This window comes from Jannaschia aquimarina (genome assembly GCF_000877395.1).
In the GTDB taxonomy this organism is placed as follows: Bacteria; Pseudomonadota; Alphaproteobacteria; order Rhodobacterales; family Rhodobacteraceae; genus Jannaschia; species Jannaschia aquimarina.
In genome coordinates, this window is sequence record NZ_JYFE01000074.1 from 1 (window position 1) to 109,423 (window position 109,423).

Sequence of the window (109,423 nt, forward strand, 5' to 3'; positions counted from 1 at the left end):
GAGCAGATCACGCTCGCCCCGCCCGCCCCCACGCTGGACGGGCCCTCGATGGCGCAGCGGGCCGAAGCGCTCGCCGAGCAGGACGAGGCCCCGTTCGACGTCGCCGAAGACGAGCCGGAGGTGGAATTCATCGAACTCGCCGACGTGCATCTGACGCTGGCCGAGGACGATCTGACCGCGGAAGATGCGGCGCAGACCGAGAGCAACGCAGCCGATGCCAATCCTGGACCGCGCTTCCTGACGGCGCCCGAGGCGCAGGGCGAGATGATCGAGACGCTGGTCTCCGAAGCCGTGGCCGAGGCGCGCCCGCTGGAGCCGGGCCTGAGCCGCTCCATGCGCCCGCGTACACGCCCGGCCGTCCTGCGCGACATCGCTCAGGCCGCCTCGCCGCTTGCCGCCCCCGAAGTCGAGGGAACGCGCGTGGCCGCCCTGCCGACGGCGTCGGACGCCGATCCCGCGCAACTCGTTCCCGGCACGCGCGTCGTGCAACTGGGTGCGTTCGACAGCGAGGCCATCGCCCGCGCGGAATGGGAGCGGATGCAATCCCGCCACGGCGACTACCTCTCCGGCAAGTCCCGCCTGATCCAGCGCGCCACCTCTGGCGGACGCGACTTCTGGCGCCTGCGCGTCGTCGGCTTTGCAGACGGGTCGGATACCCAGCGCTTTTGCGCTGCGATGATCGCGCAGGACCAGCCCTGCATCCCGGTCACGATCCGGTAGGAGATGGCCGCCGCCGGTGCCTTCATCCTCGGCTGCGAAGGGCCGGATCTGTCCCCGCGCGAGGCCGCGTTCTTTAAGGACGCGGATCCGTGGGGGTTCATCCTCTTCGCGCGCAACGTGGACACGCCGGATCGCCTGCGCGCGCTCTGCGCCGCTTTGCGCGAGAGCGTTGGCCGTGACGCGCCGATCCTGATCGATCAGGAGGGCGGCCGGGTCCAACGCCTCGGCCCGCCCTTCTGGACGCAATACATGCCGCCGCTCGATCAGATGGAGCGGGCGACCGACCCCGAACGGACGATGTTCCTGCGCGCCAGCCTCATCGCGCGCGAATTGCGGGACGTGGGCATCGACGTCAATTGCACGCCGACGGCCGATATCGCGACCGACGCGACCCACCCCTTCCTGCTGAACCGCCTCTACGGGCGCGACCCGGAGACGGTCATCGCGCGCGCCCGCGCCAATGCCGAAGGGTGCTTCGACGGAGGCGTCCTGCCGGTGGTCAAGCACATCCCCGGTCATGGCCGGGCCGCCAGCGACAGCCACCTGACGCTGCCGCGCGTGGACACGCCGCTCGATACCCTGCGCACGACCGACTTCGCGGTGTTCCGGGCGCTGAACGACCTGCCGCTCGGCATGTCGGCGCATGTCGTCTACGAGCAGATCGACGACGCGCCGGGCACCATTTCCAAGCCCGTGATCCGCAAGGTGCGCGAGACCATCGGCTGGGACGGTCTGCTGATGACGGACGACATCTCGATGGGCGCATTGGGCGGCGAGATGGGCCCCCGATGCGCCGCCGCGCTTGAGGCAGGCTGCGACGTGATCCTGCATTGCAACGCCGACTGGGACGAAATGCAGGCCGTCGCGACGATCTGCCCCGTGCTGGCCGGGGACGCCCTGTCTCGTGCCGATGCCGCGCTGGCGCGACGGACCGAGCCCACCGAGATTGACATCGAGGCCGCTCGCGCGGAATTTGCCGCCCTGACCGGGTGAGGGCAGGCATGGACAGCCAGGACGACGCGTTTGAAGAGGGCCCGGCCCGCGACGAGGTGGCCGACCGGCTGGCCGCCGAGGCGCTGATCGTGGATGTCGACGGCTTCGAGGGACCGCTCGACCTGCTCTTGACGATGGCGCGGACGCAGAAGGTGGATCTGGCGAAGATCAGCGTTCTGGCACTGGCCCGCCAATACCTCGCCTTCGTCGAGAAGGCGCGCGAGCTTCGGATCGAGCTGGCCGCCGACTACCTTGTCATGGCGGCCTGGCTGGCCTTCCTGAAGTCTCGTTTGCTATTGCCGCCCGATCCGACCGAAGAGGTTTCGGCCGAGGACCTGGCTGCCCATCTGGCCTTTCAGCTCGAACGGCTGGAGGCCATGCGCAAGTCCGCGGCCCGTTTGATGGCCCGCGATCAGCTTGGCCGGGACGTCTTTGCGCGGGGCGAGCCGCAGGTGCAGGGGCGTGTGCGCCGTGTGACCTACACGGCGACGCTGCTGGACCTGATGCAGGGTTACGCCCGCCTGCGCACCAAGGACGAGTTCCGCCCCTTCGTCATGGATCGCGAAGGCGTGCTGACGATGGAGGAGGCGCTGGAGCGCCTGCGCCCGCTCATCGGCCATACCGGCGACTGGACGGACCTGCGGGCCTTCCTGCCCGACGGATGGGAGGAAGATCCGAAGCGCCGCCGCTCCGCCACCGCCGCGACCTTCGCGGCGACGCTGGAACTGGCCAAGCACGGAAAGCTCGAACTGCGCCAGTCCGACACCTTCGCCCCAATCCAGATCCGGCGGCGCGCATGAGCGACGACAGCCTTTTCGAGGCCCCCCCGCTCGCCGAGCAGGAGCGGATGGTCGAAGCGCTGCTGTTCGCCAGCGCGGCGCCGCTGACCGTTGGCGAGCTTCAGGCCCGCCTGCCCCATGGCTGCGACGCCCGGCCCGCGCTGGAAAACCTCGCGAAACGCTATCAGGGGCGCGGCGTGGAGTTGCGCAAGCTGGGCGAAGCCTGGGCCTTCCGCACCTCGTCGGATCTGGCCCATCTGATGACGCGCGAGACGGTCGAGACGCGCAAGCTGAGCCGGGCTGCGGTCGAGACGCTGGCGATCGTCGCCTACCACCAGCCCGTCACCCGCGCCGAGATCGAAGAGATTAGAGGCGTCTCGTTGTCGAAGGGGACCATCGAGCAGTTGATGGAACTCGACTGGATTCGTCTGGGCAAGCGCCGCATGACGCCGGGCCGTCCCGTCACTTTCGTCGTCACCGGCGCGTTCATGGACCATTTCGGTCTGGAATCCGTGCGCGACCTGCCCGGTCTGAAGGAATTGCGCGCCGCCGGTCTGCTGGAGGCGACGCCGCCGCCCGACATGCTGTCCGAACCGGAGGCGGACGAGGCGCAGGACGACATGTTCACTCCGCCCCCGCCGGACGAGGATTGATGTCTTTTCCCGAGCTCTTTCCAAGCCTCTTTCCAGATTGGCCAGGCGTCCCCACATGAAACGCGAAGGAGATCGACGATGCTCAGGATGATCGGACGGATGTTGCTCTGGAAGGGCGCCGCGCGGATGTTCGGCGGCAAGGCGACGCGAAATGCGCGCATGGTGAACCGGGTGCTTCAGATGGCGAGGCGCATGCGCTGAGGGGCGGCGCGCCCTAGCCGACATTCGCGCGCGACACGCCCGTCGCCTTCACCACCACCCAGACCTCCCGTCCGGGGGCCAGATCCAACGCCTGTGCCGAGACCCGCGTCACGCGCGCCAGAAGACGCGCCGTACCAGCCCGCAGACCAAGCATGACGCCCGGGCCTTCCCCTTCGTGGAGAACTTCGATCCTTGCGGGCAGAATGTTCAAGGCCGACAGGCCCGTCGGCTTCTCAACGGCCACGATCACGTCCGAGGCGGGCAGACGGATACGGACGCGGGACCCGACGGTCACGTCCGTTGCGGGCAAGCGCAGCAGGCCGGCTTCGGTTTCCACCTCGCACAGCCCACCGGAACTGGCGCCGACCCGACCGGTCAGCACCGCTCCGGCGGCGTTCGGCCCAAGGACCGTCGCGGATGTCGGGTCGCCCAGCACCTCGGAGAGCGGGCCGGCCCGCTCTACCCGGCCGTTCCGCAGCAGGACAAGCGTATCGGCCAGCCGCGCCACCTCTTCGATGGCGTGAGAAATGTAGAGCACGGGCAGCCCGGTCTCGCGGAGCCGTTCCAGATGCGGCAGAAGTTGCGCCTTCAGCCGGTGGTCCAGAGCGGCCAGCGGTTCGTCCAGAATCAACAGGCGGGGACCCCGCAATAGCGCGCGCCCGATCGCGACACGGGCTGCCTCCCCTCCCGAAAGGGCGCGGGGCCGCCGGGGCAACAGGGTCTCGATTTCCAGCAGGCGCGCGACCTCTGTAGGATCCGTTCCCGGCTGCGCGCCCAGCAACAGGTTCGCTCGCACGTCCATGTGCGGCATCAGCCGAGGTTCCTGAAAGACATAGCCGATCTGCCTTCGGTCGGGCGGCAGGGCGTCGATCCGCTCTCCGTCCAGGCGGACCGGACCGCCGCCGCGCTCAAGCCCGGCGACCAGCCGCGCGACAGTGGTCTTGCCCGCGCCGGACGGGCCGAAAAGCGCCGTCACGCCCGGACCGGCTTCGAAGGCCACCCGCAGCGCGAAATCCGGCCGGTCCAGAGACAGATCGACGGACAGGCTCATCGCAGGCGCGCCGCCAATCGCCGGGCCACCACGTCGGACAGGATCACCGCCGACAGCGATACCGCCACGGCCAGGGCGACAAGGCCCACCACCTGCCCCTCGCCGCCGGGCACCTGGAGAAACGCATAGATCGCCGCCGGCAGCGTCCGCGTCTCGCCCGGGATCGACGCGGCGAAGGTGATCGTCGCCCCGAACTCTCCGAACGCCTTCGCAAAGCCCAGCGTCACCCCCGCCAGAATACCGGGCGCGATCAGAGGCAGCGTCACGCGCCGCCAGATCGCAAGCCGCGACAACCCGAGCGTCGCCGCAGCCTCTTCCAACCCGGGGTCCACCGCTTCCAGCGCCAGCCGCATCGGACGGACCATTAGGGGGAACGCCATGACCCCGGCCGCGAGCGCCGCGCCCGTCCAGCGGAACGCCAGCGGCAGGCCCGCCGCCTCGAAGACCGCGCCCAACGGCGCCGAGGGCGCGAAAACCAGGAGCAGCGCATACCCCGTCACCACCGGAGGCAGGACCAGGGGCAGATGGACCACCGCGTCCAGCGCGCCCCGTCCCGGGAACCGGCCCCGCGCCAGAAGATGCGCGGTCAGCAGCGCAAGGGGGAAGGCGACGGCCACCGCCACGGCCGAGACGCGAAGCGACAGGCGTACCGCCTCCCAGGCTTCGGGCGGCAGGTCGATCATACGGCCTGAAATCCGTGGGCCGTCAGCGCCGGAGAGGCCGCCAGCGCATCCAGGAAGGTCGCAGCCTTTGCCGGCGCATCGCGGGTGACCGCTCCGGGATAGATGATCGGGGCGTGGGACGAGGGCGGAAAGGCCGCCATCACCGCAATCCCCGGCGCGGTCGCGTCCGATGCATAGACGATCCCGGCCGCGACGTCCCCGCGCGCGACATAGGCTAGGGCGGCGCGTACGTTCTCGGCCAGGATCATGCGGGGTTGCAGCGCCGTCCAGAGGCCCAGTGTCTCCAGTGCCCGCTGAGCATAGCGCCCCGCCGGCACCGACATCGGATCGCCCATCGCCACCCGCCCCCCCGGGCCGAGCCTCTCGATCAGATCCGGCGCGTGCAATCGCACAGGGCCCGAGCCCTCGGACCCGGCCAGAACCAGCGCGTTGCGGGCCACCGGTCGGATCGCCGTAACCGTCCCGGTGCCGCTCAGCCAGTCCATCCAGTCCGTCGCCGCCAGGATCACGGCGTCGCAGGGGGCGCCTGCAGCCACTTGCCGGGCGATCGTTCCGCTGCCGGCATAAGTCAGGCGTGCACCGCTCGCGACCTCGTCGAGGACCGGCTTCAGGGATGCCGCCGCAAAGACGCGCAACGGCTCTGCCGCCCTTACGAGACCGGGCACCGCCAGCGCGGACAGGCCAGCCAGAACGGCTCGCCGATCAGAACGGAACCGGCTGGCCATCCCATGTCTCGAAACAGCCCGACGACGCGGGCGACAGCGCCTCGAACCTGTCCCAAAGGCCTCGGGCGCTCTGTTCCACAGAGACGTCGGCGGCGCTGCCGCCCATGTCGGTCCGCACCCATCCGGGATGATAGGCACCCACCGCAATGCCGCGCGGCGCAAGTGCGGCCGCAAGGTTCCGCGCCACGTTGACCGCTGCCGCCTTGGAGGCACGGTAGGCGAAGGCGTTGCCGGATGCGCGGTCCTGCGACCCCATGGCCGAGGCGATGATGGCGATGCGCCCGCCCTTGGAAAGGTTCGCAAGCTGCGCCTGCACCGTCTGTATGACGCCGGTCACGTTGACGGCGAAGGTCTCGGTCAACATCTCGATGCTCAGATCTTCGAGCTCCACCCCCTTGTCGAGATAGACGCCCGCGTTGCAGATCAGCAGATCAATCGCTCCGACCTGCGCCGCAATGCGCGCCTGGGCTGACGCATCGGTCACATCGAGCGCAAGCTCTCCGTCCCGCGCGGTGCCGAGCACGTCGTGACCCCGCGCACGCCCCTCGTCCAGAAGACCCGCGCCGATCCCGCGCGAGGCGCCAGTCACGAGCGCGCGCATCAGTTGGACTTCGACTTCGGACGGAACGGCAGGGGGGCGACCGGCACGCCGTCCTCGATCAAGGCCCTGGCCTCGGTCGCGTTCGCCTCGCCCCAGATCGGGCGGTCGGGCTTTTCACCTTCGTGGATCGCGCGCGCCTCCTTGGCGAAGGCGCCGCCCACATAGGTCGCGGTCTTTTCGACCTTTTCGCGCAGGGCGGCGATGGCCGCCTCGGCGGGGTTTGAGGGCGCGGCGCCCGGATTCGACAATGGCCGCGCGGGAGGCGTCGCGTCGGAGGGCGCGTCGGACCGCGCGTCATTCGCCGCGACCTTGGGTGCCATCAGGGCCTTCCGCACATCCGAGCCGCCACAGATCGTACAGGACAGATGACCCGACGCGGCGAGCGTGTCGTAAGCCTCCGCTGACTGAAACCACGACTCGAAATCGTGGCCTTCCGCGCATTTCAGGGCGTAGCGGATCATGCACCGTCCTCTGGTCGAAACATCCATAACTTAGGCATCCTGCCGCCCCGCGCAACAGCGTCGCATTGCCCTTGGCCCCGCGCCCCCTACCCTTTGCGCCATGCGAACAGCCATCCTCGTTTTCCTTCTCGCCAGTCCCGCCGTCGCGTTCGAATTCGAAGCGATCGAAGGCGGGACCATCGACTTCGACGCCCTGCCGGGCCCGGTTCTGGTGGTGAACACAGCCTCGCGCTGCGGGTTCACGGACCAATATGCAGGCCTGCAGGAATTGCATGAGCGATACGCCGACCGCGGCCTGACCGTCCTTGCCGTGCCATCGGACGCCTTCCGGCAGGAGCTGGACAGCGACGCCGCCGTCGCCGAATTCTGCGAGGTGAATTACGGACTTACGATTCCGATGACAACGATCACCGACGTCACCGGCGCGGACGCGCACCCGTTCTACCGGTGGCTTGCGGACACCCACGGTGTGCAACCACGCTGGAACTTCAACAAGGCCCTGATCTCCACGGACGGAGAGCTTGTCCGCTTCGACGGGGCGGGAACGCGCCCTCTTGCGCCGCCGCTGGTTGCCGCGATCGAGGATGCCCTGGCGCGGTGACGCCGCTCTTTCTCGGCCATGACATCTATCGCGGCTCGTCGTATGGCGAGTGGCACCCGCTGAGGGTGCCCCGCGTCCCGACCGTCACCGATCTGGCCCGCGCGCTCGGCTGGCTGCCCGCAGACCGGTTCGTGCGCAGTCCGCGGGCGAAACCGGCAGCTTTGTCCGCATGGCATACGCCCGCCTATATCGACGCCTTGATGCGGACCGAGAGCACCCAGACGTCCGACGGCGCCACGCGAACGCGCCACGGCCTTGGCACGCCTGCCTGTCCCGTCTTTCCCGAAATGTACCGGCGCCCGGCCACCGGGGCCGGCGGAAGCCTTCTGGCCGGCGAGTTGCTGCGAAACGGAGGCGTGATCCACCATCCGGGCGGCGGCACCCATCACGGGATGCCCGACCGCGCCAGCGGGTTCTGCTATCTCAACGACCCTGTCTTCGCGATCCTGTCGCTGCGCCGAAACGGGGCGCAACGGATCGCCTATGTGGATATCGACGCCCATCATGCCGACGGCGTGGAGCATGCCTTCACCTCGGACCCCGACACGCTGCTGATCTCGGTCCACGAGGAGGGCCGCTGGCCCCGCACCGGCGCGCTGGAGGATCAAGGCATAGGTCAGACCATCAACCTGCCCGTGCCCAAAGGCCTGCACGATGGTGAGATGGACATGATCCGCGAGCGGCTGATCCTGCCGCTCATAGAACGGATGGCGCCGGACGCGATCGTGCTGCAATGCGGCTCGGATGCCATCGAAGAGGATCCGCTCTCCGGCCTGTCCCTGACGAACGCCTCGCATCGCGCGCTTGTCCGGGCATGCAAGCCCCTCTCGCCCCGACTGCTCGTCCTGGGCGGCGGCGGATACAATCCCTGGTCGGTCGGCCGCTGCTGGACGCTTATCTGGGGCGAGCTGACAGGACAGGACGTTCCGGAGCGCCTGCCCCCCGAAGCCGAAGCGGTGTTGCGCGCGCTGCGGTGGACGCGGGCGTCCCGGGGCCGGAACCCGCCGGATCATTGGTTCGAGACACTGGCCGATGCACCGCGCCGCGGGCAGGTCCGGCCGGCTATCCTGCACAGGATTGATGCGCTGATGACGCGCGACGGCCTGCACGTCCCGGGCGCGCGGTTTGCTCACTGACGGGGACCCGCGGGTCAGCCCATCTTGCCGTCCAGCGCCTTTCCGAGACGCGGCAGACGGGCGCGGCGCATCATCTGGCGCATCGCCATCTGCTGTCCCATCTTCTGCGCCCGATCGTGGACCCGACCGGCGACCCGCTCCGCCGCCGCGGCATCGGCAAGCCAGAGATCCATCAGGAAGCCGTCCGGGTCACGCAGCGCGATTCCCGTTTCCTCCATCTCGGGCCGCGGGAAATCCCGGCGGTTGAACGTGACGAGCGCGTCGGCATGCCCGTCCACGGCCGCGGCGAGAACATGGATATCGTTCGGATCCGGAAGCCACAGCCGCGCCTCCGTCCCATCGCGGATGCGGACTTCCGCGCGAGGCCAATTCGCCCTCAGCACCGCGATCTCGCCGCGTGCCTGGGCTTCGGCCCCCTCGCCCAGCTTGGGCGCGGCGCGGGCCCATTCCTCCAGGATCCGCGCGGACCAGAGCGGCTCGAACAGCCCCTCCCCGGCCACACCTATCAGGATCTCCCGCAGAACGGTCGGGAACAGCACGCAGGCATCCAGCAGGACGCGCATCAGAAAAGCCGGAATGTCAGGGCCTTGAGATATCCGCTCTCGCCCAATTGCGGGTGGATCGGATGATCCGGACCCGCGCCGCCGGTTCGCAGGATCTGAGCACCGCGTCCCGCCCGGCCGATCCCCCTGATCGAGGCGGCCCGGAACTTCTCCAGCCCGGCCGCGTGGGAACAGGAGCAGAGCGTCAGATAGCCGCCCGGCGCCACGAGCGCGGCGGCCAGTCGCGCGACCCGTTCATAGGCCCGCAGCCCGTTGGTCAGTGCCGATTTCGACGGCGCGAAGGCAGGCGGATCGGCGATCACGACGTCGAACGTCTCTCCGGCGAGGTCGGCCATCGCGTCGAAGGCATCCGACCGTCGGGTCTCGAACCGGTCCGAGACGCCGCCCACCTCGGCCCCGCGCCGCGCGAGATCCAGCGCGGCGGCGGAACCGTCCACGGCCACCGCGCTTTGCGCGCCCCCGGCCAGAGCGGCGAGCGCGAAGCCCCCGACATGAGAGAAAACGTCCAGAACGCGCGCACCCCGCGACAAGCGCGCGACGAAGGCATGGTTCGGGCGCTGGTCGTAGAAGAGCCCCGTTTTCTGGCCCCCGGTCAGATCGGCGAAGTAGGTCGCGCCGTTCATCTCGACCGGAATCGGGCCGTCCATTTCGCCGACCAGCGTTTCGGACACGTCGTCCAGCCCTTCCGCCGCGCGGGCACGACCCGAGGCGGATTTCACGATCCGGTCGATCCCCAAGTCACGCAGCGCGGTGACGAAATCGTCGATCCGAACCTCCGCCCAGGCGGCATTGGGCTGGATCACGGCGGTATCTCCGAAGCGATCCACGATGACGCCGGGCAGCCCATCCGCCTCGGCATGGGCCAGCCGGTAAAACGGCCGATCGTAGAGCCGGTCCCGCATCACGGCCGCGCGGGCGAGGCGCGCCGATATCCAATCGGCGTCGATCTCCGTTCCCGGCGCATCGAGCACCCGCGCGGGAAGCCGCGACGCCGGCGTCAGGGCGACGGTCGCGAGCGGGGTCCGTTCGGCATCTTCAAGATCGACAATGCTGCCGGCCGGCAGCGCCTTTGTCCTGCGGTCGAGGACAAGCTCGTCTGATCGGATCCAGGGAAAGCCCCAGCGGATCCGGCGAGCATCCGCCTTGGGGCGCAATCGGACGATGGGGCGATCGGTCATGGCGCCGCCCTACCGCGTCGCGGATGCCGGCGCAAAGGCTCAGGCGGTGCGGGTATCGGGCTGCGGAAGCTCGGCACCGCGAAGGCGCGCGACGAGGCGCAGGATCATGTCGCGGAACACCTGCGCACGCAGGGCGCGGGCTTGCATTTCGATCGTCAATTCGTCGTGGTGGGTCATCTGTCTCTCCGTCCTTGGGCGTGCCGCGTGCCGCGTGGCGGTACGCCGCGTTCGGACCGGACCTATGCCGCGGCGCAGCGGAGTACCAATGCCGGCAGCGCGAAGCCGACTTGCAACAGGCGCAAGCTGACGTGGCGGCCAAGGCGCCGCGGCTCGCCTCAGAGATCGCGGATCGCGGAAGCAGCGGCTCGCGCCCCCTGCAGAATCCAGCCGTGCTCGGACGAGACGACGAATGTCGAGAACCCGTGTTTCTTCCACGCATCCGCTTTCGCGGCATCGGGAACCCAGGTGACATAGCCCTTGCCCGCGTCGCGACAGGCGGCGCCGCACCGCGCCATGGCCGCATCCAGGTCGGCATTGTCCATCGACGTGTGGCCATAGGCCACCGAGAGGTCGGCGGGACCGGCGAACAGCGCGTCGATCCCCTCGGTCGCGGCGATGGCCTCGGCCGCCTCGACGCCTGCCGGCTCTTCGATCTGGGCGATGACGACGGTCTCCGTCGCCGACCGTACCAGAAGGTCCGGCATCGTCTGCGAGGTGTAGCCGGCCCAGCGGGTCGAGCCGGCATAGCCGCGTCCGCCCTCACCGAACCGGGCGGCGCGCGCGATGGCTTCGGCCTTGCCGACACTGTCAACATGGGGGACGACGATGCCGGTCGCCCCCAGATCGAGGACGTTCAGGATCTCGGCCGGGGTCCCCGCACCGATCCGGACCAGCGTCGGAAAATCGCGTGCGCGCGCGACGGCCATACACGCATCCAGAGCGGTCCGGTCGAAGGGCGCATGTTCGGCATCGAGCACCACGAAATCGAGGCCAGACAGGATCAGAATTTCCAGCGCCACATGGCTGGGAGTCTTCATGAACGTGCCGACCAGCCTTTCCCCGCTGCGCAGCCTCGATCCGAAATCGTTACTCATGACAGCCCTCCCCATTCGGTTGAGACCGTCGCAGGACGCGGCGCTCAAGGCAACTGCGGGGCGCTCGTGACGTGAACCGGGCAGAGTGGCGGTCCGTAGTCGGAGCGTCATTTCGTCCGTCCTAGGATCGTGCGGAAGGGCGGCGCACGCGCCGTCCGCCGTTCCGAGCCTGATCGTCGCGGGCGCCGGGTTTTGCGCGCCGATCAGGGAAGACGCCTGACAGCCCGCCCCTGATCAGGACGCCAAGTCCGAAAGATCGGGCAGGTCCGGAAGGTCTGGAAGCCCCGGCTCCGCCGGTGCGATCGGCGAGGGGCTTCCCATGCGTGGCGCAGGAACGGGGGGCGTGGTCCGGGTCATCGCGGGACCGGACGAGGCCGGATCGGATGTCTTCGGGCTGACCGGATCGGCAGATCCCGCCTTCGTCCCGGAGGGATCTAGGAGCTTGATCGCCCGTCGGCCTGCCGATTGCCCCAGTTTGCCGGGGACGCCGTGCAGGGCGCAGGCGCGCGGCGAAGGTGTGCTGCCGCCCAGACGTCCGCCGCGCAGGGTCAGGCCACTCACGGCATCCGGCGTCAGCGCGATCGTGTCGCCCACCTTCAGATCGAGCATCTGCGACAAGGGGATGGTGACCGTCGGAAGGACAGCCTCCAGGCGGACGCGGGCGGACAGAAGAACCTCCTGCGGGTCGCTGCGTTTGGCGGGCGTTTTGGTGTCCCGACCCTTTCCAGCGGCCTTGCCCCCATCGGATTTCGGGGCGGGCAGCGCGGATTTCGGCCGGTCCGGCAGCAAGATGTCGAGCGTTGCCTCGCGCGCCCCGTCCACGAAACTCACGGTGAGCCGGGCATGGACGATCACCGGCGCCTCGATCGCACGGGCGACCGGACCGGCGTCGATGTGGAAGGCACCCGCATCCGGCGCGGGGATCGGCGCTGACGGGACGCGCTCGGAGGTCGAGGCGAGCAGGGTCGACACGAAGGGCCGCGCGAGCGTCGCGTCGATCCGGGTCGGAATGCGGGCCGGGCGCGCGACAGCCTCTACCCGCCCGAGGGTCTGCACTTCGACCAGGGCATCGACCAGTTGAGGCGCCAGCGCCACCGCGCCCGCAAGCCCCTCCCCTCGGCCCGACGGCAGCGGCAGGATCAGGGCGCGGTCCGGGATGGCAGCAAAGGCTTCGGCGTGAGGAAGCCGCACCGACCGGACCCCGCCGACCGAGAGTTCGAGCCCCTTGAGTGCCGCGCCAGTCCGCTCCGCCGCGGCGGACAAGGCCTGGGCCAGACCGGGAACGACCTCTTCCTCCGCAGCGGTGCCGTCCGCGTTGCCGCCGGCATCAGGATCGGCAAGGCCGGCCATCCGGCGCAGGATTGATGGAGGGGAATCGGTCGACATAATTCTCGCGCAGGATGGTCGCCTCCTTCTGGCCCAGAAGGGTTAACAAACCCCTGCGACTTCACTCCGCCGCCTGGGCGGAGGCGATGGCACCGGGCAGGCTCACCCGGAAGGCCGCACCGCCCATATCGGCGACGTAGTCGATCTCTCCACCGAGCCGCGCGACGATTTCGCGACAGATCGCAAGGCCGAGGCCCGCCCCGCCGGCGGCTGTATGATCGCCAAGGCGCGCGAACTTCTCGAAGATCACCGCCTGATCGCGCGGCGCGATACCGGAGCCATTGTCGACGACGTCGACCACGAGCGTGTCGCCCTCGGTCTCCGTACGGATCTCCAGCGTCGGCTGATCCGCGTCGCAATACTTCGCGGCATTCGCGATGAGGTTGATGAAGACCTGCGCCAGCCGGTCCGCGTCGGTCACCAGCGCGATCTCTTCGGCGGTGCGGTCGCGGATGATGGCCAGCCTCCGATCCGGCGCGGCTGCGGTCACGGCGCGGTCGAGGACATCGCGCAGAAGAACCCGGCCGAGGCTCAGCTCGATCTGGCCGCTTTCGAGCACGCCCAGATCCAGCAGATCGTCCAGCAGCCGCGTCAGGCGGCGGCTCTCGTCCAGCACGATGCCCGCATAGCGCATCCGCTGCTCTTCGGTCAGACCCTCGGACTGAAGGATCTCCGAGAAGGCGCGGATCGAGGTCATCGGGGTGCGTAACTCGTGGCTCACCTGACCAAGGAAGGCATCCTTCTGGGCGGAAAGCCGGGTGAGCTTGGCATTCGCCTCGCGCAGATCGCGCGCCGTGCGGCCCAGCTCGGCCGATTTCTCTTCCAGCCGCGCGGAATATTCGACGATCTGGGCGGTCTCGTCGGCGACGGCGATCAGGTCGGCGACCGAAACGGTGCCTTCCTTGGTCGCGCCTGCCACCATGGCATGGGCCGTCGCCGCACCGACCGATCCGGCAAGGCGCCGCTCGAGTTCCTCCAGCAGACCGGGGGTCACCTCCGGCGGATGCCCCGCGCGCCCCTGAGAGTCGGCCTCGGCAGCGAAGATCGCGCGCGCCTGGCCGAAGCCGAGGATCCGCTGCGCCATCACCAGGAGGTCGTCCGCATGAGCCTCGGCGCGACGGCGCCGGGAGGCAGCCGTGCGATCCAGAACGTGCACGAACCGCGACGCCTGAACCTGCTCCAGAGCATCGGGGCGGGTGGACAGAGAGACCACACAGAGAATGGCGAGGTTCGCCCCGAGCGACAGAAGCAGTGTCGTGACGAGGGGATCGCTATCGAGGCCAAACATGCCCTGGGGCCGAAGCCAGGCGATGCCGAAGGGCCCCTCGCTCAGGAGGGCGGCGAGGACCGGCCCCTCGAAAACCGGGAGCAGCATCGTCCACGCCCAGATCGCGAAGCCAGCGCCGATGCCGGCGGCCGCCCCCTGCCGCGTCGCCCCTTCCCAGTTCAGGCCGAGAACCACGGCGGGCAGCACCTGCGCCATGCCGACAAAGGAGATCAGCCCGATTGAGGCGAGGGCCGCAGTCCCTCCGGTGGCCTCGTAGTATACCCAACCCAGCGCAAGGACGACGACGATCGCGCCGCGCCGCGCTCGCAGGACGATCTCGCGCACATCCCCCGAGATCGTGGCCCCGCTGCGGTCGTCCTGCCCCGCAAGCCAAAGCGGTATCACGACATGGTTCGACAGCATCGTCGCGAGTGCGACGGCCGCGACGATCACCATGGACGTCGCCGACGAAAAGCCGCCGAGAAAGGCGAGCAGCGCAAGGCCGTCCCATCCCTCCGACAACGGCAGATCCAGCACGTAGAGGTCCGGATTGCCGTCCGGCAGGCGCGCCAGTCCGGTCACCGCGATCGGCACGACGAACAGGCACATCGCGAGGAGATAGGCGGGGAAGGCCCAGGAGGCCGTGGCGAGCCAACGCTCTCCCTCCGGCTCTCCGGTCGTCTCGACCACGAGGACGTGGAACATCCGAGGCAAGCAGATGACAGCCGCCGCGGACGTGAAGATCAGCCCGGCCCACCGGCCCGGACCCGACTGCCAATCGGAGACAGGCGAAGCCGCGATCGCCTCGATGGTCGCGCCGATCCCACCGTTCAGCCCCCAGGTCACGAAGATGCCCACGGCCAGAAGGGCCACCAGCTTCACGACCGCCTCGACCGCGATGGCAGCGACGATGCCTTCGTGGCGCTCTCCGGCATCCAGACGCCGGGTGCCGAACAGGATCGTGAAGAATGCCAGCCCCGCCGCGACGACGAAGGCCGTGACGGCCGCATCCGGTCCGGTGGCCCCGAACGCGCCCAGCGACAGGGTCACGGATTGGAGCTGGAGCGCGATGTAGGGCGTGGTTCCCACGACGGCGACCAGCGTGACGAGCGCGGCCAGCCCGCTCGACTTGCCGTAGCGCGACGAGACGAGGTCAGCGATCGAAGTGATCCGCTCTGCCCGTCCGATGGCCACCAGCTTGCGCAGCAAGAGCCACCAGCCGATCAGGACCAGGGTCGGCCCCAGATAGATCGTCATGAACTCCAGGCCCGAGCGCGCCGCGTAGCCGACCGCGCCATAAAACGTCCAGGCCGTGCAGTAGACCGACAGCGACAGGGTGTAGACAGCCGGCCCGCGGAACAGGCCGCGACCCGCGCGACGCTCTGCCGCGAAGGCGACCGCGAACAGAAAGGCCGCGTAGGCCAGACAGGTCAGGACGAGCAGGTTGCCGGTCATGTCTCGTCGCCGGGCGGTGTCCGGAGGAAGGACCGCGCAACGAGGAATGCGAGGACGACAAGGATGAAAAGCGCGCCGAAGAGATAGAGCAACCATGGCGCCGTCGCCCCCTTACCGGCGGCGCCCGAAAGCAGCAGATCCGGTGCGATCAGAAGGGCGAGGCCGAGAACCGGCAGGAGACGAGCCGCATCCGCGACCCGGCGCGGCGCCTTGGGCGCGCTCATGCGGAGGGGGCGAGCGCGCGCACGGCGTCGAGCAGCTCGGTGTTCGAGAAGGGCTTGGTCATGAAGCGATCCACGCCCAGCGCCTCGGCTCGTTCCCTGTCCTTGGCCTGTCCCTTCGCCGTCAGCATCAGGACAGGCAGGTCCGGCCGCGGCCCGGCCCGGATGCCACCCAGGATGTCGAAGCCCGACCGTCCCGGCAGCATCACGTCCAGGACCACGACGTCCGGCGCGTGTCTCTCGACCGCCGCAACGGCCGTAGCCCCATCGTGGTGCGTCGAGACGTGCCAGCCGTCCCGGCCCAGGATGAACGCCAGGGCCGTGGCGATGTTCGGTTCATCCTCGATCAGCAAGATATGGCGCGGCGCGTCGCTCATTCCCCGTCCTCCCCCGGGTATCATGTCCCCGCTCTAGTCGCCCTGTCCAGCTTGCACGCCCGAAAGGAGGGAGGGTTCACGGCGGGCCGGGCACGTCTGGCGCGGGCAGACCCGGCATCCGGGGCCGACGCCGAGCGGCTCCTCGGCGCCCGACGTCCGCGTGACGAGCATGGTCGCCTCCAGAACGGGATGGCCGCCCGCATGGCCAACCACCTCCGCGGTCGCCGTGGCGTGCCAATTGGCGCCGTCCGGAGTCTGAAGGACGCAATCGACCGGATGCAGGGGCCGACTGAAGGCGGCGTAGACAGGCCAGAGCGGGCAACCTGCACCGATCACCGGCAAGGGAAAGCCCGCAACCGGCCGGCGCAGCGTCAGGGCGCCAGACGCGTCGACAACCACCAGCCCCCGCGCGGGGTCCGTCGCCGCCAGACGGCGCAGGACACGCGACAACGGCTGACCCGATCGGCGGGCGATCTGCGACGGGGTACCGTCGAGCATGGCTATCGGAAGCGCTTGGGCATCGTCCGCCTCGCGGGCAAGACGGGCCTCGGCCAGAGGCCGGGCAGAATGCGGAAGGCCATCGAGGAGCCTCGTACGCGCTTCCCCCTCCGGCGGGTCCCCCCGGACCGGATCGAGCGCTGCGGCGACGGCCTCTGCGGGTGCGGGGGAATCGCCATCGGGCTGGCGGTCGAAATAGGCGACGATCGCCTCGGTCGCTTCGGCGAGGCGACGGCTCTCGCCATCGAGATTGGCGTGGAACCGACCGCGCCAAATCGGCTCCAGATCCGGAGTCTGCGCGAGGATCGCCGTCGTCGACCGGATCGACGCGACGGTAGAAAGGACCTCATGCATGGCATCCGCCAGCGCCGGATCGTGGATCATCCGGTCCGAAAGGGCGGCGATCCGGTCCCGCGCACGCTCCAGGTCGCGCGCCTGCCCGGCGATCAGGCGAGCCCAGCCCGGATGGCGGGCCACGAGATCGGAGGCGTGGGTCACCTCTTCGGCGGACAGACCGGCCGCACCGGCAGCCGCCTCGACCGCCGCCACGAGCGGGCCGTCGGCCTCCTCGGAAAGCGAGTCGCGGGAGACGTCGAGAACGCCGGCGAGCTTGCCCAGGAGCGCGCCGCCGATGGGCCGCTTCCCCCCTTCGATGAGGGCGAGATAGCTGGGCGAGATCCCCGCGGCCTGCGCGACCTCGCGCTGTTTGAGACCGGATGCCAGTCTGCGATCCCGGATCCGGGCTCCTGTCGGTTTTATCCGCGCCACCGATTCTCCTTTTGCGGGCTGGTCTTTGCCGCGCGCGCGAAGGCGGGATCGCCGCATCCGCGCGCAAACCTCTTTACAACGCCTCGCGATGACCTGTCACGCAATTGACAGGAAAACGGCGCGATTGAGGAGATTTGTTGCGCGGTTTACCGGGCGGCTCCCATAAACGAGGAGGCCGCGTCAACGACGCGCGCTTGACCCGCCTTCGTGGGAGTGGGGGTGGGCCAGTAACGCAAGGGAGGGTCTCCATGACCAACAAGAATGTCACGCGCCGCGGCGTGATCCGGACAGGTGCGGCCACGGGGGCTGGACTCGCGCTGCCGACGATCTTTACCGGCGCCGCCTGGAGCCAGGGCTTCACCAACGAACCGACGGGTGACACGGTCACGCTGGGCTTCAACGTGCCCCAGACCGGCCCCTACGCCGACGAGGGTGCCGACGAGCTGCGCGCCTTCCAGCTGGCGGTTGAACATCTCAACGGCGAAGGCGACGGCGGCATGCTGCAGACCTTCTCCGAAAAGAACCTCGACGGCACCGGCATTCTGGGCAAGCGCGTCGAGTTCGTCACCGGCGACACCCAGACCAAGTCCGACGCGGCTCGCGCCTCGGCTCGCTCGATGATCGAAAAGGACGGCGCGGTGATGATCTCCGGCGGCTCGTCTTCGGGCGTGGCCGTGGCGGTGCAGGCGCTCTGCCAGGAGGCGGGCATCATCTTCATGGCCGGTCTGACCCACTCGAACGACACGACGGGCAAGGACCGGAAGGCCAACGGCTTCCGCCATTTCTTCAACAGCTACATGTCGGGCGCCGCGCTCGCGCCGATCCTGGCCGCGCAATATGGCGATAACCGCAAGGCCTATCACCTGACGGCCGACTACAACTGGGGCTACACCACCGAGGAAGCCGTCCGTTCCTCGACCGAGGCTCTCGGCTGGGAGACGGTTGCCGCGGTGAAGACGCCGCTGACGCAGACCGACTTCTCGTCCTATATCGCGCCGGTCCTCGGCTCGGGCGCCGATGTGCTCGTCCTGAACCACTACGGCGGCAACATGGTCAACTCGCTGACCAACGCCGTGCAGTTCGGCCTGCGCCAGCAGGAAGCCAACGGCATGCCCTTCGAGATCGTGGTTCCGCTCTACTCCGAGCTGATGGCACGCGGCGCCGGCGAGAACATCGCCGGGATCCTCGGCTCGCAGAACTGGGACTGGAAGCTCGAGAACCAGCTCGGCGCCAAGTACTCGGGCACGAACGCCTTCGTGCAGTCCTTCGGCGAGAAGTATGGCTTCCCGCCCAGCCAGGCGGCACACACCTGCTACGTGCAGACGCTGCTCTATGCCGACGCCGTCACCCGTGCAGGCAGCTTCCAGCCCTGCGCCGTAGTCGAGGCGCTCGAAGGCTTCGAGTTCGACGGCCTCGGCAACGGCCCGACCCTGTACCGCGCCGAAGATCACCAGTGCTTCAAGGACGTGGTCGTGGTGCGCGGCAAGGAGAACCCCGAGAACGAGTTCGACCTGGTCGAGATCGTCGAGGTCACTCCGGTCGAACAGGTCACCTATGCGCCCGACCACCCGCAATTCGCGGGCGGGGCGCTGGGCACCTGCAACAACGGCGCGTGATCCGCGCGGGCCGGTCCTTCGGGGCCGGCCCGATCCCCTGACAGAAGTCCCGGCCCCGTCGGCCATCCGGCGGCCGCCCCCAGCCCATGGGATGGAGAGACAATGGACGCCATAATCCTTCAAATCCTCAACGGGCTCGATAAGGGCAGCGCCTACGCGCTGATCGCGCTCGGCCTGACCCTGATCTTCGGCACGCTCGGCGTGGTCAACTTCGCCCATGGCGCGCTCTTCATGATCGGCGCCTTCTGCGCGGTTACCCTCAGCAACGTCTTCCAGATCAGCCGCACGGTCATCGACGAGACCCGGACCGACTTCCTCGGCAATCCCCTGAAGGTCGAGATCCCCTACGTCGTCGACTGGTTCGGAGAGAGCGCCGGCGCCGCGATCATCGACTGGGCCGTCCCGCTCGCCATCCTCTTCGCGATCCCGATCATGATCACCGTGGGCTTCATCATGGAACGCGGGCTGATCAAGCATTTCTACAAGCGCCCCCATGCGGACCAGATCCTCGTGACCTTCGGCCTCGCGATCGTGCTGCAGGAGGTCATCAAGTACTTCTACGGCGCCAACCCGATCCCGACCCCCGCGCCGGAGGCGTTCCGCGGGTCGTTCGACTTCGGCACCATGCTGGGCTTCGAGGCCAACCAGATCCTCTATCCCTACTGGCGTCTGGTCTATTTCTTCTTTGCCGCGATCATCATCGCCGGCGTCTTCGCCTTCCTGCAGTTCACGACCTTCGGGATGGTTGTGCGCGCGGGCATGGCCGACCGCGAGACGGTGGGCCTGCTGGGAATCGACATCGACCGGCGCTTCACGATCATGTTCGGCCTCGCCGCCGCCGTCGCCGGTCTGGCGGGCGTGATGTACGTGCCGATCTCTCCGCCGAATTATCACATGGGCATGGACTTCCTCGTCCTCAGCTTCGTCGTGGTCGTCGTTGGCGGCATGGGCTCCCTGCCCGGCGCGGTGCTGGCGGGCTTCCTGCTCGGCATCCTCGAAAGCTTCGCCTCGATGCGCGAGGTGATCGCGTTCATCCCCGGCATCAACCAGGTCATCATCTACCTCGTCGCCGTGGTGATCCTGCTGACCCTCCCCCGTGGCCTGATGGGCCGCAAGGGCGTGATGGAGGACTGAGACAATGACCGATCAAACCATCCAGACCATCTCCCGGGATCCGGCGCCCACGGCGCCCGCCCACCGGGCCAAGGCGCGTGAAAGCACCGTGCTTGGGCTGACGCGAAAAGACCTGACACTCCTGATCGTGGTGGCGATCCTGACCGTGTTCGCACCCTTCATCCTGAACCCGTTTCCCGCCGACAGCGCGCTGGCGCAGTTCAACGCGGGCTACCCGGACCTGATGCAGCGCTTCGTGATCTTCGGGATCTTCGCAATCGGCTTCAACATCCTCTTCGGCCTGACGGGTTACCTGTCCTTCGGCCACGCGGCCTTTCTGGGCGTGGGCTCGTTCGCGGGCGTGTGGATGTTCAAGCTCCTGGGGATGAACGTGCTCTACGCGATCGTGGCCTCGGTCGCCTTCGCCGGGCTCTTCAGCGTGGTCGTGGGCTTCGTCTCGCTGCGCCGCTCGGGCATCTACTTCTCGATCCTGACGCTGGCTTTCGCCCAGATGTCCTTCGCGCTGGCCTATTCGGTGCTGACGCCGATCACCGGCGGCGAGACCGGCCTGCAACTGGCCAAGACCGATCCGCGCATCTTCGGACAGAGCATCGCCGATGACGGCAACATTCCGGTCCCGTCCTTCTTCGGGCTCGAGATGCGCGATTCCACCACGCTCTACATGGGCGGGTGGGAGTTCACGCTGAACGTGGGGTACTACCTCTGCGCTGTTGTGATGCTGGTCGCCTTCTACGTCGCGATCCGCATCTTCCGGTCCCCCTTCGCGATGATGCTGCGGGCGGTGAAGTCGAACCAGCAACGCATGAACTACACCGGTCTGAACCCCAAGCCTTACATGCTGGCGGCCTTCGTGATCTCGGGCATGTATGCCGGTCTCGCCGGTGGGCTGATGGTCTCGATGGACCCCCTCGCGGGCGCAGAGCGGATGCAGTGGACCGCCTCGGGCGAAGTCGTCCTGATGACCATCCTCGGCGGCGCGGGCACGCTGATCGGCCCGGTCCTGGGCGCGGGCTTCATCAAGTATTTCGAGAACATCTTCTCGAAGATCAACCAGGCTACGCTCGAAGGCTGGTTCTCGGTCTTTCCGGACGGGTTGTCGGACCTGCTGGTGACCTTGGTCTACCCGTTCGTCGGCAAGGGGTGGCACCTGACGTTGGGCATTCTGTTCATGCTGGTCGTCATCTTCCTGCCCGGCGGGCTGGTCCAGGGTGGCCAGAAGCTGGCGACCGTGTTCCGCCGCGACAAGAACGCAAACGCTGTCGAAGGACCGGCGGCCGATCAACGCAGCCAGGCGGGAGAGTGACCATGGGCATCCTGGAAGTCCGCGACGTCTCCAAGAATTTCGGCGGCCTTAAGGCCCTGTCGGACGTCAACCTCTCGGTGGCCGAGGGCACCGTTCACGCGATCATCGGCCCCAACGGCGCCGGCAAGTCGACCCTGCTGAACTGTCTTGTCGGCAAGCTGATCCCCGATACCGGCTCGGTCAGCTTCGAGGGCCAGTCGGTGCTCGGCCGCAAGCCGCACGAGATCAACCAGATGGGCATTTCTCGCGTGTTCCAGACGCCCGAGATCTTCGGCGATCTGAGCGTGCTTGAAAACATGATGATCCCCTGTTTCGCCAAGCGCGACGGCGCATTCGAGCTGAACGCCTACGGACGCATGATGGCCGACGGCGAAATCGTCGAGCGCGCGGAGCACATGCTCGAAGACATGAACATGGCCGACAAGCGGAAAATGCACGCCGCCTCGATGTCGCGCGGCGACAAGCGGCGGCTCGAGATCGGCATGTGTCTCGCGCAGGAACCGCGCCTGCTGCTGCTGGACGAGCCGACGGCGGGCATGGCGCGGGCGGATACCAACAACACGATCGATCTGCTCAAGCAGATCAAGGAGGACCGCCCGATCACGATCGCCATCATCGAACACGACATGCACGTCGTGTTCAGCCTGGCCGAGCGGATCACCGTGCTGGCCCAGGGCACCCCCCTGGTCGAAGACACGCCCGCCAACATCAAGGGACATCCCAAGGTGCGCGAAGCCTATCTGGGCGAGCAGTCGGGCCATTGACGGTGCGGCGGGGTGAACCCCGCCCTACCCAACCGTAGGGCGGGGTTCACCCCGCCGCAGACCGAAAGGATACCACGATGAACGTCAAGCCAGACTTCACCCGGCACGCGAACCAGGCCGCCACCGCGCCAGCCTTCTTCAGCGTCCACGACATCCACGCCTATTACGGCGAGAGCTACATCGTCCAAGGCGTCAGCTTCAACGTCCATGAGGGCGAGATCCTGGCCCTTCTGGGCCGCAACGGTGCCGGCAAGACGTCCACCCTTCGCACCTGCGCCCGCGTCGGAGACCCCGAGTTGCGCAAGGGCGAGATCTGGCTCGATCACCAGCCGCTCCACAAGATGAAGGCGCATGAGGCGTCCGCTGCGGGCCTCGGTCTCGTTCCAGAGGATCGGCGCATCATCCCCGGCCTGACCGTCGAAGAGAATATAAAGCTGGCGCAGATCGCCCCGCCCGTCGGCTGGGGTCTCGACCGCCTCTACGAGCTGTTCCCCCGCCTGGGCGAGCGCCGCAAGCAGGAGGGGACGACACTTTCGGGCGGCGAGCAGCAGATGCTCGCCATCGCCCGCGCCCTGGCCCGCGACGTCAAGGTCCTGCTGCTGGACGAACCCTACGAAGGCCTGGCCCCGGTGATCGTGGATAAGATCGAAGAGGCGCTGATCGAGATCAAGTCGCTCGGCATGACGACGGTGCTAGTGGAGCAGAATGCGGTCCGTGCCCTGAAGCTGGCGGATCGCGCGGTCATCCTCGACACCGGCGGGATCGTCTTTGACGGCACCGCGGCAGAAGTGCTCGAGAACGAGGAGCTTCGGGCAGAATATCTGGCGATCTGATAGCGCAATCGCCGACCAAAGCACCACTTGCGGGCGAACCCCTTTCGTCCGACCACGGGTCTGGAAGAGGGACCCAAGGGAGGAGCACCAGATGCTTGACGAGACCGAAAAGACCTTCCCCCCCAGCGACGAGATGGCGGCGAGCGCCCATGCCGACCGGGCGACCTACGACGCGATGTATCAGGCGTCGATCGAGGATCCCGAAGCCTTCTGGGGCGAGCATGGCAAACGCCTCGACTGGATCAAGCCGTATGGGCGCGTGAAGGACACGACCTTCGGCCCGGGCGAGGTCTCGATCAAATGGTTCGAGGACGGCACGCTGAACGTCTCGTCCAACTGCATCGACCGTCACCTGGCCGAGCGGGGCGACCAGACCGCGATCATCTGGGAACCGGATGATCCCAATTCCGTCGATGGCGGCGGCGCCCAGCACATCACCTATCGCCAGCTTCATTCACACGTCTGCAAGATGGCCAACGTCCTTAAGGCACTGGGCGTGAGCCGCGGCGACCGCGTCGTCCTCTACCTGCCGATGATCCCTCAGGCGGCCTACGCGATGCTGGCCTGCGCCCGGATCGGCGCCATCCATTCCATCGTGTTCGCGGGCTTCTCGGCCGATGCCTTGGGCGCGCGGATCGACGCCTGCGATGCGAAGGTCGTGATCACGTCCGATGGCGCGCCGCGTGGCGGGCGCCAGACCAACCTCAAGGACAACGTCAACCAGGCGCTGCTGAACGATTTCGACGAGGTGAAGTGCCTCGTGGTCAAGCGCACCGGCCAGCAGATCGCGTGGCGCAACGGGCTTGATTACTGGCTGCACGAGGAAGAAGAGAAGGTCTCCGACGACTGCCCCGCCGAAGAGATGGGCGCCGAGGATCCGCTCTTCATCCTCTATACGTCCGGCTCGACCGGGCAGCCCAAGGGCGTGGTGCACACGTCGGGCGGCTATCTCGTCTATGCCGCGATGACGCATCAATACGTCTTCGACTACAAGGACGGGGATATCTTCTGGTGCACCGCCGATGTCGGCTGGGTGACGGGTCACAGCTACATCGTCTACGGCCCGCTCGCCAACGGCGCGACGACGGTCATGTTCGAAGGCGTGCCGACCTTTCCCGATGCCGGCCGCTTCTGGGAGGTCTGCGCCAAACACAAGGTCAACCAGTTCTACACCGCGCCCACCGCGATCCGGGCGCTTATGGGCAAGGGCGACGAGTTCGTCAGCAAGCACGATCTGTCGTCCCTGCGGATCCTCGGCACGGTGGGAGAGCCCATCAACCCGGAGGCGTGGAACTGGTACAACGAGGTCGTGGGCCAGAGCCGCTGTCCGATCGTCGACACCTGGTGGCAGACGGAGACAGGCGGCCATCTGCTGACGCCCCTGCCCGGCGCGACGCCGCTGAAGCCCGGCTCGGCGACGCTGCCCTTCTTCGGCGTGCAGCCCGTCGTGCTGGAGCCGCAGACGGGTGAAGTCATCCAGGACACCGAAGCGGAGGGCGTGCTCTGCATGGCCGATAGCTGGCCCGGTCAGATGCGCACCGTCTGGGGCGATCACGAGCGGTTCGTGAAGACCTACTTCTCGGACTACAAGGGCTACTACTTCACCGGCGACGGCTGCCGGCGCGACGCCGACGGCTACTACTGGATCACCGGCCGCGTCGACGACGTGATCAACGTCTCCGGCCACCGGATGGGAACCGCCGAGGTCGAAAGTGCGCTCGTGGCCCATTCGAAGGTCGCCGAAGCTGCGGTGGTGGGTTACCCGCATCCGGTCAAAGGCCAGGGCATCTATGCCTATGTCACGCTGATGGGCGGCGTCGATCCGACCGACGAGCTGCGCAAGGAATTGTCCGACTGGGTCCGCAAGGAGATCGGCCCGATCGCCAAGCCTGACTGCATCCAATGGGCTCCCGGCCTTCCGAAGACCCGCTCGGGCAAGATCATGCGCCGCATCCTGCGCAAGATCGCCGAGAACGATTACGGCAGCCTGGGCGACACGTCGACGCTGGCCGAGCCAGAGGTGGTCGACGACCTGATCGAGAACCGGATGAACCGCTAGCGCGGCTTCGATCCCCACCAAGTCATCCGGGCTCAACATCCCGGATTCCAGCGGCGCCGGACATCCCGGCGCCGTTTTTCGTATGTGACCAGGCAATTGCAGGTGTCCCGACCCGGCGCGGAGGCCCGTTAACCTTCATGAACGAAACCCTGCGCAACGGCCTCCGAATTAATGCCTGGGTAACATTTGCGAACGACGATCCTCCGGGAGGGGCGACCGACATGGGGTCGGACCAGACCCCGGAGAGGAGACGCGCATGTCGTTCATCGGAAGTATTCTGGGCTCGCCCCCACCGCAAAGCACGAACCCCAATCCGCCCCCACCGTCCGATCCGGGCGACGGCGGATCGACGACCGACGGTCCGCCGCCGGTCGAAGAAACAGGTCAGACCGACGGCTCGAACCAGACCGATACCGGCGGACAGGACAACGGCGGATCGGCGACGAATGGCGGCTCGCTCGCAGCTGGCGACGTGAAGGGGCCGACCCCGTATCTGGCGCGGCCGACAATCGACGAAACCGCGGTCGCAGAGGCCGCCCAACGCGCATCCCGTCTGGATGAGGCCTTCGAAATCCGCTCCGACGAAGACGTGGCGCGGCAACTCGCCGAAGCCGCGCAGGACCGCGAGGCGGCCAAGACGCTGATCGCCTCGATCCAGCCCCCACCGGAGAACGCGCCGTCGTTGCCAGGCGACGCCCGCGCGATCCGGAATGCGGAGCCCGAACCGCGCGATCCGGCCCGCGCCGGCTGATAAGGCGACGGGTCGTGTCATGCGCGGCCCGCTTCCATATACCACGCCCATGCGCTAGGTCCGCACGAAACATCGCAGCGAGGACCGCATGGGCAAGAGCCACGACAGCGACGTCGCCTTCATCGAGGCACTGGCCGAGCTTCTGCGCAAGAACGACCTGACCGAGATCGAGGTCATGCGCGAATACGGGGAAGACGACGGCCTGAACGTCCGGATCTCCCGGCAGACCGCTGTCGCGCCGCCCGCCGCCGCACTGGCCGCACCGGTCCCGGTCGCTGCTCCTGCCGCTCCAGCGCCCGCTACGCCCAGCGCCGGCGCCCCCGCGACCGAAGACCCGGCGCAGGATCCCGGCGCCGTGACCTCTCCGATGGTCGGCACGGCCTATCTCGCCCCGGAACCGGGCGCCCCAAATTTCGTCTCGGTCGGCGACAAGGTCGCGGAGGGTCAACCACTCCTCATTGTCGAGGCGATGAAGACCATGAACCAGATCCCCGCCCCCCGCGCGGGCACCGTGAAGCGCGTCCTGGTCGAGGACGGCGCCCCGGTGGAGTTCGGCGCCCCCCTCGTCATCCTCGAGTGAGGGCCGCGCGATGTTCAAGAAGATCCTGATCGCGAACCGGGGCGAGATCGCTCTGCGCGTCGTCCGAGCCGCGCGCGAAATGGGCGTGGCGACCGTCGCCGTCCACTCCACCGCCGACGCGGACGCCATGCATGTCCGCATGGCCGACGAATCCATCTGCATCGGCCCCGCGCCGGGCTCGCAATCCTACCTGTCGATCCCGGCCATCATCTCCGCCTGCGAAATCAGCGGGGCGGAGGCGATCCATCCGGGCTACGGCTTCCTGTCCGAGAACGCGCAATTCGTTCAGATCGTGCAGGACCACGACCTGACCTTCATCGGCCCCACGGCCGACCACATCCGCGTGATGGGCGACAAGATCACCGCCAAGGAGACGATGAAGAACCTCGGCGTGCCGGTCGTACCCGGCTCGGAGGGCGGGGTCCCGGACCTTGAGGCGGCACAGGCCTTGGGCGACGAGATGGGTTATCCCGTCATCGTCAAGGCCACGGCCGGTGGCGGCGGTCGCGGGATGAAGCTGGCCAGGACGGCGGCCGACATGGCGAACGCCTTCCGCACCGCACGGTCTGAAGCCAAGGCGGCCTTCGGCAACGATGAAGTCTACATCGAAAAGTATCTCGGCCGGCCCCGTCATATCGAGGTACAGGTCTTCGGGGACGGCAAGGGCAACGCGGTCCATCTGGGCGAACGCGACTGCTCGCTGCAACGGCGTCACCAGAAGGTCTTCGAGGAAGCGCCCGGCCCCGCGATCACGCCCGAGCAGCGCGCAGAGATCGGCCGCACCTGCGCCGAGGCCGTCGCCGCGATCAACTATGCCGGAGCGGGCACGATCGAATTCCTCTGCGAGGACGGCAATTTCTACTTCATCGAGATGAATACGCGCCTTCAGGTCGAGCATCCCGTGACCGAAGCGATCTTCGGCGTCGATCTCGTGCGCGAGCAGATCCGTGTGGCCGCAGGCTATCCGATGTCGTTCGCGCAAGACGACCTCACGATCAACGGTCATGCGATCGAGGTCCGCATCAACGCAGAGAAGCTGCCGAATTTCTCGCCCTCGCCCGGGCGGATCACGCAGTACCACGCGCCCGGCGGTCTGGGCGTGCGGATGGATAGCGCGCTCTATGATGGCTATTCGATCCCACCGTATTACGACAGTCTGATCGGCAAGCTGATCGTCCACGGAAGGGACCGACGCGAGGCGTTGGCGCGTCTCCACCGCTGTCTGGGCGAGATCATTGTCGATGGCGTCGACACGACGATCCCGCTCTTCCGCGCCCTCGTCGAGGAGCAGGATATCCAGACGGGCGATTACACGATCCACTGGCTGGAGAAGTGGCTGGAGGAGAACCTTCAGGGCTAGCCATGGGCGCTGCCCGATCCCGCGGCGTGACGCCCTCCGGCTGCCCCGTCGGCACACACTGACGAATGTCTGATGCGTTTTGTCGCTCTGCGCCCTAGGCGGATCGGATCTTCGTCTCTACCTTTGCGTCATGCCTCGCGACGCCCCTCCCGTCACGGCCGAAACGCTTCTGATGGCCTATGCCTCGGGGGTTTTCCCGATGGCCGAGACACAGCACGACCCGGAGATCTACTGGGTCGATCCCGAGAGGCGTGGCGTGCTGCCCCTCGACGGATTCCGCATGTCGCGCAGTCTGGCCAAGACGATCCGCCGCGGCGGCTTCGATGTCACCCTCGACGAGGCGTTCGACGGCGTTCTGCAAGGCTGCTCCGATCGAGACGAGACATGGATCAATGCCCCGATCGCCCAGCTTTACCGTCAGTTGCATCGCATCGGCCTCGCCCATTCGTTCGAAATCTGGGACGGGCCGGATCTGGTCGGCGGCGTCTACGGTGTCACGCTGGGCAGCGCGTTTTTCGGCGAGTCCATGTTTTCACGGATGCGGGACGCCTCGAAACTCGCGCTGGCCTGGTCGGTCGCCACGCTGGCGCGAGACGGCTATACGCTGTTCGACACCCAGTTCCTGACGGATCACCTGGCCTCGCTGGGCGCGGTCGAGATCTCGCGCCGCAGCTACCATGCTCAGTTGCGCGATGCCCTGGACCGGACTGCCAAGCTGAAACGACCCCTGCCCGGTCCCGACGGCGTGCTGGCGCTCAGATCGAGAGACAGTTGAGAATCCAGACGTCGTAGCGCCGATGCTCCAGCGCGTTCAGCGCGGGGCTGGAGGCGACCATCCAACCCGCGAACAGCTCCTGCACGGCGCGCGCATCGACGACCTGGATCAGGCCGAACGCATCCCCGGCCCGGTTGTCCGCCGGGTAGCGGCATTCGTGAAGCGTGATCTGAAGGGGACCGTAGGCCATGGTCTGCCCGACCCCCATCTCGACGTCGATGACCTCGCCCGACACCTTGTCCAGCGTCCGCAGCGTGGCGCCGTTCGCCGACTCGGTGCGAACCGCGTTCGGCTCATCCTGGGCAGCGACAGGCAGGGCCAGCGCCGCCACGATCAGCGCCGCGCGGATCATTCCGGGCTCCAGGCCTCGTAGTCGGTCTGCGGCTTGACGTCGGCGCGGCGCAGGCTGCCTTCGCGGAAGAATGCCCCTTCGGTTCCCGTCAGATTCTCGTGATGCGGCTTTTCCCAGGTCTTGCGGGCAAACGGCTCTTCGGTCGGGGGCTTGGGAAAGGTGTGATGCAGCCAGCCGTACCATTCCGGTCCCACACGGCTGGAATCGTTCTGGCCCGCGTAGATGACCCACCGCCGGGTGTCGTCGCCGTTGCGGTAGTAGATGTTCCCCTGCTCATCCTCGCCGACCTTGTGGCCATGGCGCTTGGTGAAGAGCTGGGTTCCGACGCTCTGGCCGTCCCACCAGGTGACGAGACGCTTGATCAGGCTTGCCATGGGGCCCTCCGCAGGCCGGGTTCCGGTCATTCTTCGTCCTATAGAAGGGGCGCGGGCGGTCAAGGGGGACCGCCGCGTCTTGGCGCCGCCCTGCCGGGGGCGTAACGTGCCGCCCGACGCGGACCCGCAGGGCCGCGAGCCAGACAGGGGGAGACCATGACCCAGACGCGCCAATACGGCTTCGACACGCTCCAGATTCACGCCGGCGCCCGCCCGGACCCGGCGACGGGTGCGCGGCAGACGCCGATCTACCAGTCCACGGCCTTCGTCTTTCGCGACGCGGACCATGCCGCTGCGCTGTTCAACCTTCAGGAAGTAGGCTTCATCTATTCGCGCCTGACCAACCCCACCGTTGCCGTCCTGCAAGAGCGGATCGCGACGCTAGAGGGCGGCGTCGGCGCCGTCTGCTGCTCGTCGGGGCACGCGGCGCAGATCATGGCGCTGTTCCCGCTGATGCAGCCGGGCTGCAACGTCGTCGCGTCCACGCGGCTCTACGGCGGGACGGTCACCCAGTTCAGCCAGACCATCAAACGCTTCGGCTGGTCGGCCAAGTTCGTCGATTTCGACGATCTGGATGCGGTCCGTGACGCCATCGACGACAATACCCGCGCGGTCTTCGGCGAAGCCATCGCCAACCCGGGCGGCTACATCATGGACGTGCGCGCCGTTGCGGACGTGGCGGATGCGGCAGGCGTCCCGCTGATCATCGACAACACCTCTGCCACGCCGTATCTTGTCCGTCCTATCGAGCATGGCGCCACGCTCGTCGTGCATTCGACGACCAAGTACCTGACCGGTAACGGTACGGTCACCGGCGGAGCGGTGGTCGATTCCGGCAAGTTCGACTGGTCCGCCAGCGGCAAGTTCCCCAGCCTGTCGGAGCCGGAGCCCGCTTATCACGGCCTTCGCTTTCACGAGACGTTCGGCAACCTCGCCTTCACCTTCCACGGCATCGCCATCGGACTGCGCGACCTCGGCATGACGATGAACCCGCAGGCCGCCCACTACACCCTGATGGGGATCGAGACGCTGTCGCTGCGGATGGAACGTCACGTTCTGAACGCCCAGAAGATCGCGACCTGGCTGGAGCAACATCCGGCGGTCGAGAGGGTGACCTTCGCGGGCCTGCCGTCCTCGCCCTACCACGAGCGGGCCAAGACCGTCTGTCCCAAGGGGGCAGGCGCGCTATTCACCTTCGCGCTCAAGGGCGGCTACGACGCCTGCGTGAAGTTCATCGACTCGGTCGAGATCTTCAGCCATGTCGCCAATCTGGGCGATACACGCTCGCTCTGCATCCACTCCGCCAGCACGACCCACCGCCAGCTCTCGCCCGAGCAGCAAGAGGCGGCCGGCGCGGGACCGAACGTCGTGCGCGTCAGCATCGGGATCGAGGATGCCGACGACCTGATTGCCGATCTGGATCAGGCGCTCGCCAAGGCGGCGCCGCAGATGGCGGCGGAATGACGCTCCGGCCCCTCGGCCCGGCCCTCTGGCTGGCCGAGGGGCCCACGATCAGGGGGGCGGCCGGGTTTCGCTTTCCCACCCGAATGGCGATCCTCGAAGCCGAAGACGCTCTGGTCGCCGGTCGACCGCACCCCCGCCCTGGCCGAAGCCGTAGAGCGGCTGGGCCCGGTCCGGCGCATCATATCGCCAGCGTTCTCCATCGCACCTGGATCGGGACCTGGCGCGACGCCGCGCCCGACGCCATTCTCGTCGGCGCGCCGGGGGTCATCGACGCCGATCTCACCGTCGGGGACGGCCCGGTGCCGGGCCATCCCGATCTGGAGGCGGTTCTCTTCCCCAACAAGATCGCGACCGAAGCCGTGCTGCTGCACGCCGCGTCCCGCACGGTGGTCTTCACGGATCTCGTTCAGCAGATGCCGCCCGGATGGTATCGGGGATGGCGTGCAATCGTTGCGCGCCTCGACCGGATGACCGGGCCCGAGCCGGCCGTTCCGCGAAAGTTTCGCCTCGCAACTAGGGACCGGCCTGGAGCACGCGCCGCGCTGGCACGCATCCTTAACTTCGCGCCGCAGCGTCTGGTCGCGGCCCATGCCCCACCCATAGAGAGGGATGCGAAAGCACATGTGGAGCGGCTCTTCGCCTGGCTCTGATCGGCAACGAAAAAGGGCGCCCCAAGCGGAGCGCCCCAGGTCTTCATCCAGCCTGCATCAGGCCAGTTGGATGTTCACAGCCGATTCGCGGCCGTCACGGCCAGCTTCCAGGTCGTAGGTGACCTTCTGGTTGTCGGCCAGATCACGCAGGCCCGCACGCTCTACGGCAGAGATGTGAACGAACACGTCCTTGCCGCCGCCATCGGGGGCGATGAAGCCGAAGCCCTTGGTGCTGTTGAACCATTTGACGGTGCCAGTTGCCATCGTCTCTCTCCTTCTTGTCCTGCCCACAGGATGCGGCAGGTCGGCTCGTCAGTGCTGATCGGATGACTGGGCCGTAAAGGAGCAGTGTCGATAGAATAACGTCGCACCGCGCACATCTGCGCTTCCGGCCCAAAATTCAAGGGGAATGGATGTCCGGCGGCGGCGGATCGCCGTCCCGCGCGCGATCCAGAACCTCGCGCAGGATCACCAGATTGGGCATGAGGGCCTGCAGCGTACCCGGCGGTAGCGCCTCCAGAACCGGGCGAAATGCCTCGGTCGCCCGCTCGATGGCCTTGTCACGAAAGGCCCTGCCGGCCGGCGTGATCCAGACCCGCTTGGATCGCCCGTCGTCCGGGTTGGGGCGCAACTCCACCCAACCCTGCCGCTCTAACACCGCGACGTTATGGCTCATCGTCGTCTTCGGGATCTGGAAGGCGCGTGCCATCTCAAGAGGCGTACGCCCATCCGAGACCCGGACCAGGTGATTGAGCACCGAGAAATGCGGCAGCAGAACCCCGTCTGGCAGATCGGCCTCGAACCGGGTGCGGCTGAGTTGGTTCAGGATGCCGATCTCGGTGAAGACCGAGAAGGCAAGGGCGGTGTCGTCGTCAAACACGTCTGATGCGGGTCTCCAGCGGCCAGCGCGGAGTGCGCGGCGTGAGATCTCCATAGCCCAGAAGCCCGAGCATCTGAACCGTCTCGCCCTGCTCTGCGAACTCGGCGTGGATCGCGGCGTGATGCTCCGCCATCTCCGGATATTCCTGGAGAGCCTGGCTGACGGGACGCAGGGCGAGCCCTGCACCGGTCGCAGCGAGGTTCAACCGGATCCAGCGGCGACCCGCTTCGATCTGGTCGCGGCGCTCGTTTCCGGCACTCCGCTGGACGACCACGGCCGGCGCGCTCCGCATGATCGTCAACGACTCGTCGAGAATGGCCTTTGTTTGCGGGTGGTCGAGATCGGCCGCGTCTTCGCGGGTATAGACCCCAAGCCGCTGGCCGATCTCGGGCATGATGCCGCCGACATCGATCCCGTCCGGCTGCGCTTCGATTTCAGCCCGGCCGATCCGCAGCAGGTCGACGCTTTCCTGCCAGGCGGCGGGTGTTGTCGCCTCGACCTCCCAAGCCGCAAGGGCGATGTCCTGAAGACGATCCCGCCTGGGTCCGCCGAGATACAGATCGCCCAACCCGTTCAGCGAGGACGCCGCTTCGGGCGTCACGGCGCGGTCGGCGAACATCTCCTTGTGCGACCGCCGCTCCATCACGTGGGCGAACAGGGGATCGGGGGCGGCGGCGTCCTGGATCAAACGCAGCTTCGCGACCGGCGCATCAGGCGCCTCGCCGTCCGGAAAGAGTTCTTCTTCGATCCCATAGCCTTCTTCAGCGGCGGCCATCCGGCAGAGTTCGAGAAAGCACCCCATCCCGATCGTAAGCTGTCTGCCGAACGGGTCCGTCACGGGCAGGTCGCGACCGGGATCGCGCCAGATCGTCATGGCGTCGTCGTCGTCCAGCCGCACCTCCCACGGCTGACGGTTGTGCGGGTTGGGTGCCAGCAGGGCCCAGGACAGGGCCCGCTCGCGCGGGTCGGCATAGCCGCCTGCCAGCGACCAGGGCTCAAGCGCGGCGTGCGGCGTTCTGGTCAGGACGAATCCGCCCGCGGCTGCGCCTGCGGCGAGGATGGTTCCGCCCCCGACAAGGGCGACGAAGGATCGACGGGAGAGATCGGGCATCGGAGGCATCCTTTAGTACAACTATGCACTATCTAGTACAACAATGTACGAAATACAACCGCGCGGATCGGGATTGCCGTTGCCGCCGTAATTGGTAAAAAGTATTGACCAATTCAGCGGAGCGGCCGAATGCCTGTCATCACCGAGATCGAGGATCTTCACCGCCTCTACCGTCGGCGCGTCCCCAAGATGTTCTACGATTACTGCCAGTCCGGGTCCTGGACCGAGCAGACCTACCGCGAGAACGAGACCGACTTCGACCTGATCCGTCTGCGACAGCGCGTCGCCGTGGATATGGAAAACAGGTCCACCGCCTCGACCATGATCGGCCGCGACGTGGCGATGCCCGTCGCGCTCGCCCCGGTCGGTCTGACCGGCATGCAGCATGCCGACGGAGAGATCCTCGCCGCCCAGGCGGCCGAGGCGGCTGGCGTTCCGTTCACACTCTCTACCATGTCGATCTGCTCCATCGAGGATGTGGCAGAGCACACGTCGAAGCCGTTCTGGTTCCAGCTTTACGTGATGCGCGACGAGAAGTTCGTCGACGCTACGCTGGAACGCGCGCGGGCGGCCGGCTGCGACGCCCTTGTCCTGACGCTGGATCTTCAGATCCTCGGGCAGCGTCACAAGGACCTGAAGAATGGCCTCTCCGCCCCGCCGAAGCTGACACCGGCCTCGATTGCGAACATGATGACCAAGGTCCGCTGGGGGCTGAACATGGCGCAGACGAAAAGACGCTTCTTCGGCAATATCGTGGGCCACGCGGACGGGGTCGGCGACGCATCGTCCCTCTCATCCTGGACGGCCGAGCAATTCGACCCGCGGCTAGACTGGGACAAGGTCAAGCGCATCGCCGACAAGTGGGGCGGCAAGCTGATCCTCAAGGGCATTCTGGACGCCGAGGACGCGCGCATGGCGCTTCAGGTCGGCGCGGATGCCATCGTGGTGTCGAACCACGGCGGCCGGCAACTCGACGGGGCGCTCAGCTCGATCCGCATGCTGCCGGAGATCGTCGACGAGGTCGGATCCAGGACCGAGATCCACATGGATGGCGGTATCCGCTCGGGTCAGGACGTGCTCAAGGCGCTCGCTCTGGGTGCGCGCGGCACCTATATCGGCCGCGCCTTCATCTACGGGCTGGGCGCGATGGGCCGAAAGGGCGTCGAGACCGCGCTGGAGGTCATCCGAAAGGAGTTGGACACGACCATGGCGCTGTGCGGCGAAAAGAACGTGCACGACCTGGGCCCGAACAACTTGCTGGTGCCCAAGGGCTTTCGTGGCGAATGGGAAGGGCGCAACGCCTGACTTGTCGTTGACCGTCGGTCACGCCTCGGCGCACTTACCTGCCGCCCACGGCCGCGTTTCGACATCGTCGGGGCGCCGCCGGCCGGTCAGCCTCCTGACCCGCCCCCTTAACGGCCCCAGTCGCGCTGCATCAGGATCAGCGTCAGCGGCCAAGCCACTGCCAGCAGCACGGCCACGCCGGCGAACGCCCAACGGAGGCCGAACGCCTCCGCCCCCAGTCCCATCGCGGCCGGTGCGACGAAGAACCCCAGAAAACCGATGATGGCCACCCGCGCGATCACCGCCGTCCGGAGCGCGGGCGGTGCTAGCCGACCGGCAAGCGCGAGCCCCATGGGACCGATCACGCTGATCCCCAGCCCCATCAGGCCGAAGCCGAGATAGGCGATCGCGGGAACCGGCGCGGCCGCTGCGATCAGGACCCCGACCATGGCCAGCGTGGCAGCCGCCCGGATCACCTTGCCTTCGGCGAAGCGCGCGGCGACCGCCTGCCCGAAGAACCGCCCGACGGCCATCGTCAATCCCAGCATCGCCGGGCCGAATGCGCCCTCCGCGGCGCCGCCGCCCAGCGTCCGTTCGATATGCAGGGCCGACCAGGCTTCGACCGTCGCCTCGGCCATGAAGGCGACCAGCACCACGCCGCCGCACACTCCGACCAGCAGAACCGGCAATCGCGTGTCCGCCGTCTCTCCGGTCTCGGGCCGGTCCGACACGTCCATCACCTGAAAAGGCGCGAGACCGAGCAGGACCACCGCCAGCGCGACGAAGATCTCCTCCGGCGCCCAGCCCGCCTCCCTCAGCGCGCCGGTCATGACGGCCGACGTCGCATAGGCGACCGAGAACATGGCGTGGTTCGCATTCATCAGCGACCGGCCGCTCCGCGCCTCGATCTCGCTGACGCGGGCATTCATGACCACGTCGGTCAGACCCGAACACGCCCCCAAGAGCGTGAGGGCCAAAAAGAAGCCGAGGGGAGTGGCGACCCAGCCGGGGCCGAGGGCGGCCACCGCCAGAAGCATCGTCGCCGTGGGCATCGCCCAGGCGGCCATCCGTCTGTCCCACCGGGGCGCGACGAACAAGGTCGTCGACAGCCCGATCGCCGTGCCCAGCAAGAGCAGCCCGAAGGTCGCGTCGTCCACACCGATCCGCGCCTTCAGGACGGGCGCCATGGCGGCAATGCACCCCCAGCAGGTTCCAACGGCGACGAAGGCCAGAACAGGGGCGCGGGACAGCGCGAGAGCGGACAGAATCTGCATGTCTCCGCCTGCCCCAGCGGCGGCGCGCAGGCAATCCGGCGCAGGCGCAAAACCCGCTTGCCAATCGTGGAACGGCCCCCTAGACGGCGGGCTTCACATGACGCGGGCGGCACCCTTGGAGGCCGCCCTCTACGTAAGGAGATACATCATGGCTGGTGAGATTCCTGATCTCGTCGCTCATGCACGTTCGGGGACGGGCAAGGGGGCCGCTCGGGCATCGCGTCGCCGGGGCATGGTCCCGGGCGTCGTCTACGGGGGCGGGTCCGATCCGCTGCCGATCGAGCTGCCCTTCAACGAACTGCTCAAGAAGCTGAGGGCGGGCCGTTTCATGGCCACGCTTTGGAACCTTAAAGTCGAGGGGCAAGAGGACGTGCGCGTCATCGCCCGTGACGTCCAGCGCGACGTGGTCAAGGACCTGCCGACGCATGTCGACCTGATGCGCCTGCGCCGCACGTCGAAGGTGAACCTCTACATCCAGGTGGAGTTCGAGGGCGAGGACGATTGTCCCGGCATCCGCAAGGGCGGCGTCCTGACGGTCGTGCGTCCCGAGGTCGAACTGCGAGTGACCGCCGGCGATATCCCCGAGAAGCTGGTGGCTTCGGTCGCGGGAATGGAGATCGGTGACACGCTGACCATCTCGGACATCACGCTGCCCGAAGGTGCGAAGCCGACGATCGACCGCGATTTCACGATCGCCAATATCTCGCCGCCCTCCGGTCTTGCCTCCCAGAAGGACGAGGACGACGAGGCGCCCGAGACCGAAGTCATCAACCAGACCGACGACAAGGTCGAGGATGAGCCGGCCGAGGGCAACTGAGCCTTACGGCAGGGATCTGATACGGGGCGCCTTCGGGCGCCCCATTTCATTCCGGGCCAGCGCCTTCAGGATCGGCGCCACGTCCCGCATCCGGGCGGCATCGTCATGAGCCCGCGCTTGCGCCCAGGCCCCCTGCACGACCGTGAGCGAGGCCCGCGCCAGCGCCGCGGGATCGCTTGCACCCAGCCGGGCGTAGTGATCGGCAAAGGCGGCTTCCCAATCGGCGAAGATCGACCGCGCGCGCTCGGCGAATTTCGGCGGCCCGCCCCCGTCGATCAGGGTCGAGGTCACGGGACAGCCGCGCCAGTCGCCGTGGCGCGCAAAGGCCCGCTCCATCCCCGCCGCGAACACATCGAGCGCCTCTTCCAGCGTCTCCGCGTCGGCCATCGCCCGGTCCAGCATTCGCAACATCACCTTGCCGCCGACATCCGCGCAGGCCAGTGCAAGATCTTCCTTGCCGCCGGGAAAATGGTGGTAGAGCGAGCCTTTCGGCACGCCCGCCGCCTTCAGGATCTCGGCGATTCCGGTCCCCGCATAACCTCTGACGCGAAAGAGCTGCGACGCGGCGGCGATCAGCTTCTCGGGCGTCGTCAGCGATCGCGGTGGCGGGTCTTGGGTTTCGGACATGAGGGGACTTTACAGGATTGGACCGATCGGTCTAGCCTGCCTCTAGACCGATCGGTCCAACAGCGAGGAGCGTCCGCTCATGTCCACACCGACCGCCGAGGATGTCGTGATCCCGGGGCACGCGCCCCTCGCCGGCTGCCTGATCATGCCGGGCGGAACGCCGCGCGCGGCATGTGTCATCCACGCGGCCACCGGCACCCCTGCCGGGTTCTACCGCGCCTTCGCCGACTGGCTCGCCGGAGAACGGGACGTCGCGGTCCTCATCTACGATTATCGGGATTTCGGCCGTTCGGCGCGGGGCCCGATCCGGCACTCCCGCGCAACCATGAGCGATTGGGGCATCAACGACCAGCAGACGGCGCGGGATTGGCTGGCGGCCCGTCTGCCGGACATCCCGATCTGGGTCATCGGCCACTCGTTGGGGGGCATGATGCTTCCGTTTCAGATGGGCCTTGCAGGCATCTCGCGGGTCGTCACGGTGGCCTCTGGCGCCGTGCACCTGATGGATCACCCGTGGCCCTATCGGGCCTTTGCCGCCTCGTTCTGGTTCGGGGTCGGCGCGGCGGCGCATCGGACGCTCGGCTACGTCCCCGGCCGCCTGGTCGGGCTGCCCGGAGACGTCGCGATCCCGGGCGGCGTCTTCACGCAATGGCGGCGCTGGTGCACGCGGGCGGGGTTCCACGCGGCCGATCCGAACCTGCCCGGACCGGACCCGTCGGCCCTCACCTGCCCTACGCGGATGGTCGCCGTTGCCGACGACGCGCTCTGCCCGCCCAAATCGGTCTGGCGTCTGATGCGCGCCTATCCACAAGCACCAAAGCGCCAACTCGTCCTGCGCCCGACGGACGAGCCCATCGGACATCACGGGGTCTTCAGGCGACGGCACGCAGCCCTCTGGCCCGAACTGGTCGACTGATCCTCTGCGGTCATGCCACCCTTTCGGCATGGCGCTTCTCCCTTTCCTCCGCCGCGCCACCTCGGCCTTGTCGCTGGGCGCCATTGTCGTCGCGGTGTCCGAGTTCTGGTTCTACCCGGTCGAGGAAGAGGTCGGGCATCTTGGCATCCTGCTCGCCTATGGGGGCCTCGCCTGGATCTTCCTCGCCGTCTGGTCTCGCCTGCGCGTGCGTGCGGAAAGCATCATCGTCGCAGCCGCGCTGCTCGGCTTCCTGATCGAAGGCGTCCCCGTCCCCGTTCTCTATTCTGCGCCGCCCTTCACGATCCTCTGGACCAGCCTCGCCTGGCATATGCTGATCTCGGTCCTGCTCGGATGGCTCGCGGTCCGGCGTGCCCTTGCCGGATCCCGGGTCATGGCCGCCTCGGTCTGTGCCGCCTTCGGTCTCGGTCTCGGCATCTGGAACGCCTACACCTGGAGCGCGATCGAAGCGCCGCTTGGCATCGTCTTCGCCTGGCGTCCGACCTCGGACTTCGCCGCGCAGGTGGTCGTCGGATACGCCCTCTTCCTCGGCGGGCATCTGGGCGCCGACCGGCTGCTGAGAACCCCGCCCGACATTCCGACCGCAGAGGCCTGGACGCTTGCGGCCCTTGGAACGCTGGTGGCTCTGGCCACGGCAGTCGGGTCGGGTCTTTGGGCGACTGCATGGATCCTGCCGATCGCCGTTCTCGCCTGCCTGTGGGTCCTTCGCCGGGACCTCGCCCTGCGCCCGCGCGCGGCGCCTGACCCGATCGCCTCCGCCCCGATCCCGCTCGGCCGCTGGACCATCACCTTGCTGACCCCCGCCGGAGCGATCGCTGCCTATGCGACGATGTCCCATCTCCGACTGGAACTCGAAGCAAATGTCGCTCTCATCCTGACGGCCGGCCCTCTGTCGCTCTGGCTGCTCGGGCGCGCGATCTGGGCCTGCCTGCGCCGATAGACCTTCGCGCCCTTAGGCACTATCTGCCCCGGCAGGAGGACGACGGCATGGGGACGCAACTCTGGGTGGGGCTAGGCAATCCGGGCGCCAAATACGCGGGCAACCGGCACAATGTCGGTTTCATGGCGCTGGACCGGATCGCCTCCGACCACGGTGCAGCGCCCTGGCGCTCCAAGTTCCAGGGCGAGATCGGCGAAGTCCGCTTCGGGTCCGACAAGGTGATCCTGCTGAAGCCGATGACCTTCATGAACCTTTCCGGCCAATCCGTCGGCGAGGCGATGCGCTTCCACAAGCTGGAGCCCGGCGATGTGACCGTCTTCCACGACGAACTCGACCTCGCCCCCTTCAAGACCCGCTTAAAGACCGGCGGCGGCCATGCGGGGCATAACGGACTGCGCTCGATCCACCAGCATATCGGCGCCGACTACGCGCGCGTGCGGCTGGGCATCGGCCATCCGGGGCACAAGGACCGGGTGTCGGGCTATGTCCTCTCCGATTTCGCCAAGGCAGAGGCCGAGGGCCTCGACGACCTGCTGAGGGGGATCTCGGACGGCGCACCGAAGCTGGCTGCCGGTGACAGGCCGGGTTTCCTGAACGCCATCGCGTTGCGGGCGGCTCCCGCCAGACCCCCGAAGCCGAAACCCGCCCAGCGCGAGGCAGCCAAACCGGAGACGACAGCCGAGCCAGAGGAGGCGCTCTCTCCGATCCAGCGACTCGCGGCGAAGTTCCGCCGCTAGCAGAGGCGAACCTGCCTGAAAGGTCAGGTTTCCCCGCATTGACCCAAAGGCCTCGATCAGGGGAAGTAGACAGACGCATTTCGCTTCCGCACAAGGAGGCGAAGATGAAGAAATGGTTGAGAATAATGGGCGTTTCGGCCTTGGGACTAAGCCTTCTTACAGCCGGCGGCGCATTGTGGAAGCGGGAAGAACTCGCGCGCCTCTGGGCGGTGAACTCGCTCTTCGAACCGGACCGGATCGTCGCGAACTTCTCGAACATGGACCGGGCATTCCTCAATGTCCCTCTGACGATGTCGGGTGACCCGCTGCCCCTCGCCCCGACCGATCCGGTTCCCCTGCCCCGCGGGACCGACGCCTGGCTCACGGAACGGGCGGTCACGGCGCTCGTCGTGCTCCGCGGCGGAGAGATCACCCATGAAAGCTATCACCTCGGAACCTCGGCCGCGGACCGCCGGATCAGCTGGTCGGTCGCCAAATCCTTCCTCTCGCTTCTCACCGGTATCCTTCTGGACGAACAGGTGCTCGCACTGACCGATCCGATCACGAGGCACGTCCCGGCGCTTGCGGCCACCGCCTACGACGGCGCGACGGTCGAGGACGTGCTCCAGATGGAAAGCGGCGTGGAATTCGACGAGGACTACCTCGCCCGAAATTCGGACATCAACCGGATGGGACGGGAACTGGCGCTTGGCGGGACGCTCGACGGGTTCGCCGCTGGCCTGTCTGCCCGGGCGCGCGCGCCGGGCGAGGCGATGCAATACGTCTCGATGGACACCCATGTCCTCGGCATGGTCCTGCGTGGGGCCACGGGTCGCGAGATCCCCGAACTCCTTTCGGAACGGCTGCTCGGACCGATGGGTGCCGAGGGACCGGGCTACTATCTCACCGATGGGTCCGGCGTCGCTTTCGTCCTCGGCGGTCTCAACCTGACGACGCTGGACTACGCGCGCTTCGGTTTACTCGTGGCGCGCGACGGACGGCGCGGCGAAAGACAGATCGTCCCCGCCGACTGGGTCCGGCGCGCCACAACCGCCAGCGCGCGCACGGCACCCGGCGAGACGCGCTACGGATACCAGTTCTGGATCCCCGCCGAGCCCCGCTCAGGAGAAGTCCTGGCGCGGGGCATTTACGGACAATACGTCTATGTCGACCGCGCACGGGATATCGTCGTCGCGGTGAACGCCGCGGACCGGAGCTTCCGCGAGCCCGGCGCCTTCGAGGCAAGCGTCGAGATGATGCGCGCCATCGCCGACGCGCAGATGCGTTAGGGCGGCCCTTCTCCCGACCGGCCTGTCGGCCGTGTCCCGAGCCATCTCACTCCGATTTCGATTTTCATGCCATGTGCAGGGGGCATCCCGACCTTGGCCCGGGCGATCGCGCCCCTAGGTCCCTCCACAGGAGGACAAAACATGCCGACCGATCGCGAAGACGATTCCCGCCCGGGCCGGGCTCCGTCCCGGAACGTGCTCGGCGGAAAGCTCTCGCCCTGCTCGACCGATCCGGTAACCGGGTTCTTCCGCGATGGCTGCTGCAATACCGGACCGATGGACACCGGATCGCACACGGTCTGCGCGGTGATGACGGCGGAGTTCCTCGCCCATTCCAAGTATCTCGGCAACGATCTCAGCACGCCCCGCCCGGAATTCCGGTTTCCAGGCCTCAAGCCCGGCGACCGCTGGTGCCTTTGCGCTGCGCGCTTCCTGCAAGCGCATGAAGAAGGGGTCGCTCCGCAGCTTCTGCTCGGCGCGACGCACGAGCGGGCACTCGATATCGTCCCGCTCGAGGTGCTCCGCGCCTACGCGATGGAGGACCCGGAGCCAGAGCGCCGCTGATGGATCGACACATCCATGGGCGCATCCGATCTCCATAGGATGCGCCGCTTTACCCTTCGCCTGACGTGGATCGTAGCACTCGGCTACATGGCCGTGGTGACCGCGCTCTATCTGGCACAGGATCGTTTGATCCATGTGGGATGGGCGGGACCGGCGCCGCAGGCCGTCGCCGCGATTCCCGGTCTGACGGAAATCAGTGTCGAGAGCGATGCGGGATACCTGCGCGGCTGGCACCGGCCTGCCGCATCCGGCCGCCCGACACTGATCGTCTTTCACGGCAATGGCGGGTTCTATTGGCGCCGCCTGGACGCATTCGCGCAGCGCGGCTGGGGCATCCTGCTCGTGCCCTATCGTGGCTATGCGGGCAATCCCGGCGCCCCTGACGAGGCGGGATTGATGGAGGACGGACGCGCGGTGCTGGCTCATGCGCGCGGCGTGCTCGGCCTGCCCGCCGAGGACATCCTGCTCTATGGAGAGTCTCTCGGAACCGGCGTGGCGGCCCGGATGGCTCTGGAACCGGGGGGGTGGCGCGGCCTGATCCTCGTCGCCCCGTACACGTCCGTCGAGGATCGGGCGGCGGAACTCTACCCGTGGGTCCCGGTGCGAACCCTGCTGCGGGACCGCTTCGCCACCGATGAGATCATCGCGCGCGTCGAGGCGCCCATCCTGATCGTCCACGGCACGTCGGACCCGGTGATCCCCGTGGCCCATGGCCGCGCTCTGGCCGCCCTCGCGCCCGAGACCAAGACGACATGGATCGATGGCGCGGGGCATATTCTTCCGGTCCCGACCGTCACGCGGGCCATCGCCGAATTTCTCGGCACCGGCTAGCTGAAGGTCAACCGTTCGCGGCGACGGGGTCCTGGCGGTCGGGTTCGCCCTCGGGGAGCAGGGTATCGTCCATGAGCGACTCGACGAACAAGCCCAGCAGGGCGGCCCGGCCCGAAACCCCCGCCTTGCGATAGATCGCGGCGGCCTGCGCCTTGACCGTACCCTCGGAGGTTCCGCGGACCGTCGCGATCTCTCCGAGCGACAGCCCCTTGAGCGAGAACAGCGCCACGTCCCGCTCGGCAGGGGTGAGCTGCCAATCCTCGAACCGCCCTTCGATCAAGTCGTGGAACGCCCCCGATGCAATGCGCAGACTGTCCTCGGCCTGCCTCGCCCGCGCCTCCGAGCGTCTGATCGCGACGAGGCCCGCAACGGTTCCCAGGATCAGACCCACGGCGGCCCCGATCTCGATAAATTCGCGCGTCTGCCACTCGATCGGCGTCGTCCGCAATCCGAGGACGGAGATGACGATATCGGAGACGAAGACGACCGCACAGAAGGCCTGCACGGTCACGAGAAAGATGACCGGCGCGCTGCGCCTCACAGATCGAGCCGACGATCAGTCATCATCGTCGTCGTCATCATCATCGTCGTCATCATCGTCGTCGTCGTCGTCGTCATCCTCATCATCTTCATCATCGTCGCCGCCGCCATCGTCGCCGCCGTCATCGCCACCATCGTCATCGTCGTCGTCGTCGCGACCTCCGCCGCCGCCGCGATCGTCATCCCGATCGTCATCATCGTCATCGCGGCCGCCGCTTGCGCCCCGATCGTCATCGTCGTCGCTCCGCGCGCCCCCTCTCCGGTCGGCATTGGAGATCAGTCCCCTCTCATTCGTCCCGTCCGTCCAGAAATCGCGCAGGATCTCTCCGGTAGACGGATTCAGAATGATCTCTCGCGTGTGCCGGCTGTTGCGTGCGACGATCCGCATCCGGCGGAGAAGGGTCCGGCTCACCCGGATATCCCGGTAGCCCTGCGCGCGGAGTTGCCGGATCACCTGATCGACGGCAGCGGCCCGCGCCGGGCCAGCGGCCGCGACGACAAGCGCCGCGACCCCCGATGAGATGAAGTCACGCCGTTTCACGCCTGTGCCTGGAAACGACGCAGCAACAGAGGCCCGCGCGCGGCGGCGTCAATCGTCGTCGTCATCCTCGTCATCCCCATCGTCATCGTCATCATCATCATCATCGTCGTCGTCATCATCGTCGTCGTCGTCATCTTCATCGTCGTCATCGTCATCGTCATCGTCATCATCGTCGTCATCATCGTCGTCATCATCGTCGTCATCATCGTCGTCATCGTCGTCATCATCATCATCGTTGTCGTCACGAGTGTAGTCGCGATCGCCACGGCTTCGGTCGTCATCATCGTCATCGTCGTCGCTGTCGTCACGCGCCTCCGCAATCGTGATGAAGCCGTCATCGTCGTCATCGGCCCGATCCAGGTACCGGGCGGCGCCGCGATTGCCAAAGGCGCTGCGCAACTCGTCTTCGGACAGGCGGCGATCCCCGTCCCCGTCGATATCCGAGAACCGGGTCTGCGCATGTGCAGAAACACCGACGAGCATGGTGGTGCAGAGAATGGTTGCGATGAGCTTGGTCTTCATGGTCCTGATCCTCTCGAAGCGGTCATGGCCGGCAGGTGGCCGATGCCTCGAAGGAAGCCGTCGATTGTGGCAGCAAAGAAGCGGGCTGCGGTTTACGGATGGGTGCCTCAACCGGTGGCGGACGTCCATAAACCCGGGTTTACGGACCAAAGCGACAATCCCTCCGCTCGCCCGGGAATTGGACCGCCCGGATTTCTCCGGACGGTCCGTTCTCTCAGTCGCGCAGGCGCACGATGTCGCCCAGCAGGCCCCCGGTCCCGTTATGGACCGTGAGCCGTTCGACGCGCGAGGCCACCGTTTCCAGCGCCTCCAGCTCCTTCAGACGCAGCATGACGGGATTGTCCGCCATGACCTTCGCCGTGTTGAGTAGCGCGCGGGTCGCGTTGGTCTCTTCCCGACGCCGGATCACCGATGCCTCGGCCTCCTTCTCGGCGGCCACGACCGCCGTCAGGATGTCGCGCATCTCGCCGGGCAGGATCACGTCCCGCAGCTCGATGGCGCCGACCTCGACCCCGAAGCCACGCGCTTCGGTGCGCACGGCCTCGGCGGCATCCGCGTCGAACGCCACCTTGTCCGCCAGAAGCTGGTCCAGCGTCCGCGTCCCCACGATCCGCCGCAGGGCCAGTTGCAGGGACCGATGCAGCGCCTCCTCGAAGTCGCGCACCGTGGACACGGCCGCCCGGGCATCCGTCACGCGGTAGCCCGCGGTCAGGTTCACCCGCAGCGTGACGCGGTCGCGGGTCAGGACTTCCTGACCGGTCACGTCGTGGACCCGCGTCCGCAGATCGACCAGCTTCGATCCTACACCCGTCGCGGGCGGCAGGACCCAGTGGCGACCCGGCGCAAGCTCGGCCACGACCACCCCGCCTTCCGTCAGGAAGCCGAGATGCCCATCGGCGACGTCATACGCCTCCAGCCCCAGCGCCTTGGCCGCAAGAGCCGTGGACCGGGTCCGGTCGCGCGCGACCAGCCGGTCCCCCAGCCCCGTAGGCAGCAGGCCCGCCGCACCCACGGCATGGCGCTCCAGCTCCCATGGCCCGCCCGCCTTCCAGTAGACCCGGGAGGCGAGAGGCGCGACCGTGGCGTAAGGCTGACCAGCCCGCAGGATCACGATCATTTCGTCCGCGCCGGCCTCGACACGCATCAAGTGCGTCTCGGCCAGATCGGCATCGGCCCGCGACAGGGCCGCGATCGTGCTCTGGGCGACGGCGGGCGCGTTCAGGTCGAACAGCTCGACCGTCTCGTGCTTGCGATCCAGGCGATGCTCGCCCGGTCCCAGCACGTCGACCAGCCGCCCCTTGCGGGACTTGAGGCCCAGTTGCGCCTCGGTCAGCGTGATCCGGCGGGTGCCGGTCAAAAGATCCATCAGTCGTTCCAGCATCTCTCGTCTCCTTCGGTCTCCTTCGTTTCGGTTGCGGTTGGGGCCGCGGATGCGGCGGTGATCCGGCTCGGGACCGGAATGGCGGGGCCCTCGGACAGGGGGCGGAATGGGTGGGCGCCCGACGGCCTCCGATGACGCGGTCCGGGCGACCCGGGCGGAGCGGCGGCGGCAGGGCCCCGACGAGGCACCCATCGGCACCCGGCACGGAACCCGGCCACACGCGTCACGTCCAAAGCGGCCGCGAACCGTGGCAGAGGCGGGCAGGATCCCCTCTGGCCCCGAAGGGCCGTCGGTTCCCCGGCCGGCGCCCCCGCACGGGACCGCCGGACACCCGGTATGGTGACACCTTGGAGAGGTGTTCTGGCGTTTCAGGCCAGTGCGACGGGAGTCGAACCCGTGACAGCTCGATTAACAGTCGAGTGCTCTAACCAACTGAGCTACGCATGTGGTGAAAACGGCGGGAATCGAACCCACGACCCCCGGACTTGGATCCGGTGCTCTTCCATCTGAGCTACGTCCTCTCCCGCCTCCGCAACCGGGCCCCGGCATACAATCCGGACAGGGTCCGGCTGTACCGCGGGAGGCCCTTCAGAGGCACCTCCCCGCGCTGGGATCACCGCTCGATGGCGACGGGAGGCGCCGGATAGGCCGATCGCGGGATTCGGAGAACCGGGAAAATTACCCCAGGGAAATGTGCGTGATCGAAAAGCCACAGTCCGGCCCGGTGACGGGCCGGAACGTGGCTCCGGATGGATCGGGGCCGGACTAGCCATGGCCCGAACTCCTAGCTGCGACCTTTTCCCTTGCCGCCGCCGTTTCCGCCACCATTACCGCCGCCATTGCCGTTCCCGCCGCCCTTGCCGCCGCCGTTCCCACGGCCGCCACCTCTGCCACCGCGGTCGCCCCGCGCCTCGCGGGCCTCGTCACGGGCGGACCGGCGTTCGGCATTCCGAAGATGGGCCGCCATCGCCGTCTCGAGTCCCTTCAGACCCGGAAACGCTTCGGCCATCTCTTCCTCGGTCATCTCCTCACCGTCCTCGCTGAGGGTCATCTTCGCGGCGAGTTTGTCGTAGACCACGATGAGCTGGCGGGAGCCGTTGGTCAGACGGTACTCGGTCGAGGCAAGCCGGTCACGGATCGACACTTCGGTCATCCCCTCATCCCTTGCGATATCGACAACTTCCTCCGTGACCTCCTCGACGGGGTCGGCGGTGGCGGCGAAGGGCAGCGCCATGAGCAGCAGGACGGCGGCGGGGCGAAGCAGGGGCACAGACATTCTCGGTCTCCTCGAACGGGGTATACAAACCGACTCCAACCTGCGGTTGGGACCGTTCGGCCCGATGGCGGAAGACGGGCGCATGAGGGGCAGATTGTTCGGACCCCTCGCATCAGTTGCTTTCGATCATCGCAACGCGTGCGGCATGGCGCAGACCCCGCAGCGCGATTTCTGGAGATGCGTCGACGGGCTCCAGAGACTGGATCTCGCCCAAGACCGGCGCGCCGAGTGAGCCAATGCCGGCGGCGCTAGATGGCCCTCGACAGGACCGGACGCGTCACGCGTCCTGCCGCCGACGGATCACCATCTTCCGGCGCGCCTCACAGGCCGAGCAATACCCTGCGACGCTCTGCTCCGAGGCGGCACGCCAGCGCAGGCCGCCGGCTTCCCAAAGGTCGCGGGACCGGCCGCAGGTCCTGCACGCGACTTCCCATTGGCGGGTCTCGGTCTCCAGATCGGCGAACCAGCGCGCGGGCAGCACGGCGCGCAGGATCTTCTGCGCCGGACTCATGCGCCGGACATGTCCCAACCCAAAGCGCGGGCGACGGTGAAGATGTCCTTGTCGCCCCGCCCGCACATGTTCATGCAGATGATGTGATCCGCCGGCAGGTCGGGCGCGATCTTGGCGACATGCGCCAGCGCGTGCGACGGCTCCAGCGCCGGGATGATCCCCTCGGTTTCGCAGCAGAGCTGGAACGCCTCCAGCGCCTCCGTGTCGGTGATCGAGACGTATTCGGCGCGGCCGATATCGTGCAGCCAGGAATGCTCCGGCCCGATGCCGGGATAATCGAGGCCCGCACTGATCGAATGCCCCTCCAGGATCTGCCCGTCCTCGTCCTGCAAGAGATAGGTCCGGTTGCCATGCAGCACGCCGGGCCGCCCGCCGGTCAGCGAAGCGCAATGCTCCATCTTCTCGTTCACGCCCTTGCCCCCGGCCTCGACGCCGATGATCCGCACGTCCGTGTCGTCGAGAAAGGGATAAAACAGGCCCATTGCGTTGGATCCGCCGCCGATGGCCGCGATGATCGTGTCGGGCAGGCGGCCCTCGGCCTCCTGCATCTGGGCCTTCGCCTCGGTTCCGATGATGGCCTGAAAATCGCGGACCATCGCCGGATAGGGGTGTGGCCCCGCGACGGTGCCGATGCAGTAGAACGTGTCGGCCACGTTCGTCACCCAGTCGCGCAGGGCGTCGTTCATCGCGTCCTTCAACGTGCCGCGCCCGCTGGTCACGGGCACGACTTCCGCGCCCAGCAGCTTCATGCGGAAGACGTTGGGGGCCTGACGCTCCACATCCGTGGCGCCCATGTAGACGATGCACTTAAGGCCGAATTTCGCGCAGACGGTCGCGGTCGCGACGCCGTGCTGTCCGGCGCCTGTCTCGGCGATGATGCGGGTCTTGCCCATGCGCCGCGCCAGGATGATCTGGCCCAGCACGTTATTGATCTTGTGCGCGCCGGTATGGTTCAGCTCGTCGCGCTTCATGTAGATCTTGGCGCCGCCCAGACGCTCGGTCAGCCGTTCGGCGAAATAGAGCGGGCTGGGCCGGCCGACATAATGCTTCCAGAGGTGGTCCATCTCGGCCCAGAAGCTGTCGTCGGTCTTGGCATGCTCGTATTGCCGCTCCAGCTCAAGGATCAGCGGCATCAGCGTCTCGGAGACGAAACGCCCCCCGAACTTGCCGAACCGGCCCCGCTCGTCGGGGCCAGTCATGAATGAGTTGAGAAGGTCGTCGGGCACGGCCACGTCCTCTGGGCTGGGTCAGAGAAGTCGACGCTTAAATCCGATGTGTGAGGGCGTAAAGCCACGCGCTTCGTAAAAGCTCCGCGCGCGCTGACGGGTCGCATCGCTGTGAAGCTGCAGGAGCGTGCACCCGGCAGCGCGCGCCCGGCTTTCGGCGTCCTCGATCAGCCGAGTTCCAATCCCCGTCCCCCGCAGGTTGCTGGCCACCCGCACGCCTTCGAGATGTGCGCGCCGGGCCGCCCGCAGGGAGATGCCCGAGATGAAGGTGATCTGGTAGGTCGCGACGATGCGGTCGGGACTCTCGCCCACGATCAAGAGGCTCATCCCCTCGTCGATCATCCGATCGTATCCTTCCTGGTAGACGGACAAGGGCGCGACCTCGCGAGAGGCACCCAACTCGTCGTCGGACAGAAGATGCAGAACGGCTTCCAGGTCTGTCCGGTCCGCAACGCGGAAACGGACCTTCACGCGTTCGCCAGGGCCGCGACGAAGGCCGCGATGCGGCTCGCATCCTTTTCACCCGGTTCGGTCTCGACCCCCGAAGAGACGTCGACCTGCCGGGCACCGGTCAGCCGGATCGCTTCGGCCACGTTGTCCGGCGTCAGCCCCCCGGCCAGCATCCACGGACCGTTCCAAGTGCGCCCGGCGATCAGCCGATGGTCGAAGCCGACACCGTTTCCGCCCGGCAGATCAGCGCCGGCGGGTGGTTTGGCATCCACCAGGATCTGATCGGCGACCCCCTCGTACTCGGTGATACGGTCCAGATCGGTCTCGTCCCTGACGCCGATCGCCTTCATCACCGGCAGGCCCGTGCGGGTTCGGATCTCGGCCACCCGCGCAGGGCTTTCGCGCCCGTGCGCCTGGATCATGTCCAGCGGCACGGTCTCGACGATCCGGTCCAGCGCAGCGTCATCGGCATCCACCGTCAGCGCGACCTTCGCCAGTCCGACCGGTGCGTGGACGGCCAAGGTCCGTGCATCTTCGATCGAGACGTTCCTCGGCGATCTCGGAAAGAAGACGAGGCCCATATAGGCCGCTCCCGCCCGCGCGGCGGCATCGACATCCTCGATGGTCCGTAATCCGCAGATCTTCGCGCGCATGCCCGTCCGGGGCCGCGAGACACGCAGCATGTCAGGTGTTGCGTTCGACCAGCGCCAGGACGTCGTCCTGTTCGGTCGGGCCGCGCTCCTTGGCGAGCTGACGCTCCAGCCGCTCCTTCTCGGCGCGCTGGCGGGCAGCCTCCGAGCGGTGCTTGTGCTCTCGCAGCCATTCCCAGGTGAAGCCGATGGCAAGGCCCATCGCCGCCGAGGCCAGGATCACGACGAAGAGCGGGATGCCGTCGATGCTGAACGGCTGGTCACCCGGCGCGCGCGGTGCAGCATCGGCGCCTTCGAACACGTAGCTCGCCGCGTCGGCCAGAACGCCCGGCAGGAAGGCGACGCTGACGGGCTGAAGATTCGCCAGCGCGAAGACCAGCAGGACGAAGCCGAGGAAGCCGAGGAAGAGAGAGCGCAGAAAACTCATGCCGATCGACCTAGCTGCCGGGGCAGACGCTGTCCAGCGCCGCCGTCAGTCCTTGCCGTTCAGGCGGTCCCGCAGCAGCTTGCCGGCCTTGAAGAACGGGACATGCTTCTCTTCGACTTGCACGGCTTCGCCCGTGCGGGGGTTCCGGCCGACGCGTGCATCCCGCTGCTTCACCGTGAAGGCGCCGAAGCCTCGCAGTTCAACACGGTCGCCATTCGACAGCGCCTCTATGATCTCTTCGAAGATCGCGTTCACGATTTTCTCGACATCTCTCTGATAGAGGTGGGGGTTTTCGTCGGCGATCTTCTGGATCAGCTCGGAACGGATCATCGGAGGCTCTCCCGGGTGCCTGTAGGGTCCTGCAGGTAATAAACGCCATACCGCCTTTGCATTCGGTTCGAAACGGAGAACCCATCGAAATTCGCGCTGGTTCCCGACTTTTTTGACCAGCGGTTAAAGTCTGACATACGCAGACCGCTGGTAGTACGTCCGTTGCGTACTTCCCCAAGGTCAACCCTCGGAAGAAAAAGGCCCCACGGCGAACCGCGGGGCCTCTCTTCGTCATGTCGTAAGGCTTAGTCGTCGCCTTTGAGAGCCGCGCCCAGGATGTCGCCCAGCGACGCACCCGAATCGGACGAGCCGTACTGCTCGACCGCTTCCTTCTCCTCGGCGATCTCGCGGGCCTTGATCGACAGGCCAATGCGATGGTTCTTCGAGTCGACATTGGTGACGCGGACATCGACCTTGTCGCCGACGCCGAAGCGCTCGGGCCGCTGGTCGGCCCGGTCACGCGCAAGGTCCGAGCGGCGGATGAACGACTTCATGCCCTCGTAATCGACCTCGATGCCGCCATCCTCGATCTTGGTGACCTCGACCGTGATGACAGAGCCGCGCTTCACGCCGCCCAGCGTCTCGGCATATGGGTCGCCACCGACCGCCTTGATCGAGAGCGAGATCCGCTCCTTGTCGGTGTCGACCTCCGTGACCTGCGCGCGGACGATGTCGCCCTTGCGGTAGTCGCCGATCACGTCCTCGCCGCGGCCTTCCCAGGTCAGGTCGCTGAGATGGACCATGCCGTCGATGTCGCCGGGCAGGCCGACGAACAGACCGAACTCGGTGATGTTCTTGACCTCGCCCTCGACCTCGGTTCCCGGCGGGTGGCTCTCGGCGAAGACTTCCCACGGGTTGCGCTGGGTCTGCTTGAGACCCAGGGACACGCGGCGCTTGGCGGTGTCGATCTCGAGGACCATGACGTCGACTTCCTGCGACGTGCTGACGATCTTGCCCGGATGGACGTTCTTCTTGGTCCAGGACATCTCGGAGACGTGGACCAGACCTTCGACCCCGGCTTCCAGCTCCACGAAGGCGCCGTAATCGGTGATGTTCGTCACGCGACCCTGATGCACGCTGCCCAGCGGGTACTTGGCGATCACGGTATCCCACGGATCTTCCTGAAGCTGCTTCATGCCCAGGGAGATACGATGGGTCTCCTTGTTGATCTTGATGACCTGCACCTTGACCGTCTCGCCGATCGACAAGATCTCGCGCGGGTCGTTGACCCGGCGCCAGGCCATGTCGGTGACGTGCAGCAGGCCGTCCACACCGCCCAGGTCGACGAACGCACCGTACTCGGTGATGTTCTTGACCACGCCGTCGACATTCTGACCCTCGGCCAGGTTGGCGATGACCTCGGCGCGCTGCTCGGCACGGCTCTCCTCGAGGATGGCACGGCGCGAGACGACGATGTTGCCGCGGCGGCGATCCATCTTGAGGATCTGGAACGGCTGCTTGAGACCCATCAGCGGACCGGCGTCGCGCACGGGGCGGACATCGACCTGAGAGCCGGGCAGGAACGCCACGGCGCCGCCCAGATCGACGGTGAAGCCACCCTTGACGCGGCCGAAGATGGCGCCCTCGACGCGCTCTTCCTTGCCATAGGCTTCTTCCAGGCGATCCCAGGCGGCTTCACGCCGGGCCAGATCGCGGGAAATGACGGCTTCGCCGCGCGCGTTCTCGACCGAGCGGAGGAAGACCTCCACCTCGTCGCCGATCTCGACCTCGGGGGCCTCGCCGGGATTCGCGAATTCCTTGAGCTCGACGCGGCCTTCCATCTTGTAGCCGACGTCGATGATGGCCTGGCCCGCCTCGATGGCGATGACCTTGCCCTTGACCACCGACCCCTCGGTCGGCGTGTCGATTTCGAGGCTTTCGTTCAGGAGGGCCTCGAACTCCTCCATGGATGCGTTCTGCGCCATGTGGCTGTCTGTTTCCTATTCATCGGTTTTTGACTGGCCGCGCGGTTGTCTCCGCCGGTCTTTGGGTTGGTCTGGTGAAAGCGCGGACCGGGCGGCCAAGGGCCGCGTCGGATGCCGCGCTGTCGGTGGACGCGCGCGATATGGCGGAAATACGGAACATTTGCAACCGGGCACCCAACCGGCTTCGAAGCCGGTTGCGCCTCGCGTCGAAGCTGGTTGGTCAGCGCAGGACTTGGCACGCGAACCTCACAGGGTCGCGATTGCTAAAGATCATGAAGGTCGTTGCAGCCTCGACCGCGCGAAATCCAAGGCGATGCGGTTCGGCGACGAAGCGATACCGAGCGGGATCGCGCACCACATGGCCTGCCCCCCCGTATCGGCCGCGATCCGGATCAGGAGAGTTGTCCGAGCCAGCGTTCGGGCGAGGGATGATCCGGGACCGGTCTCATGCGCCGTCCCTACTCGCCCTGGATCAGCGGGACCTCAAAGCTCGCGCCCGCGCTCCTGGAGCCGCTCCAAGAGCTTGCGTTGTTCGCCCGCGCTGTCCCCCCGCCCGAACTGTCCTGCGCCAGAGGTGAACAGCGTCCCATAGGTCGTCGCAGCGTTCACCGTCTGGCCGATCCCGGAGACGAGTTGATCGTCCCGCAACGGAGAAAGCGGATGGATGAACACCGCCCAGACCCGCCCCTCGGCCACCGCATAGCGGGCATCCAGCGCGCTGTCGAAATTGGCCTGCATCATCCGTGTCAGATCCTCCTGCGTCAGCCCCTCGGCCGAACGGATCGGCACCATCGCCCGCATCCGGTCGGCGCGCGGGTCCGAGATCACAAGGACGGGCACGTCCTCGATGGTCAGGCGCACCGCGCTGCCGGCCTGCTCCGCCTCCGGGTCGAGCCGCGACAGCACCTCCACCATCCGGTCCAAGGTCATCCGGTCCTGCGCCGCGGCCCGCGACGGGATGGCGGCGAAGGCGGCACCGATCAGGACGGCAGCAAGCAGCAATGCGGGGACGAAGCGGGGCATGGCGATCTCCGGGCGGTTCCACGACCAGCCTAGCGGCCCCCCACCGGCCGGGAAACGCACGATCCGGTGAGCGGGTCAGTCGAGCCGCGTCAGAACGGGCCGCACACCGGGCGACCGTTAGAGCGCGATCCCGACGACGCTGGAGAAGAGCGAGGCGCCGGTCTCGATCCGGATCCGCGCCACCTCGCCTTCCGCCAGATCCACGACGATCGGGTCGCTCGCCATGTCGAGCATCTCGACCTCGACCATCCGGCGTCCCGGCGCGACTTCGATCAGGGCGGCCTCGTCGGGGGCAAGGGTCTTTCGCGCAGCGCCGTCGACGAACAGGCGGCACTGCACGAACGGCCCCCGGATCCCGTCGCGCGTCCGATGGACGAGGATGGCGGCGCCTCGGCCGAGAGCCGGGGCGTCCGGCGCACAGCGCAGACCGAAGGGAGCCCATCGCGCCAAGCCCCTACCCCGCCGGCAGCGCCGAGCCGACGATAGCGATGGCGGCGCCGACGGCCTCCTCGATGCTCATCTCGGAGGTATCCAGGACGACCGCATCCTCGGCTGCGACCAGCGGCGCGTCCGCGCGGCCCATGTCGCGCGCATCACGGGCCAGCACGTCCTCCAGCACGCCTTCGCGCGTCAGCGTCGGATCCTTGTCGATCAGTTCCTGAAACCGCCGTTCCGCGCGCACTTCCGGACTGGCGGTGACATACAGCTTCACCTCGGCGGCGGGCGCGATCACGGTGCAGATATCGCGGCCGTCGAGCACCGCACCCCCTTCACGCCGAGCGAAGTCGCGCTGGAAGTCGGTCAGGGCCGCGCGCACCTCGGGGATCACCGCGACCCGGCTGGCGGCCGACGCGATCTCCTGCGTGCGCAGGTCGGCCTCCAGATCCGCCGGGTCCAGCGCGCGCGCCGCCTCCGTGGGGTCCGCCCCCCGCAACACCTTCGCCCCGACCGCCCGGTAGAGCAGTCCCGTATCCAGATGCGCCAACCCGAAATGGGCGGCGACGGCCCGACTGACCGTGCCCTTGCCCGCCGCGGCGGGACCGTCGATGGCGACGGTGAAGATCCGGGTCACGACGTCACCACGGTCGTGAGACCGGGATCGGCGCCGGGAACCTGGCGCGGATGGTCGATCGCGTCCCAGGCGGGACGGCCTGCGCAGAAGATATGCCCCTCGACCGACAATCCGGTGGGCCGGTCAAGGGCCCCAGCCATGATCGACAGATGGCTGCCTGGCCCGTCCCAGAAAAGGTTCGCTCCGCAGGTGCCGCAGAACCCCCGCAGCGCCTCGGCCGAAGAGCGGTACCACGTCACCTGTCCCTCGATCACGACCCCGTCGCGCGGCGCGGCGGTCGCGGCGACATGATTGCCGGTCGCCTTGCGGCACTGCCCGCAATGGCAGGCGATCACCGGACGCAAGGCGCCGGACACCCGGAACCGCACCGCGCCGCAGAGGCATCTACCCGTCACGACCGCGCTCACGGCGCCACCTCTTCCGACCGGCGCCCGGTGCGCCAATGCGGCCGCCCGTCGTCGATCCGGTACCAGTCGCCCCGGTCCGCGTAATGCAGGTGACCGTCGAGCGGCAGGTCCTCCGCCCCGTCCAGCGCGCCCGCCGAGACGTAGGCCATCCCGTCACCTTCCTCCCAGAAGAGGTAGCTGCCGCAGGACCCGCAGAACCCTCGGCGTCCGGTCTCGGACGACGCGTACCAGCGGGGCGTCCCCTCCATCCGGATCGCCGTCCAGGGCACAGGCGTCGCCATCGCGTAGTTCCCCGTCGACTTGGAGCACTGCCCGCAATGGCAGGCCGTGACCGGTCCCGGCACCTCATCGATCTCGAACCGGATCGCGCCGCAGAGGCAGCTTCCTTTGACCATCTCTCATCTCCTCGCCTGCGGCGTATCGGCTGGACGGCGGGGTGTGAAGCCCCACCCCTTGCGGTGAAGGCGCCGACGGGGGACCGTCGTCCCGCATGGAGCGGGTAATGATCATAGGCCAACCCGGCGCGGGCAAGTCCACGCTGGCGCGCGAGATGGGGCGGATCCTCGACCTGCCGGTCTTCCATATCGACCACATCCACTGGATGCCCGGTTGGCGGGAACGCCCGAGGGAGGACAAGACCCGCCTGTGCCGCGAGGTCCACGCCCTCGACCGCTGGATCTTCGAGGGCGGCCATTCCGTCACCTGGCCCGAGCGGCTGGCACGCGCCGACATGCTGGTCTGGATCGACCTGCCGATCTCGCTCCGGCTCTGGCGCGTCACTCGGCGCGGCCTCCGGAAAGAGCATCGCCCCGACCTGCCCGCCGATTGCCCCGAACGGCTGGACCCCGAATTCCTCCGCTGGATCTGGGCCACCCGCCACAGCGCCCGGATCAATTGCGCCCGGCTGTTCCAGGGTGCGGGCGATGACAAACGCCGCTTCCACCTGCGCAATCCGCGCGCCGTGCGCGGCTTTAGCGTGGCGCTCGCCTACGCCCGGCGGAAAGGCACGCTCGGCTGAATCCGCAGGATGCGGGTCGCTGAGGACCATGACCCGGGGCAGATCACGGGCATCCCCAATCCGGAGCGCCCCATGACCTTCCAGATCCACGCTTTGTCCCCGGCCCCCTTCGCCGATCTTTTCGGCCTGTCCGATGCGGAGCTTGCCGCCCGCAATGCCCGTCGCGTCGTCGTCGATGCGAAACCGGGCGCGCCCTGCCGCGTCAGCCTTCGGGATGCAGAGCTGGGGGAGACGGTTCTCCTCGCCAATCACGTCCATCTCGACGCGGCCTCTCCCTACCGCGCCTCGCACGCCGTCTATGTCCGGGCGGGCGTGGAACAGGCCGATCCCGCGCCCGGCGAGGTGCCCGCCATGATCGCGCGCAGGGATCTGTCGCTGCGCGCACTGGATGGCGACGGGATGATCGTGGATGCCGCCCTCATGCCCGGCTCGAAAACCGCCGAGACATTGGGACGAATGCTGGCGGCACCGCATGTCGTCGAGGTCCACCTGCACTTCGCAGCGCGAGGCTGCTACGCGGCGCGGGCGACCCGTGCCTGACTGCGTCTCGAACCGGCGGCAGCGGCTCTCTCGCATGGTCCCGCCGGGACCGTGAAGCGGGCCGCTTGGCGCAGCTCGCTTCGCACAGGTCCCTCAGGCGGGGGCAACAGTGTCGACGGAGATGGGCGACCCGTCCCGGTCCCGCGCCTGTCGGGTCCGGCGGTCCGCCCCGCGTCGCCCGTCTTCCTTGCCGTGCACCTGAACCCTGCTGGCCTTCTTGAACCGGGCAAGCACGAACATGCCGAAGAAGTGCATGATACCGAGCACTACGACCGCCAGACCTACTTTCGTGCTCAGGAACTCGACCGAGGTCACGGCATCCGTCGGCTTCTCCCCATACCGGAGCGCGAGGGTCACGAGTTAGAAAATCAGTCAACAGGCCAATCAGGGGCCGTGGAAATCTCTCGCAGAGGTCGACGATGGATAGTGTCTTCCAAGCTCTCGCATCGGCGCCCAGGCGCAAGATCCTCGCCTATCTTTCGGCGAAGGACATGACCGCGGGCGGTATCGCCCCGCGCTTTGACATGTCGAAGCCGTCGATCTCCAAGCATCTCCGCATTCTCGAGAGTGCCGGCCTCATCAAGAGGGAGAGGAAGGGCCAGTTCATCAAACACTCTCTCATCCGCGAAGACCTCGCCAAGACGTTGAACCGCTTCGTGCAGGAGGTGTGTCCCGTCGGGCGCCCGCTCGGGAATGAAAGCCATATCCTCGTGCGCAAGGGGTAAAGACCGCCTGACGCGGCACGGGCGGCTGCACGGGAGTCGTCGCCGCCCTTCCCGCTCAGGCCGCGATCATGCTTCCGAGATCAGCGCGGCCCCAAGGCCGCCCATCAACTCGCCGAAAATCGGAAAGGACGTCGCGATGGCGCCCGCATCGTCCACGGTGACAGGGTTCTTCGACGCCATGCCGCAGATCAGGAACGACATGGCGATCCGGTGATCCAGATGGGTGGCAACGGTGGCGCCGCCCTCGACCCCGCCTATGCCGCGTCCGTCGACCTCCCACCAATCGGCGCCGTCACGCACCTCCACACCGCAGGCGCACAACCCGGTCGCCATGGCGTCGATGCGGTCGCTTTCCTTGACGCGCAACTCGGCCACGCCGCGCATCACGGTCGTGCCAGAGGCATTCGCCGCGACGACCGACAGGATCGGGTATTCGTCGATCATGCTCGCCGCCCGCTCAGGCGGCACCTCGACGCCTTTCATGTCGGGCGAAAAGCGCGCGCGCAGGTCGGCGACAGGCTCTCCCCCCTCTTCGCGAGGGCTCTCGTAGGTCAGATCCGCGCCCATCTCGCGCAGGGTCTCGAACAGCCCCGCCCGCGTGGGGTTCAGCCCGATATTCGGCACCAGCACATCCGAGCCCGGCACGATCAGCGCGGCGCAGACCGGAAAGGCGGCCGAGGACGGGTCCCGCGGCACGGCGATGGTCTGCGGCCGCAACTCGGGCCGGCCGACAAGCGTGACGGTCCGCCCCTCCGGGCTGTCCGCCACATCAATCTCGGCCCCGAACCCGGCCAGCATCCGCTCCGAATGGTCGCGGGTCGCCTCGCGCTCGATCACGACGGTCTCGCCGGGTGCGTTGAGCCCGGCCAGAAGCACCGCCGACTTGATCTGCGCGCTGGCGACCGGCGTGGTGTAGCGAACGGGCACCGGATCGGAAGCACCGACGACGGTCATCGGCAGCCGCCCACCCGACCGCCCGAAGGCCCGCGCGCCGAACAGCGCCAGCGGATCCGTCACCCGCGCCATCGGGCGCGAGCGCAGGGAGGCATCGCCGGTATAGGTCACCGCGAAGCCATGGGTCGCCGCCGCCCCCATCAACAGGCGCACGCCGGTGCCGGAATTGCCGCAATCGATCACGTCTTCGGGCTCCATCAGCCCGCCCACCCCGACGCCATGCACGTGCCAAGTCCCGTCCCGCTTCTCGACCTGCGCGCCGAAGGCCCGCATGGCGGCCGCGGTGTCCAGCACGTCCTGCCCCTCCAGGAGTCCCTTGACCTTCGTCTCCCCCACCGCCATCGCGCCCAGGATCAGCGCGCGGTGACTGATGGACTTGTCGCCCGGCACATGCGCCTCGCCGGTCAGCGGGCCCGCGGCGTGGGCGGTCATCGGGGTGGCGGGGCCGTGGCTCATGGGTCGCTCCGGGATGGGACGCGGGCGGCATAGACCGGCGTGGAGGCAGGGTCCACCGGCCCGCTCCCGAGGCACGTCGCCCCTGCGGCCGATCCGACCGCCCCCGCCCGGACCGGCGGCAAATCCCCGGCCTTCTTCTCGGCCCAAATACTCCCGCCGGAGGCATCCGCCGAACGCAGCCCGGACGGACCGGGCGGACCAGAGCCTGCGCCCTGCGCCCGCCCGTCGCCGCTGCGTCTGGATCCCGTCACCTTGCCAACGGAACGTGCGGCCCGGCCTCCCGCGGCAGAATGCCCGCCAGCCTCGGGTCGCGCAGGACCTCGACCTCGGTGCCGCAGACGGCGAACCCGGTGCGCCGGTAGAAATCCAGCGCCCGTGGATGATCCAGCGTGCAGGTATGCACCCAGAGCCGTTCAACCGGGCGGGCAAAGATCGCATCCAGTGCGCGCTCCATCATCCAGCGGGCCGCCGTCGTGCCCTGCAACGCTCCGGTCAACCCGAAGAAGGCCAGCTCCGCCTGCGGCATCTCACGGAAGTCCAACTCCAGAAGTCCAACCGCCCGCCCCTCCCGCTCCAGCGCGAAGACCTCCACGTTTGGATGGTGCAGGATCGCGCCGAGCGCCCCATCGTCCATCGCCAGCCGCGACTGCCAGAGCCAAGGTCCGCCCACCTCCGCAAAGAGCGCCCGGTACCATCCCAGCTCCGGCGTCTCGACGCTCCGCAGCCGCACGCCTTCGGGGGCCGCCACATCCTCTCGCGGTGCGGGGCGGGCGCGCATCTCCAGATGGGTGACGATCGTGGCCAGATGGCCGGGCGGGACGGCGTGGAAGCCGGGGGCGAGCTCGGGCATGGGCCTCGCATAGCCGCGCGGTTTGCAACCCGCCAGCCCGGACCTATCTTGGCGCGATGACCAACCGCCGACGCTTCCTGAAATTCGGCTCGCTCGGCGGCCTGCTGGGCGCGGCCGCCTGTGCGGTACAGACCGACGGCCGCCGCAATCCCTATTATTCCGGCCCCGTCAGCGATCATTTCGACGGGACGCGGTTCTTCAATCCGGGCGGCACGCCGCTGAAGGGGGTGGGCGACCTTCTGCGCTGGCGGTTCGGGTCCGATCAGGCGGACTGGCCCTCGGCGGTCCCGGTCCGGCAGACGCGCCCCGAGCCGCGCGTGACCGACCTGCGCGTCACCATGGTTGGGCACGCCACGCTGCTGATCCAGGCGGGCGGCCTGAACCTGCTGACCGATCCGGTCTGGTCCACCCGCGCCTCACCGTTCAGCTTCGCGGGACCCGCCCGCGTCACCGCACCCGGCATCGCCTTCGAGGCGCTGCCCCCGATCGACGCGGTCCTGCTGACCCACAACCACTACGACCACCTGGATATAGAGACGCTGCGCCGCCTTCATGCCGCGCACCGCATGCCCGTGATCACGCCGCTCGGGAACGACACGATCCTGGCGGAGGCCATCGAAGGCATCGACGTCCGCCCCGGAGATTGGGGCGACATGCACGACGTGGGCGATGCGCGCGTAACGCTCACGCCATGCCATCACTGGTCGGCGCGGGGCACGCGCGACCGGCTGATGGCGCTCTGGTCCGCCTTCCTGATCCAGACGCCGGCGGGCCGCATCTTCCATATCGGCGATACCGGCTTCGACGACGGCCGCCCGTTCCGCGGCCTGCCCGAGGACATCCGTCTCGCGATCCTGCCCATCGGGGCCTACGCCCCGCGCTGGTTCATGAAGCCGCAACATCAGGACCCCCGGGAAGCGGTCGAGGGCTTTGCCATCACCGGCGCGCGCCATGCGATCGGTCACCATTGGGGCACGTTCCAACTGACGGACGAAGCCCGCGAAGAGCCGCCCGCGACGCTGACCGAGGCGCTCGCCGCCAAGGGGATCGCCCCCGACCGCTTCCGACCCCTTGGCCCCGGAGAGGCCTGGGACGTCCCGGCCTGATCGGCGGGACCCAGACGTCGCGGCGACGCGGTCGCATCAGGGTGCAGACCTCTCCACGCGACCTGTCCGGAATGAGAGGCCGGGATGCCTCCGGCGGGAGTAATTGGGCCGAGAAGAAGGCCCCGGACAGGATGGCTGGCCGAGCCGTTCGCGACCTTCGCTCGGACCGGACCCGATCGGGATATGCCGCGCGCGATCGCCCGGTCCCGTCAGGCGCGGGGTATCCCTCCAGCGGCCCGCGCTGCGCCGCATTCCCGGCCAGATGGCCGACACGGCCGATCCGAGCGATTCCCCGCGCGAGGCAGGATCCCGGCGCGAGACGACTGGCGGCAGATTTTCGCAGGGCGGCGGCACCAGTGCCGATCGCCCCATGGATGGCGCGGACGGGCCAGCAACCGCGCGCGGTCTTAACCTTCTTCGCTTCTGAAATATCCCGGAGAGCGCGAGAGGCAGAGCCTCTCGCCGGATCGGTCGGGGCTCGATGCCCCGACCGATCCGTCTATCTCAGCCGCCGCTCGGTCGCCGCGTCGAAGACCATGGCGCGCTCGGGGTCGAGGGTCAGACCGACCCTGTCGCCGGCCGAAGACCGGAGGTCCCCGCGCTCCTCCACGATGATCTTCTCGCCCGTATCCGACGTCAGATACGCGTAGCTCACGCCGCCCAGCGCCTCGGTCAGGTCCACGAAATGAGTGTCGCCCGCGGGGTCGACCGCCAGATGTTCCGGCCGCAACCCGAGCAGCACGTCCGTCCCGTCCGAGGGCAACGTCACCGGCGGCGCGACCGTCATGTGCAGCGCCGCCACCTCGATCGCGCCGCCGCGCACGATCCCGGCCACGAAGTTCATCGACGGTGAGCCGATGAAGCCCGCCACGAACCGGTTGTCAGGATCGCGATAGAGCTCCAGCGGCGCGCCCGCCTGCTCGATCACCCCGTCGCGCAGCACCACGATCTTGTCGGCCAGCGTCATCGCCTCGACCTGATCGTGGGTGACGTAGATCATCGTCGCCCCGATCTCCTTGTGCAGCCGCGCGATCTCCACCCGCATCTCGACGCGCAACTCCGCATCGAGGTTGGACAAAGGCTCGTCGAACAGGAACACCTCAGGCCCCCGCACGATGGCGCGCCCGATCGCGACCCGTTGGCGCTGGCCGCCTGACAGCGCGGCAGGCTTGCGCTTGAGGTACTCGTCCAGCTTGAGGATCCGCGAGGCCTCGGCGACCTTGCCCTTGATCTCCGCCTTCGGATGGCCGGTCATCTTCAGGCCGAAGCCCATGTTCTCCTCGACCGTCATGTGGGGGTAGAGCGCGTAGGTCTGGAACACCATCGCCACGCCGCGGTCCGCGGGCTCCGCGCGGGTGACGTCGCGGGCGCCGATGCGGATCGTGCCGGTGGTCGTTTCCTCCAGCCCCGCGATCATCCGCAGGAGCGTCGACTTCCCGCAGCCCGAAGGCCCGACGAAGACGCAGAACTCCCCGTCGGCAATCTCCAGGTCGACCCCGTGGATGACCTGCACGTCGCCATATCTCTTGACGACCTGTTCAAGCGTGACGCCAGTCATGGCGCTCCTCCCTCTCGTCGGGGAAGCGCCAGTCGCGCAGGTCCCTCGTGATGTCGTCGGCCGCGCGGCGCAGGCGCGGGATGTGCGCCTCCAGCGCCGCGGCCGGGATCCGGTCGGTCGGCCCGGTGATCGAGACCGCGCCCTGCACCCGTCCTCCCGGGCCCAGCACCGGGGCGGCGATACAGGCGATGCCCGGCTCGTGCTCCTGCCGGTCGCGGGCGACCCCCTCCGTGCGGATGGTGGCCAGTTCGACGCGCATCGCGTCTGGATCGGTGATCGTCGTCCCGGTGAAGCGGTGCCAGGATTGCCGCGCCAGAGCGGCCTCCAGCTCCGGCTCCGGCAGGAAGGCCAGCATCGCCTTGCCGACGCCCGTGCAATAGGCGGGTCCGACCTTGCCCGCCTCGGAATACATCTGGACCGGGCGCGCCGCATTGCGCTTGTCGACATAGAGCACGGCGCCCCCGTCGAGCTGCGCCAGGTGGACCGTCTCGCCCACATCCGCCGACAAGGCGTCCAGATGCGGCCGGGCGATGGGGGCGAGGCTCGACTGCGCCCAGGCGGAATGGGCCATGCGCACCAGGCGCAGACCCGGACTGTAGGTCCCGCGATCCGGATCGAGGTCCAGCATCCCCTGGCTGACCAGCGTCTGAAGCAGCCGGTAGAGCGTGGCCTTGGGATAGGGGCTGTCCTCCAGCAGCGCGGCGAACCGCACGGGCCGGCCCGCGGCGGCCACGGCGTCGAGCACGGCCAGCGCCTTGCCCACTGTCCCGTCCCCGCTCTGTCGGTTCTCGACGTTCAACCGCTCGCCCTCCCCGCGATGGCTGTTGACACGCTAGGCGATTCCGCGGACAGTTTTCAATATAAGAAACCCGGTTCCGATATGTGAAACCTCTGGAGGAGGGGCGGGCCGGGCCACAGGGAACCAACGGGAGGATCACCATGCGTTCCATCACCCTGGCGCTCGCCGCCAGTACCGCGCTCTTGTCGTTCGGGACGGGCGCGGCCCTCGCCGATGCCCATTCCAGCCTCGAAGGCACGCTGCGCATCAGCTCGGACATGTCCAACCCGGCGCCCCGCGCCGTGATGGAGGGGCTGGCCGCCGAGTTTGACGAGATGCACCCGAATCTAGATGTCGAGCTGACGATCGTCGACCGCGAGGCCTGGAAGACCCAGATCCGGAACGCGCTATCGGCCAATCCGCCGGACGTGGTGAACTGGTACGCGGCCAACCGGATGCGTCCCTACGTGGATGCGGGCCTCTTCATGGACATCTCGGATCTCTGGGCCGAGCCGGAATTCGAGGCCATGGCTTCCACCCGCGGCGCGATGACCATCGACGGCGCCCAGTACGGCGTGCCCTACACCTACTACCAGTGGGGCGTTTACTACCGCGAGGACATCTTCGACGAGTTGGGCCTGACCGAGCCGACCACCTGGGAAGAGGAAAAGGCCAATTGCCAGGCGATCCTCGACTCGGGGCGCAAGTGCTACACGATCGGCACCAAGTTCCTCTGGACCGCAGGCGGCTGGTTCGACTACATCAACGCCCGGACCCACGGCTACGACTTCCACATGGAACTCGCCCGCGGCGAGGTGCCCTGGACCGACGACCGCGTCCGTCAGACCTTCGCCAACTGGCGCGAGCTGATCGACATGGGCGCCTATATCGACGACCACCAGAACTATTCCTGGCAGGAGGCGCTGCCGTTCATGCTGAACGGCGAGGCGACGTCCTACCTGATGGGCAACTTCGCCGTGGCCGCGATGCGCGACGGCGGGCTGACCGACGACCAGCTGGACTTCTACCAGTTCGTCAAGATCAACCCCGACGTGGACTATGCCGAGGACGCGCCCACCGATACGTTCCACATCGCCTCCGGCGCGCAGAACGTGGACGCGGCGAAGGAATTCCTGCGCTTCGTCACCTCGCCCGACGTGCAGACCCGCATCAACGCGGGCGACGCGCTGGGGCAGCTTCCGGTGAACGCCAACTCGTCGGTGGATGACGACGAGTTCCTGCAGCAGGGCTTCGAGATGCTTTCGAGCAACGCCCAGGGCGGGATCATGCAGTTCTTCGACCGCGACCTGGATGCCGAGATGGCCTCCATCGCGATGGAAGGCCTGCAGGAATTCATGGTCTTCCCCGACAACCTGGACGACATTCTGGCCCGCCTCGAAGACGCGCGCCAGCGCATCTACGAGTGAGCTATCCGGGGTGGGCGCCCGTCGCGCCCGCCCCCCTCGATGCCGACGCATCGGCATGGCCCCCGCCATCCCAATGCGCCGCGACCCGGAGCGACCAGATGGTTCGACCCATCGCCATCCTGACCTTGCTGGCCTTCGCCGCACCCGCCGCAGCGCAGGTGCGCGGGATCTGCACCAATGGCAGCCTCTGGTGGGCCGAAGGGCGGCTCGCCGGGCTCGGCCCCTGCGAGAGCCCGGAAGAGGGCTTCTTCGTCCTGGCCTGCGGGCCCGACGGCGTGACGCTGGATGCCGAAAGCGAGATGGGCGTGGCCGAGGGCGATCCGACCGGCCTCCTCCTGTCCGTCGACGGAGAAGGCTTCTATCTCGACGGCACCGGCACGCTCTTTCCGCGCAGCGGCTTCGTGGGCGTGGGCCGCGCGCCCGTTCCGCCCGAGGCGCTCGCCGCCCTGCGCCGGGGCACGGGGGCCAGCTTCGCCTTCAAGGCCGAGACCCGCGACATTCACCTGACCGGATCGAACGCGGCGATCGGATCCATGCTGCAAGCCTGCGGAGGGTAATCCATGGCTAACGTCTCGCCCGCCGTCCCGGACACCCATCCGCCGGTGAAGCCCCGCGGCTGGTACCGCCGCAACGAGATCGCTCTGACCCCCTGGCTCTTCCTTCTGCCGGGGGTCCTGTTCTTCGCGGTCTACGTGATCGTTCCCATCTTCCAGAGCTTCTACATCAGCCTGTGGGAATGGAACGGGCTGGGCGACCTGCACGAGACCGGCGAGTATGTCGGCCTCGCCAATTACGAGCGTCTGCTGGGCGGCGACCGCAAGTTCGAGGTCTCGTTCTGGAACAACATCCGCTGGCTCGTCCTCTACCTGCTGGCGATCCCGGCGGGGCTCTTCATCGCGCTGTTCCTGAACCAGACGGTCACGGGCATCCGGCTCTACAAGTCGCTCTTCTTCTTTCCCTTCGTGCTGAGCCAGGTGGTCGTCGGGCTGGTCTTCTCCTGGTTCTACTTGCCGCGCGAGGGGCTTCTGAACGCGATCCTCGGCGTGTTCGGCGCGGGCGGGCTGAACATCCTGGGCGATCCCGACCTCGCGACCTACGGGATCATCGCCGCCGGGCTCTGGCCGCAGACGGCCTATTGCATGATCCTCTATCTCACGGGCCTGAATGCCGTGGACCCCGAACAGGTCGAGGCCGCCCGTCTCGACGGGGCAAAGGGCTGGCGGATGCTCTGGTACGTGATCCTGCCGCAGCTCAAGCCCGCGACCTTCATCGCCTTCGTGGTCACGATCATCGGCGCGCTGCGCAGCTTCGACCTGATCTCCGTGATGACCAACGGCGGGCCCTTCGGATCGACCCGCGTCCTCAGCTTCTACATGTTCGAAGAGGCGCTCAGCGAATTCGGCTTCCGCATGGGCTACGGCTCGGCCATCGCGGTGGTGCTGTTCCTGCTGATGCTGATTTTCATCACCTACTTCCTGTGGTCGATGTGGCGCGAAGAGAAGGCGGCCCGGCGATGAAAGGCGCGGCGACCCTCGCCCTCGCGGCGGCCATCGGCGCGGCGGCCCCTCTGGCGGCCCAGGTCAATACCGGCGCGCCCCCCTTCGAGGCCCCGCTCGACATGAATGAACCCGCAGAGGCGTTCTTCGCGCGCTGCGCGGGCGTCATCCTCTTCACCACCACCCGGCCGGGCGGGTCGACGACGGCAGAGACGGCCGTCGCGATGAAGGTCTTCACCGACCAGCTCGAAGACCCAGACACGCGAATGGACGCGACGCTGCGCTACTACATGACCGACCCGGCCATCACCTCGGCGGATTTTTCGTTTTGCATGGACCTGCTGGAGCGCGACAGATGACTCGCGCCGAGTTCGACACCCTCTGCGCCCGCCACCCCGGCGCCGTGCTCTCCGGCCCCGGAGAGCTGGATGCCTGGAAGGTCGGGGGCAAGATGTTCGCCTGTTTCGGCCACACCGACACCCGCGCGACCAACGACGATCACGCGGTCGTCCGCTGCGCCGACGCCGAGATGGCGCGGATGCTGATTGAGACCGGCGCCGCCGGAAAGCCCGCCTATTTCCGCGGCGCGTGGGTACGCCTCGACCTCGCGGCGCTGGACGCGGACGAGGCCGCCCACCGGATCGCAGTATCCTACGACACGATCCGCGCGGGCCTGACGAAGAAGGCGCAGGCCGCCCTGCCGCCGAGGGAGGACTGAGCCATGTTCCCCACGCCGATCCAGAAACGCTCCGCGGCCGCGCAGGCGACCTACAAGTCGCTCCTGCCGGTGGCGCTGATCCTGTGGCTCCTGCCGCTCATCGCGGTGATGGTCTTCTCGATCCGCCCGGATGCCGACTTCACCCAGGGCAATTACTGGGGCCTGCCGTCCAGCTTCGACCTGATCCCGAACTATTCCCAGGTCTTCTTCAACTCGGACATGCCGCGCTATCTGTGGAACTCGGTCCTGATCACGCTGCCCACCGTGGCGGGCGCCGTGGCGCTCTCGGCGATGACGGGCTTCGCGCTGGGGGTCTATCGGTTCAAGGGCAACCTTCTGATCTTCTTCATGTTCATCGCGGGCAACTTCGTTCCGTTCCAGATCCTGATGGTCCCGGTGCGCGACCTGACGGTGGATGTGGGGCTCTACGACACGAAGACGGGGCTGATCCTCTTCCACATCGCGTTCCAGACGGGGTTCTGCACGCTCTTCATGCGCAACTTCATCCGCGCCCTGCCCTACCCCCTGATCGAGGCCGCCCGCGTCGAGGGCGTCGCCGAATGGCGCATCTTCCTCTACGTCGTGCTGCCGCTGATGAAGCCCGCGCTGGCCGCGCTCTCGGTGCTGATCTTCACCTTCATCTGGAACGACTATTTCTGGGCCGTCGTCCTGACCCAGGGCCCCGACGCCCAGCCGGTCACGGCGGGGATCACGGCCTTCAACTCGCAGTTCCGCGCCGCCTACCACCTCATGAGCGCGGGCAGCATCGTCGCCGCCCTTCCGCCGGTCCTGATCTTCTTCCTGATGCAGAAGCACTTCATCGCCGGCCTCACGCTGGGCGCCGTGAAGTGACATCGCGGCCCGTCCATCCGGTCACGGCACGGCGGACCACGGCCCGCCCGGGGGTGCCCTCGTGAAGGACGCCGCCCCCGCCCTGCGCACCTGGCGGCTCGACGACCATGACGGCCGAACGGCGCGCCAGACCCTCGTGCTGGCCGCCCGGGGCGACCGGCTGCCCCAATGCGTCTACTGGGGCCCGCCGCTCCCGCCCGAAGCCGATCTCGCCACCCTCGCCGCCGCCCATGCCATCGACGTCACCGGCGGGATGCTGGACGAGAACCCGGATCTCAGCCTCTGCCCCGAGGCGAGCCGCTCCTTTCCCGGCCAGCCCGGCCTGATCCTGCGCGACGCGGGCGGCACGCCGATCCTGCCGCGCTTCCACTACCACTCGGACAAGCAGGACGGCGAGGCCCTGACGCTCGGCTATGCCGATCCCGATCATGGTCTGACGCTTACCTTCCACTTCGCCCCCGACCCGGCGACCCGCATCATCCGCGCGCGGACCACGCTCCGGGCCGACAGCCCGATCCACCTCCACTGGCTCGCCGCGCCGGTCCTGCCCGCGCCCCAGCATTCGGACGAGATGATCGACGTCTCCGGCCGCTGGATCGGGGAGTTCGCGCTCAACCGCACCCCCTGGTCGCCCGGCATCCGCTACCGCGAGAACCGCACCGGCCGCACCGGGCACGAGCATTTCCCCGGCCTCCTGATCCCCTGCACCGGCGCCACCAACACGCAAGGAGAGGCCTACGGCTTTCATTACGGCTGGTCCGGCGGCCATCGCATGATCGCCGAGGAGCTGCCCGACGGGCGCCGCCAGATCCAGTTCGGCCACGCCACGGGGAAAGAACTCCGCCCCGCCACCCGCTTCGAAAGCGCCGAGCTTCACCTCACCTATTCCGGTTACGGGCTGAACGGCTGCGCGGTCGCCTTCCAGCGCCATGTCCGCGACCGCGTCGTCACCTGGCCCGACGCGGCCCGCCCCCGCCCCGTCCATTACAATTGCTGGGAGGCGGTCTATTTCGACCACGACCTCCCCCTCTTGCGCGACATCGCCACCCGCGCCGCCGATCTCGGCGCCGAACGCTTCGTGCTGGATGACGGCTGGTTCGGCCAGCGCGACGACGACACCCGCTCGCTCTCGGACTGGACGGTCGATCCGCGCAAGTATCCCGACGGCCTCGACCCGCTGATCGAGCATGTCCACGGGCTCGGCATGACCTTCGGGATCTGGTTCGAGCCCGAGATGGTGAACCCCGACAGCGACCTGCACCGGGCCCATCCGGACTGGGCACTAGGGGCCCACGACCAGACGCTGGGCCGTCAGCAGAAGGCGCTCAACATGGCGCTGCCCGAAGTCCGCGACTTCCTCTTCGAGCGCATGGCCGAGATCCTGGGCAATCACGCGATCGACTACGTGAAATGGGATCACAACCGGGTCCTGCCGATGCCCGATGCCGATCAGACGCGGGGTTCCTACGCGCTGATCGACCGGCTGCGCGCCGCTTTCCCGGCGGTCGAGATCGAAAGCTGCGCCTCGGGCGGCGGACGGATCGACTTCGGCATCCTCGGCCGCACCCAGCGCATCTGGCTCAGCGACTCGAACGACGCGCTCGAACGGCTGCGGATCCAGCATGACGCGGCCCTGTTCCTGCCGCTGGCCGTCACCGGCAGCCATGTGGGCCCCCGGCGCTGCCACACGTCCGGCCGCATCCTCGATATCCGCCTGCGCGCCTGGGTCGCCGCCCAGCGCCATATGGGCTTCGAGATGGACCCCCGCGAACTGACCGAACACGAAGCGGCGGTGCTCCGCAACGTCACCGCCTGGTGGAAGGACAATCGCGACTGGATGACCCGCGCCGATATCCACCGCCTCGACGCCTCCGACCCGGCGGTCATCGCCGAGCAACAGCAGGCCCGCGACGGCAGCCGCTTCGTGGTCTTCGCGGGCAAGGCGGCGACCAGCACCCAGATCGCGCCGCGCCCCCTGCGTCTCACCTCGCTGGAGCCCGGTGCCACTTACCGCGTCGCGCTCTGCGACGCCGACGCGCTGCCCGCCCTGTCGCGCGGCACCCCGCTCCTGAAGGACGGCCCCGTCGACCTGCCGGGCGCCTGGCTGATGCATCACGGCCTCGTCCTGCCCTGGGACTTCCCCGAAACGATGGCCGTCATCGAGGGGAGGCGCCTGTGACCGCGCCTTGCTCCCCCATTAAGGTTGACGCGCCCTCCCCCGCCGCGCCTGGCGCCGCGCCGGCGGGCACCGACCCCCGCGGATCGCAGGCGCATCGCGAGGAGTCGAGGCACGACGCCGTGTCTCTCATCCTGCCGGAAATATCCCGGGGGGCGCGTGCCACGTCCACGCCGACCTCCGGCCGACCGGGGGCAGAGCCCCCCTCGTGCGACGGCGCAAAAGTTAACGGCGCTCCCCGTGCACGTCCGTCTGCACAGGGGGTGCACGGGGGGTGCACAGGGGGTGCACGCCGATTTCCGCCATTCGAGCCGAAAGGTTAACATGATCCAGGCCAGTTTTCCCGACCTCCGCGACGCCTCCATCTTCATCACCGGCGGCGGCTCCGGCATCGGTGCCGCCCTGACCGAGGGCTTCCTGCGCCAGGGCGCCCGCGTCGCGTTCATCGGCCGCTCGGACGCCTCCGCCTTCGTGGACGAGATGGAGGAAGCGACCGGCAACCGCCCCCTCTTCATCCAGGGAGACGTTACCGAAAACGCAAGCCTTTTCCGTGCGATGGACCAGGCGGCCGAGGCGCACGGCCCGATCACCCGGCTGGTCAACAACGCCGCCAACGACCAGCGCCACGCCACGCTCGACGTGGACGAAGCCTTCTGGGACTGGTCGATCTCGATCAACCTCAAGGCCTATCTCTTCGCCTGCCAGCACGCGATCCGGGGCATGACGGCGGCGGGCCTGCCGGGCCACATCGTCAATTTCAGCTCGATCAGCTACATGATGGGCAATGCGGGCTATGCGATCTACACCGCCGCCAATTCCGGCATCAACGGCCTAACCCGCTCTCTCGCAAGGGAATTCGGCCCCGATGGCATCCGCGTGAACGCGCTGGCACCTGGTTGGGTCCTGACGCAGAAACAGCTCGACCTGTGGGCCGATCCCGACAGCCTCAAGGCCCATCTCGACCGCCAGTGCATCCCCGAACATCTGGCCCCGGACGACATCGTCGGCCCCACCCTGTTTCTGGCCTCGGATATCTCGAAAATGATGACGGGTCAGGCGCTTGTGGTCGATGGCGGCGTGGTGACGACCGGATGAGATGGATCGCCGTCGATTGGGGCACCACCTCCCTGCGCGCCTGGCTGATGGACGGCGAGGCGCCGATCGACGCCCGCAACGACGAGCGTGGCATGAATCGCTTGACCCCCGACGCGTTCGAGAGGACGTTCCTCGATCTCGCCGCCGACTGGGTGGACGGCCCGACGACTGTCCGCATCTGCGGAATGGCCGGCGCGCGGCAGGGCTGGCACGAAGGGCCCTATCGCGCCGTGCCCTGCACGCCGCTCGACGGCGCCGGGGTGAAGGTGCCGGTGGACGACGATCGGCTGGATGTCGCCATCGTACCCGGCCTCTCGCAAACCGCACCCCATGCGGATGTCATGCGCGGGGAAGAGACGCAGATCGCGGGCCTCCTGGCCCGGTTCCCGGACTTCGACGGCTGCGCCTGCCTGCCCGGCACCCATACCAAATGGGTTCATCTCAGCGCCGGGGAAGTGGTCAGCTTCCAGACCGTCATGACCGGCGAAACCTTTCAACTCTATGCCAAAAGTTCCGTTCTGCGCCATTCGCTCGGCGGCGACGGATGGGACGATGACGCCTTCGACACCGCCCTGTCCGAGGCGCTGTCCCGGCCCGAACGGATGGTCGCCCGCCTCTTCGGGCTGCGCGCCGCCGACCTTCTGCAGGGGCAGGAGTCCGGGGCCGCGCGCGCGACGCTGTCGGGCCTGCTGATCGGTGCGGAACTCGCCGCGACCAGGCCTTGGTGGCTGGGCCGGGATGTGGTCATCTGCGGCAGCGACCGGACGATGCCGGTCTACGACCGTGCCCTGCGCGCCCAGGGCGTGACGACCCGAACCCTCCCGGCCGCCGAGTCGACCCTCGCCGGCCTCGCCAGTCTGGTAACGCCATGAGCCGACCGCTGATCGCCATCCTCCGCGGCATCGAACCGGATCAGGCCGTCCCCGCCTGCGCCGCGCTGATCGAGGCGGGGATCACCGTGATCGAGGTGCCGCTGAACTCCCCCGACCCGTTGCGCTCCATCGCCGCGATGGCCAGCGCGCACGGGGCCGACGCCCTGATCGGCGCGGGCACCGTGCTGACGCCCGAGCAGGTCGACGCCGTGGCCGAGGCCGGCGGGCGCCTCATTGTCTCGCCCGATTGCAACTCGGACGTCATCTCCCGCACGGTCGAACACGGCCTGCAATCCTGGCCCGGTATCTTCACCCCGACCGAGGCCTTCGCCGCGATCCGCGCGGGCGCGACCGGGTTGAAACTCTTCCCCGGTTCCATGGCCGGCCCGTCCGGCCTGAAGGCGATGAAGGCCGTCCTGCCGCCGGAGATCCCGGTCTATGCCGTGGGCGGCGCCGGGGCCGGGAACTTCGCCGAATGGATCGCGGCCGGGGCGGACGGCTTCGGGCTGGGCACGGCGCTCTATACGCCCGGCCTGTCCGCCGCCGACATTGCCGACCGCGCCCGAACCATCGTCGCCGCATGGGACGCGCTGGGATGACCCCACGGGTCTACGACGACCGCCGCTGCCGCTTGGGCGAAGGCGCGCTCTGGCACCCCGAGCGCCAGCAGCTCTTCTGGTTCGACATCACCGCGCGCAAGCTCCTGACGCGCAGCGCCGCGGGACCGCAGGAATGGGAGTGGGACGAACCGGTCTCCGCCGCCGGATGGATCGACCGCGAAACGCTGATGGTCGTCTCCGCCAGCGGGTTCTGGCGGTTCGCCATTGCCGACGGGTCGCGCGACCTGCTCGCCCCGCTGGAGGCGGACGACCCGCTCACGCGCTCCAACGACGGCCGAGCGGACCCCGTCGGCGGCTTCTGGGTCGGCACGATGGGGCTGGACGCGGACCCCGAGGCAGGCGCCGTCTATCGCTATTTCCGCGGCGAGGTGCGCAAGCTTTTCGAGGGGGTGACGATCCCGAACTCCATCTGCTTTTCGCCGGACCGGGACTTCGCCTACTTCACCGACACGGCCGTGGGCGTGCTCTGGCGCCAGCGCCTCGACCGGGCCGGCTGGCCGTCGGGACGGCCGGAGGCGCTGGTCGATTTCGGCCCCGTGGGCCTCGCCCCGGACGGCGCCGTGTGCGATGCGCAGGGCAATATCTGGATCGCACAATGGGGCGCGTGGCGCGTCGCGTGCCACGCGCCCGACGGGCAGTTCCGTCAGGCGCTCCAGGTCTCGGCTGCGCATACCACCTGCCCGGCCTTCGGTGGACCGGACCTGCGGCACATGTTCGTCACCTCGGCCACGCAAGGCCTGCCTGACGGCGCGCTGGACCACCAGCCCGGCGGCGGCCTGACCTGGGTCGCCGAGATGCCCGTGCGCGGCCAGCGCGAGCATCGCGTCGTCCCCTGACCCCTTTCGGGAGCCATCCATGAAACGCACGCTGGGCGTCTGCTACTATCCCGAACACTGGCCCGAGGATCGCTGGGCCACGGACGCCACCATGATGGCAGAGGCGGGCCTGACCTGGGTCCGTATCGGCGAATTCGCCTGGTCCCGGCTGGAACCCGCGCCGGGCGAATTGCGCTTCGACTGGCTGGCGCGGGCCATCGACACGCTACGCGGGGCCGGGCTGAAAATCGTGCTGGGCACCCCCTCGGCCACGCCGCCGCACTGGATGCTCGACCGCCACCCCGACATGCTGGCCGTGGATGCCGAGGGAAGGCCCCGCAAGTTCGGGTCACGCCGGCATTACTGCTTCAGCCACGTCCCCTACCGCGACGAAGCCGCGCGCATGGCCCGCCTTCTGGCCGAGCGGTTCCCGGACGTGGATGCCTGGCAGACAGACAACGAGTACGGCTGCCACGATACGATCCTGAGCTGGTCCGACGCCGCCCGCGACGCCTTTCGCGACTGGCTGCGCGAGCGGTATTCGAAGGCCGGCGCCAACGACCCGATCGGCGCGCTGAACGCCCATTGGGGTAACGTCTTCTGGTCGATGGACTATGCGGATTTCGACCAGATCGACCTGCCCAACCTGACCGTGACGGAACCGAATCCGGCACATCTGATGGCCTTCCGCCGCTTCAGCAGCGATCAGGTGGCCCGTTGGAACGCCGCCCAGGTCGAAGCGATCCGCGTCCATTCGGATGCCCCGATCAGCCACAACTACATGGGTCGGATAACGGAATTCGACCATTACGATCTGGGCCGCCAGATGGAGATCGCGACCTGGGACAGCTATCCGCTGGGCTTCCTGCTGGACCGGGTGCCGGACGGCGACGCGCAGGCCTATCTGCGGCAAGGCGATCCAGACTTCCAGGCGTTCCACCACGACCTCTATCGTGCCGTGGCCGCACAGGCTCCCGGCGACGCCCCACCCCGCTGGTGGGTGATGGAACAGCAGCCCGGACCCGTGAACTGGGCGCCCCACAATCCCGCGCCGCTGCCGGGCATGGTCCGCCTCTGGACATGGGAGGCATTCGCCCACGGGGCCGAAGCGGTCTGCTATTTCCGGTGGCGCCAGGCGCCCTTCGCGCAGGAGAGCCACCATGCGGGCCTTCTGCGCCCCGATGCCGAACCTGCGCCGGGATTGGCCGAGGCGCGCGCCGTCGCCGCCGAACTGGCCGACGCTCCGGACGTGGCATCCGCGCAGGCTCCGGTCGCGCTGGTCTTCGACTACGCCTCGCAATGGGCATGGGAGGTGCAGCCGCAGGGCAAGGGGTTCGACCATTTCGCGCTGGCCTTCCACCTCTACCGGGCCTTGCGTTCGCTGGGATTGGGTGTCGACATCCTGCCGCCCGACGCGCCATCGCTCGATGGCTACGCGCTGACGCTGATCCCGTCCCTGATGACGCTGGGATCCGCCCTGCGCGGCGCCATTGAAGAGGCGCCCGGGATCGTCCTGACCGGTCCGCGCACCGACCTGCGCGGTCCCGATCTGGCGATGCACGTCCCGCTCGGGCCGCATCTGCCCGGCCTCGACGTGACTGCCACGCTGGTCGAGACGCTGCCGCCTCACGCGCCGCGCGCGCTGCGGCGAGGCGGCGCGCTGACGCTGTGGCTGGAGCATCTGGAGACGGATGCCGCCATCGTCGAGCACACGACCGACGGCCTGCCTGCGCTGGTCCGGTCGGGCAACCGTGCTCATCTGGCGGGATGGCCAGACATGGAAGCGGCGCGCCGCATCCTGCGCGACCTCGCCACCGAGGCGGGGCTCGATCCCATCGACATGCCAGAGGGCGTGCGCCGGCGCGGAACGGCCACCGAGACGTTCCTGTTCAACTACGCCGCCGAGGACCGCGAGTTCGCCGGCCACAGACTTCCCCCGGCGGGCGTATTACGGCTGCCGGACGCCTGACCGGCGCCATGCGGGCCTAGCGGCAGAAGCTGCCCGAGCGGTAGCGTGCCGTATCGAAGTGAAAATGATCCCGGTGGTAGCGATCCGAATTCGGGCCGAGGACCGTTCCGAACGGCCCGCAGGCCGCCCGCCAGAGCGCTGCGAGAATGCGGCCTTCGGCCCCCTGCCCCCAATCCCGCAGGACGCTGAGCGTCTCTCCATTGGCGAGACGGATGCCCGAGATGTCGATCGCGCGGCCCTTGGCGTGCTCGCTCAGACGGCCGCCCGAGCGGTTGTTGCGGTTCCGGCAGGCATAGCCGGCGGCGACCTCGATCCGCGTCGCCCCCCCGCCGCGCCCGCCGACCGTGGGGATGAGACCCGTCCTCACCCAGGTTTCCAGCGCCCGCGCAGTGCCGCAATCCATCCGGGCCGGGCGGCTGAGCCCAACGCCCGCGACCGACCGGACGCGCACCGCCTCTTGGATACCGCAGGCGCCGGGACCGGGCACGGGGTCGATCCGCTCGCCCGCGATGGCGGCGCTGCCGCAGAGGCCGCCGCCCTGCTGGCGGTTGGCGCGGCGCGCGGCGGCAAGGCGGATGGCGGGGCGGATCTGCGGCCGGTCGGATTGCAGCGGCAGCCCTTGCAGGTCGATCCGCGGCACCGGGTCCGAGAGCATCGCGAACATCGCGCGCGCCTCGCGCACATCCTCGGGCACCCGCCCCACCGGCCGGACCGAGGTCGCGACCGCAGGCTGTGCCGCCGGGCGCGCCGGAGCCTGCGAGAGCACTTCGACCAACCCGGCAGGCCGCGCCTTCGGAGCCGGGGTCGCAAGCGCCGGATCCGGCGTGGCCAAGCGGATCGGGGCGACCGTCCCGCGCGAGGAGGGAACGGTCCGCAGAACCTCCGCCCCGATCTCGGCCGCGTCGATGGCTTTACGCAGGGTCTCGGCCAGATCGGCGGGGTCGCGCAATCCCCTGTCGGGGCGCGGTGTCGGAACGGATGACGGCGCCGAGGCGGCGCGCTCGGGCCGCGGCAGGGGCCGCAGAGCGGGCTCGATGAGTTCGATCGCCGGACGCGGCACCGGCCGCGGAGACGCGAAGGCCGGCAGCGCGACCGCGATCGCCAGAAGTGTCGCGATCCCCTTCATCCGGCCGTGCCCTTCCGCAGCACCGCGCGCCCGAAATCGGGTACATCCACGTCCTGCCCGGCATCCAGGATGCCGCGCCGGATCGCGCGCGTGCGGGTGAAGTAATCCTCGAGCATCTTCCCGTCTCCCGTGCGGATGGCGCGCTGGAGCGCGAACAGCTCTTCGGTGAATCGTCCCAGGATCTCGAGCGTCGCGTCCTTGTTATTCAAGAACACGTCGCGCCACATGACCGGATCGGAGGCGGCGATGCGCGTGAAGTCGCGGAAGCCCGCCGCCGAATACTTGATGACCTCGCTGTCGGTCACGCGCCGCAGATCGTCGGCCACGCCGACCATCGTGTAGGCGATCAGGTGAGGCGCATGGCTGGTCACGGCCAGCACCAGATCGTGGTGATCCGGCTCCATCACATCGACATGGGAGCCCAGCGCGTTCCAGAGCCGCGCCAGCCGCTCCACCTCCGGCCCGTCGGACAGGGGCGTCAGCAGGCACCAGCGACCTTCGAAAAGTTCCGGAAAGCCAGATTCGGGGCCGGAATGCTCGGTTCCCGCGATGGGGTGGGCGGGGACGAAATGGACGCCGTCCGGCAGATGCGGACCGACCGCCGTGATGACGTCGCGCTTGACCGAGCCGACATCGCTGACCGTCGCACCCGATGCGAGATGCGGCGCGATCTCGCGGGCGACCGCATCCATCGCACCGACGGGCACGCAGAGCACGACGAGATCGGCGCCCTCGACCGCCTCCGCCGCGGTGTCGCAGACCCGATCGACCAGCCCGCGTTGCAGCGCGACTTCGCGGGTGCGGGCGGTCCGGGCATGGCCCACCACTTCCCCGGCGAGGCCGTCGGCGCGCATCCGCAGGCCCATCGATCCCGCGATCAGCCCCAGCCCGATCAGCGCGACGCGGTCGTAGATCACTGCGCCCATGCGGCGACGCCTTCCAGGACCCGATCCACGCCGTCCGCGTCACCGACCGTGATGCGCAGGGCTTCGGGAAACCCGTAGCTCGCGACGTGACGCACGATGACGCCGTGTTCCTTGAGGATGGCGTCGCAGGCCAGCGCGGCCTCTTCATGGGCGAACCGCGCCAGCACGAAGTTCGCCGCGCTGTCGTCGACGGCCAGTCCAAGTTCGCGCAGCCCCGCCGCGAGTCGGGCGCGCTGCTCCCGGTTCACGTCCCGACACCGCGTGACGAACTCGCGGTCCCGCATCGCCGCCTCGGCCGCGGCCAGCGCCACGTTGGACAGGTTGAACGGCCCCCGGATCCGGTTGAGCACGTCGATCACTTCTCGCGGGCCATAGCCCCAGCCGACACGCATTCCGCCCAGCCCGTACATCTTGGAGAAGGTGCGTGTAGCGAACACGTTTTCGCGCGTTTGCGCCAGCGCCAGCCCGCCGTCGAAATCGTCCGCGTATTCGGCATAGGCCCCGTCCAGGACCAGCAGGCAGCCATCGGGCAAGCCGTCGGCGAGCCGCGTCACCTCCTGCCCGTTCAGGATCGTCCCGGTCGGATTGGCGGGATTGGCCAGGTAGACCAGGCGCGTGCGGTCGGTGACCGCGGCCAGCATGGCGGCCACATCGACGCGGCGGTCGTGTTCGGGCGCGGGGACAGGGGTGCCGCCGGCCCCGCGTGTGACGATCGGATAGATCAGGAAGCCGTGCTCGGGATAGACGACCTCGTCTCCCGGCCCGACATAGGCCTGTGCCAGCAGATGCAGGATCTCGTCCGAGCCGACGCCGCAGATGATCCGGTCCGGGTCGAGGTCATGCACCTCGGCGATCGCCGCGCGCAATCCGGCATGGTCGGTGGCCGGGTAGAGCTGCATGTCGCCGACCGCCTCGCGCGCGGCGGCCTGCGCCGCCTCCGGCGCACCGAACGGGTTCTCGTTCGACGACAGCTTCAATACGTCGTCACGCCCCGCGATCTTCGACGCGCCGCCCTGATAGAGCGGGATGTCCATTATGCCGGGCTGCGGCCGGGGCGCGGCTGTCATGGCGGTTACTCCTTCAAATCCGCGCCTGTCTAGCCGTCTCCCGCGGGCGAGGAAAGCGCCACGCCCTTCTCTCATCCTGCTGCAAATATCCTGGGGGTGTGGGGGTGAAACCCCCACCGGATCGGACGGCGCAAGCCGTCCGATCCCTCAGAGAAAGCTCTGCGGGTCGATATCGACGCTCAGACGGGTCGAGCGGGGCACGTCGACCTGCCCGATCCACCGCGCCAAAGCGCCCTGGATCGGCGCCTGCCGCGGCGCCTTGACCAGCAGCCGCACGCGGTGCCGGCCCCGGATGCGCGCAATCGGCGCCGGGGCGGGCCCCCAGACCTCGGCTCCGACCTCCTCCAGCACCTGTGCGCGGCGGGCCAGCGCATTGCCCAGATCGAAGGCGACCGACGCCTCGGGATCGGAGATCACGATCCCCGCCATCCGCCCGTAGGGCGGCACACCGGCGGCACGCCGCTCGGCGGCCTCGGCGGCCCAGAACCCCTCCTCGTCGCCGGACAGGATCGCGCGGATGACCGGATGCTCCGGCTGATAGGTCTGCAGCAATGCCTCGCCCGGCCGGTCGGCCCGTCCCGCCCGGCCCGATACCTGGCGCATCAACTGGAACGTCCGCTCGGCGGCGCGCAGGTCGCCGCCCTGAAGCCCCAGATCCGCGTCGATCACACCGACCAGCGTCAGCAGCGGGAAGTTGTGGCCCTTGGCCACCAATTGCGTCCCGATCACGATATCGGCGCCGCCGGCCGCGATCTCCTCGACGGCGGCCTTCAACGCGCGGGCGCTGCCGAACAGGTCCGACGAAAGGACGGCGGCACGGGCATCGGGGAAAAGCTCGGCCACCTCTTCCGCCATGCGTTCGACGCCTGGCCCGACGGGCGCCATCTTGCCCTCGATCCCGCAGGACGGACAGGTCTCGGGCATCGGGCGGGTCTCACCGCATTGATGGCACATGAGCCGCTTCAGGAAGCGGTGCTCGACCATGCGCGCGTCGCATTGGTGGCAGGCGACCTGCTGCCCGCAGGCCCGGCACAGCGTCACCGGGGCGTAGCCGCGCCGGTTGAGGAAGACAAGCGATTGCTCGCCCGCTTCGAGCCGGCGCGCGATGGCGCCGCGCAGGGTGGGTGAGATCCACCGTCCCGCCGGGACCGTCTCGGCCCGCATGTCGATGGCGCGAAGCACGGGCATCGCCCGCTCGCCGAACCGCGAGGTCAGATCGAGACGGTCGTATTTGCCGGCCTCGACATTGGCCCAGCTTTCCAGCGACGGCGTGGCCGAGGCGAGGACGACGCGCGCGCCCTCCTCTGCGGCGCGCAGAACGGCCATGTCGCGCGCAGAATAGAGCACGCCATCCTCCTGCTTGTAGGAGGTATCGTGTTCCTCATCGACGACGATCAGGCCGAGGCGCGGATAGGGCAGGAACAGCGAAGAGCGCGCGCCCACGACAAGCTTCGCCTGTCCTTCGGCCACCATCCGCCAGCAGCGGCGGCGTTCGGCCTGGGTGACGCCGGAATGCCATTCGGCCGGTGTGGCCCCGAAGCGCGCTTCGACCCGTTTCAGGAATTCGCTCGTCAGCGCGATCTCGGGCAGCAGGACCAGCGCCTGACGCCCCTCAGAGAGGCATTCGGCCACCGCCTCGAGATAGACCTCGGTCTTGCCCGATCCGGTCACGCCCTTCAGCAGCGTCGTCCCGTAGCCTCCGGTGCGAAGATGGTCGCGCAGGAGATCCGCCGCCGCCTGCTGGTCGGGGGCGAGCGGCTTGCCCGGCCGTGCGGGATCCAGCACCGGATAGGGCGCGTCACGGGGCGCCTCCACCTCGGCCACCGCCCCGGACGGGAGCAGGCCCTTGACGACGCCGGTCGACACTCCGGCGAGATCGGCCAGCTCGGACAGGGCGAACAGGTCTCCGCGCCGCTCTTCCAGCAGGGCGAGCACCTTCGTCCGCGCGTCGGTGACCCGATCCGGCTCTCCGTCGCCGAGGGTATAGAGCCGGCGCTTGCCGGGCTTTTCTCCGGGGCCGGGCACGCGCATCGCCAGCCGCAGCATCGAGACGAGCGGCGTCAAAGTGTAGGCGGCGGCCCGTTCCAGAAAGGCGCGCATCCCGGGCGTCATCGGCGGGACGTCGAGAACGCCGAGCACCGGACGCAGTTTTTCGACCGGCCAATCCCCCTCCGCCTCGCCCCAGACGACGCCCATCACCTTCCGGGGCCCCAGCGGCACTTCGACGAAGGCACCCAGGACCACGCCGCCCTCTGGCGCGCGGTAATCGAGCGCGCCGTCCAGCGGTTGCGTGGTCAGCACGGCCAGAGGCTCTCCGGGGGCGAAGCGGCGCGGGGTCATGGATGCCATATCGCGTCTCGGGCAGGCCGGGGAAAGGGGCGTTCCGGCATCGCGCGGGCGAGAGGCCAGCCCCTCGCGCTCCCCGGGATATTTTCGGCAGGATGAGTCAGCGGGGTCGGGCATCGGAGCCAGTGGACGGAGGATCGGCAGCCTGTCGTCCGTGAGACTTTGCCGCCATGGTCCGACGATCCATCGACCACCGGAAAAACCGGACGGGCGAAGCAAGCACCTCGCCTCCGAGACCGGACGCCCCGATTGCGCGGCCCTTGGTCAGAACATCATGCAATCCGCGCCCGGCGGCAGAGGCTCCGCGCCTTCGGGTAGCGTCGCGGTATAGTCGAAGCTGACAATCCGCGCGCCGGTATCGAACGCGATGAAGAGCTGTCCCGATCCGGGGCGGATCGCGATACCTTCCGGATCGGTTCCGTATTCCCAGAGCGGCACAGAGGCGATCAACTCCCCGTCCGGCGTGAGCTCGTAGAGCGAATTCGTCCCTTCCTGGTCGTCCACGATCAGCATGTGGCCCGTCCGGGGATCCACCGCGATGCCTTGCGCCTCGATGAGCGGCGGGTCCAGCGTGGTCGTGTCGATACGGCGGAGCAGCGTCCCGTCGGGCGAGAACCAGCTCAACCGCTCTGGATCATCCTCGACGGTGACGATCGTGCCATCCGCCAGGACTGCGATCCCCTCGGTATCGGCCCAACCCCCATCCAAAGAGAACGGCGCCCCCAGCGCCACACCGTCCTTGGAGACGCGCTGCATCCCGCCATAGCCGTCGCCCAGCAGCAGGTCGTCGCCTTCCAGCGCGATCGCCTTGACGCGGCTGAGGTCGCTGGTGATGCGGCGAAGCTCCTCTCCGGCGAGGGTCTTGAGCGCGACGTCCGGCCCCTCGTTCGCGATCCAGAGGCCGCAGAAGGTGGGGTCGTAATCCAGGCTCGCAGGGCGGTTCAGGTCGTAGCTGCCGGTCTGGACCAGTTCCAGCGCGGGCACGGATCCGGCCGAAAGCGACAGCGCGACGGCAAGGCGCAGGGCTGTCATGGCGTCTCTCCCCCGGTTGCGTCCGGGAAATGATTTGGCCCGAGGGAACGCCGCGTCAACGCACGCGCCATTGAAGCCGGGCGGCGCGCGGCTAGCTGGCCTGCCATGGAAATCCGCACGCGCACCGCTCTCGTCACCGGCGCAGCCGGGCTGATCGGTCGGGGTCTGGTCACGCATCTTCTCGGGCGGGGCTGGCGTGTCGCGGCGCTGGACGAGGCGCCGGATGTCGATGGGCCGGGCGCCCCGGCGGGCGGCGATCTCTTGCGGCTCGTGGCCGATGTCTCGGACGAGGCGGCGGTGCGCCGTTCCGCGCGCGAGGTGGCGGACTGGGCCGGACGTCTGGATCTGCTGGTGAACAATGCGGGGCTCGCCGGGGCCGCGTCCGGGCCGGTGGAGCACCTGTCGCTGGAGGACTGGAACCGGCGTCTTGCCGTGAACCTGACGGGGCCGCTCCTGATGGCGAAGCATTTCGCCCCGCTCCTGCGCGAGGCTCGGGGGGCGATCGTCAACATCACCTCGACCCGCGCCCACATGTCCGAACCCGATTGCGAAAGCTATGCCGCCTCGAAGGGCGGGCTGACGGCGCTGACCCATGCGCTCGCGATCAGCCTCGGCCCCGAGATCCGGGTGAACGCGGTCGCGCCCGGCTGGATCACCGAAGACGACCTGCGCGGGATTGACCACGCCCAGCACCCTGCGGGGCGCGCGGGACGGCCGGAGGATGTCGCCGAAACCGCCACCTGGCTGGCCGATGCGGGCTTCGTCACCGGGCAGGTCGTCATCGTGGACGGAGGAATGACGAGGAAGATGATCTATGCCGAATGAAGCGCGCCGCGCTCTCGTGATCGGGGCCTCGGGCGGGATCGGGGCGGCGTTGGCCGATGCCCTGTCCAGGGACCACGAGGTGACGCGGATGTCCCGATCCGCCGACGGGCTGGACGTGGCCGACCCCGAAAGCGTCGCCCGCGGGTTGGGGGCCGTAGAGGGCCCCTTCGATACGGTCTTCGTGGCCACCGGTATCCTGGCGCCCGAAGGGGCCTCGCCGGAAAAGGCGCTGGACCAGATCGACGCCGACGCCATGGCGCGGACCTTCGCGGTCAATGCCATCGGCCCGGCCATCGTCCTGCGCCACCTCGTCCCGCTTCTGGCCGAGGGCGCGCGGGTCGGGGTTCTGACGGCGCGGGTGGGCAGCATCGGCGACAACCGAATGGGGGGCTGGTACTCTTACCGGGCGTCGAAAGCCGCGGCGAACCAGATCGTCCATGGCGCCGCCATCGAGATCGGACGCAAGGACAAGGCCGCCGTGATCGTCGCGCTTCATCCCGGCACGGTCGAGACGACCTTCACCGAGGGCTACAAGGCCAAGAAGGTCACCGCAGAGAAGGCGGCGGACAACCTGATCGGGGTTCTCTCCGGTCTCTCCCCCGATCAGTCGGGCGGGTTCTTCGACTACGCCGCCAAGGCGATCGAATGGTGAAGCGTCTCATCCTGGTTCTGGGCGATCAGCTCTCGGACGATCTGAGCGCGCTGCGCGAGGGCGACAAGGAGACGGATATCGTCGTCATGGCCGAGGTCCGGTCGGAGACGGATTACGTCGCCCATCATCCCAAGAAGATCGCATTCCTGTTCGCCGCGATGCGCAAGCATGCAGAGCGGTTGCGCGCGGATGGGTGGGATGTCCGCTATTCCCGCCTCGACGATACCGAGAACACCCAGTCGATCCCCGGTGAATTGATCCGCTACGCCGACGAGACAGGGGCCGAGGAAGTCCTCGCGACCGAGCCGGGCGAGTTCCGCCTGATCGACGCGTTGGAGGAATGCCCCATCCCCGTCCACCTGTTCCCCGACGATCGCTTCCTGTGCTCCCACGCCGAGTTCGAGGCCTGGGCCGAGGGCCGCAAGGAATTGCGGATGGAGTGGTTCTACCGCGAGATGCGCCGCAAGACCGGCCTTCTGATGGAGGGGGACAAGCCGGCGGGCGGCAAGTGGAACTACGACGCCGAAAACCGCAAGCCGCCGAAAGAGGGTCTGGATCCGTCAGGTCCGATGAAGTTCACGCCGGATAAGACCGTCCAGGAGGTGCTGGACCTCGTCGCGGCCCAGTTCGGCAACCGCTACGGCAGCCTCGACGATTTCTGGTTCGCGACCGAGCCTGGGCAGGCCCGCCGGGCGCTGGCTCATTTCATCAGGCGCAGCCTGCCCACCTTCGGCGACTTCCAGGACGCGATGGTCACGGGCGAGCCCTACATGTTCCATGCGCTTCTCTCGCCTTACATCAACGCCGGGCTTCTGGGTTGGCGCGAGGTCTGCGAGGCCGCAGTGCAGGCCTATGAGGATGGCGACGCGCCGCTGAACGCGGTCGAAGGCTTCGTCCGGCAGATCATCGGCTGGCGCGAATACATCCGGGGCATCTACTTCCTGGAAGGGCCAGACTATCCCCAGCGCAACGGCCTCGGCCACGACCGCGACCTGCCCGAATTCTACTGGACCGGCGACACCGACATGCATTGCCTGAAGGAATGCGTGACGGCCACGATGGACAACGCCTACGCCCATCACATCCAGCGGCTGATGGTGACGGGCAATTTCGCGCTGCTGGCCGGGCTCGACCCTCAGCAGGTCAGCGAGTGGTATCTGATCGTCTATGCCGACGCCTACGAATGGGTCGAGGCGCCCAACGTCGTCGGCATGTCGCAATTCGCCGATGGCGGGGTGGTGGCCTCCAAACCCTACGTGTCGGGGGGCAATTACATCAACAGGATGTCGGATTACTGCAAGCATTGCAGCTATTCCGTCTCGACCAAGACCGGAGAGGGGGCGTGCCCGTTCAACCTGCTCTACTGGCATTTCCTGAACCGCCATCGCGAGCGGTTCGAGAACAATCCCCGCATGGCGCAGATGTATCGAAGCTGGGACCGCATGGATGAAGGCCGCCGCGAGACCGTGATCACCGAAGGCGATGCGTTCCTGCAGCGGTTATCGGCGGGAAATCGCGTATAATTGAAAACAGTCCGGGCTGTGGGCGCCGATTTTCCGCCCCGGCGCCCCAATTCCGCCGTCTGCGTCCGGCATTTCCCTTCCTTGAGTATTACCCGAGCGTAAAGGGATCGGGCCCGATGCAGATCGACCGGCTATTGTTGAAGACCGCAACCCGGCTTGCGCCGCGCCTCATGCGGATGGCGTCGCGCGGCGGGCAGACACCCGCGACGGAGCCCGCGAAGGCCGTGGCCAGCGCCCCGGAGGAGTCGCTGCGCGGTTCCGGGTCCTGGGCCAACGAATGGGCCGGGGCACGGGCCGCGATCGCGCGCGCGGCGGCTGCCGGGCCGATCCCGAAGCGGAACGCGGCGCCTCCGCCGCCCGAGAACATCATCCGCCCCCGCCCGCTGATGTCCGCACGCGAGATCAAGCTGCACAACTGGATTGCCGACAAGCTGGAGGTTTCGTGCCCCGACTGCTCGCTCCATGCGGGCGTCGCGCTGGAATCGTTCCTCGTCTCGGAGCAGCCCGATGCGCTGGACGGCCTCGTCGCCGACATGCTCATCGCGGATGACAGAGGCACGCCACTGGTGACGCTGATCCGGGACAGGAAGGTGGATAACGACCGCCAGGTCCGTCTGCTCGACGCGCTGATCGATGCGGAACTTCCGGTGATCGACCTGCCCGACAAGCTGTCGCTGTCGAAGCTCTGGGCGCAGATCGAACAGCACCTGCCGGGCGAAGCAGCGGTAACGCAGCACTGAGTCCCGGTCGGACCATCAGGCAGAGGCCTCGTCGCGGTCGGTCGGGCCGGGCCGCCGCCTTCCAGAGGCGCGATCAGGCTGCACGATCCGACAGGCGCCCAGCCTGGACGAGGAGGGCACTCGCCGTGCCGGTCCAGCGAAGAAGGCGGGCACAGGCCTGAGACAGTCACACTCCGCGGGTCACGACAGCAGGCCCGAGGGCACCTGCCCGCACGCGCCGCTACCCGCGGCCCCCATTCACGCACGGCCGCGCCCGAGGACGTTACGGCCGTCGGATCAATCCGTGGCGACAGCGCCCCCTGCCGCCTCGTCCTCTGCCTGCGCCGTCGCCTCGTCGGCCTCGGCGGATGTCGGCTGGATCTGCGACTCGACCGTGTCGAGCGGCCGTGCCTCTGCGAAGTCGCCGGATTCCCAGCGGCCCGTCTCGACCTGACCGGTCGCATACCGCATCGTCCCCGGCCCCTGACGCTGCCCGTTGACGAACTCTCCCTCGTAGACGTCGCCATTGGCATAGGTCGCGGTCCCGGCCCCGTGGATGACGCCGGCGCGCCACCCTCCGGCATAGGAGAACCCGTCCGGCTTGGCGATACGGCCTTCGCCCTCGCGTTGGCCGTCCACGAAAGTGCCTTCGTAGATCGTCCCGTCGGCATAGGTGGCGCGGCCGTCGCCATGACGCTCCCCGTCGCGCCACTCGCCCTCGTAGCGGTAGCCGTCGGGGAAGGTCATTACACCTTCACCGTGGTTGCGCCCATCCTGAAAGCCGCCTTCGTAGGTCATGCCGTTGGCATAGACCGCGCGACCCTCGCCATGGATCGTGCCGTCCCGCCAACCGCCCTCGTAGACCGTCCCGTCCGCGTACTCGATCCGCCCCTCGCCATCGGCCAGATCGTCCTTGAAGCTGCCTTCGTAGACGGACCCGTCCGGATAGCGGACGCGGCCCTGGCCCTCGATCAGTCCCGCGGACCATTCGCCCACGTATTCGTAGCCGTCGGGCCGCGTGAAGGTCCCATGGCCATGGCGGAGATCGGCAACGAAGCTGCCTTCGTAGCGGTCGCCATTGGCGTAGGTGACGATGCCGTTCCCTTCCCTTCGCCCATCGACCAGCGTTCCGACATAGGCATCCCCGCCGGGCTGGATCAGCGTGCCCGTCCCGGTGATCGCCCCGTCCGTCCACTGCCCGTCATAGGTCAGGCCGTCCGGGCTGCGAAAGATCCCCTCGCCGTGACGCAGGTTGCCCTGCATGCCACCCTCGTAGGTCGACCCGTCCGGGTAGGTGATCCGACCCTCTCCCTCTTTCAAACCGTCGATCCAGCCGCCCTCGTAACGGTAGCCGCTGGGCATCTCCATGACGCCCTGTCCGTGGTGGACCGCGTTCACGAACTCTCCGCGGTAGCGCGTGCCGTTGGCGTATTGCGCGGCGCCATCGCCGTCGATCCGACCGTCGACCCAACTGCCGGTATAGGTCCCCCCATCGGCGAAGGTGATCGTGCCGACGCCGTGGGGCTTGCCGTTCTCGAAGCTGCCTTCGTAGATCGACCCGTCCGCAAAGCGCGCGCGGCCCTGCCCCCGGATCTCTCCGTCGACGAACTCGCCGGTATATTGATACCCCGATGGCAGCGTGTACGTGCCCGTGCCGTGTTGCAGCCCGTTGCGGAAGGTGCCTTCGTAGACACCCCCGCCCTCGTATTCCTTGGTTATGATCTCCTGGGCCTGAGCGGTGCCTGCCGCCAGGATGATCCCCAGGATTGCCGCGCGGATCATGCGCTGCCCCCTGCTCCATTCCCTCGGGGCGGAAGCTAGGCCACGCGGCCTTTGGGCGCAACGGTGCGCAAGCGTCGCACCTTCCCCCCGGCGCGTCGCCGCGCTACGTGCCGCCCATGAGCCGCCGTTTTCGCCTGTTTCTCGCCCAGATGAACCCCGTGATGGGCGACATCGAAGGCAATGCCGCCCAGATCCGCGACCTGTGGGAGGCCGGGCGGGAGGCCGGGGCCGACATGGTCGCCGTGCCCGAGATGGCGCTGACGGGCTATCAGCCGCAGGATCTGGTCCGCAAGCCGGCCTTCGTGGCCCACGCCACCGCGGCATTGGACCGGCTGGTTGAGGGTCTGGACGAGGGACCGGCGCTCGGGGTGGGGCTGCCGGTCTGGCCGCCGGGCTGCGAGAAGCCCTTCAACGCCTACATCGTGGCGCAGAACGGACGCGTTCTGGCAGAGAACCTCAAGCACCACCTGCCGAACTACAAGGTCTTCGACGAGAAGCGCTACTTCGAGGCGGGACCGATCTCGGGTCCCTACTCGGTCAACGGCGTCCGGATCGGGACACCGATCTGCGAGGATGCCTGGTACGAGGACGTCCCGGAGACGCAGGCCGAAACCGGGGCCGAGATCCTGGTGGTGCCGAACGGCTCTCCTTATTTTCGCGGCAAGCAGGACGTGCGCTACAACGTGGTCGTCGCCCGCGTGGTCGAGACCGGATTGCCGCTGGCCTATCTCAATCTCGTGGGCGGTCAGGACGACCAGATCTTCGACGGGGCCTCCTTCGTCATCAATCCCGGCGGCGCGTTGGCCTGCCATCTGCCCAGCTTCGAGACCGCCACCGAGATGGTCGAGTTCGAGGAACGCCAAGACGGCTGGCGCGCCCGTCCCGGCCGGAAGGCGCCGCAGCCCGAGGACCACGCCGCCGACTATCAGGCGATGGTGCTCGGGACGCGCGACTACATGCACAAGGCCGGCTTCGAGCGCGCGCTTCTGGGTCTGTCCGGTGGCATCGACAGCGCCATCGTGGCCGCCATCGCCACCGATGCGCTGGGGCCGGAGAACGTGCATTGCGTGATGCTGCCCTCCGAATACACGTCCCCGACCTCGCTGGAGGACGCGGCGGCTGTCGCACACAACCTGGGCTGCCATCTGGACGAAGTGCCGATCAGCGGCCCCCGCGCCGCCGTGACCGATGCGTTGGCGCATCTCTTCGCCGGAAGCGAGCCCGACATCACCGAGGAGAACATCCAGTCGCGCCTGCGCGGCCTCCTCCTGATGGCGATCTCCAACAAGTTCGGTGCGATGCTGCTGACGACCGGCAACAAGTCCGAAGTCGCCGTCGGATACGCGACGATCTATGGCGACATGTCGGGCGGCTACAATCCGGTGAAGGATCTCTACAAGACCCGTCTCTTCGAGACCTGCCGCTGGCGCAATGCCAACCATGTGGACTGGTTCAAGGGCCCTGCGGGCGAGGTCATCCCCCCCCGCGTGATCGACAAGCCGCCGACCGCCGAATTGCGGGAGGATCAGAAGGACGAGGACAGCCTGCCCCCCTACCCCGTTCTCGACGATATCCTGGAGCGGTTGATCGACCACGAGCAATCCGTGGCCGAGGTCGTCGCGGCAGGGCACGACCGCGAGACGGTCAAGCAGGTCGAACGGCTGATCTACCTGTCCGAGTACAAGCGCTTCCAGTCGGCACCGGGCGCGCGCCTGTCGCAGCGCGCCTTCTGGCTCGACCGCCGCTATCCGATCGTGAACCGCTGGCGCGACCCGTCCTGAGGTCGACGCATCCGCCGGGGCATCGAGCCCCTGTGGATGCGGCGAGAGGCTCTGCCTCTCGCGCTCTCCGGGATATTTGGAAAGCGAAGAAGGGGGGCGGGGGGTGCCCGGGGGGGCCGCGCCGGGCGCGGTTTCGCGCGTCGCGTTCACCCGCAATTAACCGCTCGGGACGACAACCTCCCTGCGCGCAGGGGAGACACCTCCCCGGACAGACCGGAATGACGGGCCGCCCGGCCCTCCGGAGATGACGGTCCGCCCCGGCAAGGCGGACCCACGGGCAGACGGGGCGTGACAGGCCCCCGACCGTCGGTTCCCCGCGAACCCGGCGCCGATCCCGGATCGACCCACGGGCCGCGGCGCCCGCTCCGAGAGCACCGCCCGCTTCAGCCGCCGCTCCTTCCGGATCGCCCGGACCAGGCGCCCGCCCGCCGGAGATCCATCCGATGCGGGCCAGAGGCATGGCCGGGCCGCAGCGCCGAGACCGACCGAACGCCCCGGATCCGCGGGCGCCCCCGATGAGGCGCGGATCGCCCGCGGCCTTCTTCTCGGCCCAAATACTCCCGCCGGAGGCCTCCCGCCCCCGCATCAAGGACGGCCCGCGCAGACGGACGCCTGTCCCACCGCGCGCGACGCCGCCGCGGCGTCTGGGTCCCGGGCCCGGGACGTGGCCGGGTGGCGGATTCGGATTGGCGGCAGGAAACGGGTCGCCTATCCACGCCTCATGAGTATCTTCCACCTCGCTTTCAATGTCGAAGACCTCGACGGCGCGCGGCACTTCTATGGCGATCTGCTTGGCTGCCGGGAGGGTCGCTCGACCGACACCTGGGTCGATTTCGACTTTTTCGACCATCAGATCAGCCTGCATCTCGGTCCGCCCTTCGACCACGCCCCGACAGGAAAGGTCGGCGACCATCTGGTGCCGATACCCCATTTCGGCGTCCTTCTGGATCTCGCCGCCTGGCGTGCCCTGGCAGACCGGCTGGGGGCGGCGGGCACGGAATTCGTCATCGCGCCGACGATCCGCTTCGAGGGCGAGCCGGGCGAACAGGCGACGATGTTCCTGCTGGACCCGTTCGGCAACCCGATCGAGATCAAGGGGATGCGCGACCCTGCCGGATCGGCCTTCGCGACATGACGCTGGTCCTCTTCGCGGCGAATCGGGACAAATGGCGGGAATACGAGGCTTCGTTGAAAAATGCCCTTACCCAAGAGGGCGTGGTCGCCCAAATCCTTCATCTCGACGACGCGCCTCCGCCGGGCTCGGTGGACTGGATCGTCTATGCGCCGAACTCCACCCTCAAAGACTTCACTCCCTACACGGCGCTCAAGGGCGTGCTGAATCTCTGGGCGGGGGTCGAAGGGATCGAGGGCAACCGGACCCTGACCGCTCCGTTGACCCGCATGGTCGACGGCGATCTGACCCAAGGCATGGTCGAATGGGTGACCGGGCACGTCTTGCGGCACCATCTGGGCATGGACGCCCAGATCGCCAATCCCGAATGCCGCTGGGATCCGGTGCCGCCTCCTTTGGCCCGGGACAGGCCGGTGGCGATCCTGGGGCTCGGCGCGCTCGGCGGGGCGTGCGGGCGGGCGCTGTCGGCTCTCGGCTTTCCCGTCACGGGCTGGTCACGCAGCGAGAAGGCGATCCCCGGCATCCGCTCCGTGACCGGCGAAGACGGGCTGGCGGCTGCCCTTGCGGCGGCCGAGATCGTAGTGGTTCTGGTCCCGCATACCCGTTCGACCGAAGGGCTGATCGATGCCGCGCGGCTGGCGCAGATGCGGCGCGGCGCGGTGCTGCTGAACCCGGCGCGCGGGGCCGTGATCGACGATGACGCCCTGCTGGATGCGCTCGATCGCGGTCACCTCGCGCATGCGACGCTCGACACGTTCCGCACCGAACCCTTGCCCGAGGGCCATCGCTTCTGGACCCATCCCCGCATCACGGTGACGCCGCATATCGCGTCGGTCACGCGGCCCGCATCCGCCGCGTGCGTCATCGCGGCCAACATCGCGCGCGGCGAGCGGGGAGAGCCGCTGCTGCATCTGGTGGACCGCTCCGAGGCGCTGGGCTAAGCCGCGCCCATGCGCCTGACCGATCTCGCTGCCTCCCTGCCCGCCTCGGTTCCGTTCACCGGGCCCGAGACGCTGGAACGCCGCGCCGGGCGGCCGTTCGCGGCACGGCTGGGCGCAAACGAGAGCGGCTTCGGCCCGTCCCCGCGCGCGATCGCGGCGATGGAGGACGCGGCCCGCGATGCGTGGATGTACGGCGACCCCGAATACCACGACCTGCGCCATGCCCTCGCCATCCATCACGGTGTCCCGTTCGACAGCATCGTCGCCGGGGAGGGCATCGACGGGCTGCTGGGTTATCTCGTCCGCCTGCTGGTCGCGCCGGGCGATCCGGTCGTCACCTCGGCGGGCGCCTATCCGACCTTCGGCTATCACGTGACCGGCTTTGGCGGCGTCCTGCACCCCGTGTCCTATCGCGGCGATCACGAGGATCCGGACGCCCTGCTGGCGAAGGCGCGCGAGACCGGCGCCCGGCTGATCTACCTGGCCAATCCGGACAATCCGATGGGCAGCCATCACGATGCGGCCACCGTCACCGCGATGATCGAGGCGCTCCCCGAGGATGCGGTGCTCTGTCTGGACGAGGCGTATGCCGATCTCGCCCCCGCAGACGCCCTGCCTCGGCTGGACCCATCCGATCCGAGGGTGATCCGGATGCGGACCTTTTCGAAAGCCCATGGGCTGGCGGGTCTGCGGGTCGGTTATGCGATCGGACATCCCGACCTGATCGCCGCTTTCGACCGGGTTCGGAACCATTTCGGTCTGAACCGCATGGGCCAGGCGGCCGCGCTCGCCTCGCTGGCGGACGAGGACTGGATGACCCATGTCCGAGAGCGGGTGGCCGAAAGCCGTCAGACCATCGCCGCCATAGCGCGCGACGCCGGGCTGCGCCCCCTGCCATCGGCGACCAACTTCGTCGCCGTCGATTGCGGCAGGGACGGTGCCCATGCGCGGCGGGTGCTGGAGGGACTGGCGCAGGAAGGCGTCTTCGTGCGGATGCCGGGGGTCGCACCGCTCGATAGATGCATCCGGATTTCGTGCGGCCCCGTATCCGACATGGAGATCCTGCGCGGGGCCTTGCCGAAGGCCATCGCATTTGCGGGAACGTGACATGCCCCCGCCTCGTTTCCGGCTAGGCTGATGGCCCAAGAACCCGGAGATCGCGATGCACCGCCATCAACCCGACCCCGCACCGGATTACACCAACGCCTTTCTGGGCATCAGCTATCTGATTCTAGTGATGGCGCTTTGGGTGATCTGGGGGATCTGGGGCTACGTGGCGGCGCTTGCGACCTGCTGGCTGGTGCATACGGGGATCGGACGGCTTGCGGTGATCCGCGCACGGGACGACTGACGACGCCACCCGGCCTGTCTCGGAACCGCCGCTTGCGACCGGCCTATTGCGCCGTCTGGTCCGTCGTCGTTCGGGCCGCGCGGGCGGCTTCTTTCTTGGCGGCGGCGCGCGCGCGGATCGCCTCCAGCTTCGCCTTGAGAGCCCAGCGGCGGCGGCGCTGATAGGCCGTGATCAACGGCATCGCGATCGTATAGCTTGCGAGGCCCGCGAAGATGCCCGGGATGATGCCCCCGACGGTCCAGGGCCAGAAGACGTCGTGCCAGAAGATATGCGTCGCCGTCCAATCGACCGGATGGCCCGACAGCGCGTACCAGGAATTCCAGAAGAGATCCTTGCCCGCCCCGGCGAACTTGGAAAACAGGCCCTCGTCCACCTCGCCCTGAAACTCGGTCCCCAGCATCCAGTGCCCGAGATTCAGCGACACGACTCCGATGGGGACGTAGGTGAGCGGATTGCCGAAGAACGTGCCCAGAAGCGACGCCATCACGTTCCCGCGCACGACCCAGGCGAGCATGGCGGCCAGGATGAAGTGCAGCCCGTAGAGCGGCGTGAAGGTCGTGAAGACGCCCACCATGATGCCGCGGCTGATCTTCTGCGGCGTGTCCGGCAGGCGGCGAAGGCGATGCTTGACGTAAAGCGCCGCACGACGCCATCCGCCCCGCGGCCAGAGCGCGAAGATCACCGATTGCCAGATCGGCAGCCTGTCTCGCCGCTTGAACATCGTCCTCCCTTCAGGCCGGGACCGGGGTTCTCAGGTCTCTCCGATAGCGCCTGATCTGAGCCACGTCGCTCTCGGTCTCAAGCGCCATCATCGTCGCATGCAGATGCTCGATGTCGCGCACCTCCATGTCGAGAAGGAGGCGGAAGAAGTCCGGTTTTCGGTCCACGAAGCTCAGGTTCGAAATGTTCGCGCCCTGCTCGCCGATCAAGGTGCAGATCCGACCCAGAACGCCGGTATCGTTGGAAATCGTCATCTCGATGGTAACGTCGGAGGTGGCCGCGTGGTGACCGGGCGCCCATTGCAGGTCGATCCACCGGTCGGTCTGGTCCTCGAATTCAACCATGCGGGGGCAGTCGATCGCGTGGATCGAGACGCCGCGGCCCCGGTTGGTGATGCCCACGATCCGTTCGCCGGGAACGGGCTGGCAGCAGGGCGCCCGCTCGAAATGCGCCTTCGGATCGAGACCCACGACGGCCCTTGCCGGGTCCACGTCCGGGGTTGGACGTTCCTGGGCCAGTTCTGGCCAGAGCGTCTCGGCCACCTTGCGGGCCGTGATCTCGGAGGCGCCGATGGCGGCCAGGAGGTCGTCGGCATCCTCGTGTCCCAGCGCGCGCGCGGCCGTGCGCATCGCCTTCTCGGTCGGCTTCTTGTCGAGATGGGCAAAGGCGGCGCGCGCCAGCTCCCGGCCCAGCCGGACATGGCCGGACCGCCGCTCGGCCTTGAGCGCGCGGCGGATCGCGGACTTGGCGCGGCCCGTCGTCGCGATGTCGATCCAGGTCGCCTGGGGGGTCTGCGCCTCGGCGGTGACGATCTCGACCGACTGGCCGTTCTTGAGCCGCGTCCAGAGCGGCACGCGCAACCCGTCCACCTTGGCCGCGACGGTGCGGTGCCCGATCCGGGTGTGGATCGCATAGGCGAAGTCGATGGGCGTGGCCCCCTTGGGCAACTTGATGACGTCGCCCTTGGGCGTGAAGCAGAAGACCTGGTCGGAATACATCTCCAGCTTGACGGCCTCGAGGAACTCGTCGTGGTCCTGCGCTTCCTCGAATCGCTCGGTCATCTGGCGCAGCCACTCGGCCGGATCGACGGCAAAACGGTTCTCGGACCGCACCCCGTCGCGGTACGACCAATGCGCCGCCACGCCGCGCTCGGCCACTTCGTGCATCTCGCGGGTCCGGATCTGAACCTCGACCCGCTTGCCGTCGCGGCCCGAGACCGTCGTGTGGATCGAGCGGTATCCGTTCGACTTGGGCTGGCTGATGTAATCCTTGAATCGGCCCGGCACCGCCCGCCAGCGGCGATGGACGGCACCGAGCGCGCGGTAGCAATCGCCTTCCTCGTCCGTCAGGATGCGGAACCCGTAGATATCCGAGAGCCGCGAAAAGCCGATCTGCTTCTCTTCCATCTTGCGCCAGATCGAGAAGGGCCGCTTGGCGCGCCCGACGACGTCTGCGGCGATGCCGGAACTCTCCAGCTCGGCCTCGATATCCGACGTGATGCGCCGGATCACGTCCCCCGCCTCGCGCTGCAGGGTCACGAACCGTCGCAGGATCGAGGTGCGTGCCTCGGGATTGAGGACGGAGAAGGACAGGTCCTCCAACTCCTCGCGCATCCATTGCATCCCCATGCGCCCGGCGAGGGGGGCGTAGATATCCATCGTCTCGCGCGACTTCTGGATCTGCTTGTCGTGGGACATGTGACGGATCGTGCGCATGTTGTGCAGCCGATCCGTCAGCTTGACCAGGATCACCCGCAGATCCTTGGACATCGCCATGAAGAGCTTGCGGAAGTTCTCGGCCTGCTTCGTCTCGGAGGACGAAAGCTGGATCTTGGTCAGCTTGGTGACGCCGTCGACCAGTTCGGCGACATCGCGACCGAACCGCTCCTCGACATCCGAGAACGAGGCGCGCGTGTCCTCGATCACGTCGTGGAGCAACGCGCAGGCGATGGTCGCGTCGTCGAGCCGCTGCTCTGTCAGAAGGCAGGCCACCTCGACGGGATGTGTGAAGTAAGGCTCGCCCGAGCGGCGCGTCTGGCCGGAATGCATTTCCGCGCCGAAAGCGTAGGCCCGTTCGATCAGATCGGCATCGGTGCGGGGGTTGTAGGCCCGCACCAGGGCGACGAGGTCCTGTGCCGATATCATGCCACGTCGCCCTCCGGGATCAGCGTTCCCCCTGCGCCTCCATCAGCGCGCGGAGCAGCTTCTCCTCGTTCATGTCGTCTTCAGCCGGCGCGTCCTTCTCGACGCCCATCAGAAGGGTCATGTTGTCGTCTTCCGGCTCGTCGACCTCGATCTGGGTCTGGTTCGACTCGATCAGACGTTCGCGCAGGTCGTCGGCCTGCTGCGTCTCTTCGGCGATCTCGCGCAGGGCGACGACCGGGTTCTTGTCCTTGTCCCGGTCCACGGTCAGCGGCGCACCGGTCGCGATCTCGCGGGCGCGGTGGGCGGCCAGAAGCACCAGCTCGAAACGGTTGGGGACCTTGTCGACGCAATCCTCGACAGTCACGCGGGCCATGGGGACCTCCTGCGGAAAGGGAAGGCTCCATCTACGCAGGACTTTCGCGCTTGACAACCCTTGCCGTCACGGCCGCGCGGGCGACGCATGCGGGCTACAACGGTCGTCCCAACGGCCTGAGGCGGGTGCGGTCACGGGCGGGGATGCGGGCCCACATCGCGGCGACGCTGCGCCCCGTCAGAGGGTGCCGCCAATCCGGCGCGAGATCCATCAGAGGGCCCAGGACGAAGGCGCGGTCCTGCAGGCGCGGATGCGGCAGAAGCAGGTTGCCCGGCGTCTCGTGCATCTGGCGCGCCACCGGCAGGTCGATCCAGGCCCGCAACGTCGGGATGTCGGGACGGATCAGACCCCCGACGGCGAGAAGGTCCAGATCGAGGATCCGCGCGGTCCATCGCAGGTGACGCTTGCGACCGGCGCGCGCTTCGATCGCGTGCAGGTCGGCCAGCGCGCGGGCCGGGTCGACCGGCCGGGGAAGCAGGGCGCAGGCATTGACGAAATCACCCCCCGCGCCGGGCGGGAAGGCCGGCGTGCGCCAGGCCCGCGAGAACCGCAGCGCCGGGCCCAACCTTGCCCGCAAGGCAGCGGCGGCCGCGGCGACCCTGTGCCGATTAACCGACACACCCTGCCCCGCATTTGCGCCGAGGGCGATGAGCGTTACGCTCCGTGAACAGACCATGGCTCTTCCACCGGTGGACATTTCCGGGTAGCGTCCCTCTCCGACCCGCCACTCACACACTCACAGGCATCCGGTCGACCGCGATTATTTTAGAAGAAAGGATTTATTAACGATGTTCTATCGCGACGAAAGACTGGCCCTCTTCATAGACGGCTCCAACCTCTACGCCACCGCAAAGGCCCTGTCCTTCGACATCGACTACAAGTTGCTGCGACAGGAATTCATGCGGCGCGGCAAGCTTCTGCGCGCGTTCTACTACACGGCCCTGCTCGAGAACGAGGAATATTCCCCGATCCGGCCGCTGGTCGACTGGCTGCACTACAACGGCTTCACGCTGGTGACGAAGCCCGCCAAGGAGTTCATCGACAGCCAGGGCCGCCGCAAGGTCAAGGGCAACATGGATATCGAACTGACCGTCGATGCCATGGAGACCGCGCAGCACGTGGATCACATCGTGCTCTTCTCGGGCGACGGCGACTTCAAGCCCCTCGTCTCCGCGCTTCAACGCCGGGGGGTCCGGGTTTCGGTCTGCTCGACGATCCGCAGCCAGCCGCCGATGATCGCCGACGACCTGCGCCGTCAGGCGGACAATTTCATCGAACTGGACGAATTGCGCGACGTGATCGGGCGCCCGCCTCGCGACTATACTCAGACGCCCCGCCCAGCGGACGAGCCGCCCGGCCTGCGGACCCAACCGCCCCATCCCCGGACCCAGCCGCCCCAGGCGCTGCCGGCCGAGGAAGACTGAGCGAGGGCCCGGCGGGGCCCTTCGTCTTGTCAGGGCCACCGCCGGACTTCACGCAGCGCGCGGCGGAAGACGGGGTGGAACCCGGTATCGTCCGCACCCGGTCGGTGCCAGAAGAAGTCGAACAGCAGCCCGCCGTCATCCTCGCAGAAATGCGACCAGCACTCCGGCACCGGCCCGACACATGCCTCCACCATGTGCCACCCCAGATCCGGGATGTGACCGCGCCGGATGATGCGCCGGGCGCGAAGGCCCGCCTCTTCGCGCAGCTCGCGCCGTGCGGCGGCGGCGACCCCCTCGCCCGGCTCGATCCGCCCCTTCACCAGTTGCGCACCGGCCAGCGGGTGACGGAAGGCCAGGATCGCGCGCCCGCGCCGGGGCACGACGCAGACACGGGGCGTCACGTGTTTCGATCCGCCTTGAACGGCTTCATCCCGGCGCGGGCCAACTCGTCGGCGCGCTCGTTCTCGGGGTGGCCGGCATGGCCCTTGACCCATTGCCACGTCACGTCGTGACGCGCGGCGGCCTCGTCGAGGCGGCGCCAGAGGTCCTCGTTCTTGACCGGCTTCTTCGTCGACGTGCGCCAGCCGTTGCGCTTCCAGCCGTGCAACCAGCCGGTGATGCCGCCCTTCACATAGGCGCTGTCGGTGACGACCGTCAGGCGCGAAGGCCGCGCCAACGCCTCCAGCGCCTCGATGGCGGCCATCAACTCCATGCGGTTGTTGGTCGTCTCGGCCGCCCCGCCCTTGAGCTCCCGCTCCTTGACGACGGCCTCGCCGTCGCGCGCGATGAGCAACGCGCCCCAGCCCCCGGGACCGGGATTCCCGGAGCAGGCACCGTCGGTATAGGCAAAGAGATCGGGCATGGCCCCTTGTCGGCGCAACGCGGCCGGAATGTCCACACGGGACGTCGGGACCGGGCCGGTCGCAGCGTCACTCCGTCCGGTCGAAGAGACCCGTCATCGCCCGGCCGACCAGCGCCGAGATGCGGGGCGGACGTTCGGCCGCGAAGGGGAGCGGGCGGCACACTTCAATCGCGGCGAGGCCGACGCGCGCGGTCAGGGCTCCGTTGACGACGCCCTCACCGAAGCGCCGGGACAGCTTGGCCAAAAGTCCGCCGCCCGCGACCGACTGGATCATGTCGTCGCCCACGGCCACGGCGCCCGTCGCTGCGAGATGTGTCAGCACCGCGCGGGTCAGGCGCCAGGATCCCAGCGTCCCGGCCCGTCCGCCATAGATCAGCGCGATCCGGCGGATCATCGTCAGGTTGGAGGCCAGCGCCGCGAAGACGTCCGCCAGCGCCAGCGGCACCACCGCCGTCACCAGAGCCACCTTGCGGGCCGCCGCCTCGACCTCCTTGGCCGCCGCCGCGTCGAGAGGGGCCAGCACCGCCCGTTCCGCCAGCGCAAGTTGGGCTTCGGCGTCGAACGTATCGGCGGTGCGCGCGGCCAGTTCCTCCCGTCCCCAGCGGGTGTCGGGACGGCCAGCGTAGAAGCCCGCGATCCGGTCCGTCACCTTGCGCGCATCGGCCAGCGTCGTCACCGACGCCGCCATCTCGCGCAGGTCGTCGATCCGCCCGAGGCGGCGCAGGGCCGAAAGCTCCCGCACCACGACGGCGAGGCAGGCAAGGACGAACGCGCCCGTCAGGCCCAGCGCGACCCATCCGAGCCAGGGCCGCGTCTCCAGCAGTCCGGTCACGAAGTCCCATGCCGCAAGCGACAACACGAAGCCCAGGAGAGCCACGAGCGTGCCCCAGACCCACTTTCCCAATCCGGTCTGCCGCTGGGCGGCGAGAACGGCCAAGGTCTGCATCGCGCGACCCGAGGGCGGTGGCGCCTCTTCGGCCTCTGGCACCGGCGGCGCGGTGGCGGGGCTCTGCGGCACGGCCTCCGGCGCGGGAGGCTCGGCATCGAGCTCGATCAGGACAGGGCGGCGCGGGGATTTGTCGGTCACAGGCGATCCCCCAGCAGGAACTCGGCGGCGCGGTCCAGGCGGATATGGGGCGGCCCCTCCCCCCGGCACAGGGTATCGGGCGCGGGCGCGAAGGCCATCACGTCGTAATCGCCGTCGAGCCAGCGCGGCGCGCCCTCGGCGGCCTGCGCCAGCAACCGCGACGGATCGTCCGGCAGGTCGCCCGGATGCAGCGCGACATTGCGCCCGTCCAGCAGGCGTCCGCGCACCAGATCGACCTGCACGCCATCCACGTCGCGCGTCTCTTCGGTGGTGGTCCGCAGGGCGGCCAGCGCGATGGCCCGCGTCTCGGCGCCCGCGAAATCGGCTCGGTCGCGCGCGTCGCGCACCAACGCCTCGAGGACGGCCTGAAGGCGGGCATGTTGGGAATGATGCAGATGATCGGCCTTGGTCGCGGCAAAGAGGATCCGGTCGATCCGGCTCTGTCCGAGCAGGCGCAGCAGCCAGCCCGCGCGGCCGGGCCGGAAGGCGCGCAGGATGTCGGTCATCGCCTCGCGCATCTCGGCGAGGGCGCGGGGGCCGCGCCGGATCGCCTCCAGCACGTCGAGCAGCACCACCTGCCGGTCGATCCGCGCGAAGTGCCGCCGGAAGAACGGCTGCACGACGCGCGCCTTGTAGGCCTCGAACCGGCGCGCGAATTCCGCCCTGAGAGAGCCGCGCGGGGCGGCGCCCGGCGGCAGCGGCGCGAAGGTAAGCGCGGGCGAGCCCTCCATCTCGCCGGGCAGCAGGAAGCGGCCGGGCGTCAGGTCATAGGCCCCGGCCTCGCGCGCGGCGTGGAGTGCGGCAGTATACTCGGCGGCCAGCGCCTTGGCCGTCGGCTCCTCCAGGCGGGCGGCGCCGTCGACATCCGGCTGATAGGGGACATCCCAGGTCGCCAGCCGTGCCAGAGTGCGGGCGGACCACGCCTCGTAATCCAGGTCCATCAGCGACAGGTCCAGCAGCCACTCGCCCGGATAGTCGACGATATCGAGATGCCCGACCCGCGCGCCGCCAAGGCCCGACAACAACCCGCCCGCGCGCACGCGCATCGAGACGCGCAGCTCGCTTACGGCGCGGGTGCCGTCTGGCCAGCGCGGCTCGGGCCCGGTGAGCGCGCGCAGGTTCGCCTCGTAATCGAACCTCGGGACGGTATCGTCGGGTTGGGGTTGCAGATAGGCCGCCTCGATCCGGGGCGCGGCGGTCAGGGCAGGCATCCGGCCCCGGTCCAGCAGATTGGCCACCAGCGACGTCACGAAGACCGTCTTGCCCGACCGCGACAAGCCCGTGACCCCCAGCCGGAGCGAGGTGTCAAACGGCGCGAGAAACGGACGCGTCAGCGCCTCGGCCCCGCCCGAGACGGCATCCGCGATGCGACCGATAACCATGTTCCGTCCCCTTCGGCTTGCGGATGGCTAGATAGGGGCTGGCGACACGGATGGCGAGACGGGCTTGCCGTGACACCCGAGGCGCGCTACGGATCGCAACAGGCGGATGGCAGAGATGATCCGCCCCCTTTCGACATGACAGAAGACCGGAGGTTTCGTCGCCATGCAGGCGTCGCGCGGGCCCGGGTCGCTCGAGACGTGGCTGGCCACGCACGAGCAGACCCTGAAATGGATCGCCCTGTTGCTGGGCTTGGGAAGCACGATCGCCATCGTGCAGGATTGGCAGCCGTGGCCGATGATCCTGGGCCTGCCCTTCTGCGTGATCTGGATCGCCTGCGGCTGGCTGCATGGCGAGCGGCAGCTCAAGTGGATCAACGTCGTCTTCACCGCGCTCTACGTCTACGGGATCGTGCGCTGGACGATCCTGAGCGGCTGAGCCTCGAAGAGCCGAGACCGGGACAGATCATCCCGGCGAATGGCAGACGGCCTCCACGTTGTTGCCGTCGGGGTCCAGCACGAAGGCCCCGTAATAGCCGGAATGGTAATGGGGTCGAAGGCCAGGTGCGCCGTTGTCGCGCCCTCCGGCCGCGAGGGCCGCGGCATGGAAGTCCCTCACCTGCTGACGGGTCGCGGCGGCGAAGGCGAAATGTATGGGGGACGACGCCCTGTCGGCTTCGCTGATCCAGAATTCGGCACGTCCGGCACCGAATCTGCCGACCCTCGCGCCGCCCGTGTGCTCGGGCGGCACCATGAAAACGAAAGCCAGACCGAGAGGGCCGAGCGCGGCGTCGTAGAACGCCTTCGACGCACCGAAGTCGGAGACATCGATGCCGAAATGGTCGATCAGGGCGCGCGCCCTCCCGGTTTCACGCGGAAGGCTGGCACCGGCGGCCCATCTGGCCCAGCGTTCGACGCGGGGCCGACAAGGGGCACCGCCTAGCTGGTCAGGTCCTCCGGCATCGGGTTCCAATCGAAGGCCGCCCGGACGATGCCGTGGTCCGACGCGCCCGCGACCTTGGCGCCGTCGTCGCCCACATGGTCGTTCCAGATGAACATCTCGCGGAACGACCACAGGCGGTCGCGGGCGTGGTCGTAGAAATGCGGAGAGACGAGGATGTGATCCAGGCTCTCTCGGCGGTCGTCGAAGATATAGGTATAATAGACGTGGCGCAGGCTGCGGTATTGCTGAAGCCGCTCGACCGAATAGAGCTTGCCGCGGGCGCTGTTTCCCTTGGTCGACTTCTCGATGACCCGGTAGCCCGGCTCGCCCGAGATGAGTTGCGTCGTCACCGATAGCGAGCCGTCGTTCAGGTCGCCCATCACCACGCGCGGGGTGTCGGGATCGGCCTCCAGCATCTCGCGCAGGGCGCCCGCCTCCATCACCCGGCGGACATGGCTGACGACGCTGCGCAGCGTGTCCCGGACGGCCCGGTCCGTGGGCGCGGAGGCGCGGAAATCCAACCGCGCGGGGCCCTTCGACTTCAGATGCGCGACCATCAATTCCACTTCGGGCGGACGCGGCGCACGGCTGGCTTCGGGCTTCATGCGGGCGCGCAGGACGGGGCGCGAGAAGGTGTCGATGGTCACCGTCACCTCTTCCTGTGCGCCGTGATCCTCGACCACGTCGCGAAGCCGGAACGCATCGGGGAACGCCTCGACCCATTCGGCGCCGGGCAGAAGCTGGCTTTCGCCGTTGCGATCCTTGCGCACGGCGAGCGCGACCTGCGGTTTGCGCGGCGGGGCGTCGCGGGCCACGATGTCGTAGCTCTCCCGCAGGCCGGCCTCGTCGAAACACCGCTCCAGCGCGGCGACGGACCAGCATTCCTGGAACCCGATCACCTCTGCGTCGAGCGTGCCCAGCATGTCTGCGATCCAGGCCACCTTGCGGTCGAAGCGGGCGACGCCTTCGGCATCGTCCGGAAGCGGATCCCCGTAGGTGACGCCGCCAGGCACCTGAAGGTTCAGCAGGTTGAAAGTCGCGAAGCTGAGGTCGCGCATGTTTCGATCGGTCATGGTCCCACCCTCCTGCCGGCAGGCTAGCACGGCCAAGGAGACGTGGGGACGGCGCAGCGGGTGGGGTTTTCCCTACCCCGCAAGCGCCAGCGCCTCGGCCTCCAGCGCGGCATCGAAATGATCGCGGGGATAGGCGGCGAGGATCGGAAGATATGGCTCCCATCCGTCGAGGGGCAGGTCCATCAGCCAGTCGAGCGCGGGGCCGACGGTCTGCGCGTAGGTGCGGTCGAATGGCAGGGCCGAGGCGCAGACGAACGGACGCGCGGTCGACCAGGGCGTGGCCCCCAGCCGCGGCGGAAAGGGCGCGTCCGGCAGGCCCACCAGCTCCGCCTCGATCCCGAGATAGGTCATGATCGTCCGCCCGATCTGCGCGACGTCCGGTCCGTCGGCATCGCAGACATTCGCGATACGGGGCGAATGTCCGTCCAGGATCGACCGTATCGCCGCCGCGATCGCGCTGACAGAGGTCGTCTGGAACCGCGACCGGCCGCCATAGGCCAACGGAATACGCTCGGCCCCCGAGCGCAATCGGCGAACGAACCACCATTCGCGCGCATGGCGGCTACGGGGCCCATGGATCGCCCCGGGGCGCAGGACATGGACGTTTCCCGCGACCAGAGCCGCGCGTTCCATGGCGACCTTGCGGGTGGAGTACGTCTCGGGCCCCGGTGCGACGGTCGGATGATCCTCGTGCATCGGCACCGGCAGGTTGGGAAAGCCGGTCCGCGGCGCCTCGTCCAGGGTGCGGCCCCGCGGATCGACATAGACCGACTGGCTTGAGATCGCGACGACCCGCCCGAACCGCGGCGCCAGCGCCGCCAGTTGCGCGCCCGCCGCCGCGTCGAAGGCGGCGCAGTCCAGAAGCAGATCACCCGATCCGACCGCCGCGGACAGCGCGGCGTCGTCGCTTCGGTCAGCCGTGACGAACGAAGCGCCGTCCGGCAGCGGCACTACCTTTCGCCCGATCACCGCGACGTCCCAGCCGGCCGCCAAGAGATCGGTCGCCACGCCGTGTCCGATCTGTCCCGCCCCGCCGATCAGGATGGCGCGGCTCACTCTCCGGGCCGGGCGAGGGTGAAGACGTTCTCCACCACGGCGTAATCCCGGTAGCCCAAGCGCGACAGGGGCCGGAAGGTCGTCACGTCGAACCGCCCGTCCACGAGGCAATCCTCTCGGATATGCACGCCCGTCACCTCTCCGAAGACGACGAAATTGGCCTCTCCGGGCAGTTGCACGATCTGCGTCAGGCGGCATTCCAGCGAGGCGGGCGCGTCGCCGACGCGGGGGCAATCGATCGTCTCGCATTCCGCCTTCCGGGCGCCGGAGACCTCGAACTCGTCCTGTCCGGCGGGATGGGCCCCGGAAGACGCGTTCATGACGTCGCGCGCGGCACTCTCGACGACGTTCACGCTGAAGACGCCGCTTTCGCGGATCTGGGCGACGCTATCCTTCGTGCCGTCCCGGTCGTCCTTGGCCGATGTCGAGGCGAACATCACCTGCGGCGGCACGTAGGCGACGGCGTTGAAGAAGGAATACGGGGCGAGGTTGTCACCCAGCTTACCGCGCGTCCCGATCCAGCCGATGGGCCGGGGCGCGACGATCGCGTTGAAGGGGTTGAAGGGCAGCCCGTGGCCGTCTTCCGGGCGGTAGAACATGGCGTCACCTCAAGTCTGTCGCGCCTTGGTAGCGGGGCCACGCCGGGCGCGCCACCGGGTTGCACGTCGCCGCCCGCCGGGGCCTAACGGCGGCATGAAGCTGGACGTGGAACACGCCGACGACGCCTGGGAGGTCGAAGCGCTCTTCGACCATTGCTTCGCGCCGGGACGGACGGCCTTGTCGTCCTATCGTCTGCGCGACGGCATCCCGCCCGCCCGCGACCTCTGCCTCGTGGCGCGCGCGGATGGGACGATCGGCGGGGCGGTCCGCTTCTGGCCCATCCGCGTCGGCGACCATGAGGCGATGCTGCTGGGTCCCATCGCCGTGCACCCGACGCGGCAGGGCGAGGGTCTGGGCGCGGCACTCATCTGCGAGGGTCAGGAGCGCGCGCGTGCGGCAGGGGTCGAGCGCATCCTGCTGGTGGGCGACGCGCCGTATTACGGCCGCTTCGGCTTTGCCCGGCTAAACGGCGTCGAGATGCCGCCGCCCACCAACCCCGAGCGGGTGCTGGGCTGCTGGGACTGGGACGGCGTGACGGGCCCCGTCCGCCGCGCTGCGGACTAGGCAAGCGAGACCGCCCGGGGCCGCCCAATCAGTGTCCGCCCAGGATCCCCGTCCGCACACCGTAATTCGCCGCGATGGCGTAATCCGGGTCGTCGTCGCTATCGACCATCAGATGGCCCGCGCGGTTCAGCAGCTTGTGGCAATCGCGGCTGAGATGGCGCAGCTCCAGCTTCTTGCCGGCGGCCTCGTACTTCGCGGCGACGGCCTCGATGGCCTGCAGCGCCGATTGGTCGGCCACCCGGCTTTCGGCAAAATCGACCACCACGCGGGCCGGGTCGTTCTCGGGGTCGAACATCTCCACGAAGCCCGTGGCCGAGCCGAAGAAGAGCGGGCCGTTCACCTGGTAGACCCGCGCGCCCTCGGGCGTCTCGTAGGTGCTGGCGCGGATGCGGGTGGCGTTCTGCCAGGCATAGGCGAGCGCGCTGACGATGACGCCCACGACGACCGCGATGGCGAGATCGGTCAGAACCGTGACGATGGTCACCAGCACGATGACCACGGCGTCGATGCGCGGCACCTTCGCCAGGATCTTGAGCGAGTTCCACGCGAAGGTCCCGATCACGACCATGAACATCACGCCGACCAGCGCGGCGAGCGGGATCCCTTCGATCAGGGGCGAGGCCACGACGATGAAGGCCAGCAGGAACAGGGCCGCGGAGATCCCCGATATCCGGGTCCGCCCGCCCGATTTCACGTTGATCATCGACTGGCCGATCATGGCGCAGCCGCCCATGCCGCCAAAGACGCCGGTCACCGTGTTCGCGGCGCCCTGGGCGATGCATTCCTGGCTTGCGCCGCCGCGCTGGCCCGTGATCTCCCCCACCAGGTTCAGGGTCAGAAGGCTCTCGATCAGGCCGATGGCGGCCAGGATCAACGCGTAGGGCAGGACGATCTGCAGCGTCTCCAGCGTGAAGGGCACGGCGGGGATATGGAATTGCGGCAGCCCGCCCTCGATCGACGCCATGTCGCCCACCGTGGGCGTGTTCAGCCCCACGCCGATCACCACCAGCGCCGTCACAGCGATGCCGGCCAGCGGCGCGGGCACGACGTTGGTGACCTTGGGCAGGCCCCAGATCACCGCCATCGTCAGCGCCACGAGCGCCAGCATCAGCGCGATGTCGGTCAGCGGCAGCCACGCCCCGTCGACGGTCCTGAACTGGCTGAGCTGCGCCAGAAAAATCACGATGGCCAACCCGTTCACGAAGCCCAGCATCACCGGATGCGGCACGAGGCGGATGAACTTGCCCCACCGCATCAGCCCCACGAAGATCTGGATCAGACCCATCAGGACGACAGCGGCAAAGAGATATTCCACCCCGTTATCCGCGACCAGCGCGACCATCACGACCGCCAGCGCCCCCGTCGCGCCCGAGATCATGCCCGGCCGCCCCCCGATGAGCGCCGTGATCAGGCCCACCAGGAAGGCGGCGTACAGGCCGACGAGCGGATGCACGTCCGCGACGAAGGCGAAGGCGATCGCCTCGGGCACGAGGGCCAGCGCGACCGTCAGGCCGGCCAGGATCTCGGTCTTCATGCGGGGAAGGGTCAGCGGCGCAGTCGGGGCGAGGCGCAGGTCCGGCGTCTCGATACGGTCCGCGATCCGCGACAGCAATGTCGGGGTCGTCATCAATCGGCTCTTTCGGGATGTCGTGTGTCGAGGCGCCCCTAACAGGCGCACGCCCGTTTGGCTACCCGTAGGCACGATGCGCGACCGGGCGGCATGCGCCGCGACGTCACGTTTCGGGGTCGGGTTTCCCCGACTTGGCGGATTGGTCCGCGCAAGGCACCATCGAACCGTCCAGAGGGCCATGTTCCGGTCCCGGACGAATGCGGTCGACCCCGTTTTCTCCCGACCGTCCCCGAAGTCGACGTAACCAAAAGGATCGCCGTCGCGGTCCGCGTAACGAGGAGTCTCGACATGCCCTATACGATCAAGGTCCCCGCCGCGATGCTGGCCATGCTGCTGGCCACGCTGATGATGCTGCCCGACACGCATTCCGCACGGGCGACCGGAGACGACAGCTTGCGAACGAACGTCTCGACGAAGTGACGGCGCACGGCAAAAAGTCTTGTTCCGTCCGGTGAGGAGGGGCAGGGTCGGAGAATGATCTCCCTCCAGTTCCTCCTGACCGCCTTCGTGGTCGTCATCGCGCCCGGCACGGGTGTCGTCTACACGCTCGCCCTCGGGCTTGGGCGCGGACGGCGCGCCGCGATCGCTGCGGCGACGGGGTGCACGTTCGGGATCGTCCCGCATCTCGCGGCGGCGACGCTCGGCCTCGCCGCATTGCTCCATGCCTCGGCGCTTCTGTTCAACGTCATCAAATGGGCGGGCGTGGCCTACCTGCTGTGGATGGCCTGGGGGGCCTTGCGGCAGACGGGCGCACTGGCGGTGAAGCCGGCCGCGCCGTCACGCGACGGGCTGGTGCGCATCGCGATCCGCGGCGCGCTGATCAACATCCTCAATCCGAAACTGTCGATCTTCTTCCTGGCCTTGCTGCCCCCGTTCCTGTCCGGCGATCCCTCCACGGCCACAGCCGAGATGGCGATGCTGGGCGCGGTGTTCATGGCGATGACCTGGGCCATGTTCGCGGTCTACGGCCTGTTCGCGAGCGCGTTCCGGGACTGGGTCCTGGCCTCGGAGCGCGCGATGGCGTGGCTGAACCGTGCCTTTGCGGGCATGTTCGCGGCGCTCGCCGTCCGGCTGGCGGCCGAGCGCGCCTGAAACCGACCCCGCGCTTGCCGGGCCGGGGTGTCGCGCCTAGGTCCGACGGATGTGGACCGACAGCCCGATCCCCCGTTCCGCCCTGATCCTCGGCCTCGCCGGGCTGCTCCCCTTCGCCTGGGGTGCGGCGGCGATCTACGTCCCCGCGCTATATGAGGTGACCTACCGCGCGCTGGGCCCGAGATTCGTCCCGCCCTTCGTCCTGCTGCAATACGGGACCGTGATCCTGTGCTTCATGTCGGGTGTCCTGTGGGGGTTCGCGACGCGGGCCGAAGGACGGGTCGCGGCGACCGGCTATGCCTTGTCGGTGCTGCCCGCCCTCTGGGCCTTCTTCATGGTGGCGGGTGGACCGATCAGCGCCTCGATCGCGCTGATGGCGGGGTTCGTGGGGCTGTTGGGGCTGGATTGGCTATTCTGGAACCAGGGGCTTGCACCGCATTGGTGGATGAAGCTCCGGCTGATCCTGACAGCAGTCGTCGTTCTGTGCCTTCTGCCGGTCGCGCTCTGAGAGCGCGTCAGGGAAAGGCCAGGCCGCATTCGTTGGGCCGGGTAGCCGCCGATCGCGCCACCATGGTCCCCGCTGACGCTACCGTGACCGTCACTGGCGCCACCATGGTCGCCGCTGGCACTACCGTGGCCGCCAATGGCGCGACCGTGGCCGCCGCTGGCATGACCGCGACTGCAAATGGCGCTGATCGCTGTGAAGCGCCCGGCCGTCCGCGCCGGACCGATCCGTCGGCCACGTCGAGTCGAGCAGAGCGTGCCCCGCCTGACCTTCGCCGGCCCCGCACGGCGGGCGGTCGCCTCAGATGTCGCGATGCGGAACGCCGATCGCGTCTTTCCGCCTGGGTAGCGGAAGCACAAGCGGCGTGAGCACGACGAGAGCGGTTCCCAGAAATGCGACGAGCATCGTGATGGCCATGGATCGTCCTCCTCTCCCCCACGACTTGCATGACTGTGTGAAGAATGGATTAATCCACGAAAGAGGCGGCGCCGATCGGGCCCAGACCCGCACCCAGAGGCGGCATCATCGTGCCGCGCACCAGCGCAGGCAGGATCGCCTTCGCCGGTTGCGCCTGCGACACGGGCGCAAGCACCCGGTCGCGCAGCCATGGCAGCGCGCGACTGTCGGACTGGTATTGCGGCGTGAAGGCCGCCGACATCGTCTGATAGGCACGGACATGGGCGCGCCGCGCGTTCCACATGCGATGGCCCGCCTCGCCCAGGGGTCCCGCCTCGACAGCGCGGACCAGCGCCAGCGCATCCAGCAGGGCCATGTTCGCCCCCTGCCCCAGTTGCGGGCTCGCACGGTGCGCCGCGTCGCCCAGATGGACGATCCCGTCCGCAAAGGGACGCCGCAACTGGCCGTGGCCATAGCGCGCCATCACCATCTGGTCGTGGTCGGTGATCAGATCCAGGAACGGCCGCGCCTCGGGCCAGAGCATAGACGCCTCCGCGCGCCAGTCGTCCAGGGGACGCGCCAGCCAACCGGCATGCCCGTCGCGGGGCAGCGACCAGAAGACCGCGGCGAGGGCGGGGCCGCCGGTCTCCGCCCGGCCGATGGGAAGGACGCCGATCATGCGGTCCGCCCGGCGGTAGCGTTGGGACAGGCGATCGGATGGCAGGTCGGTCGCGGGCCATTCGACGACGCCCCAGATCGCACCATAGGGCAGCGGCCGGGCCGCAAGCGGCGAGAGCGGCGACGCCGCGCCCGCCGCGTCGATCACCAGATCGAACGCCTCGGTGAGGCGCTCGTTCACCCGCAACCGCGTCCCCTCCCGTCCGGTGACCGGGGCCCCCAGATCGAACCGCGCGCCTGCGCCGCGCGCCGCGTCGAGCAGGACGCCGTGCAAGGCGGCGCGGTGCATCGCCAGCCCCTCGCGGCCACGGCCCGCCGGGTCGTAGGTTACGTCCAGGATCACCCGGCCGCCCAGGGCCTCGGTGCCGTACATCCGCGAGATCGGCTGCCCCAGCGCGCGGGCCGCGCCGCCCGAACCCAGCACATCCAGCACCGACAGGCCGACGGGCTGCACCACCAGGCCCGAGCCCACGGGCCGCGGTGCCTCCCATTGATCGAAGACGACGACATCGTGCCCGGCCTGCGCGAGGCCCGTGGCCGCCGCGAGGCCGGCGATGCCCGCCCCAGCGATCGCGAACCGTCCCATGAGCCCGGCCTAGATCGGGGGCGAGGGGCGCGCCACCTGCCAGGGCGTCGCGTCTTGCCGCGCCGTGGCACCAGTGCCATAAGCCGCCGCGACATGCCCCGGATGCGCC

Annotated in this window: 121 protein-coding genes and 2 tRNA genes; 58 read left to right on the forward strand and 65 right to left on the reverse strand. The window is 68.2% G+C overall.

Features of this window, described 5'->3' with window-relative positions; translation table 11 throughout:
* The 5 genes from jaqu_RS18280 to jaqu_RS22270 form a co-directional block, all read left to right on the forward strand.
* The coding region (locus jaqu_RS18280) for an SPOR domain-containing protein (RefSeq protein WP_161793903.1) at positions 1-720 on the forward strand (720 nt) is incomplete at its 5' end.
* 3 nt (positions 721-723) lie between these two features.
* The gene (locus jaqu_RS18285) at positions 724-1,713 is read left to right on the forward strand and encodes a glycoside hydrolase family 3 N-terminal domain-containing protein (protein WP_043920461.1); all 990 of its coding nucleotides are present in this window, start codon (positions 724-726) and stop codon (positions 1,711-1,713) included.
* An 8-nt stretch (positions 1,714-1,721) separates the two neighbouring features.
* Positions 1,722-2,513, forward strand: coding sequence for a segregation and condensation protein A (locus tag jaqu_RS18290; protein WP_043920462.1), 792 nt, complete (start codon positions 1,722-1,724; stop codon positions 2,511-2,513).
* A complete protein-coding gene (gene scpB / locus jaqu_RS18295; protein WP_043920463.1) occupies positions 2,510-3,145 on the forward strand; it encodes an SMC-Scp complex subunit ScpB in 636 nt (211 codons plus the stop codon). The genes jaqu_RS18290 and scpB overlap by 4 nt, the downstream gene beginning before the upstream one ends.
* Before the next feature lie 78 nt (positions 3,146-3,223).
* Entirely contained in the window at positions 3,224-3,346 is a 123-nt protein-coding gene (locus tag jaqu_RS22270) for a hypothetical protein (protein WP_269079002.1), read from the forward strand.
* Positions 3,347-3,359: 13 nt separating this feature from the next.
* On the opposite strand, the gene modC is transcribed toward jaqu_RS22270, so the two are convergent.
* The 5 genes from modC to jaqu_RS18320 are packed head-to-tail and all read right to left on the reverse strand — an operon-like array spanning position 3,360 to position 6,867.
* A complete protein-coding gene (gene modC / locus jaqu_RS18300; RefSeq protein WP_043920464.1) occupies positions 3,360-4,397 on the reverse strand; it encodes a molybdenum ABC transporter ATP-binding protein in 1,038 nt (345 codons plus the stop codon).
* Entirely contained in the window at positions 4,394-5,080 is a 687-nt protein-coding gene (gene modB / locus jaqu_RS18305; protein WP_043920465.1) for a molybdate ABC transporter permease subunit, read from the reverse strand. Before modB ends, modC begins: the two co-directional genes overlap by 4 nt.
* Positions 5,077-5,805, reverse strand: coding sequence for a molybdate ABC transporter substrate-binding protein (modA, locus tag jaqu_RS18310; RefSeq protein WP_043920466.1), 729 nt, complete (start codon positions 5,803-5,805; stop codon positions 5,077-5,079). Before modA ends, modB begins: the two co-directional genes overlap by 4 nt.
* Positions 5,783-6,406, reverse strand: a complete 624-nt coding sequence (locus jaqu_RS18315; RefSeq protein ID WP_043920467.1) for an SDR family NAD(P)-dependent oxidoreductase — start codon at positions 6,404-6,406, stop codon at positions 5,783-5,785. Before jaqu_RS18315 ends, modA begins: the two co-directional genes overlap by 23 nt.
* Positions 6,406-6,867, reverse strand: a complete 462-nt coding sequence (locus tag jaqu_RS18320) for a DUF1178 family protein (RefSeq protein ID WP_043920468.1) — start codon at positions 6,865-6,867, stop codon at positions 6,406-6,408. Before jaqu_RS18320 ends, jaqu_RS18315 begins: the two co-directional genes overlap by 1 nt.
* A gap of 100 nt (positions 6,868-6,967) precedes the next feature.
* Here jaqu_RS18320 and jaqu_RS18325 point away from each other — a divergent pair, with 100 nt between their 5' ends.
* Entirely contained in the window at positions 6,968-7,468 is a 501-nt protein-coding gene (locus jaqu_RS18325; protein ID WP_043920469.1) for a glutathione peroxidase, read from the forward strand.
* Positions 7,465-8,604, forward strand: coding sequence for an arginase family protein (locus jaqu_RS18330; RefSeq protein ID WP_043920470.1), 1,140 nt, complete (start codon positions 7,465-7,467; stop codon positions 8,602-8,604). Before jaqu_RS18325 ends, jaqu_RS18330 begins: the two co-directional genes overlap by 4 nt.
* Before the next feature lie 14 nt (positions 8,605-8,618).
* Here jaqu_RS18330 and jaqu_RS18335 read toward each other — a convergent pair whose 3' ends face one another.
* The 9 genes from jaqu_RS18335 to jaqu_RS18370 form a co-directional block, all read right to left on the reverse strand.
* Positions 8,619-9,167, reverse strand: coding sequence for an RSP_2648 family PIN domain-containing protein (locus jaqu_RS18335; protein ID WP_043920471.1), 549 nt, complete (start codon positions 9,165-9,167; stop codon positions 8,619-8,621).
* Positions 9,167-10,345, reverse strand: a complete 1,179-nt coding sequence (locus jaqu_RS18340) for an RSP_2647 family RNA methyltransferase (protein WP_043920472.1) — start codon at positions 10,343-10,345, stop codon at positions 9,167-9,169. Before jaqu_RS18340 ends, jaqu_RS18335 begins: the two co-directional genes overlap by 1 nt.
* Before the next feature lie 39 nt (positions 10,346-10,384).
* Positions 10,385-10,522 carry an RSP_7527 family protein gene (locus jaqu_RS21770; protein WP_161793904.1) on the reverse strand — a complete coding sequence of 46 codons (138 nt, stop codon included), beginning with the start codon at positions 10,520-10,522 and terminating at the stop codon, positions 10,385-10,387.
* Between the two features lie 158 nt (positions 10,523-10,680).
* Positions 10,681-11,439 (reverse strand): HpcH/HpaI aldolase family protein, encoded by a 759-nt coding sequence (locus jaqu_RS18345; RefSeq protein ID WP_043920473.1) that lies wholly within the window; start codon positions 11,437-11,439, stop codon positions 10,681-10,683.
* 234 nt (positions 11,440-11,673) lie between these two features.
* Positions 11,674-12,825 (reverse strand): FliM/FliN family flagellar motor switch protein, encoded by a 1,152-nt coding sequence (locus tag jaqu_RS18350; RefSeq protein ID WP_043920474.1) that lies wholly within the window; start codon positions 12,823-12,825, stop codon positions 11,674-11,676.
* A gap of 61 nt (positions 12,826-12,886) precedes the next feature.
* Positions 12,887-15,547 carry an ATP-binding protein gene (locus jaqu_RS18355; protein WP_043920475.1) on the reverse strand — a complete coding sequence of 887 codons (2,661 nt, stop codon included), beginning with the start codon at positions 15,545-15,547 and terminating at the stop codon, positions 12,887-12,889.
* Positions 15,544-15,771, reverse strand: a complete 228-nt coding sequence (locus jaqu_RS18360; protein ID WP_043920476.1) for a hypothetical protein — start codon at positions 15,769-15,771, stop codon at positions 15,544-15,546. Before jaqu_RS18360 ends, jaqu_RS18355 begins: the two co-directional genes overlap by 4 nt.
* Positions 15,768-16,145, reverse strand: coding sequence for a response regulator transcription factor (locus jaqu_RS18365; protein ID WP_043920477.1), 378 nt, complete (start codon positions 16,143-16,145; stop codon positions 15,768-15,770). Before jaqu_RS18365 ends, jaqu_RS18360 begins: the two co-directional genes overlap by 4 nt.
* A 33-nt stretch (positions 16,146-16,178) precedes the next feature.
* On the reverse strand, positions 16,179-17,411 hold the full coding sequence (locus jaqu_RS18370) for an XRE family transcriptional regulator (protein ID WP_043920478.1): 1,233 nt from the start codon (positions 17,409-17,411) through the stop codon (positions 16,179-16,181).
* A gap of 248 nt (positions 17,412-17,659) precedes the next feature.
* Here jaqu_RS18370 and jaqu_RS18375 point away from each other — a divergent pair, with 248 nt between their 5' ends.
* The 10 genes from jaqu_RS18375 (at position 17,660) to aat (ending at position 28,586) form a co-directional block, all read left to right on the forward strand.
* A complete protein-coding gene (locus jaqu_RS18375) occupies positions 17,660-19,027 on the forward strand; it encodes a substrate-binding protein (RefSeq protein ID WP_043920479.1) in 1,368 nt (455 codons plus the stop codon).
* 102 nt (positions 19,028-19,129) lie between these two features.
* A complete protein-coding gene (locus jaqu_RS18380; RefSeq protein ID WP_043920480.1) occupies positions 19,130-20,161 on the forward strand; it encodes a branched-chain amino acid ABC transporter permease in 1,032 nt (343 codons plus the stop codon).
* An 88-nt stretch (positions 20,162-20,249) separates the two neighbouring features.
* On the forward strand, positions 20,250-21,464 hold the full coding sequence (locus jaqu_RS18385; RefSeq protein ID WP_043920609.1) for a branched-chain amino acid ABC transporter permease: 1,215 nt from the start codon (positions 20,250-20,252) through the stop codon (positions 21,462-21,464).
* 2 nt (positions 21,465-21,466) lie between these two features.
* The gene (locus jaqu_RS18390) at positions 21,467-22,228 is read left to right on the forward strand and encodes an ABC transporter ATP-binding protein (RefSeq protein WP_043920481.1); all 762 of its coding nucleotides are present in this window, start codon (positions 21,467-21,469) and stop codon (positions 22,226-22,228) included.
* 77 nt (positions 22,229-22,305) lie between these two features.
* Entirely contained in the window at positions 22,306-23,061 is a 756-nt protein-coding gene (locus jaqu_RS18395) for an ABC transporter ATP-binding protein (protein ID WP_043920482.1), read from the forward strand.
* A gap of 91 nt (positions 23,062-23,152) precedes the next feature.
* A complete protein-coding gene (gene acs / locus jaqu_RS18400; protein ID WP_043920483.1) occupies positions 23,153-25,120 on the forward strand; it encodes an acetate--CoA ligase in 1,968 nt (655 codons plus the stop codon).
* Between the two features lie 256 nt (positions 25,121-25,376).
* A complete protein-coding gene (locus tag jaqu_RS18405; protein WP_043920484.1) occupies positions 25,377-25,871 on the forward strand; it encodes a hypothetical protein in 495 nt (164 codons plus the stop codon).
* A gap of 88 nt (positions 25,872-25,959) precedes the next feature.
* Positions 25,960-26,451 carry an acetyl-CoA carboxylase biotin carboxyl carrier protein gene (gene accB, locus jaqu_RS18410; protein ID WP_043920485.1) on the forward strand — a complete coding sequence of 164 codons (492 nt, stop codon included), beginning with the start codon at positions 25,960-25,962 and terminating at the stop codon, positions 26,449-26,451.
* A gap of 10 nt (positions 26,452-26,461) precedes the next feature.
* Positions 26,462-27,811 (forward strand): acetyl-CoA carboxylase biotin carboxylase subunit, encoded by a 1,350-nt coding sequence (accC, locus tag jaqu_RS18415; protein ID WP_043920486.1) that lies wholly within the window; start codon positions 26,462-26,464, stop codon positions 27,809-27,811.
* 130 nt (positions 27,812-27,941) lie between these two features.
* On the forward strand, positions 27,942-28,586 hold the full coding sequence (gene aat / locus jaqu_RS18420; protein WP_043920487.1) for a leucyl/phenylalanyl-tRNA--protein transferase: 645 nt from the start codon (positions 27,942-27,944) through the stop codon (positions 28,584-28,586).
* On the opposite strand, the gene jaqu_RS18425 is transcribed toward aat, so the two are convergent.
* Together jaqu_RS18425 and jaqu_RS18430 are read right to left on the reverse strand one after the other, a co-directional pair.
* Positions 28,567-28,938 carry a DUF2155 domain-containing protein gene (locus jaqu_RS18425; protein ID WP_043920488.1) on the reverse strand — a complete coding sequence of 124 codons (372 nt, stop codon included), beginning with the start codon at positions 28,936-28,938 and terminating at the stop codon, positions 28,567-28,569. The genes aat and jaqu_RS18425 overlap by 20 nt on opposite strands.
* Entirely contained in the window at positions 28,935-29,312 is a 378-nt protein-coding gene (locus jaqu_RS18430; RefSeq protein ID WP_043920610.1) for an NADH:ubiquinone oxidoreductase subunit NDUFA12, read from the reverse strand. The genes jaqu_RS18425 and jaqu_RS18430 overlap by 4 nt, the downstream gene beginning before the upstream one ends.
* A gap of 156 nt (positions 29,313-29,468) precedes the next feature.
* On the opposite strand from jaqu_RS18430, the gene jaqu_RS18435 reads away from it, so the two are divergent.
* Positions 29,469-30,776 carry an O-acetylhomoserine aminocarboxypropyltransferase/cysteine synthase family protein gene (locus jaqu_RS18435; protein ID WP_043920489.1) on the forward strand — a complete coding sequence of 436 codons (1,308 nt, stop codon included), beginning with the start codon at positions 29,469-29,471 and terminating at the stop codon, positions 30,774-30,776.
* Positions 30,773-31,426, forward strand: coding sequence for a hypothetical protein (locus jaqu_RS18440; RefSeq protein WP_052501070.1), 654 nt, complete (start codon positions 30,773-30,775; stop codon positions 31,424-31,426). Before jaqu_RS18435 ends, jaqu_RS18440 begins: the two co-directional genes overlap by 4 nt.
* A 57-nt stretch (positions 31,427-31,483) precedes the next feature.
* Here jaqu_RS18440 and jaqu_RS18445 read toward each other — a convergent pair whose 3' ends face one another.
* The 3 genes from jaqu_RS18445 to jaqu_RS18455 all read right to left on the reverse strand — a co-directional run bounded on the left by jaqu_RS18445 (position 31,484) and on the right by jaqu_RS18455 (position 33,417).
* Positions 31,484-31,690 carry a cold-shock protein gene (locus jaqu_RS18445; RefSeq protein WP_043920490.1) on the reverse strand — a complete coding sequence of 69 codons (207 nt, stop codon included), beginning with the start codon at positions 31,688-31,690 and terminating at the stop codon, positions 31,484-31,486.
* A 136-nt stretch (positions 31,691-31,826) separates the two neighbouring features.
* On the reverse strand, positions 31,827-32,306 hold the full coding sequence (locus jaqu_RS18450; RefSeq protein ID WP_043920491.1) for a MarR family winged helix-turn-helix transcriptional regulator: 480 nt from the start codon (positions 32,304-32,306) through the stop codon (positions 31,827-31,829).
* A complete protein-coding gene (locus jaqu_RS18455; protein ID WP_043920492.1) occupies positions 32,299-33,417 on the reverse strand; it encodes an Acg family FMN-binding oxidoreductase in 1,119 nt (372 codons plus the stop codon). The genes jaqu_RS18450 and jaqu_RS18455 overlap by 8 nt, the downstream gene beginning before the upstream one ends.
* A gap of 129 nt (positions 33,418-33,546) precedes the next feature.
* On the opposite strand from jaqu_RS18455, the gene jaqu_RS18460 reads away from it, so the two are divergent.
* Positions 33,547-34,722 carry an alpha-hydroxy acid oxidase gene (locus tag jaqu_RS18460; protein WP_043920493.1) on the forward strand — a complete coding sequence of 392 codons (1,176 nt, stop codon included), beginning with the start codon at positions 33,547-33,549 and terminating at the stop codon, positions 34,720-34,722.
* A gap of 107 nt (positions 34,723-34,829) precedes the next feature.
* On the opposite strand, the gene jaqu_RS18465 is transcribed toward jaqu_RS18460, so the two are convergent.
* Positions 34,830-35,975, reverse strand: coding sequence for an MFS transporter (locus jaqu_RS18465; protein WP_043920494.1), 1,146 nt, complete (start codon positions 35,973-35,975; stop codon positions 34,830-34,832).
* Positions 35,976-36,123: 148 nt separating this feature from the next.
* Between jaqu_RS18465 and jaqu_RS18470 the strand changes: the two genes are divergently transcribed.
* Entirely contained in the window at positions 36,124-36,792 is a 669-nt protein-coding gene (locus tag jaqu_RS18470; protein WP_043920495.1) for a 50S ribosomal protein L25/general stress protein Ctc, read from the forward strand.
* Between the two features lie 3 nt (positions 36,793-36,795).
* On the opposite strand, the gene jaqu_RS21990 is transcribed toward jaqu_RS18470, so the two are convergent.
* Positions 36,796-37,419: a TetR/AcrR family transcriptional regulator gene (locus jaqu_RS21990; protein ID WP_052501071.1), complete on the reverse strand. Its 624-nt coding sequence runs from the start codon at positions 37,417-37,419 to the stop codon at positions 36,796-36,798.
* Positions 37,420-37,498: 79 nt separating this feature from the next.
* Here jaqu_RS21990 and jaqu_RS18480 point away from each other — a divergent pair, with 79 nt between their 5' ends.
* From jaqu_RS18480 to jaqu_RS18505, 6 genes are all read left to right on the forward strand, one after another.
* Positions 37,499-38,335, forward strand: coding sequence for an alpha/beta hydrolase family protein (locus jaqu_RS18480; RefSeq protein WP_043920496.1), 837 nt, complete (start codon positions 37,499-37,501; stop codon positions 38,333-38,335).
* A gap of 28 nt (positions 38,336-38,363) precedes the next feature.
* Complete coding sequence (locus tag jaqu_RS18485) at positions 38,364-39,293, forward strand: hypothetical protein (RefSeq protein WP_043920497.1); 930 nt, start codon at positions 38,364-38,366, stop codon at positions 39,291-39,293.
* Positions 39,294-39,340: 47 nt separating this feature from the next.
* Positions 39,341-40,030 (forward strand): aminoacyl-tRNA hydrolase, encoded by a 690-nt coding sequence (gene pth, locus jaqu_RS18490; RefSeq protein WP_043920498.1) that lies wholly within the window; start codon positions 39,341-39,343, stop codon positions 40,028-40,030.
* A gap of 104 nt (positions 40,031-40,134) precedes the next feature.
* Positions 40,135-41,298 carry a serine hydrolase domain-containing protein gene (locus tag jaqu_RS18495; protein ID WP_043920499.1) on the forward strand — a complete coding sequence of 388 codons (1,164 nt, stop codon included), beginning with the start codon at positions 40,135-40,137 and terminating at the stop codon, positions 41,296-41,298.
* Positions 41,299-41,439: 141 nt separating this feature from the next.
* The gene (locus jaqu_RS18500; RefSeq protein ID WP_043920500.1) at positions 41,440-41,862 is read left to right on the forward strand and encodes a DUF2237 family protein; all 423 of its coding nucleotides are present in this window, start codon (positions 41,440-41,442) and stop codon (positions 41,860-41,862) included.
* A 39-nt stretch (positions 41,863-41,901) separates the two neighbouring features.
* Positions 41,902-42,693, forward strand: a complete 792-nt coding sequence (locus jaqu_RS18505) for an alpha/beta hydrolase (RefSeq protein ID WP_043920612.1) — start codon at positions 41,902-41,904, stop codon at positions 42,691-42,693.
* Between the two features lie 7 nt (positions 42,694-42,700).
* Here jaqu_RS18505 and jaqu_RS18510 read toward each other — a convergent pair whose 3' ends face one another.
* The 19 genes from jaqu_RS18510 to jaqu_RS18600 all read right to left on the reverse strand — a co-directional run bounded on the left by jaqu_RS18510 (position 42,701) and on the right by jaqu_RS18600 (position 55,369).
* Positions 42,701-43,234 (reverse strand): helix-turn-helix transcriptional regulator, encoded by a 534-nt coding sequence (locus tag jaqu_RS18510; protein WP_043920501.1) that lies wholly within the window; start codon positions 43,232-43,234, stop codon positions 42,701-42,703.
* A 15-nt stretch (positions 43,235-43,249) separates the two neighbouring features.
* On the reverse strand, positions 43,250-43,774 hold the full coding sequence (locus jaqu_RS21775) for a PepSY domain-containing protein (protein WP_161793905.1): 525 nt from the start codon (positions 43,772-43,774) through the stop codon (positions 43,250-43,252).
* 48 nt (positions 43,775-43,822) lie between these two features.
* Positions 43,823-44,296, reverse strand: coding sequence for a hypothetical protein (locus jaqu_RS21995; protein ID WP_043920503.1), 474 nt, complete (start codon positions 44,294-44,296; stop codon positions 43,823-43,825).
* A gap of 214 nt (positions 44,297-44,510) precedes the next feature.
* Positions 44,511-45,677, reverse strand: coding sequence for a slipin family protein (locus tag jaqu_RS18525; protein ID WP_043920504.1), 1,167 nt, complete (start codon positions 45,675-45,677; stop codon positions 44,511-44,513).
* Positions 45,678-46,049: 372 nt separating this feature from the next.
* Positions 46,050-46,126: transfer RNA gene (locus jaqu_RS18530), tRNA-Asn, on the reverse strand.
* Positions 46,124-46,198, reverse strand: a tRNA-Trp gene (locus jaqu_RS18535). The genes jaqu_RS18530 and jaqu_RS18535 overlap by 3 nt, the downstream gene beginning before the upstream one ends.
* A 263-nt stretch (positions 46,199-46,461) precedes the next feature.
* Entirely contained in the window at positions 46,462-46,953 is a 492-nt protein-coding gene (locus tag jaqu_RS21910) for a hypothetical protein (protein ID WP_052501073.1), read from the reverse strand.
* Positions 46,954-47,230: 277 nt separating this feature from the next.
* Positions 47,231-47,464, reverse strand: a complete 234-nt coding sequence (locus tag jaqu_RS18545; protein ID WP_043920505.1) for a hypothetical protein — start codon at positions 47,462-47,464, stop codon at positions 47,231-47,233.
* Entirely contained in the window at positions 47,461-48,690 is a 1,230-nt protein-coding gene (gene trpB / locus jaqu_RS18550) for a tryptophan synthase subunit beta (protein ID WP_043920506.1), read from the reverse strand. The genes jaqu_RS18545 and trpB overlap by 4 nt, the downstream gene beginning before the upstream one ends.
* A gap of 21 nt (positions 48,691-48,711) precedes the next feature.
* The gene (locus tag jaqu_RS18555) at positions 48,712-49,161 is read right to left on the reverse strand and encodes a GNAT family N-acetyltransferase (RefSeq protein WP_043920507.1); all 450 of its coding nucleotides are present in this window, start codon (positions 49,159-49,161) and stop codon (positions 48,712-48,714) included.
* Positions 49,158-49,793, reverse strand: coding sequence for a phosphoribosylanthranilate isomerase (locus jaqu_RS18560; protein ID WP_236687899.1), 636 nt, complete (start codon positions 49,791-49,793; stop codon positions 49,158-49,160). Before jaqu_RS18560 ends, jaqu_RS18555 begins: the two co-directional genes overlap by 4 nt.
* Before the next feature lie 31 nt (positions 49,794-49,824).
* The gene (locus tag jaqu_RS18565) at positions 49,825-50,217 is read right to left on the reverse strand and encodes a LapA family protein (RefSeq protein WP_043920509.1); all 393 of its coding nucleotides are present in this window, start codon (positions 50,215-50,217) and stop codon (positions 49,825-49,827) included.
* A 45-nt stretch (positions 50,218-50,262) separates the two neighbouring features.
* Positions 50,263-50,547, reverse strand: a complete 285-nt coding sequence (ihfB, locus tag jaqu_RS18570) for an integration host factor subunit beta (protein ID WP_043920510.1) — start codon at positions 50,545-50,547, stop codon at positions 50,263-50,265.
* A 245-nt stretch (positions 50,548-50,792) separates the two neighbouring features.
* Positions 50,793-52,472, reverse strand: a complete 1,680-nt coding sequence (rpsA, locus tag jaqu_RS18575) for a 30S ribosomal protein S1 (RefSeq protein WP_084630047.1) — start codon at positions 52,470-52,472, stop codon at positions 50,793-50,795.
* A gap of 483 nt (positions 52,473-52,955) precedes the next feature.
* Complete coding sequence (locus jaqu_RS18580; RefSeq protein ID WP_043920511.1) at positions 52,956-53,495, reverse strand: polysaccharide deacetylase family protein; 540 nt, start codon at positions 53,493-53,495, stop codon at positions 52,956-52,958.
* A gap of 117 nt (positions 53,496-53,612) precedes the next feature.
* Positions 53,613-53,945 (reverse strand): hypothetical protein, encoded by a 333-nt coding sequence (locus tag jaqu_RS18585; protein ID WP_043920512.1) that lies wholly within the window; start codon positions 53,943-53,945, stop codon positions 53,613-53,615.
* 4 nt (positions 53,946-53,949) lie between these two features.
* Complete coding sequence (locus jaqu_RS18590; RefSeq protein WP_236687900.1) at positions 53,950-54,567, reverse strand: (d)CMP kinase; 618 nt, start codon at positions 54,565-54,567, stop codon at positions 53,950-53,952.
* A complete protein-coding gene (locus tag jaqu_RS18595; RefSeq protein ID WP_043920513.1) occupies positions 54,564-54,974 on the reverse strand; it encodes a GFA family protein in 411 nt (136 codons plus the stop codon). Before jaqu_RS18595 ends, jaqu_RS18590 begins: the two co-directional genes overlap by 4 nt.
* The gene (locus tag jaqu_RS18600; protein ID WP_043920514.1) at positions 54,971-55,369 is read right to left on the reverse strand and encodes a GFA family protein; all 399 of its coding nucleotides are present in this window, start codon (positions 55,367-55,369) and stop codon (positions 54,971-54,973) included. The genes jaqu_RS18595 and jaqu_RS18600 overlap by 4 nt, the downstream gene beginning before the upstream one ends.
* Before the next feature lie 95 nt (positions 55,370-55,464).
* Here jaqu_RS18600 and jaqu_RS18605 point away from each other — a divergent pair, with 95 nt between their 5' ends.
* Both jaqu_RS18605 and jaqu_RS18610 read left to right on the forward strand, forming a co-directional pair.
* Positions 55,465-55,992: a P-loop NTPase family protein gene (locus jaqu_RS18605; protein WP_043920515.1), complete on the forward strand. Its 528-nt coding sequence runs from the start codon at positions 55,465-55,467 to the stop codon at positions 55,990-55,992.
* A 9-nt stretch (positions 55,993-56,001) separates the two neighbouring features.
* The gene (locus jaqu_RS18610; protein ID WP_236687901.1) at positions 56,002-56,532 is read left to right on the forward strand and encodes a DUF1203 domain-containing protein; all 531 of its coding nucleotides are present in this window, start codon (positions 56,002-56,004) and stop codon (positions 56,530-56,532) included.
* 93 nt (positions 56,533-56,625) lie between these two features.
* Here jaqu_RS18610 and jaqu_RS20875 read toward each other — a convergent pair whose 3' ends face one another.
* Complete coding sequence (locus jaqu_RS20875; protein ID WP_052501074.1) at positions 56,626-56,889, reverse strand: hypothetical protein; 264 nt, start codon at positions 56,887-56,889, stop codon at positions 56,626-56,628.
* Positions 56,890-56,951: 62 nt separating this feature from the next.
* Here jaqu_RS20875 and jaqu_RS18620 point away from each other — a divergent pair, with 62 nt between their 5' ends.
* Positions 56,952-57,257 carry a metalloregulator ArsR/SmtB family transcription factor gene (locus tag jaqu_RS18620; RefSeq protein ID WP_043920516.1) on the forward strand — a complete coding sequence of 102 codons (306 nt, stop codon included), beginning with the start codon at positions 56,952-56,954 and terminating at the stop codon, positions 57,255-57,257.
* 66 nt (positions 57,258-57,323) lie between these two features.
* On the opposite strand, the gene aroA is transcribed toward jaqu_RS18620, so the two are convergent.
* Together aroA and jaqu_RS18630 are read right to left on the reverse strand one after the other, a co-directional pair.
* Positions 57,324-58,667, reverse strand: coding sequence for a 3-phosphoshikimate 1-carboxyvinyltransferase (aroA, locus tag jaqu_RS18625; protein ID WP_043920517.1), 1,344 nt, complete (start codon positions 58,665-58,667; stop codon positions 57,324-57,326).
* 247 nt (positions 58,668-58,914) lie between these two features.
* Positions 58,915-59,517, reverse strand: coding sequence for a GNAT family N-acetyltransferase (locus jaqu_RS18630; RefSeq protein ID WP_043920518.1), 603 nt, complete (start codon positions 59,515-59,517; stop codon positions 58,915-58,917).
* 56 nt (positions 59,518-59,573) lie between these two features.
* On the opposite strand from jaqu_RS18630, the gene jaqu_RS18635 reads away from it, so the two are divergent.
* Entirely contained in the window at positions 59,574-60,623 is a 1,050-nt protein-coding gene (locus jaqu_RS18635) for an MBL fold metallo-hydrolase (protein ID WP_043920519.1), read from the forward strand.
* 499 nt (positions 60,624-61,122) lie between these two features.
* On the opposite strand, the gene jaqu_RS18640 is transcribed toward jaqu_RS18635, so the two are convergent.
* Positions 61,123-62,181, reverse strand: coding sequence for an ABC transporter ATP-binding protein (locus tag jaqu_RS18640; protein WP_043920520.1), 1,059 nt, complete (start codon positions 62,179-62,181; stop codon positions 61,123-61,125).
* A complete protein-coding gene (locus jaqu_RS18645) occupies positions 62,162-62,980 on the reverse strand; it encodes an IclR family transcriptional regulator (RefSeq protein ID WP_043920521.1) in 819 nt (272 codons plus the stop codon). Before jaqu_RS18645 ends, jaqu_RS18640 begins: the two co-directional genes overlap by 20 nt.
* A 140-nt stretch (positions 62,981-63,120) precedes the next feature.
* On the opposite strand from jaqu_RS18645, the gene jaqu_RS18650 reads away from it, so the two are divergent.
* The 12 genes from jaqu_RS18650 to jaqu_RS18705 all read left to right on the forward strand — a co-directional run bounded on the left by jaqu_RS18650 (position 63,121) and on the right by jaqu_RS18705 (position 74,999).
* On the forward strand, positions 63,121-64,386 hold the full coding sequence (locus tag jaqu_RS18650; protein WP_170938653.1) for an ABC transporter substrate-binding protein: 1,266 nt from the start codon (positions 63,121-63,123) through the stop codon (positions 64,384-64,386).
* Positions 64,387-64,484: 98 nt separating this feature from the next.
* Positions 64,485-64,943: a hypothetical protein gene (locus tag jaqu_RS18655; protein ID WP_043920522.1), complete on the forward strand. Its 459-nt coding sequence runs from the start codon at positions 64,485-64,487 to the stop codon at positions 64,941-64,943.
* Positions 64,944-64,946: 3 nt separating this feature from the next.
* Positions 64,947-65,903, forward strand: a complete 957-nt coding sequence (locus jaqu_RS18660) for a carbohydrate ABC transporter permease (protein ID WP_043920523.1) — start codon at positions 64,947-64,949, stop codon at positions 65,901-65,903.
* Positions 65,900-66,241, forward strand: coding sequence for a hypothetical protein (locus tag jaqu_RS18665; protein WP_043920524.1), 342 nt, complete (start codon positions 65,900-65,902; stop codon positions 66,239-66,241). Before jaqu_RS18660 ends, jaqu_RS18665 begins: the two co-directional genes overlap by 4 nt.
* Positions 66,238-66,600: an MmcQ/YjbR family DNA-binding protein gene (locus jaqu_RS18670; RefSeq protein WP_043920525.1), complete on the forward strand. Its 363-nt coding sequence runs from the start codon at positions 66,238-66,240 to the stop codon at positions 66,598-66,600. Before jaqu_RS18665 ends, jaqu_RS18670 begins: the two co-directional genes overlap by 4 nt.
* Positions 66,601-66,603: 3 nt before the next feature.
* The gene (locus tag jaqu_RS18675) at positions 66,604-67,452 is read left to right on the forward strand and encodes a carbohydrate ABC transporter permease (RefSeq protein ID WP_043920526.1); all 849 of its coding nucleotides are present in this window, start codon (positions 66,604-66,606) and stop codon (positions 67,450-67,452) included.
* Between the two features lie 82 nt (positions 67,453-67,534).
* On the forward strand, positions 67,535-69,631 hold the full coding sequence (locus jaqu_RS18680) for an alpha-galactosidase (protein WP_043920618.1): 2,097 nt from the start codon (positions 67,535-67,537) through the stop codon (positions 69,629-69,631).
* Positions 69,632-69,952: 321 nt separating this feature from the next.
* Positions 69,953-70,723, forward strand: coding sequence for an SDR family NAD(P)-dependent oxidoreductase (locus tag jaqu_RS18685; RefSeq protein ID WP_043920527.1), 771 nt, complete (start codon positions 69,953-69,955; stop codon positions 70,721-70,723).
* Positions 70,720-71,595: a 2-dehydro-3-deoxygalactonokinase gene (locus jaqu_RS18690; RefSeq protein ID WP_043920528.1), complete on the forward strand. Its 876-nt coding sequence runs from the start codon at positions 70,720-70,722 to the stop codon at positions 71,593-71,595. Before jaqu_RS18685 ends, jaqu_RS18690 begins: the two co-directional genes overlap by 4 nt.
* On the forward strand, positions 71,592-72,194 hold the full coding sequence (locus jaqu_RS18695) for a 2-dehydro-3-deoxy-6-phosphogalactonate aldolase (RefSeq protein ID WP_043920529.1): 603 nt from the start codon (positions 71,592-71,594) through the stop codon (positions 72,192-72,194). The genes jaqu_RS18690 and jaqu_RS18695 overlap by 4 nt, the downstream gene beginning before the upstream one ends.
* Positions 72,191-73,051 carry an SMP-30/gluconolactonase/LRE family protein gene (locus jaqu_RS18700; protein WP_043920530.1) on the forward strand — a complete coding sequence of 287 codons (861 nt, stop codon included), beginning with the start codon at positions 72,191-72,193 and terminating at the stop codon, positions 73,049-73,051. Before jaqu_RS18695 ends, jaqu_RS18700 begins: the two co-directional genes overlap by 4 nt.
* Positions 73,052-73,070: 19 nt before the next feature.
* Positions 73,071-74,999 carry a beta-galactosidase gene (locus jaqu_RS18705; protein ID WP_043920531.1) on the forward strand — a complete coding sequence of 643 codons (1,929 nt, stop codon included), beginning with the start codon at positions 73,071-73,073 and terminating at the stop codon, positions 74,997-74,999.
* Positions 75,000-75,015: 16 nt separating this feature from the next.
* On the opposite strand, the gene jaqu_RS22185 is transcribed toward jaqu_RS18705, so the two are convergent.
* From jaqu_RS22185 to jaqu_RS18730, 5 genes are all read right to left on the reverse strand, one after another.
* Entirely contained in the window at positions 75,016-76,125 is a 1,110-nt protein-coding gene (locus jaqu_RS22185) for an extensin family protein (RefSeq protein WP_052501075.1), read from the reverse strand.
* Positions 76,122-77,051, reverse strand: a complete 930-nt coding sequence (locus jaqu_RS18715; protein ID WP_043920532.1) for a prephenate/arogenate dehydrogenase family protein — start codon at positions 77,049-77,051, stop codon at positions 76,122-76,124. Before jaqu_RS18715 ends, jaqu_RS22185 begins: the two co-directional genes overlap by 4 nt.
* A complete protein-coding gene (gene hisC, locus jaqu_RS18720) occupies positions 77,039-78,118 on the reverse strand; it encodes a histidinol-phosphate transaminase (RefSeq protein WP_043920533.1) in 1,080 nt (359 codons plus the stop codon). The genes jaqu_RS18715 and hisC overlap by 13 nt, the downstream gene beginning before the upstream one ends.
* A gap of 147 nt (positions 78,119-78,265) precedes the next feature.
* Positions 78,266-80,458, reverse strand: coding sequence for a primosomal protein N' (locus tag jaqu_RS18725; protein WP_043920620.1), 2,193 nt, complete (start codon positions 80,456-80,458; stop codon positions 78,266-78,268).
* Positions 80,459-80,728: 270 nt separating this feature from the next.
* A complete protein-coding gene (locus tag jaqu_RS18730) occupies positions 80,729-81,496 on the reverse strand; it encodes an NHL repeat-containing protein (protein WP_043920534.1) in 768 nt (255 codons plus the stop codon).
* A 105-nt stretch (positions 81,497-81,601) separates the two neighbouring features.
* Between jaqu_RS18730 and jaqu_RS18735 the strand changes: the two genes are divergently transcribed.
* The 4 genes from jaqu_RS18735 to jaqu_RS18750 all read left to right on the forward strand — a co-directional run bounded on the left by jaqu_RS18735 (position 81,602) and on the right by jaqu_RS18750 (position 85,236).
* The gene (locus jaqu_RS18735; protein ID WP_043920535.1) at positions 81,602-82,321 is read left to right on the forward strand and encodes an SDR family oxidoreductase; all 720 of its coding nucleotides are present in this window, start codon (positions 81,602-81,604) and stop codon (positions 82,319-82,321) included.
* Positions 82,311-82,973, forward strand: a complete 663-nt coding sequence (locus tag jaqu_RS18740) for an SDR family NAD(P)-dependent oxidoreductase (protein ID WP_043920536.1) — start codon at positions 82,311-82,313, stop codon at positions 82,971-82,973. Before jaqu_RS18735 ends, jaqu_RS18740 begins: the two co-directional genes overlap by 11 nt.
* Positions 82,967-84,496, forward strand: coding sequence for a cryptochrome/photolyase family protein (locus jaqu_RS18745; protein WP_043920537.1), 1,530 nt, complete (start codon positions 82,967-82,969; stop codon positions 84,494-84,496). Before jaqu_RS18740 ends, jaqu_RS18745 begins: the two co-directional genes overlap by 7 nt.
* 137 nt (positions 84,497-84,633) lie before the next feature.
* Positions 84,634-85,236, forward strand: a complete 603-nt coding sequence (locus jaqu_RS18750; protein ID WP_152626963.1) for a hypothetical protein — start codon at positions 84,634-84,636, stop codon at positions 85,234-85,236.
* A 276-nt stretch (positions 85,237-85,512) separates the two neighbouring features.
* On the opposite strand, the gene jaqu_RS18755 is transcribed toward jaqu_RS18750, so the two are convergent.
* On the reverse strand, positions 85,513-86,997 hold the full coding sequence (locus jaqu_RS18755; RefSeq protein ID WP_043920539.1) for an MORN repeat-containing protein: 1,485 nt from the start codon (positions 86,995-86,997) through the stop codon (positions 85,513-85,515).
* Positions 86,998-87,113: 116 nt separating this feature from the next.
* Between jaqu_RS18755 and jaqu_RS18760 the strand changes: the two genes are divergently transcribed.
* The 5 genes from jaqu_RS18760 (at position 87,114) to jaqu_RS18780 (ending at position 92,202) form a co-directional block, all read left to right on the forward strand.
* Positions 87,114-88,778, forward strand: coding sequence for an NAD+ synthase (locus jaqu_RS18760; protein WP_043920540.1), 1,665 nt, complete (start codon positions 87,114-87,116; stop codon positions 88,776-88,778).
* A gap of 721 nt (positions 88,779-89,499) precedes the next feature.
* Positions 89,500-89,913 carry a VOC family protein gene (locus jaqu_RS18765; protein WP_043920541.1) on the forward strand — a complete coding sequence of 138 codons (414 nt, stop codon included), beginning with the start codon at positions 89,500-89,502 and terminating at the stop codon, positions 89,911-89,913.
* Positions 89,910-90,851, forward strand: coding sequence for an NAD(P)-dependent oxidoreductase (locus tag jaqu_RS18770; protein WP_043920542.1), 942 nt, complete (start codon positions 89,910-89,912; stop codon positions 90,849-90,851). The genes jaqu_RS18765 and jaqu_RS18770 overlap by 4 nt, the downstream gene beginning before the upstream one ends.
* Before the next feature lie 9 nt (positions 90,852-90,860).
* Positions 90,861-91,958 carry a pyridoxal phosphate-dependent aminotransferase gene (locus jaqu_RS18775; RefSeq protein ID WP_043920543.1) on the forward strand — a complete coding sequence of 366 codons (1,098 nt, stop codon included), beginning with the start codon at positions 90,861-90,863 and terminating at the stop codon, positions 91,956-91,958.
* A 55-nt stretch (positions 91,959-92,013) separates the two neighbouring features.
* Positions 92,014-92,202, forward strand: a complete 189-nt coding sequence (locus tag jaqu_RS18780; RefSeq protein WP_043920544.1) for a hypothetical protein — start codon at positions 92,014-92,016, stop codon at positions 92,200-92,202.
* Between the two features lie 43 nt (positions 92,203-92,245).
* On the opposite strand, the gene jaqu_RS18785 is transcribed toward jaqu_RS18780, so the two are convergent.
* The 4 genes from jaqu_RS18785 to folK form a co-directional block, all read right to left on the reverse strand.
* Entirely contained in the window at positions 92,246-92,923 is a 678-nt protein-coding gene (locus jaqu_RS18785; protein WP_043920545.1) for a DUF2062 domain-containing protein, read from the reverse strand.
* A 10-nt stretch (positions 92,924-92,933) separates the two neighbouring features.
* Positions 92,934-95,066, reverse strand: a complete 2,133-nt coding sequence (locus tag jaqu_RS18790) for a RelA/SpoT family protein (RefSeq protein WP_043920546.1) — start codon at positions 95,064-95,066, stop codon at positions 92,934-92,936.
* Positions 95,067-95,085: 19 nt separating this feature from the next.
* Positions 95,086-95,439, reverse strand: coding sequence for a DNA-directed RNA polymerase subunit omega (gene rpoZ, locus jaqu_RS18795; protein WP_043920547.1), 354 nt, complete (start codon positions 95,437-95,439; stop codon positions 95,086-95,088).
* Between the two features lie 94 nt (positions 95,440-95,533).
* Positions 95,534-96,136, reverse strand: coding sequence for a 2-amino-4-hydroxy-6-hydroxymethyldihydropteridine diphosphokinase (folK, locus tag jaqu_RS18800; RefSeq protein ID WP_316243075.1), 603 nt, complete (start codon positions 96,134-96,136; stop codon positions 95,534-95,536).
* A gap of 91 nt (positions 96,137-96,227) precedes the next feature.
* On the opposite strand from folK, the gene jaqu_RS18805 reads away from it, so the two are divergent.
* Positions 96,228-96,863 carry a LabA-like NYN domain-containing protein gene (locus tag jaqu_RS18805; protein WP_169746097.1) on the forward strand — a complete coding sequence of 212 codons (636 nt, stop codon included), beginning with the start codon at positions 96,228-96,230 and terminating at the stop codon, positions 96,861-96,863.
* Positions 96,864-96,892: 29 nt separating this feature from the next.
* On the opposite strand, the gene jaqu_RS18810 is transcribed toward jaqu_RS18805, so the two are convergent.
* From jaqu_RS18810 to jaqu_RS18825, 4 genes are all read right to left on the reverse strand, one after another.
* Complete coding sequence (locus tag jaqu_RS18810; RefSeq protein ID WP_043920549.1) at positions 96,893-97,264, reverse strand: NUDIX domain-containing protein; 372 nt, start codon at positions 97,262-97,264, stop codon at positions 96,893-96,895.
* Positions 97,261-97,725, reverse strand: coding sequence for a ribonuclease HI (rnhA, locus tag jaqu_RS18815; protein WP_043920550.1), 465 nt, complete (start codon positions 97,723-97,725; stop codon positions 97,261-97,263). Before rnhA ends, jaqu_RS18810 begins: the two co-directional genes overlap by 4 nt.
* A 67-nt stretch (positions 97,726-97,792) precedes the next feature.
* The gene (locus jaqu_RS18820; protein ID WP_043920551.1) at positions 97,793-98,812 is read right to left on the reverse strand and encodes a YcjF family protein; all 1,020 of its coding nucleotides are present in this window, start codon (positions 98,810-98,812) and stop codon (positions 97,793-97,795) included.
* Complete coding sequence (locus jaqu_RS18825; protein ID WP_043920552.1) at positions 98,809-100,194, reverse strand: YcjX family GTP-binding protein; 1,386 nt, start codon at positions 100,192-100,194, stop codon at positions 98,809-98,811. The genes jaqu_RS18820 and jaqu_RS18825 overlap by 4 nt, the downstream gene beginning before the upstream one ends.
* 163 nt (positions 100,195-100,357) lie before the next feature.
* On the opposite strand from jaqu_RS18825, the gene jaqu_RS18830 reads away from it, so the two are divergent.
* Positions 100,358-100,630, forward strand: a complete 273-nt coding sequence (locus jaqu_RS18830) for a peptidase (protein WP_043920553.1) — start codon at positions 100,358-100,360, stop codon at positions 100,628-100,630.
* A gap of 27 nt (positions 100,631-100,657) precedes the next feature.
* On the opposite strand, the gene jaqu_RS18835 is transcribed toward jaqu_RS18830, so the two are convergent.
* From jaqu_RS18835 to jaqu_RS18850, 4 genes are all read right to left on the reverse strand, one after another.
* A complete protein-coding gene (locus jaqu_RS18835; RefSeq protein ID WP_316243074.1) occupies positions 100,658-101,164 on the reverse strand; it encodes a VOC family protein in 507 nt (168 codons plus the stop codon).
* Positions 101,131-102,207, reverse strand: coding sequence for an endonuclease/exonuclease/phosphatase family protein (locus jaqu_RS18840; RefSeq protein ID WP_043920554.1), 1,077 nt, complete (start codon positions 102,205-102,207; stop codon positions 101,131-101,133). The genes jaqu_RS18835 and jaqu_RS18840 overlap by 34 nt, the downstream gene beginning before the upstream one ends.
* Positions 102,208-102,279: 72 nt before the next feature.
* Positions 102,280-103,263: an NAD-dependent epimerase/dehydratase family protein gene (locus tag jaqu_RS18845; RefSeq protein ID WP_052501076.1), complete on the reverse strand. Its 984-nt coding sequence runs from the start codon at positions 103,261-103,263 to the stop codon at positions 102,280-102,282.
* Positions 103,260-103,862, reverse strand: coding sequence for a flavin reductase family protein (locus jaqu_RS18850; RefSeq protein ID WP_043920555.1), 603 nt, complete (start codon positions 103,860-103,862; stop codon positions 103,260-103,262). Before jaqu_RS18850 ends, jaqu_RS18845 begins: the two co-directional genes overlap by 4 nt.
* A 94-nt stretch (positions 103,863-103,956) precedes the next feature.
* Here jaqu_RS18850 and jaqu_RS18855 point away from each other — a divergent pair, with 94 nt between their 5' ends.
* The gene (locus jaqu_RS18855; RefSeq protein ID WP_043920556.1) at positions 103,957-104,427 is read left to right on the forward strand and encodes a GNAT family N-acetyltransferase; all 471 of its coding nucleotides are present in this window, start codon (positions 103,957-103,959) and stop codon (positions 104,425-104,427) included.
* Positions 104,428-104,455: 28 nt separating this feature from the next.
* On the opposite strand, the gene jaqu_RS18860 is transcribed toward jaqu_RS18855, so the two are convergent.
* The gene (locus jaqu_RS18860; RefSeq protein WP_043920557.1) at positions 104,456-106,054 is read right to left on the reverse strand and encodes a SulP family inorganic anion transporter; all 1,599 of its coding nucleotides are present in this window, start codon (positions 106,052-106,054) and stop codon (positions 104,456-104,458) included.
* A gap of 291 nt (positions 106,055-106,345) precedes the next feature.
* Here jaqu_RS18860 and jaqu_RS22275 point away from each other — a divergent pair, with 291 nt between their 5' ends.
* From jaqu_RS22275 to jaqu_RS18870, 3 genes are read left to right on the forward strand one after another with little or no spacing between them, the layout of a single operon-like run.
* Positions 106,346-106,477, forward strand: a complete 132-nt coding sequence (locus tag jaqu_RS22275; protein ID WP_269079003.1) for a hypothetical protein — start codon at positions 106,346-106,348, stop codon at positions 106,475-106,477.
* A gap of 54 nt (positions 106,478-106,531) precedes the next feature.
* The gene (locus tag jaqu_RS18865; RefSeq protein ID WP_043920558.1) at positions 106,532-107,149 is read left to right on the forward strand and encodes a LysE family translocator; all 618 of its coding nucleotides are present in this window, start codon (positions 106,532-106,534) and stop codon (positions 107,147-107,149) included.
* Between the two features lie 49 nt (positions 107,150-107,198).
* Positions 107,199-107,657 (forward strand): DUF3429 domain-containing protein, encoded by a 459-nt coding sequence (locus tag jaqu_RS18870; RefSeq protein WP_043920559.1) that lies wholly within the window; start codon positions 107,199-107,201, stop codon positions 107,655-107,657.
* A gap of 463 nt (positions 107,658-108,120) precedes the next feature.
* Here jaqu_RS18870 and jaqu_RS18875 read toward each other — a convergent pair whose 3' ends face one another.
* Positions 108,121-109,314, reverse strand: coding sequence for an FAD-dependent oxidoreductase (locus jaqu_RS18875; protein ID WP_043920560.1), 1,194 nt, complete (start codon positions 109,312-109,314; stop codon positions 108,121-108,123).
* Positions 109,315-109,423: the final 109 nt, after the last annotated feature.

Coding starts and splice junctions, on each gene's coding strand:
- jaqu_RS18285 (WP_043920461.1), top strand. CDS start 724: ATGGCCGCCGCCGGTGCCTTCATCCTCGGCTGCGAAGGGCCGGATCTG.
- jaqu_RS18290 (WP_043920462.1), top strand. CDS start 1,722: ATGGACAGCCAGGACGACGCGTTTGAAGAGGGCCCGGCCCGCGACGAG.
- scpB (WP_043920463.1), top strand. CDS start 2,510: ATGAGCGACGACAGCCTTTTCGAGGCCCCCCCGCTCGCCGAGCAGGAG.
- jaqu_RS22270 (WP_269079002.1), top strand. CDS start 3,224: ATGCTCAGGATGATCGGACGGATGTTGCTCTGGAAGGGCGCCGCGCGG.
- modC (WP_043920464.1), bottom strand. CDS start 4,397: ATGAGCCTGTCCGTCGATCTGTCTCTGGACCGGCCGGATTTCGCGCTG.
- modB (WP_043920465.1), bottom strand. CDS start 5,080: ATGATCGACCTGCCGCCCGAAGCCTGGGAGGCGGTACGCCTGTCGCTT.
- modA (WP_043920466.1), bottom strand. CDS start 5,805: ATGGCCAGCCGGTTCCGTTCTGATCGGCGAGCCGTTCTGGCTGGCCTG.
- jaqu_RS18315 (WP_043920467.1), bottom strand. CDS start 6,406: ATGCGCGCGCTCGTGACTGGCGCCTCGCGCGGGATCGGCGCGGGTCTT.
- jaqu_RS18320 (WP_043920468.1), bottom strand. CDS start 6,867: ATGATCCGCTACGCCCTGAAATGCGCGGAAGGCCACGATTTCGAGTCG.
- jaqu_RS18325 (WP_043920469.1), top strand. CDS start 6,968: ATGCGAACAGCCATCCTCGTTTTCCTTCTCGCCAGTCCCGCCGTCGCG.
- jaqu_RS18335 (WP_043920471.1), bottom strand. CDS start 9,167: ATGCGCGTCCTGCTGGATGCCTGCGTGCTGTTCCCGACCGTTCTGCGG.
- jaqu_RS18340 (WP_043920472.1), bottom strand. CDS start 10,345: ATGACCGATCGCCCCATCGTCCGATTGCGCCCCAAGGCGGATGCTCGC.
- jaqu_RS21770 (WP_161793904.1), bottom strand. CDS start 10,522: ATGACCCACCACGACGAATTGACGATCGAAATGCAAGCCCGCGCCCTG.
- jaqu_RS18345 (WP_043920473.1), bottom strand. CDS start 11,439: ATGAGTAACGATTTCGGATCGAGGCTGCGCAGCGGGGAAAGGCTGGTC.
- jaqu_RS18350 (WP_043920474.1), bottom strand. CDS start 12,825: ATGTCGACCGATTCCCCTCCATCAATCCTGCGCCGGATGGCCGGCCTT.
- jaqu_RS18355 (WP_043920475.1), bottom strand. CDS start 15,547: ATGACCGGCAACCTGCTCGTCCTGACCTGTCTGGCCTACGCGGCCTTT.
- jaqu_RS18360 (WP_043920476.1), bottom strand. CDS start 15,771: ATGAGCGCGCCCAAGGCGCCGCGCCGGGTCGCGGATGCGGCTCGTCTC.
- jaqu_RS18365 (WP_043920477.1), bottom strand. CDS start 16,145: ATGAGCGACGCGCCGCGCCATATCTTGCTGATCGAGGATGAACCGAAC.
- jaqu_RS18375 (WP_043920479.1), top strand. CDS start 17,660: ATGACCAACAAGAATGTCACGCGCCGCGGCGTGATCCGGACAGGTGCG.
- jaqu_RS18380 (WP_043920480.1), top strand. CDS start 19,130: ATGGACGCCATAATCCTTCAAATCCTCAACGGGCTCGATAAGGGCAGC.
- jaqu_RS18390 (WP_043920481.1), top strand. CDS start 21,467: ATGGGCATCCTGGAAGTCCGCGACGTCTCCAAGAATTTCGGCGGCCTT.
- jaqu_RS18395 (WP_043920482.1), top strand. CDS start 22,306: ATGAACGTCAAGCCAGACTTCACCCGGCACGCGAACCAGGCCGCCACC.
- acs (WP_043920483.1), top strand. CDS start 23,153: ATGCTTGACGAGACCGAAAAGACCTTCCCCCCCAGCGACGAGATGGCG.
- jaqu_RS18405 (WP_043920484.1), top strand. CDS start 25,377: ATGTCGTTCATCGGAAGTATTCTGGGCTCGCCCCCACCGCAAAGCACG.
- accB (WP_043920485.1), top strand. CDS start 25,960: ATGGGCAAGAGCCACGACAGCGACGTCGCCTTCATCGAGGCACTGGCC.
- accC (WP_043920486.1), top strand. CDS start 26,462: ATGTTCAAGAAGATCCTGATCGCGAACCGGGGCGAGATCGCTCTGCGC.
- aat (WP_043920487.1), top strand. CDS start 27,942: ATGCCTCGCGACGCCCCTCCCGTCACGGCCGAAACGCTTCTGATGGCC.
- jaqu_RS18425 (WP_043920488.1), bottom strand. CDS start 28,938: ATGATCCGCGCGGCGCTGATCGTGGCGGCGCTGGCCCTGCCTGTCGCT.
- jaqu_RS18430 (WP_043920610.1), bottom strand. CDS start 29,312: ATGGCAAGCCTGATCAAGCGTCTCGTCACCTGGTGGGACGGCCAGAGC.
- jaqu_RS18435 (WP_043920489.1), top strand. CDS start 29,469: ATGACCCAGACGCGCCAATACGGCTTCGACACGCTCCAGATTCACGCC.
- jaqu_RS18440 (WP_052501070.1), top strand. CDS start 30,773: ATGACGCTCCGGCCCCTCGGCCCGGCCCTCTGGCTGGCCGAGGGGCCC.
- jaqu_RS18445 (WP_043920490.1), bottom strand. CDS start 31,690: ATGGCAACTGGCACCGTCAAATGGTTCAACAGCACCAAGGGCTTCGGC.
- jaqu_RS18455 (WP_043920492.1), bottom strand. CDS start 33,417: ATGCCCGATCTCTCCCGTCGATCCTTCGTCGCCCTTGTCGGGGGCGGA.
- jaqu_RS18460 (WP_043920493.1), top strand. CDS start 33,547: ATGCCTGTCATCACCGAGATCGAGGATCTTCACCGCCTCTACCGTCGG.
- jaqu_RS18465 (WP_043920494.1), bottom strand. CDS start 35,975: ATGCAGATTCTGTCCGCTCTCGCGCTGTCCCGCGCCCCTGTTCTGGCC.
- jaqu_RS18470 (WP_043920495.1), top strand. CDS start 36,124: ATGGCTGGTGAGATTCCTGATCTCGTCGCTCATGCACGTTCGGGGACG.
- jaqu_RS21990 (WP_052501071.1), bottom strand. CDS start 37,419: ATGTCCGAAACCCAAGACCCGCCACCGCGATCGCTGACGACGCCCGAG.
- jaqu_RS18480 (WP_043920496.1), top strand. CDS start 37,499: ATGTCCACACCGACCGCCGAGGATGTCGTGATCCCGGGGCACGCGCCC.
- jaqu_RS18485 (WP_043920497.1), top strand. CDS start 38,364: ATGGCGCTTCTCCCTTTCCTCCGCCGCGCCACCTCGGCCTTGTCGCTG.
- pth (WP_043920498.1), top strand. CDS start 39,341: ATGGGGACGCAACTCTGGGTGGGGCTAGGCAATCCGGGCGCCAAATAC.
- jaqu_RS18495 (WP_043920499.1), top strand. CDS start 40,135: ATGAAGAAATGGTTGAGAATAATGGGCGTTTCGGCCTTGGGACTAAGC.
- jaqu_RS18500 (WP_043920500.1), top strand. CDS start 41,440: ATGCCGACCGATCGCGAAGACGATTCCCGCCCGGGCCGGGCTCCGTCC.
- jaqu_RS18505 (WP_043920612.1), top strand. CDS start 41,902: ATGCGCCGCTTTACCCTTCGCCTGACGTGGATCGTAGCACTCGGCTAC.
- jaqu_RS21995 (WP_043920503.1), bottom strand. CDS start 44,296: ATGAAGACCAAGCTCATCGCAACCATTCTCTGCACCACCATGCTCGTC.
- jaqu_RS18525 (WP_043920504.1), bottom strand. CDS start 45,677: ATGCTGGAACGACTGATGGATCTTTTGACCGGCACCCGCCGGATCACG.
- jaqu_RS21910 (WP_052501073.1), bottom strand. CDS start 46,953: ATGTCTGTGCCCCTGCTTCGCCCCGCCGCCGTCCTGCTGCTCATGGCG.
- jaqu_RS18545 (WP_043920505.1), bottom strand. CDS start 47,464: ATGAGTCCGGCGCAGAAGATCCTGCGCGCCGTGCTGCCCGCGCGCTGG.
- jaqu_RS18560 (WP_236687899.1), bottom strand. CDS start 49,793: ATGCGCGCGAAGATCTGCGGATTACGGACCATCGAGGATGTCGATGCC.
- jaqu_RS18565 (WP_043920509.1), bottom strand. CDS start 50,217: ATGAGTTTTCTGCGCTCTCTCTTCCTCGGCTTCCTCGGCTTCGTCCTG.
- ihfB (WP_043920510.1), bottom strand. CDS start 50,547: ATGATCCGTTCCGAGCTGATCCAGAAGATCGCCGACGAAAACCCCCAC.
- rpsA (WP_084630047.1), bottom strand. CDS start 52,472: ATGGCGCAGAACGCATCCATGGAGGAGTTCGAGGCCCTCCTGAACGAA.
- jaqu_RS18580 (WP_043920511.1), bottom strand. CDS start 53,495: ATGCCCCGCTTCGTCCCCGCATTGCTGCTTGCTGCCGTCCTGATCGGT.
- jaqu_RS18600 (WP_043920514.1), bottom strand. CDS start 55,369: ATGGTCAAAGGAAGCTGCCTCTGCGGCGCGATCCGGTTCGAGATCGAT.
- jaqu_RS18605 (WP_043920515.1), top strand. CDS start 55,465: ATGGAGCGGGTAATGATCATAGGCCAACCCGGCGCGGGCAAGTCCACG.
- jaqu_RS18610 (WP_236687901.1), top strand. CDS start 56,002: ATGCGGGTCGCTGAGGACCATGACCCGGGGCAGATCACGGGCATCCCC.
- jaqu_RS18620 (WP_043920516.1), top strand. CDS start 56,952: ATGGATAGTGTCTTCCAAGCTCTCGCATCGGCGCCCAGGCGCAAGATC.
- aroA (WP_043920517.1), bottom strand. CDS start 58,667: ATGAGCCACGGCCCCGCCACCCCGATGACCGCCCACGCCGCGGGCCCG.
- jaqu_RS18630 (WP_043920518.1), bottom strand. CDS start 59,517: ATGCCCGAGCTCGCCCCCGGCTTCCACGCCGTCCCGCCCGGCCATCTG.
- jaqu_RS18635 (WP_043920519.1), top strand. CDS start 59,574: ATGACCAACCGCCGACGCTTCCTGAAATTCGGCTCGCTCGGCGGCCTG.
- jaqu_RS18640 (WP_043920520.1), bottom strand. CDS start 62,181: ATGACTGGCGTCACGCTTGAACAGGTCGTCAAGAGATATGGCGACGTG.
- jaqu_RS18650 (WP_170938653.1), top strand. CDS start 63,121: ATGCGTTCCATCACCCTGGCGCTCGCCGCCAGTACCGCGCTCTTGTCG.
- jaqu_RS18655 (WP_043920522.1), top strand. CDS start 64,485: ATGGTTCGACCCATCGCCATCCTGACCTTGCTGGCCTTCGCCGCACCC.
- jaqu_RS18660 (WP_043920523.1), top strand. CDS start 64,947: ATGGCTAACGTCTCGCCCGCCGTCCCGGACACCCATCCGCCGGTGAAG.
- jaqu_RS18665 (WP_043920524.1), top strand. CDS start 65,900: ATGAAAGGCGCGGCGACCCTCGCCCTCGCGGCGGCCATCGGCGCGGCG.
- jaqu_RS18670 (WP_043920525.1), top strand. CDS start 66,238: ATGACTCGCGCCGAGTTCGACACCCTCTGCGCCCGCCACCCCGGCGCC.
- jaqu_RS18675 (WP_043920526.1), top strand. CDS start 66,604: ATGTTCCCCACGCCGATCCAGAAACGCTCCGCGGCCGCGCAGGCGACC.
- jaqu_RS18685 (WP_043920527.1), top strand. CDS start 69,953: ATGATCCAGGCCAGTTTTCCCGACCTCCGCGACGCCTCCATCTTCATC.
- jaqu_RS18690 (WP_043920528.1), top strand. CDS start 70,720: ATGAGATGGATCGCCGTCGATTGGGGCACCACCTCCCTGCGCGCCTGG.
- jaqu_RS18695 (WP_043920529.1), top strand. CDS start 71,592: ATGAGCCGACCGCTGATCGCCATCCTCCGCGGCATCGAACCGGATCAG.
- jaqu_RS18700 (WP_043920530.1), top strand. CDS start 72,191: ATGACCCCACGGGTCTACGACGACCGCCGCTGCCGCTTGGGCGAAGGC.
- jaqu_RS18705 (WP_043920531.1), top strand. CDS start 73,071: ATGAAACGCACGCTGGGCGTCTGCTACTATCCCGAACACTGGCCCGAG.
- jaqu_RS22185 (WP_052501075.1), bottom strand. CDS start 76,125: ATGAAGGGGATCGCGACACTTCTGGCGATCGCGGTCGCGCTGCCGGCC.
- jaqu_RS18715 (WP_043920532.1), bottom strand. CDS start 77,051: ATGGGCGCAGTGATCTACGACCGCGTCGCGCTGATCGGGCTGGGGCTG.
- hisC (WP_043920533.1), bottom strand. CDS start 78,118: ATGACAGCCGCGCCCCGGCCGCAGCCCGGCATAATGGACATCCCGCTC.
- jaqu_RS18725 (WP_043920620.1), bottom strand. CDS start 80,458: ATGACCCCGCGCCGCTTCGCCCCCGGAGAGCCTCTGGCCGTGCTGACC.
- jaqu_RS18730 (WP_043920534.1), bottom strand. CDS start 81,496: ATGACAGCCCTGCGCCTTGCCGTCGCGCTGTCGCTTTCGGCCGGATCC.
- jaqu_RS18735 (WP_043920535.1), top strand. CDS start 81,602: ATGGAAATCCGCACGCGCACCGCTCTCGTCACCGGCGCAGCCGGGCTG.
- jaqu_RS18740 (WP_043920536.1), top strand. CDS start 82,311: ATGCCGAATGAAGCGCGCCGCGCTCTCGTGATCGGGGCCTCGGGCGGG.
- jaqu_RS18745 (WP_043920537.1), top strand. CDS start 82,967: ATGGTGAAGCGTCTCATCCTGGTTCTGGGCGATCAGCTCTCGGACGAT.
- jaqu_RS18755 (WP_043920539.1), bottom strand. CDS start 86,997: ATGATCCGCGCGGCAATCCTGGGGATCATCCTGGCGGCAGGCACCGCT.
- jaqu_RS18760 (WP_043920540.1), top strand. CDS start 87,114: ATGAGCCGCCGTTTTCGCCTGTTTCTCGCCCAGATGAACCCCGTGATG.
- jaqu_RS18765 (WP_043920541.1), top strand. CDS start 89,500: ATGAGTATCTTCCACCTCGCTTTCAATGTCGAAGACCTCGACGGCGCG.
- jaqu_RS18770 (WP_043920542.1), top strand. CDS start 89,910: ATGACGCTGGTCCTCTTCGCGGCGAATCGGGACAAATGGCGGGAATAC.
- jaqu_RS18775 (WP_043920543.1), top strand. CDS start 90,861: ATGCGCCTGACCGATCTCGCTGCCTCCCTGCCCGCCTCGGTTCCGTTC.
- jaqu_RS18780 (WP_043920544.1), top strand. CDS start 92,014: ATGCACCGCCATCAACCCGACCCCGCACCGGATTACACCAACGCCTTT.
- jaqu_RS18785 (WP_043920545.1), bottom strand. CDS start 92,923: ATGTTCAAGCGGCGAGACAGGCTGCCGATCTGGCAATCGGTGATCTTC.
- jaqu_RS18790 (WP_043920546.1), bottom strand. CDS start 95,066: ATGATATCGGCACAGGACCTCGTCGCCCTGGTGCGGGCCTACAACCCC.
- rpoZ (WP_043920547.1), bottom strand. CDS start 95,439: ATGGCCCGCGTGACTGTCGAGGATTGCGTCGACAAGGTCCCCAACCGT.
- folK (WP_316243075.1), bottom strand. CDS start 96,136: ATGTCCACCGGTGGAAGAGCCATGGTCTGTTCACGGAGCGTAACGCTC.
- jaqu_RS18805 (WP_169746097.1), top strand. CDS start 96,228: ATGTTCTATCGCGACGAAAGACTGGCCCTCTTCATAGACGGCTCCAAC.
- rnhA (WP_043920550.1), bottom strand. CDS start 97,725: ATGCCCGATCTCTTTGCCTATACCGACGGTGCCTGCTCCGGGAATCCC.
- jaqu_RS18825 (WP_043920552.1), bottom strand. CDS start 100,194: ATGGTTATCGGTCGCATCGCGGATGCCGTCTCGGGCGGGGCCGAGGCG.
- jaqu_RS18830 (WP_043920553.1), top strand. CDS start 100,358: ATGCAGGCGTCGCGCGGGCCCGGGTCGCTCGAGACGTGGCTGGCCACG.
- jaqu_RS18840 (WP_043920554.1), bottom strand. CDS start 102,207: ATGACCGATCGAAACATGCGCGACCTCAGCTTCGCGACTTTCAACCTG.
- jaqu_RS18850 (WP_043920555.1), bottom strand. CDS start 103,862: ATGTTCTACCGCCCGGAAGACGGCCACGGGCTGCCCTTCAACCCCTTC.
- jaqu_RS18855 (WP_043920556.1), top strand. CDS start 103,957: ATGAAGCTGGACGTGGAACACGCCGACGACGCCTGGGAGGTCGAAGCG.
- jaqu_RS18860 (WP_043920557.1), bottom strand. CDS start 106,054: ATGACGACCCCGACATTGCTGTCGCGGATCGCGGACCGTATCGAGACG.
- jaqu_RS22275 (WP_269079003.1), top strand. CDS start 106,346: ATGCCCTATACGATCAAGGTCCCCGCCGCGATGCTGGCCATGCTGCTG.
- jaqu_RS18865 (WP_043920558.1), top strand. CDS start 106,532: ATGATCTCCCTCCAGTTCCTCCTGACCGCCTTCGTGGTCGTCATCGCG.
- jaqu_RS18870 (WP_043920559.1), top strand. CDS start 107,199: ATGTGGACCGACAGCCCGATCCCCCGTTCCGCCCTGATCCTCGGCCTC.
- jaqu_RS18875 (WP_043920560.1), bottom strand. CDS start 109,314: ATGGGACGGTTCGCGATCGCTGGGGCGGGCATCGCCGGCCTCGCGGCG.